This window comes from Halobellus sp. GM3 (assembly GCF_052545375.1).
Map to the genome: position 1 here is coordinate 167,755 of NZ_JBQWLT010000003.1, position 115,343 is coordinate 283,097.

The window sequence follows — 115,343 nt, forward strand, 5'->3', positions numbered from 1 at the left end:
GACTGCTTCGGGGTTCTCGCCGTCACACCGACCGTCTCGAGTGAGATTCCCGCGGACGTCCCACGCCACGTCTGCACCGTGTGCGTCCCCACACGACGGCCGGAGTCGTCGCCAACGAAGCGGAGTCGAGCCTCCGCTCGGATATTGAGGGAGCGCTCGAACGGCTTGTGCCCAGCCGTGAGGGGGTACGCCTCCGACTCGATCGACGACAACGCGGACGCGCTCTCTGGACGTCGTGGTCACGAGGGCGTGAGCGGGTATCGGAGTCCTATCCCGAATGGCTCGGTCGGGGACGCACCCACGCAGTATCTCTCGGACACTCGACGACGAGCGCGGCCACGTAGTCGGATTCGACCGTCGCAGACGACGAAAGAACGATGTCGAACCGCGCAGAAGGTACCGTATGGTCGAAACCCACTGGGACGACCTCCGGAATAGAGAGCTCCGCTACCGCGACCACACGTGGAAACTCACCGGCGACGTCGACGTCAGCGGAAACGGAGACCAACTGGGAGTCGAAGCGGTACAGACCGACGACGTTCGCCGCCAGACTGCGAGGCTGTATTTCGGTCTGGACGGCGGGTCCGGGTCGCTGAACCCCGGTGACTTAGGCACACACTTCGATCGACTCGAACACAGTCCGCAGACGCAGTCGCTGGTCGTGAAAAAATCGGGTCGAGCGTACCGGTACGAACTGCAACGGATGGAGTACGAGTGAGTCGATTCGTGGCCGAACGAGTACGTCGGGAACTGGAATCGTATTCCCGAGCGCGACTGTGATGACGGTAGCCGTCGCCTAACCGAACCGCTGCACTTCGAGACGTACGGAGTCAAGCCCACACAGAGGGCGATTGCGAGTAATCAGTACCTACGGTGTACGCTTCACGTGAGCGATCGAAGTCGAGCAAATTTGTTCGATTATATCGGAGATATCTCACTCTCGGCACGATCCCCCGCGTCTGCGTCCGCGATAGACCCCGGTGTCCGTTCGGATGGATGAGAACGCTTCGTAGCGCATTCGGCCATCTCGAATCCGAGTTCGTACCAAGCGTACAACCGTTATTCTGTATGAGCGAATGTTGAACAGCCCTCGAAAGACGATATACCGTCTGAAGGCTCATAGACGGTATTTTTTCGGGATTTACGTGCTGGTAAACCGCCGGGGTAAGTGTCTTATTTAATTATAATTATTGTATGGAATCTATCTCGCATCGGTGTCCCGTATATGCGGATTTTCGGCGATGCACAAAGGATCGGGGCTCAGAGAACACCCGGCCACGTCGTGAGATCTCATAATCGGGTCCGGCAGCGGGCGAAGAAAGTATATATGAGTAACGTAATTCACGATTCGTATGTCGAGAGCGTACACCAGCCACACACTCACTGTCGATGGGCTCAGAACGCAGTACCTCGAGGCCGGGGAGGAGAACGACGAGACGGTCGTCCTGATCCACTCGGGCGAGTACGGCGCGTCAGCGGAGATGAGCTGGCAACAGACGATACCCGCACTGGCCGAACACTACCACGTCCTCGCTCCGGATCTCTTGGGATACGGCGGATCTGCAAAGGTGTTCGATTTCGAGGATATGTTCGATCGACGCGTCCGGCACGTCAGTGCCTTCCTGGAACTGTTGACCGTGGAGAACGCCTATTTCGTCGGGAACTCGATGGGCGCGGGCTATCTCGGCAGCCTCGCCTGCGAGGAGCACCCCCTCGATTGGCCGATCCAGAAGATGATTCTCATAAGCGGCGGCGGCACGACGCCGCCGGGGTTCGTCGATATCATCCGGGACTTCGACGGCAGCGAGGAGGGGATGCGAACGATCCTCGACGCGCTGTTCTACGACCCCGAGCAACTGAGCGACGAGTACGTCCGCACGAAGGTCGAGAACAGCCGACGTCCCGGGCACTGGCAGTCGCTGAGCGCGATCCGATTCGAGGCGCCCTTCGAGCAGGATCGTCAGTTCAGGCGACAGCACAACTACGAAAACGTCGACGTCCCCACGCTGATCATCGGCGGCGAGGAAGACGAACTACACCCGCGAGACGAACTCGAGGAGGTCGCCGCGGAGATCGGCGCGGAGACGCGCTTCTTCGAGGAGTGCAAGCATTCGGCGCACATCGAACACGCGGAGGCGGTGAACGAACTCATCTTGGAGTTCTTCGCGGACGCTGCGGAGTAACCAGACCGGGAAGTGACGCTCCCGTTCGGGGAGTGTACTCGTTTTGATCTGCGTCCGGAGCCCGAAGGCGACGAGTCTCGAATCTGTAATGTGGCCCGTATCGCTCAGACGGGCGGTCCCGACGAACGCGAGGTCTCGCGTTCAGTAGAACGGGTTGACGGCGCTACTCGCTCGGCTCGTACGGATCGATCGGCGACGACGTCTCCACGGGGTTCAGACGGTATTCGCCGTCCGGGTAGTACGACGGCGGTTCCGGAACGAACTCGCTGTACTGGTGGATCGGCTGGTCGAGTTCGCCCCACTCGGTGTATTTGACCGGGTTGTTGTACAGATCGAAATCGAACGTGGTCGATCGGACGTAGTCGGCGATGGCCACCGGATCGCCGCCGACTTCGCTCACGGCCTCCGTGACGAGTCGGCCGGTCGTGTAACCGATCGTTTGGAAGATGTAGAACGGCTCTCCGTACTTCTCGGCGTACCGCTCGCCGAGCTCGTTGAAGACCTCGGAGTTCACGTTCGCGAGGTGGCGCGCGAGGATGTTGTTCGTCAACTGCTCGCCGAGCACGTTGATGGCGAGTTCCTGTGCGATGTCGACACCGAGGATGAGCGGCCCGCCCATATTCAGATCGAATAGCTGCTGGACCGCGGAGACCGAACCCGCCGGGTGCCCCAGAACCGACAGCAGGTCCATATCGCTCGGGAGGCTTCGGAGGTACGACGAGAAATCGCTCGCGCCGAGCGGCGCTACCTCTACTTGGAGGTCGATGTCGTCTGGGACCTCCGACCGCAGCACCTCCTCGACCGTCCGCCCCCACGCGTAGTCGGCCACAATCGCCCCTATCGAACTGATGTCCCTCGATTCGATGAGGTCGAGGTCGGAGCGGACGTGCATCTCGGCGGGGAGCCACCCGGTACGGAACGTGTATCGGGAGTCTTTGGACAGCACGTCGCTGGATCCGGCCTGATTGAGGAAGTTCGGGATCTGTAGTTCCTCGGCGGTCCTCGCCATTCGGATACCGACGTCGCTGGAGACCGCGCCAGTGACCGCGATCACGTCGTCCTGCTCGGCGTGGCGTTGGAACGCCGACGCCGCCTCCGCGGGGTCACTCTGCGTGTCGGTGGTGAGAATCTCGATCTCCTGCTCGGTCGAGTCGTCGGCGTTGAAATCGTCGATCGCCAGCTCCAGCCCCTTGAGGTGGGGATCGGCGAACGGCGGCCCGAACGGCCCGCTCAGGGGCTCGAGCGCACCTATTTTAAGCGGCTCACTGCCACCGGTATCACCGGTTGTGGTCCCGGAGGAATCACCGGAGGAATCACCGGAAGAATCACCGGAAGAATCACCGGCTGCGGTGTCGTCGCTGCCCGAGTTCGACCCATCAGTACATCCCGCAAGTGAAGCGATACCAGCGGCACCCGCTCCCTTTATGTAGGTACGCCTTCGCATAGCAATCCAAAATCTATTCAAGATTATTTAAATCTATTGGTGTGGGTCGTTCAACCCTCCCTCACCGGGACACACTCATATATGTTCGATGGTATCGAACGCCCTGTCGCCTGCACGAACTCTCCAGCAACGCCATACGACCGAAGATCAGTGACTACTGATTGCCCATTAACGGGGGAGTACAGCGCCGTCCCCCGGGGGGAACCGAAAGGGGACGTTTCGCACAGGCGGTGAAGTTATCGAGACATCCGGCCCCAACTTCGACGGGTGCTGCTCGGAGGAACTCACCACGCTCGGAAACCCTCCCACGGCGCTCTGCCCGATGGTATCGTTCCGGCAGTTGCGCCACAGTTATATGGTGTGAAAATCCGGTACAACAACTTATTTATATTTGATCACGAAACAGGAGGGTATGGAAGTAGCATCCTTCCACCTGATGCCATGGCCAGAGGCGGGTAACAACGTCGCTTGGCCGTACTCGGAGGCCCAGTTCGACCCTGAGATCGGGAGTGAGCTGTACGAAGAGTACTTGCACCAGTTGGCGTACTGCGAAGAACTCGGATTCGACTCGATCGGGCTGAACGAACACCACTACACCGCATACGGGCTGATGCCGAACCCGAGCATCACCGCGTCCAACCTCATTCAGCGGACCGACGACATCGAGATCGCGATTATGGGGAATATCCTCCCGATTCGGGGGAACCCGATTCGCGTCGCCGAGGAGATGGCGATGCTCGATAACCTGAGCAACGGGCGGATGCTCAGCGGATTCGTCCGCGGGATCCCCACCGAATACGCCGCGTTCGGCGTCAACCCGTCGGAATCGAGGCCTCGATTCGCCGAGGCGTGGGATCTGGTGGTGAAGGCGTGGACGGCGGACGAACCGTTCGACTGGGACGGCGAGTACTGGCAGTACGACGACGTGTACATCTGGCCGCGTCCATATCAGGACCCGCATCCGCCCCTCTGGATGCCCTCCGAAAGCCAGAAATCGATCGAGTTCGCCGCCGAAAAACAGATCCCGACGGGGAACATCTACGTGGACACGCAGACGATCGCCGACGGGTTCGAGTACTACCGGCAGGTCGCCCGCGAGAAGTTCGATTGGGAACCGACCGAGGAGTACTTCTGGCTCCCCCGTATGACCTACGTGGCGGAGACGATGGAACAGGCGCGCGAGGAGGCCGAAGAGCACCTCGAATACTTCTACGATACGCTCTTCGGGGGGCTGTACAGGGCCGGCGTGCAGTCGGAACTGATGGAGGAAGACCGCGGCGGATACCGCGAGCAGGAGTCGTTCGACTACGCCGATCACGCCCCGGAGAAGGGGGCCAAGGCGATGAATTTCGACTTCGACAAACTGCAGGAGAGCGGCGAGATCATCGTCGGCTCCCCGGAGTACGTCACGGGCGAGATCGAGCGGCAGTACGAGGAAGTCGGCGGTTTCAGCCGGTTTGTCGGCCTCTTCCAGTTCGGATCGCTGCCCCACGAACTGACGATGAAAAACCAAGAACTGTTCGCCGACGAAGTGATGCCGGAAATCAACAAACTCGACTGAGCGACGCCTGAGGCCGCTATTCGGTAGCGTACCTGATTTCGATCTCGTTCACCTCGCCGAGTAGCAGTTCGGGGAGTTCCTCGCGGAAGTACTCGCCTCGGAGCCGATTGGAGGGGCCGGCGATACTGAGGCCGGCGAGTACCTCGCCGTCGTACATAATCGGTACGCCGACCGCTCGTACTCCCTCGAACAGCTCTCCCTCCGAGTACGCGATTCCGGTCTCTCGAATCGTTTCGAGCTCCTCCATCAGCGCTTTCCGGTCGGTGATCGTGTTCGGACTGGACGCTTGCAACCCGCGTTGTCTGAGAACCTCGCGAACCCGGTCTTCGGGATACTGTGCGAGCACGGCCTTTCCGGCGGCGATCCAGTGCAGCGGAACGCTGGATCCGGTCGTGCCGCCGACGGCGACCCCGTGTTCACCGAGGACGCTGTCCAAATACACCCCGTACCCCCGTTCCTCACAGACGAGCCAGACCGACTCGTCTGTCTCCTCGGCGATCGTTTTCAAATGCGGGCGGGCGTATTCGACGATGTCCCACTGGTCGCGGGCGAAGATACCGTACTCGAGGAACTGAAGGCTCAAATGGTACTGCCCCTCCCGCTGTACGGCCCACGACTCCTCTTCGAGGGTCTTGAGGTGCGCGTGGGCCGTACTCGGAGAGACGTCCATCGCTCGAGCTACCTCGGATACCGTCGCCCCGTCGAGCTCCCGTAAGGTTTCGACGACTGCGAAAGTCGTGTGGGCTGCTTTCACAGTCCGGCTTCCGTTCGAGTTCCGACTCATACCTCACGATACGCGTTCTACTATTAAAATCTATGTATAATTTCTCCGTGTGGTAACCCGAATCGATCCTATACTGCGATGGGACGACGGTAGAGACCGATTCTCCCACAAGAGGTGATATACGGTGTGAAGAGACCGCAGTGTCGATTCGGCCTCCTGTACATAGCAATCAATCCAACATAGATTCGCAGTTACCGAAAAGTTTGGACCGAAACGACGGAGCATCTCGGTTCCTCAGGACTGTCGTCCGGGAGTCAACGAGACGCCGCACCTATTGTAACGCTCCCAGTGATTCACACGGTTGATCGCACAACAGCGTACGGTTGAGCGAGTGGAGACGTACGAATACAAACTTCCGAAACGGGCCCGTTGACACTCCAGCGAACACTGCGTGTACCACGTCAGGCGCGGAGTAGACTGTGAATATAATAACGTCCGTACACGTGTTAGAAAAACTGTTTGATACTACCCGATTCGCTCACCCAGAAAAGCAGCCGATACCCGCCGGATCGGTCTACATTCCATCGTCGTCCGGATCAGCGTCCGACAGACGCGTAGAGCCGAATCAGCGGGTCGACATCACTGTCGGGCACGTCGCGTGAAGCAGCACCGACTGAGCCACGCTCCCGAAGACCGCTTTCCCGACCGGCGATCGCTCTCGCCCCGCGACGACGATATATCTTGCATCTTGTCTGTCAGCGTAGTTGACGACTTCGTCGGCGGGATTGCCGACGAGCCCAATCGCCTCGTAGGGTACGGTTAATCCCTCGGCCGCCTCCTCGGCGATGTTGGCAGCGACCCGCTCTATGTCCTGATAGTCGATCTGTTCGCGTTTCTGGGCTTGAGTCCGTCCGAGGTCGATGAACTCGCCCATACTCAGTACGTGGATGACGTGGACCGTGTCGTCGAACGCGGTGGCGAGCGCGTTCGCCTGTTCAATCACTGTTTCTGCCCGCTTTGTCCGGTCGACCGCTGCGACGATTACCATATCCGAAACACACCTGCGTCCGACTTTATTGTTTCCGTAGCCGAGACCTGCCGTCTGAGACGCTCCGCTGCCTAACTGTCGTGTTTAGGTGACTCCACCCGTGTCTAGAATATTAGATATAGCTGTATATGATTTATTAAATATGATTCAGTGGTGCAAGACAACGAGCGAAGAAGGCCCGGGTTGCGGCCACGACGAAGCGGCTCGGTACGACTTATCCCGAGATACCGGGTATGCGGATTCGTCCGCTGCGGTCGGGTCCCATCCCGACTGGCGTCCCGCTCAACCGAGACTACTCAGAAATCCGCCGTCGGCCGGATCCCCGTCATCAGATTCCTCTGGTTGCTCCGTCGCGCTGTCGTCCGCTTCGGCGTCCTCCTCCGTTCGATCGGGGGTTTCGACCCGACAGGTGACGTTGGGCGCCTCCGGTTGACCGGTGTCGACGGCCCACATCTGGCCGCAACCGAGGAGTGTTCGCCACGACTCTCCGTCTCGTCTGTCGACGGAGACGAGGATATCGTCGGTCTCGGCGTCGCGGCCGGCGTACTCGATGCGGAGTAGTTCGCCGTGGACCCGCAGTCCGGAAGGCGTGTCCAAGCGAATCGGTGTGGCGTCCGTCCGGCCGTCGGGGCCCTCGACGACGACTGTCGCGATCGGTACATCCTCCTCGGGCGTCTCGAACGTGACCTCCAGCGTGTTCTCTGCGAGTTCGACGTCAGTAAGGTCGACGAACGGGGCCGAACGCCCAGTGGCCTCCGCGACCCGCCGTCGGAGCGGTTCGAGCGGCAGTCGAACAGTGTCGCGTCGTCGTGACATCTTTGCAGGGGCTACAAGGGGGAGACGTATGACTTCTCCGGCGTTGGGGATCCCAGTGTCTCCGACGCACTGTCGTTCGACCAGCCATTCATAAACGCCATAGTGATATACAAAATTAGCGGTTCGGTGTCTGTGAGGACGATCGTTGAACGGAGCAATATGAAGTCGATAACTGGGGATCTACCCCGATCGACGAGATCGGACCAAAAACCGTCGCGGGGAAACGCTACCAACCGAATTCGCGGAGGCCGTCGAGTAACCGATCGACGTCCGCGTTCGTGTTGTAGACGTGCAGCGATGCCCGAACCGCACCATCCGGCGACGGGAGTGCCCGGATCACCACGCCGTAGTCCTCACGAAGCCGCTCGACTGTCCGTTCGGGGTCGTCGACGCGAACGGTCACCAGCCCGGACTCGGGTTCGCGCGGACTCACGAGCCGCCCGTCGGGAACGCCGTCGACGAACCGGGTGGCGAGATCGCTGACGTGAGATTCGATCGTATCGAGCCCGACCGACTCAAGGAGGTCGATCGACGCCGACAGCGCGACGTAAGGTGCGGGGTTCGCCGTTCCGATCTCGAACCGGGGCGCGCCGCGTTTCAGTTCGTACTCGGTCGCGCTGGGGTCCTCGACGCTCCGGTACCCGATCGCTCCCGGGTGGAGATCGTCGACGACGGCCTCGTCGACGTAGAGGAAGCCGCCGCCCCAGAGCCCGAGCATCCACTTGTGGCTCGCCATCGCGACGGCGTCCGCCCCCCACTCGGTCACGTCGAGTCGGCGCTGTCCCGGTACCTGTACGGCGTCGACGAGGACCGGCGCGCCGGCGTCGTGAGCGTCGTCGACCAACTCGGAGACCGGGAGATGCGTCCCGTAGTTCCACGTGAGCGCGCTCAGACAGACGAGTTTCGCGTCCGCGACGGCGTCGCGATAGGCGTCGCGATCGATTCTCCCGTCGACCGTCGGGACCACCCGCACCTCACAGCCGCGGCGCTGCAGTCGCTGCCAGGGGAGGACCCCGGCGGGGTGTTCGAGGTCCGTCCGTACGACGACGTCGCCGGCGTCCCACTCGAGCGCGGCGGCGATCCGGTTGATGCCGTCGGTCGTACTCTGCGTCAGCGCGATCTCCTCGGTCCCTGCGCCGACGAAGTCCGCGACGTCGGCGCGGGCGTCCTCGTAGATACCGAACGCGTGCGGGTACGGGCCGCGGCCGCTCGCGGCGTCCCACTCGTGGGCAGCGATCGATCGCTGTGCGGCCTCGACGACCGGGCGGGGGCTCGGCCCGCTCGCGCCGGTGTTCAGATACCTGACGTCGTCGAAGACCGGGACTGACGCGCGCACGTCTGCTGGCGTGGTCATCGGTCCCCCTTCGATCGGTCGGCACTTTAGTGCCGCTGTGTGCGTTCCGACGTGGGTCCGCACACGTCACAGCGCGAGTGACGTTCGATACCACGGGACATAATCCGGGCGAATCGCTTATATTCCGCAACCACTGGGTTACGGTACGATGTTCGTCGGCCACGCGCTGCTCGCGTTCGCCCTCGCGGTGCTGTTCGCGGAGTGGCGCGGCTGGTCGACGCAGCGCGCGCTGACCCTCGGCGTCGCGACGGGCGCGTTCGCGGCCCTTCCCGACGTCGACGTCGTGTACGCCCTGTTCGCGCTGGACGGTGGGCAGTTTCTGAACGGTGGTTCGGTCGATCCCACGGCGTTCTGGGCGGCGGCCAACAGCGTGCACCGATCGATGACGCACTCGGTCATCGTGGCGTTGGCGGCGGGGCCAGCGTTCGGCCTCTTGGCCGTCCGCGGCACGCGCGGGCGGGTCAATCGCGCGCTCGCTGGGATGCTTCTCGCGGGTCTCGTCGCCGTGGCAGTCGCCGTGAGCGGCCCACTGGGCGGGGTCGTGATGGGCGCGTTCGTCCTCGCGGGCGCGGCGATCGCGACGCTGTCCCGCCGGTGGACGGACCTGTCGCCGCGGCTCGTCGGGATCGCGGCCGCAGCGGGACTCCTCACGCATCCGTGGGGCGACCTCGTGACGGGTCAGCCGCCGCAGTTGCTGTACCCCTTCGCGGCGGGCGTGTTCGACGGTCGTGTGGTCCTGCACCCGGATCCGACGATCCACCTGTTGGGCGCGTTCGCCCTCGAACTCGCGACCGTGTGGCTCGCGGCGCTCGCCGTCGTCCGAGTGACGGATCGATCGCCCGGACCGCTGTTCGATCGGACCGCGACGCTCGGGGCGGCCTACAGCGTCGTCCCGCTCGTGCTCGTCCCGCCGACGCTCGACGTGTCGTATCACTTCGTGTTCTCGATTCTGGCGGTGGGCGCGGTCTGCGGTGCGGCCTCGTGGTACCGGTCGGCCTCGCCCCTCGCGGCGTTCCGAACGCGCCCCGCGTGGGGAGCGCTGTCGACCGAACGCCTGCGGCCGGCTGTCGGGTCGGGATTCCCCTACGTGGCGACCGGACTGGAGGGAATCACCGTCGCCCTCATCGGCTACGCGTTGGTGTACGTGGCGCTGTAAGGCTGGTATGCGAATCCTACCGCGTTTCTCTCGGGGACCGAGTCGTCTCCGAAGGACCGGAACCGCCGCCACAAACGCGTGAGACACGCGCCGCTCGAAACGTAGCGCCCGAAAAATGTCCATCGAGTGGCGCTCGACGTTCGCTCGCGTACCCCTACCCGCGCGCCCGCCGAGGCGACCACCCGTGACCGTACCTGAACATTTGGTGAAGTCAGTAAAAGTCTTGTGTATACTATTAGCGGGCCGTGCGCCGGAGTAGGATCTCCCTACCGTTGTCACAGGCATCCGATACTTGGTCGTCAATTATAATAGGCCAGTTGCGAAAGAGCACATCAACTGTCATATGCAATATCTCTTTGTGGGAGCAGGACAGGCAGGCACGCAGATCGTCGATCAGGTGTTCGCACACGATAATATCGATTTGCGCGCGGAGGCGCTCGCGTTCAACTCGACGATCCAAGACCTCGAACGATTGAACAATATCCCGCAGGAGCGCTGGTACGGCGTCTCGCGGAACCAAGGGCTCGTCAGCGGGACCGCCCGCGGGTTCGAAGAACAGGTCACCGGCGGGTTCGGGCAGACGCCCTCGGCGTCGGACCAGGTGATGAAACGCAACGAGGGCGAGGTACAGCGGGTGCTCGACGAACTGTATCTCGAGATGGAAGCCGATCCCTCGACGCTGCAGTACGCCTTTATCTTCCTCGGACTGGGCGGCGGGACCGGATGCGGTATCGCCCCGCATCTGGCGCGGGAGATCAGGGCGTACTCCCAATCGGAGATGGATATCATCGCGGTCGCCGTCCTCCCGAACACGAAGCTGATCGAGGGCGGCGGGAGCGCCGACGACGACGCCGTCGACCAACAGATTACGCAGTGTGAGAACACCGTGTACGGGCTGGACAACCTCGAAGAGGAGGTCGAGAGCATTATGCTCGTCGACAACCAACGGCTCGCGCTCGACGTCGCAGAGGGCAACGAGTACAGCGAGTACAACCGATACGTCGCGGACGCTTTCTTGGATATCGTCCTCGGCGCGGAGCGCGAGCGGACCGACGTCGATCTCGACGTCCAGATGCAGGACGTCGACCTGCAGGACCTCGTCAGGTTCATCGACGGGGACGGCTTCCAAGCGGGCTACGCCACGCTCGGTCGCGGCGTCCGGCAGACCGAGTCGCTTCTCGGCTACCTCCTGCCCGGGAAGATCGGTCGGCAGCCGATCAGGGAGACCGGACTGATCGCCGATTCGATCGACAAGCAGACGCTGGATGGGTTCTCGCCGAACGACGCGACGAGCGCGGTCGCCGTCGCGCAGGCGCCGGGGTGGTGCTGGGACGAAAAGGAGATCTCGCTCGGCTCGGTCTACGACGAACTCGGGTACTACTGCGCGAACGTGAACGCGGGGTGGGCCGTGACGAACCGAAAGCTCGCGTCCGTGACGACCGCATTCCGGTTCGATCGCGAGGACGTCGGTCGGATCGCCGAGATCGAGCGGATCGCCGCACAGGAGGGGTCGTCGTGAGAGACGCGCCGACTCCGAGCGTTCGAGTCGTTCGGCGGCTCCGCCGCGTCGGCGGCGCCGTCTCCGTCACCGTCGTCGCCGGTGTCCTCCTCGTCGCCGTCGCCGCCGGCGCTCTGCTCGCGGGTGCTGTCGCGGCCAGCGATCTCACCGCGACCACCGCCCTCGTCGAGGACGTCCAACGCTCCGTGACGATCGCGTCGGGGGTCGACACCGCGCTCTCGCGGACGAACGTCCTCCGCGGCGTCGGCGCGCTCGTCGGGCTGGCGCTCGGTATCGCGGTCGGATCGTTCGCGACGTACCGCCGCCGGAGGCACTGAGATGCGCGCGAAAGCGTTCTCGATCGTCGTGCTGGTGGTGATAGTGCTTCTCGCGGGCGCGGCGGCGCCGGCGGCGGCACAGCAGGGCGAGGTCGACAGCAGCCGCTGTCCGGACACGGTCGACAACAACGTCGTCCTCCGGCTGCCGGACGGCTCGACGGTGGGTCCCGACGGCTCCGTCGCGCTGTACCCCGGAACGCGCGTCGACGTCGTCCTCTGCAGCGGCGGCGACGTCGAGCCGGCGGACGGCGTCGCGTGGTCGCTCGAACCCGCCGAGGGGATCACGATCACGTCCGCGGAGACGGACCACTACGAGATCGAGATCGCAGACGTCGCCGCGGACCGCGAGGTCGATCTCGGATCGTCGATCCCCGAGCGCGACGCGGTTCGCGCGCCGGGGCTCACGGCGGCGGCCGGACACGCTGTGGACGTGACTGTCGGAGGCGACTCCTACAGGATCACCGTCGCGAACGAGAGCCGCGCCGCGGCCCTGCAGTCGCACAGCGAGGCCTACCGGGAGAACGCGACGGCGGTGACCGAGGCGGCCGCGTCCCTGACCGCGAGCGATGCGAGCGTCGACGCGATGTCGGACTCGGCGGCCGAACTCGATCGTGTCGAACCCCTTCAGAACAACTACGACGCGCTTCAGTCGGGGCTCTTCGACGCCGCCGCGCGCGGTGACGACGACGCGGTCGCCGCGCTCGACGCGTACGAGTCACACCGGGCGGAGACGCTCTCGTCAGTGCGCGAGGACCTCGAATCGGCGGACGTCGACGGCCGGGCGAACGACGGCGCGACGTCGGTGCTCTTGAACGTCCTCGGGTTCCTCGCGATCGGCGCCGTCGTCGGCGGCGCCGGGGGCTGGTACGTCACCAAAGACATCATGGACGACATCGGGTACAAGCGGAGTCGCGGATCGGCGTTCGACTTCGGCTCCGAACAGCTGACGAAACAGTTCGTCGTCGCGGGCGCGTTCCTCGTGGCGGCGCTCGCGGCGCTCGTGGGGACCGGACTCCACGGCGCGCTCCTCGCGGTTCTCCGGGCGGTGATCGGGCTATGAGATCGACACGAAAAGACGCGCTGACGGCGGGCGGTATCGTATTCGGACTCGCGATCGCGGGGATCGCCGTGTTCCTCTACTCGGGGTCCAGCAACGCGGTGCTGTTTTTCGTCGCCGGCGTCCCGGTGATACTCATCCTCGGCGGTCTCGCCTGGCACCGTCGCGAGACCCGGTCCTCGAACGCGACCTCGCCGCGGATCGAGTCGATGACCGAGGACCTCGCCGACGACCTCGAAGAGCTGCTCGCGACGTACGAGCGGCTGGACCGGGAGACACCGTGGGACCCCTCGCCGCACGCGGAGCAGATCCGGGACATCAGGCGGGACCTGGAGAACCGCGGGTTCCGGGTGCACACGGACGGCGACGCACACCGCGTCGAGGTCGTCGACTACGAGATGGGCGTCGGCGCGCTCTCGAGACACCGGCAGAACGTCGATATGGTGCTCGAGGACGGTCTCAGAGAGGGGTTCCGCGAATCGGTCGAAGCACAGACCGACGAGATGAACGACCAGCTGGCCCGGCTGGTCGAGGAGAACCTCCTCGAAGAGTCGGCGGCCGAGGAGATCGAGTGGCTCAACGCCGCGGGACAGAACGCCCGGCAGCTGACCGAAACGCTGAACGACCGGCGGGAGACGTTCAGAGACCTGCTCGGCGAGGCCGTCGCCCGCGTCCACGAGGTCTCCGAGGACGCGTACGTCGACCGGTCGGCGCTCGACGAGTGCGTACAGGAGGGCCGGTACGCGGACGCGGTCGATCTCCTCCTCGAGGTGGACGTCGGCGAGGGCGGACTGCGACAGAAACGCACGGAGCTCTCACAGCTCATCGACGCCGCGCAGTCGTCGGTCGCGACCCAGTACGCGCCGCAGTCGCGGTTCGATAAGCTGGACGCTCTCGAGTCCGAGCTCTCCGATCTCGACTCCGTCTACCAGCTCGATCACCTCGAAAACGACCTCCGGCCGAAGGTGCTGTCTGTGTGCGCCGAGATCGTCTCGGACCTAGAGGCCGAACTGACGGGGTACCTCGAGACGTTCAGCGACCCCGACGTGCCGCGGGACTACTTCGAGCGGCCGCCCGTGCTGGAGCGCTCGCTCACCGCGGAGTTACGGGACGCCTCGAACCTGAGCGCGTTCAGGACGCGCTGGCGGGGGATCGTCGACGACCTCTCGTCGGCGCTCGAGGAGGCCGGGGCCCGCGAGGGCGCGCTCTTGGCGTACGACGACGTCGAGAGCGAGGTCGAACGGATCCTCGCGGCGGAGGGCGAGGTGACCGCCCGCGACGTCCCGTACGATCCGGCGGCACCGATCATGCAGCTGTACGCCCACAGACACGAGGGCGTGGCGTTCTTGGAGAGCCGCCCGGCGCTCACGCAGGGCGCGGACGTCGCGGGCCAGGAGTTCGATCTGACGGTCGACGTGCGGCTCGATCCGCCGGAGACGCGAGACGTCACCGTCGAGGCGGAGATCCGCGACGAACACCGCCGTCTCACGAAGACGATAGACGGCTCCGGGACGGTCGAGTTCGATCCCCTGCTCGGCGGGGAGGCGATCGTCACCGCCTCCGCCGACGACAGCCGCTTTGCGACCCGCGAGACCGACGTCGTGTTGGACCGCGACCGGACGGTCGAGGTGATGCTGACCGAAGAGACCGCGATCGACCGGCTCTGTGGGGGGATGCGGAGCGACGCCGAACTCCTCTTCGAGGAGGTCGCCGGCGAAATCTCCGCGACGTACGACAGCGAGCAGTACCTCACCGACGAGATGGACATCGGCGTACAGGAGGAGTACAGACCGTGCGTCCTCGCGCTCTACGCCGACGACGCCGGCCTCTCGGTCCGCGAGGAGGCGGACACCGTACTGGTGTACGACAGACGAAAACTGGAGAATCAATTGACCGACCTGATCGAAAAGAAAGTGAAAGACGACGGAGAGATGCGCTACGAAGACATACGCGACCGATTCCTTCGAGTACCGGCGAGCGACGACCTGATCCGTGACATCATCACGCAGGCGGACCTCGACGTCGACGTCGAGTGCGCCGACGAAAAGGTGGTGAGCGCCTGATGGCCGCCGGAGAAGGCCAGCGACGGGACTTCACCACGTGGGGGATCGTCGCGGCCGGGCAGGGCGGCGGCAACATCGCCTCGCAGTTCCTCACGCGGACGGAGAACCCCGGGATCGACGAGCGGATCGTCCTCGTCAACACGAACGACACTGACATCCAGCAGAACATCACCCGCGTCGAATCGGAGCTGGCGATCGACCGCGAGGCGATCTACCAGGCGCACATCGCGAACTTCGGCGCCAACGTCGGGGTCGGAAACGACTTCTTCGACGGCGAGCGGATGGCCGAGGAGGACTTCGAGGAGATCTTCCAGCCGATAAACACGACGCTCTCGGGAGCGGAGGCGCTGATGTACACCGTCGCGCTCGGCGGCGGCAGCGGCAACGGATCGGTCCCGTACGTCATCAATCAGCTGTCGCAGGGTCCGACCGAGGGGAAGACCGCCGACATGAACGCCGCGTGGCTCGACGGTCTGACCCAGTTCGCGCTCGCGGCGTGGCCGTTCGAGTACGAGTCGGCTCAGCGGCACTTCAACGCGATCTGCGGGCTGTCGCGGCTCCTGATGGACGAGCGGGGCGAGCAGAACGCCGATATGACGATCCTCGCGTCGAACTCCCGGCTGAAGGAGCTGGCTCTCCAACACGACGACGTGCGGGACGACGGCCACGGCGGCTTCGCCGACGACAAAGAGCTGGTGAACGAGCAGATCATCGCCGCGATCGACCTGTTCATCAGCGCCGGGCGGCTCGCGGAGGACACCATCGACGTCAAAGACTACGTCCGGAAGCCCCAGCGACGCGGGGTGTACCACGGGACGTTCGGCACGGCGCTCGAGAAGCCGATCGGGCTGAATCTGAAGATGGCGATCCAGCGCGCGGCGGAGAACACGTTCGTCCCGCTCGACCCGTCGACCGCGGAGGCGGCGTACGTCGTCGTCCGCGCGCCGGAGCGGCGGATCGACTCCGGCGACGTGACGACCGGTCGCGTCGGGGAGGCCTTCGCGAAGTGGAAAGCCGAGAACGGGCTCCGCGGGACGGTCGGGATGGAGACGCTGTCGAGAGCGCCCGGCAGGGGACAGACCTTCGACGTGCTCGTCTTCCTCGGCGGCTTCGACCTCTCACCGCTGATCGAGGAGTCTCAGGAACTCTACGAGATGGAGAAGGAAGCGCTCCACCGCGGCGACTCGCACGATCAGCTCTCGCGCATCGACCGGCTCGAAGAGAACCTCAGACAGTACCGGAACACCCTGGAGGAGTGACCGATGCGACGACACACCGAGGGCGGGGCGTCGAGGGTGTTGCTCGCGGCGGTGAGCGCGCTCCTTCTCGTCGCCGGGGTCGCGCTCGTGCCCGCGGCCGTCAGCGCGCAGAACGGGGCGATAAGCGGCGACATCTCCCCGAGCGGCGACGGCGGCGTCGTCGTCGAAATCGAGAACGGGACGGGACCGTTCGACGGCGGTGAGGAGACGGTCACGATCGAAATCAAGGGCGAAGAAGATGAGCGAACGGTCCAGCCCGGAAACGACTCCTCGACGTACGTCTACGAGATCACCGGTGAGTCGCTGCGAACCGATATGGGCGACCTCGCCGCGACAGACCTCTCCGCGGCGACCGTGACGGTCACCCACGAGAGCGGCGCCAGCTTCAACGACACCGTCGACCTCCGGTATGCGAAGTTGGGAGGCTCGCAGGGGAGCTTCACCGACGGCGGGGCGCTCCGCGTCGACTTCGAGACCGCCGTCGGTCTCGGGGAGAGCGGAGACGTCCCGCTGACCGTCGAGGTCGGCGAGACGACCGAATCGGTCACGGCGTCGCTCCAGCGGGAGGAGGGGGCGAACGAGTCGCACCTCGTGATCGACCGGGGGAGGCTCGTCGATCTGGGACTGCTCGACGATCCGCGGCCGATCAAGGTCGGCGGACAGCCCGGCGAGGCCGACTACCTCGCGGGGTCCGCGACCGTCGACCTCGGGGCGATGAATCCCCCGACGACGGGCGAGCGGACCGCCGCGGGCGTCGCGCTCTCGAACCCGTTCTTCGTCGCGGGCGAGACGTACGTGATCGACGCCCGACCGGCCGACGGTGACGGGCGGTATCTCGAGCGCCTCGACGCGACCGCGGGCGACGGCGGCGGCGAACTCGTAGCGGACAGTTCGACGCTGCTCGCGGCCGATCGGATCAGCCTGACGGTCGATCGGAACGGGAACGCGCTGATCGAAGGCGAGAGCGTGGCGCTCACCTCGAGAGCCGTCGGCGCGACGCTCGAGGGCGACGGGACGGTCTCGCTGGATCCCGAGCCGGACGGGGGAACCGTGAACGCGCTCTGGGTCGAGACGGACGAGGGCGTCGAGCGGTACGACGCGAGTCTCGACAACGGGACGCTGTCGATCTCCGACGAAAACGTCGCTCTGAGCGAGGATGACCAGTTGCTCATCGACTTCGCGGACGCGGGATCGGTCTACGCCACGTTCGGCGCGGACACCGGCGGCGACGGCGGCGGCGATGGGGCGACGGCCGGACAGACCGACGAGCGGGCGGGCGGTCTCGCCGGGATGCTCGCGTCGACTCTGGGCGGTCTCACGGACGCGGTCACGTCGAACCCGTGGATCGCCGGGGGAGTCGCCTTCGCGGTTCTCCTCGTCCTCATCGTGGGAGTCCTGCTGTACCGTCGGCGTTCGTCCAGAGGTCCGATCGTCACGCTTCCGGTCCTCGGCGCGATCGGCGGCAGGTCGTCGCCGGGGAAGTCGCCGGCGAAGACGCCGACCATCGACGTCACCTTCCACATCGCGGACGATCGGGGCGGCGGGGCCTACACGGACGCCGACGCGGTCGTCGCGCGCCCGCTCGACGGTAACTTCGGGGGGCAGCGCTCGGGATACAACACGGCATCGGCGAACGAAACCCGGATCGAACTCGACGGCGGCATCGGTGAGGAGGCGCTCGAACCGGGGGCGTGGCAGTTCGACGTCATCGAGGGCAACCGCTCGATCCGACAGAAGCAAAAGACGCTGGAGGTCGATTTCGACAGCGAGAAGGTCCCGCTGTCGGTCCCGCCCTACAAGATAACCGCCAGAGTGACCGGCGGAATCGACAACGAGCCGCTGAAGGGGGCGGTCGTGCGTGCCGACCCCGACGTCGGTGACCCGGCGCCGCGGTCCCGGCGGACCGATCCGAACGGCAGCGCGGAATTCGAGATCCCCCGGTCGGCGTCGACGGTGGTGTTCGAATCAGAGTACGACCAGTTGCCGAGCGCGCGGACCAAACAGCCAGTCGACGCCGCGGCACGAAACGGTGTGAAACTCGAGATGGCTCCCGAAATCGGTTCGATCGACGTGGAAACGACAGTCGGATCCCGACACTGGCCGGGCGTCGAGGTCGACGTGAAACCGGTCGGCGGCGACGCGACGGCGTACGCCGACCCGGGGACGATCACGACCAACGACGAGGGTCGAAAGACGATCACGAAGCTGCCGACCGGGCAGTACGAACTCTCGGCGCATCCGACCCTCTCGGCGGTCGAGACCGCCCGCGTGACCGAGACGGCGACCGTCGACGCCGACGAGACCACCGCGGTCACGCTGTCGATCGATATCTCCTTCGAGCTGCCGGGGTCCCAGCGCGAGCGGCTCTCTGAGCTCCGTGACCGAATCGCGGAGCTGAGTTCCGCGCGGAATCGCGACGTCGCGATTCCGTACTACTACGGGACGGTACTCGACTCCGTGCTCGATCTCGTCGAGGCGATCGAAGCGGCGCCCGAACGCGCCGTCGAATCCGGGCTACCGCCGGGGGCGACCACCGACGCGCTGCTGCGTGCGACCGACGAGGGAATCGACGCCGTCGAGGGCGCGATGTCGGAGCGACGGAACATCAAACTCTTCCGCGCCTGCGAGTCGATGCCGTCGGTCGAGCCGTCGTGGGACGGCGACGCCGACCTCGAATCGTTCTTCGAGCGGACGTCCGAGGGTGGCGACAAAGGCCGGCGGGCGCTTCGCGACCGGCTCGCGGAGACCGACGAGTTCCTCGATACACAGTGGGGCGAGGTCGGCGAGATCGGCCCCGCGCGGAAGCTCCACGATCGGATCGGCGATCTCGCGAGGCGCTCGGGCAACGTCGACGACGAACTCACGGTCGTCGCGCAGGCGTACGTCAGCATATGCCTCCTCGACGCGATCGAGTCGCTCTTCGAGCACGACGCGCTGATAGAGCGGCTCAACAGCGGAGGGTACTGACGATGGACTGGGGCGGCGTGGTCGCGTTCGCACTCGGCGCGCTCGTGGTGGTGACCGGCATCACGAAACTCTACGCTGAGAGCGTCACGAACGTCCGCGTCGCCTGCCACGTCGTCGACGAGCGCGCCGGCGAACCGTACGACGGTGCGGACGCGGTGGTCGCAGAGCGGGTCGTCGAGCGCGACGGAGATGGCGACGGTGGCGGCGACCCCGAGTCGACGAGCGAGACCGAAGCGCGGGTCGAACTCGACGGCGGGGTCTGCGAACGGTCGCTCCCCCCCGGAACGTGGCGCTTTTCGGTCATCGAGGGAGAGCGAACGATCACCGAAAAGAGCACGAAGCTGGTCTCGGATATCGGGAGCGAACGGGTCCTCCTCGCGGTCCCGCCGCGCGAAGTGCCGATACGGGTGACCGGCGGACTCGACAGCGAGCCGCTGGAGGGGGCGACGGTGACGGTCGAGCCGGACGTGGGGGGCGAAACAGAACTCGTGACCGACGCCGACGGCAGCGCTCGCGTCGAGCTACCGCGCTCGGCCGCGACGGTCGCAGTCACGGCCGCGTACGAGGGGATCCCGGACGAGACTACGAAGCTCGATGTCGAGGACGCGGTCCGGAACGGCGTCTCGCTCGAAATCGCCCCCGGCGTGGGCACCCTCGAGATCGAAACGACGGTCGGCTCACGGGGCTGGCCGGGCGTCGAGGTCGACATCACGCCGGTCGGCGGCGACGCGACGGCGTACGCCGATCCGGGCACGATCCCGACCGACGGCGAGGGCCGGATGACGGTCACGGAACTGCCGACCGGACGGTACGAGCTCTCGGCGCATCCGACCCTCTCGGCGGTCGAGACCGCTCGCGTGACCGAGACCGCGACCGTCGCGGCCGACGAGACCACCGCGGTCACGCTGTCGATCGAAACCGCGTTCTCGCTGTCGAACGCACAGCGGGAACGACGCTCGGAGCTCAGAGAGCGAATCGAGGGGTTGAGCGCAGCGCGGAACCGCGACGCCGCGATCCCGTATTACTACGGAACGGTGCTCGAATCCGTGCTCGGCTTGGTCGAAGCGATCGGGGCGAATCCCGAACGCGCCTTCGAGACAGACGAGGATCTGACGGCGGTCGTCGACGCGCTGTTGGACGCCACGGGGGACGGCATCGACGTCGTCGACGAGGCGATGTCGGACCGGCGGAATCAGAAGCTCTTTCACGCCTGTGAGTCGATACCGTCGGTCGAAGCGTCGTGGGGCGGCGACGTCGACCTCGAATCGTTCTTCGAGCGGATCGAACGCGGGGCTGCGGACACTCGGGCGGACCTCCGCGATAGACTCGAAGAGACCGATGAACTGTTGAACCGACAGTGGAGCGAAGTGGTCGAGATCAGGCCGGTTCGGCGCGTTCACGAGTGCGTCCGGGACCACGCCGTGCGTACCGGCGGTGTCGACGACGAACTCACGGCCATCGCCCGGGGGTTCGTCGGCGTGTGTCTGCTGGATGCGGTCGCGTCGTTCTTCGAGCGCGACGCGCTGGTCGACCGGCTGAACAGCGGAGTGTACTAGATGAACGATATGAACGGGGTGCTACTCAGGCTCGCAGTCGTCGTCGGACTGGTCGTCTCCGCCGCGGGCGCGGCGACCGTCCCGGCGGCGGCGGAGTCAGCGACGACGGGGGTATCGGACACGGACGAATCAGCGCTCGACACGGGGCGAGTCTCGGCGATCGACCCGGAGCGTGTCGCTGCCGAACCCGACGCCGAGCGCGGCGGCAGCGCGGCGCTCGACGGCCGGTCGGTCACCGCACAGGTGGACGTCGAGGGGCCGCAGACGAGCGACGAGTTCCTCGCCGCGTTCCGGGAACTCTCCGGGCAGGGGTCGCTCGAGACCTACAGCGAGTTCGAGGTGATCCGGACGCAGGCGGTCGTGTCCGTCCAGGCCGGCGACTTCGAGGACGCGGACAGACAGCGGATGCGGGCGGTGCTACGGACGCTCGTGCGGTTCGACGAGGCGTATCAGGCGGCCGAGGAGGGCGACCTGAGCGGGAGCCTCCAGTCCGCGGAGACGACCCGTGAGAGCCTCTCTGAACTCGAATCGGCCGGCGGTACCCAGTACAGCTCGCTGGCCGGCGTCGCGCTCGATCGGTTCTTCCGCTCGCTCGGCGACAGGTTCGAGGAGCGCTCGCGGGAGGACATCAGCACGCCCGCGCGGATCGACGCGCTCGAACGGGCCGGCGAGGCGTACCGGGCCGGCGGCTCCAGCGACCGGTTCGCGGAGGTCTCGGTGCGGGCCGAGCAACTGGCGAGCGCCTACGAGCGCGACCGCGAGGAGATGAACGAGTCGATCGCGGCCGCGCAGGCCTTCCTCGGGCAGTGCGGCGACACCTGCGCGGGAGCCGTGAGCGCCGTCACGACGCACAGCACCGGCGTGTTCGGCCTGTACAGCGACGCGAGGGCCGCCAGCGCGGCCGGCAGCGAGGCCGTTCGGATCGCCGAGACGCATAATCTGGAGCGGACCGAAGAACTGCAGTCGCTCGCCGACGAGAGCTCCTCGACGCTGCTCTCGCTCGCGATCGGTTCGGCGCTGCTGCTTCTCGCGTACGCGGCGCTGCTCGCGGTTCCGACGATGCTCATCGCCGGCCGCATCTCGCTGTGGGCGAAAGACAGGCGGGCGGCGTCGGTCGGATCGATACTCACGCCGATGCCGACGGAGGTGCGAGCCGATGTCGAGTGACCGCTCCGCGACGGCGCGGCGCGTCGCCGTCGTCCTCGTCGCCGCGCTCGTGGCGCTCTCGGCGTTCGCGGGGCCGGCGGCGGCCGCGAACGGCAGCGTCGAACTCGACGAGGCGCTCGATAACCAACGGGTGTCCGACGAGATGTCGTTCACGTTCACGGCGAGCGCGAACGAGACGGTTTCGGCCACGAACTCACGCGAACTTGACGGCGGGAACGTCGTCTTCGAGTTCGAGAGCTGGAACGACCGCGACGGGGGATCGGGGTCCTCAGAGACCTGGACGGTCGAAGCCGGACACACCTACGAGGTCACCTACGAGGGACAGGCCTCCTCCGGCGCGAGCGAGCAGCGACACAGCACGACCGTCTCCGTCAGCGGCGGCTCGACGAGCGTTTCCGAAACCCTGAACCTCGACGTGACGCTCTTGGAACCGTCGTTCGGCGGCGCTTCCTCGCCGACCGAGACAGTGACCTTCCGCGACAGCGACGAGGCCACCGGGAGCGTCGACGTCAACTTCGATAACGACGGGCAGGGGGTGATGGTCCCCGAGTCGGTCGAGAACATCAACAGCCCCAGCGGCATCGACGTCTCCGTCGACTCGCTCTCCAGTGAGGTCGACGCCGGGAGTTCGGGGACGGCGTCGCTGGACGTCGCCGTCGACTCGTCCGTTTCGGAGGGCGATTACACCATCTCGGGGACGATCACCGACAACCTCGGGAACCAACAGGACTTCAGCGCGGACATCGAAGTCACGAAGCCGCCCGTCATCGACATCGAGGACGTCGACGTCGGCGGCGTCCTCCGCGGTCAGAGCGAGACCGTGGACGTCACCGTCAGCGAGACCGCCGGGTTCGAGGGGGTCAGCGGGCTCGACGTCAACGTGATCGGCACCGATCAGGACGGCTCGATGGTAATCAGAGCGGGCGGGTTCAGCACGAGCGCCGGCGGGAGCGACACGGTGGAGGTCGAAGTCAGGGCCAACTCCGACGCCGACCAACACGCCGACCTTCACTGGCAGGTGCAGGTGACGCCCAACGACCCCGACAGCCCCACCGAGACCATCAACGTCGACGGCGAGGTGTTCTACCCGGCGAACCTCGGCTCCGTGGACGGACAGGGCGCAGAGAACGTCTTCGACGTGCCGCGCTCCCAAGCCAGCGTCCAGGAGAGCGAGACGGAGGTCACCTTCGAGAACACCGGCGACCTGGATATGGATATTCAGAACATCGACGTGAGCACGGACACCGCGGAAGTCGACGCCAGGGTCGAAGACGCCCCCGGCACCGTCGGCGGGCTCTCGACCGGGAGCGCGACCGTGGTGCTGGAGGCCAATCCCGACACGCCGGAGGGGAGCCACTCCTTCACCGTCGACGTCGACGCGGGGAGCGCGGGCTCGCAGTCGATCACGCGCGAACTCACGATCGAACACGTCCCGGAGCTCGGGGTCGAACGGAACGACCTCGAATTCGGGGACGTGACCGTGACGAGCCGACAGACGACGAGCGTCGACGTCTCGGAGGTCTTAGAGTACGAGTCGGTGCCGAACGTCGAGATCGAACGGACCGCCGGGCCGGATCAGTACCTCGAGATCGTCCAGCGGCCGAGGTCGCTGGAAGCCGGCGAGTCGGCGCCGCTGGTCTTCGCGGCGACGTTCGACACGTCCGCGGAACTGTACGAGGTCTACCAGTGGGAGTTCGAGATCCGCGGCGACGGCGTGGAGGCACAGACCGTGACCGTGACCGCGCGGCCGACGCCCTACTCGTTCGACACCATCTCCGAGGAGCTCGCGGCGTACGACGGCGGGTCCGGCCCGCGCGCGGAGACCGCCGCGGGGATGACCGAGTCACTCGAAGCGCTCGAATCGCAGCTCAGAGACGGCGAGGACGTTCCCGAGGGCGATCTGACCGAGACGATCGCCGCGGCCGAGACCGTCCTGTTGCTCCTCGACTCGCTGGAGGCGGCCGACGAGGCGCGGACGCAGAACGGCTCGGAGGCCGCCCAAGAGCACGTGCTCAGAGCACGGGCGACGCAGAACGCGATGGCCCAGTACGTGGATCGCATCGACTCCCAGCGTGTGAAATCGTCGGCGTCCGGGTCGCTCTCTGCGGCGCAGACGGCGACTGACGAACAGGTCGAGATCCAGGAGTCGTTCTACGAATCGCAGCTCGCCGGCGACGAGGGCGGCGAGCCCTCGACGCTCCAGCGGGCGAACGCCAACCGACAGCTCGCTCGACTCGCGGAGATCCGCGGCGATTCCGAACGCGCCTCGGAGCTGAACGGCGAGTCCACGGCCGCCTTCGAGACGTACCTCTCGCAGGTCGAAGACGCCTCGGACTCGGTCGAGGACGCGCGGGCGGTCCGCGCGTCGATCCGCGAGAACGCGACGCTCGTCCTGTTCGACCAGCCGCTGGTGTTGAACCCCGCGCGTCTGGACCCCATTTCCGCGGACATCGAACGGATCGACGCGGCGTACGCCGCCGCGACGGAGACCTACTCCGAGGCGGGCGCGACGCAGGAGGCCGACTCGATCAGTCAGGAGCGCGCGGCCACGCTCCAGCGGCTTCAGCTCACGCAGTACGGTCTGTGGGGCGCGACCGGGATCTACGGCGTCGCGGTCGCCGGCGTGCTCCTCAGGACGGGACGAAACCTGTACGCGTATATGCAGGACCGTCGGACGGTCCAGATGGGCGCGGCGCTCCAGTAGCCTCGAGAACCGCGATCCGAGAATCCGATCAGGAGTGTCCGAACGGCGTCGACAGCGTCGTCGGGGAAGCGGACGTGTCGCCCCGTTCTCTCTCTGTGAGTCCAGTGCCGTCCCCCCCGTCGTCCCCGCCGTCGGCGCGTTCGACCGACCACTCGGCCGCGTCCGCGTGGCGGTCGCCCGAGACGATCACCGTCGATTCGATGGGTTCGGGCTCGTCCGCCGACCCGGTGGTCGCAGACCCGCCGCCGGCCGTCGAGGAATCGGCGCTCGAAACGGTCCGCAGTTCGACCGGCAGTTCGATCCGGTCCTCGTCGACGGTGCACTCGACGCGGTGCGTGTCGCTCTCGCCGGGTTCGAGCGCCTCGATCTCCGACATCGAGTAGAGGTACTCGTCGGGGGCGTCGCCCGTCGCCTCGATCCGCACGTCGACGGCGACGTCGCTCTCGTTTTCGACCCGCAAGACGACGTTCGTGTCCCGGTCTCCGAGCACGTCGACGGACTCGACGCCGACGGAGACCGGCGAGGCCTGCCGGGCGATCACGGGCGCGAGCGTCCGGATCGGCTGGCGACGCTCCGCGATGCCGACGAACGTCAGCGAGGGGTCCGCGATCGGGGTTCCTCGATACGTCGTCTCGGCCGCCTCGGTCGCGCCCGCGTCGATCCGGAAGTCGTCGAACGGGACGGTGCGATCGAACCCCTCCGAGCCGATTTCAGCCACGGTACACGGTCGGCTGAGGCCGTTTCGGAGCTCGACGCGGACGTCGGTCTCGGACGCCCGCTCGAACAGCGTCGGTCTGACGACGACCGGCGCGTCCTCGACGTCGATCGACGCTCCCGGGAGCGAATACGAGTCGCCGTCGGCTCGCACGGTGACCGGCGGGACCTCCAGCGCGGGCGCATCCCACGCTGCGTGGCACCGCGACACGCGAGTGTCGCCCTCGGGCGGCAGTTCGACCTCGACCGGCTCGGGCTCGTCGCCGGCCGAAAGCGTCGCTGTCACCGGTCGATTCGCTCGATTCTCGATCACCACTGTCTCCTCGACGGCGTGCCCCTCGGGAACTGACTCGACGCCGATCTCGCGGGAGAGCTCGATCGGTTCGGCCGCCGGAGCGCCCGTGCCGCCGTCTTCGCCCGGCGCCGACGGATCAGCGCCGAAGGAGAACTGCGGCGCGTCCGGATCCGAGAGGGACGCGTTCGTCGGTTCGGGATCGTTCGTGGACGATGACTCGGTGGTCGGGTCTGGCACTGCGGTTCCTGCCGCCTCCGATCCCGAGTCCGTCGTTGGCTCCGATCCCGAGTCCGTCGTTGGCTCCGATCCCGACTCCGCTGTCGGCTTCGACGACGAATCGGCTGCCCGCTCCGACGCTGAACCGCCCGTCGTCTGCGAATCCGATCGAGACCCGGTCTGCGACTCCCGGCGGGTCGTCGTCGAGGGATCGGACCGCTCTCGCCTCGCGCGGTCCGAGCCCGCATCCGTGGTCGCCGGTTTCGACGTGGACGGGGAGTCTGTCGGACGGGTAGCGGGTGATGGGTCCGTCGGCCGATCGCTCGAAGGCGGCGCGCTGGGGGCCGGCTGTGACGGCGATTCCGCCGACGCGAGCGGGGTTCGGTCGATCATAACCGTCGCCGATTCGGTGACGGCCTCGGTTTCGACACGGACCTCCGACGATCCGCTGTCGACGGCGGGGAGCGCGAGAGTGAGTCGGTCGCCCGGATCGAGCGAGATCGGGCGCTGAATCTCCGAGGGCAGCGCCGCCCCGCGAACGCGCGCTTCGTCCTCGATCTGCACGGGCGAGCCGTTCTCGAACGTCACGTCGACGAACCCGCCCTCACGTCCGTGGATGGACACCGACAGCGGGCGGGCGGGAATCGAGACGGAGCGGCTTACGGGGTCGTACCCGTCGTCTGTCGGCGTGACGACGAGGCGATCGGTGTCGAGCGGCACCGACACAGTGCGCCGCAGCGAGGACCGACCGGTCGGCGGCTCGACGGTCACGTCGCCGGGCGAGATCGTGACGGGCGGGAGGTCACTTCCGTCGGCCGTCTCGACGGTCACGTCGACCGCCGCGGTCCCGTTCTGGATGGCTCGGTACTCCGTATCGAGTTCCAGCGCGGCCCCCGTGGCGCGAACGCGCAGTGTCGCCCGCGCCTCTACCGGCGGCCCGGCGTCCGCGTCACCGCCTTCGACGTACTCGATCGTCGCGGTGACGGTCGAGGCCTCGGCGTCCTCGAGCGTGAACGAGGCGGTGGTCCGCGGTTCGGCATCGAGCGAGACGGCCCGCGACGCGGGGTGAAACGACGCGTCGTCGCTGTCGATACGGACCCTCCCACGAGTGGGCGATCCCGTCCGCTCGATGTCGACGGTGACCGCCTCACCGGTCCGAACCGACGCGGACTGAAGCGCGAGGTCGACGGGTGGAACCGACGCTCGGGGTCGGTACACAGCCGCCGTGCGGCCGTCGATCAGACAGGCGACCGATCCGTCGGTCGCGGTGGCGATTCGCCCGGCGCGGGCGTCCGTGTCCCCGCGTCGCGTTCGCGAGTCGGCCCCTCCGTCGTCCGTCCCGAGCGTCTCTCCCTCGGTGATGGCCCCGTCGGCGTCGATGCGGAGGACGCGACTGCCGGCGGCCGCGTAGACGTGATCCGTTCCGCTCGGTGCCAGCCACTCGACTTCCCGGTCGGCGTCCCAGCGCGCCTCGCCCGTGTCGACGTCGATGCCCTCGAGGCGGCCGCCGCGGAGCGAGACCACGGCGACGGGATCGAGCACGCCGAGGTCGGTGACCGCGCCGTCGAGGTCGACCTCGTGTCGGATTCGTCCCTCGGAATCGAACGCTGTCAGATACCACGAGGCGCCGGCGAGGAAGGTGTCGCCGCGTCCCGCCAAGACGACGTTCTCGGTCACGTCAGCGTGGGGTCTGTCGACGCGGAACCGCTCTGAGCCGTCGGTCGCGTCGAGTCCGACGAGCCCCCCGTCGTCGGTCGCCGCGACCAGAAGCGACGCGTCGGGGAGCGCACAGAGCGCCGAGGCGCCGTCGATCTCCGCCTCGAAGCGCCTCGATCCCTCCGCATCGAACCCGAGCACGCGGTCGTCGAGGGCGACGTACAGGTGCGGGTCGACAGCGAGCCCTCGCGGTCGCCCGTCGACAGCGAACTGAACGGGCGCCTCCGACGCGGCGTCGAGAACCGAGACCCCGCCGGAAACGGACGCGAGCGCGATTCGGGACTCGCCGACGGCGATCTGTGCCACTGATCCGGTGTCCACTTCGCCCACCGGCGCGTACTCGTCCGGCGCTCCGTCGTGGGTCACCGGCGAACCCACCTCACTTCGCGCCGGGTCTGCGCCGCCACTCGCCGGGGGTCGCGGAACGCCCGGGCACGGTTGTTCGACATAGCAACACGTGCAACGCGGACCGATAAAAAGTCAACTCCACCGCGCCGGGTCATCCCAGCACCGACGCGGCCAGCACGGCGACCGCGAAGACGAGCACAGCCGCGCCGGCCGATGCGGCGACCCCGACGATCACGCCCCGATACCGTTGCCGGCGCCGCTCGGACTCCCGGCAGACCTCGACCCCGTGCGGTCCGAGCGCGTCCGTGAGCGCCTCGCTGACGGCCTCCTCGTCGGCGACGTCGGCGAGCCGCCCGAGCGCGTCGAGCGCTCGTCCGATGTCGTCGTCGGCTTCGAAACGGGACTGGGGGCCCCGCTCGGTTCGCGGGGGGCCCGCCCGCACGTCTCGCCGGACCCGGATCGCGAACACGGAGCCGAGCCAGAGGGCGCCCACGACGAGCGCGCCGATAGAGAGCTGCCCGCGGGTGAGCGCCGCGGCCGAGTCGGGGACGACACCGATCCAGAACGCCCCGGCGACGGCGGCGGCGAGAAGCGCCCCCGGAAGCCCGTACCGGAGCGTTCGGCGGCGCTCGCGGCGTCCGGCCGACGGCTCGTCGGACGGGACGATCCGAAGCCCGAGGTCCGAGACGGGCGCGCTGCGATCGAGCGCGTCGGCCAAGGCGTCCGGCGCCGTCGGCGACGATCCGTCCTCGTCCCGGGAAAGAGCGGCGTCGACGGCCCGCTCGAAGGCGTCGAGTGCGGTTTCCGTCTGCCGGCTGTCGAGCCACGCCGCGAACTCCGGGCCGGGCGCGACGCGATCGACGTCCCTAGAGGGGCGAACGAAGACGTCGGCGCCGGCGATCGTGTCGACATCGGTCGACTCGGTAACGGCGACGGCGTACCCCTCGAACGCCTCGCGGACGTACGCGAGCGTCGCGGCCGCGGCCTCGTAGTTCGGGACGTACAGGTCCACTGCACCGCGTTCTGTGACCGCCTCGCGGATCGTCTCGGGGGCGATCGATCCGGCCGAAAGCTCTCGCTCGACAGCCGCCACCGATTCCGGGTCGAACGCCGAGCCGTCGTCGATGGTGTCGTACAGCGCCTGATTGCCGCCGATTCCGTGCTGTATCGTCCACCCGCGGCGCTCGGCCAGTCGGCGAACGCGGTCTGTGACCGACGACAAGAGGTCCTCCTCGCCGTCTGTCTGATACGTCGCCACGAACTGCTCGGGGCTGTGGCGGTGGATCTTCACCTGCGCTCGGACCAGCCCTGCGTCGGGGTCGTAAAACAGCGCCACGCCGGCGTTGAACTCCCGTTTGATCTGCTCGAGCCGCCGCTCCGCGGGTTCGCCCGCGGAGTCGTACACCGGGCGGCCACCGCTACCGTAGAGGCGGAATCGGCTCATCGTCGGACGCGTCGGATCGTGTCTGTCATCGTCTGACTCATCGGATCGTGTCTGTCATCGTCTGTTCGCCGCCGTCGTGTCGGTCTTGTCGGTCGCGTGCCGGTCCGCGTGGGACATCTTCGCGGCCTCACTCGTTTATGCGCTCCATAAACTGCCGTGCGCCCTTGAGCACGGACGCGGGACCGCTGACGTCGATCCGGAGTTCGTCCGTGCCGGCCGGCTCCTCGTTCTCGATGTTGTACCAGAGGAGATGCAGCGGATCGGGGTCGCGCCCGCCGAACACCTGATTGATCGCCGGCGACTGCTCCCGCACGATCTCGTCGCGGACGTACGCACAGAAGTCCTCGTAGGCGTCCGCCTGCGGCGCGTCGTTCGTGGAGTGGTTGGCCCGGAAGTCCTCGAGCATCCAGTCGGCCATCGTCCCCACGATGACGATGTCCTTCTCCGGGTACACCGACCGAAGCGACTCGTACCAAAACAGGTAGTTCTCCAGCGGTTCCCGGTCGGGGCCCTTTATCGCGTAGGTCCGGCCCTGGTACTCGATGGGGCGGATCTCGCTGCGTCGGTACTCGTCGAGTTCCTCCGGGGCGATCACGCGGTCCCGCAGGTAGGAGGGGACGTTTCCTCGTTCGATGACCGGCGCGACGAAGTCGTCGAGCGGCAGCGTCAGCACGATCCGATCGGCGTTGTGGACGCACCCGCGGATGCCGGGGATCATCTGATCGATGTTCGTCGCCTCCCGCACAACCGCCGTCGCGGTCTCCCAGGACGCCTTGGGATCCAGTTCGGCGGTTTCGTCGGCGTCGTCACCGGACTGATCGAAGAGTCCGCCGCCGGCGGAACCGGACGCACCCGCCCGGTCTCCGAGCCCGCCGGTTCCGCTCGAGGCGGAACCGCGACGGGCCCGCGTCGCTTTCGATTCCGAGCCGAACGGCGACCCGTCACCCTCGTCGGGTGCCGACCCGGTGTCGCCGCCGCGCGTGGCCGATCCCCCCGTCGAACTCGACGATCCGGCGTCTGACCCGAAAGACGTGTCCCACTCGACGGTGTCTTCGTCCGCGGAGGCGTCCGGCGCGGTCTCGTCGCCCGACGACGCCCCGGGAGCGGACTCGTCAGCGGAGTCCGCTCCTCGCGTGCCGTCGTCGTCCCCGTCGTCGTCCGAGTCCGAGAAAGGGATGTCGAAGCCCGACGACTCCCGCTCGCCGCCGTCGCTGACGAGCGTCCCCGTCTCGCCCTGCGTTCGGCGTCTGGCCGCGGCGACGACGTTCTCGAGGATCGATTCGAGCGCCTCGCCGGGGTAGTCGACCGCGCTGAACTTAACGCGTGCCGGGAGGAACCGCCCCCACGAGTACGGCAGTTCGAGCAGCATCGGCTGGCTGCTTCCCGCGTCGCCTCCCCCGCCCCGCTGAAGCGTCGCGGGCGTGGCCTCGGGGAACCGACCGCTCTCGATGTCCCGGCGCAGCGTGCTGACGCGGGTCGCGGCCTCGCCGCCCTGATCGACGTTGTCGCGGATGTAGAGGTGTAACCCGCCGAACACCGCGCTCTTGCCGCTGCGCTTCGGCCCGATCATAATGACGTTCAGTCCGCGCTCGTAGGTGGTGAAGTACCGAAGCGCCGGCAGCAGGATGGCCGCGCCGACGATGTGCTGGGCGGCGGCGGTCCCGACGAACCCCTCGAAGGCGAACGGTTGGAGGACGTACCCGTCCGACACGGCGAGGACCGGGCTCTGATACGCCACGTGGGCCTCGAAGAGCCCGAGCGCCACGAGCGCGACGGTGAGCCAGAAGATGAGCGCCGGGATGCGAGGGTACTCGCGTGGGTCCGTCTGCAGGCTCTCGAACGTGACGCCGCCGGCGCGCAGCGTCACTCCGGCCGCGATGAGCGCGGTGAGTACCGTGTTGGGTCCGAACGTCGTCGCGAGGGGGTCGATGAAGACCCCACGCGGGAGGAATATCGCGGGCACCGCCAGCAGGGTCGCACCGGCGACGATCACACCCTGGAAGTATTTGTACGAGTCCAAGAGCAGGCCGCCGACGAGGCCGACGAACACTCCGAGCGGGAGGTAGTAGAACACGGTCGCGGGGAGCCCCACCGCGTTCATCGCGCCGCGGAGCGCGTTTCGAGAGAGCCCCCACGCCCCCCACGCGGTCGCGAGCAGTTCGATCACCGAAATCCCGGCGAGGAGCATCAACACCGCCGAGATGAAAAAGAGCAGACGTCGTTGCCTCCGGTTCGAAGGCGTCAGCGACGGGAACGTTGGCATACGAATGTGAATATCGGGTGATATAATAAAAGCCACCCTCACGGATCGGCGGTCGGGGAGACCGCTCCGGGCGTTCCCCGTGCTCGGCGTAGCGGGACGGCGAGAATCGACGGGGTCGATGAGCCCTATCAGAGTAACGCGAGCACGTCGTCGTAGCCGTCCGAATCCTCCCCGATGCCCGAAACGGGGTAGACGCTGCCGCGGGAGGCGTCACCGAGCCGCAGCACGTCGGTCCGGAGGAACCGAAGGAACGGGCCGCTGTCGAGAGAGTCCGAGCGGTGGAGTTCGAGCGCGCGGTCGGCGTCGGTGGCGATCACGTAGACGTCCGGCATCGACGCGCCGGAGCAGGCCGCCGCGAGTCCCTCATACACGTCGAGGTACGCCCGGTCTCGGACCCACGATTCGTCGAAGTCGCTCCCCTCCTCGATCTCGTATTCGCGGAGGACGTCCTCGACGGACACGAGGAGTAGGATGGCGTCCGAGCGGACGAGTCGATCCAGGTGGGCACCGCCCGAGCGCCGGAGTCGCGAGCGGACGAACCCCGGCGCGGCGAGTAGCAGCTGCCGTCGGAACTCGAACCACAGCCGCGAGCCGAGCGACGCCCGCTTCTCGGCGATCTCGCTCATCGACCGCACGTCGGAGTCGCTCACCGGTCGGATGTTGTCGTAGGCGATCTCTCTGCGCCTGACGAAGACGCCGTCGCCGGGGTGATACTGGAACGCGACCCGGCCGGTGATTCGCGGGAGCGAGTGCTGCTGGCTGCGCGCGGCGTTCAAGACGTCGCCGCCCTCGAGGGAGGTCGCCCCGTACGTCCTGTCGGCGACGTCGTAGAGACCGCCGAGGAAGCCCGCGACCGTCTCGTCGTCGGGCGAGGAGACGACGACGTCCGTCACGTCCGAGTACCGCGTGAAATACCCCATCAGGTACACGAGCGCGAAGACGGAGACGATATCGACGAGCGGCGTCAGCGCCCCCGACGCCACCTGCTCGATGTTCGGGGTGTTCTCGACGACGACGATCGGGCTCTCATAGGAGAGGTACCGTTCGAGGAAGCCGACGACGGCGATCCCCGCGACGGCGGCGTACAGCGCGCGTGCGGCGTTCGGAAACGCCGTCCGACCGTCAGTGAGCGGCGGCACCGACGCGCCGACCCCGACGACGACCGCGCCGACGAGGACGCCGGCGACCGCGGACACCGGATGCGCGAGGAAGTCGATCCGCCACCGACCCAGCACGAACAGCGTGGGGGCGAACACGAGCGCGATGGCGGCGACGAGCAGGAGCCCTTGGACGTGCTTGTCCCGGTCGAGCGCGAACGCGACGACGAGCACCGCGCCGAACAGCGCCGCGAAGACGACGACGCCGGTGATGCCCCAGCCCATCGTCCGGCCGAACCCGTGGACGAGGTGGTAGACGAGCCCGTGATCGTCCCACGCGGCGACGAGCATCCGCGAGGACGCCGCCGTCGCCGCGAGGATCGCGACGAGCGCCACCGCGAGCCGAAGGGCGTCTCTCCGTCGTGAATCCGAGCGTCCCATTATTCCGACAGGAGGTCGATCGAGCTGGGGAAGGTCGTCTTCCCGACGTACTCGTCGAGCAGGATGTCGACCATCTCCTCTTCGGTCGCGTCCAAGAGCGTGTAGAGGTCGTCCGCATCGTCGAGGTCGAGGAGTCGATCGCGGTACACGTAGCCGCCCTCGCCGTCCTCGCCGATGGTGTCGTCCTTCCCGTCGACGCCGTGGACGTGTCGGATGCGGACGCCCTCGCGGAGCTCCTCGCGCTGGGACTCGTACGAGTTCTTGTACCCCTTGCTCGGCTGGCGGATCGGCCGGAGGTTATCGAGGAAGACCCCGCCGATGAACGTGAGCATCGAGAGGTCCCACGGCGCGCCGAAGCCGACCGACTGCTGGCTGTATCCGTTCTCGCCCTCGCGGAAGTACAGACTGGAGTCGTCGAGCGTCTCCTTGACGCTGTCGAAGATCGGATGCGCCGGGTTCTCGTTGGGGAACGGACGGCCCATGAAGACGTTTCCGACGTAGTGGCCGTCGAAGACGGGGTTCGTGACGTCGCTGTACTCGCCGGCGCCGCTGCCGGTCGCGACCTCGATGCGGCGCTTCGAGAGGCCGACGATGTCGGTGTTGCGGCCGACGTTCTCCGCGAAGCGCTCGAAGTGCGTCCGGATCTTCCGCATCTCGTCGCTGTCTTGCTTCTGCCAGATGCCCGACTCCGCGATGTCGGCGTACTGCCGCAGTCCGGTTTGGTCGACGGACTTCGTCTTCGTGACGTAGGGACTGTCGCTGTTGAGCGTGGTCGTCGGGATGTCGTCCATCTGCGGCCGCGCGGGGCCGATGCCGTCGAAGTTCTCCCCGCGGTTCATCACGATCTCTCTGAGGCGCTCGTAGATGTCGACGCGGCCCCGTAGCTCCGAGACGTCGGCGTCGATCCGGTCGCGCTCGGCCTCGACCGGGCCGACGTACGCGTCGTGGAACGCGACGTGGGCGATCCCGGCGTCCTCATAGCCCGTGCCGTCCGCGAGGAGCTCGTCGAGGAGCTCGTCGGCCGAGCGGACGTCGAGGTCCGAGGTGAGCCGCTCTCTGAGGTCCGAGGACGCGTCCGCCGTGTCGCCCGGCCACTCGAGTCGGAAGTCGTCGCCGACCCACTGCGCTCTGTACTCCTCGACGACGTCCGCCGCGTCGAACTCGGCGACCGTCTCCTCGAACTGCCGAATGACGTACTCGAGGTGCCGCTCGCGCTTTTCGTCGAGCCGGCCGGCGACGCTGTCGAACGCGCCGTTCGCGACGAACTCGCAGTCGAAGTCGTGATCGAAGTCGTCGCGCTCGCCCGTCGGGCTCACGAGGACGTACCGGTCGTCGATCTCGTCGATGTAGTCCCGGTAGCGGTCTTTCGCGTCCTCTTTGTCCCCGAGGAACGAGCTGAGGATCCCGCCGTCGTTGATCTCGTACCACGCCTCGTAGGCGTCGGCCGCCCGATCGACGGTCCGCTGGATGGCGTCGCTGTCGACCGGGTCGAGTTCGACTGCGGTGAGGCGCTCGTTGAGGTGAACGAAGTCGAAGTCGAGGAGGTTCTGTGGGATCTCTCCGGGGTCGTTCGCGTTGTTGATCGTCCGGAACGCGCCCTCAAGCTTTTCTTCGAGTTCCTGCAGTTGCGATCTGATCTCCTCGCCGTGCGTCTCGAGGGCGACGAGGAGGTCGATGTCGTCTTCGACCTCCTCGCGCCACGCCTGTTTGTTGTGGTCCCTGGCCGGGAGGAGATCGGATTCAAGGTCGTCGAGGATCCCGAGGTTCGTCTCGTGCTGTTCGATCTCCCGCTCCAGCTGATTGACGTTGTCCCCGAGGCGGGTGCCGCCCACCCAGCCGTCGCGGTTCGGGTAGATCGCCGCCGTCAGCGCCTCTTTCACCTCGTCCTCGTCGACGATCTTGAGCGCGCGCAGGAGGTTCGACCGGAGCTTGATCGCGCGGAGTTCGTCGCGGAAGGTCTGATCCAGCTTGCTCTCTTCTTCCTCGCCGGGGTAGAGGTCCTCGACGGGGTCGAGCGACTCGACGCGGTCGGGGAGCCGCGTGACGACCAGCTTTTTGAACTCCTTGTCCGGGAGGTCCCCGGACGTGTCGCGGAGCCCCTCGATCCAGCCGTTGAGCTGCTCGCGCCACGTGTCGAGCGCGCGGTTGTCGACGTGGCCAAACGTCTCCTCGTCTCTGATCCACGCCTCGAGGTCGTCGAGGCGGTTCCGCAGCGAGCTCGCCTCGTCGCCGCTCAGCGTAAACTGGTCGTTGGTGACGCGGCGACCGCTCTGTGCGGTTTCGAGGGCGCGGCCGATCTCGCCGTCCCACTCGTCGATGAAGAAGTCGTGGAGCTCGCGGTACAGCGCGAGCTCGGTGTCGAGCGCCGCCTGCTTTTCCTTCCGGTACGTCTCGATCGAGTCGGCGATCTCGATGATGTCGCCGACGTCGTACCGGAGGATTTGCGGGATCGCGACCGTGAACGGCGCGAACGCCCGCGGCGGGTCGTTCGGCGCGCTCTCGTCGAGGAAGTCGATGAAGTCGTTCGTCGTGTTCTCGCGGGCGACGATCGTCTGGACGACGCCGTCGAGGAACGTCTCTCTGTCCTGTAGTTCGCGCGCGGGGCCGAACGGGACGAGCACGATGTTCGTGAAGGGGTTCCGCTCCTGCAGCGCGAGGTACTCGAGCTCCGAGAGCGTCGCGAACGCGTTCGCGGTCCGGCGGTCCTTCTCTTCAAGGCCGGGGATCGTCGCGATGAGGTTGACCTCCCGCTCGTCGCCCTCGTCTTTGATCTGCTTCGCGAGATCGATGAACATCCCCGACCCGGTGCCGCCGCCGATACCGACGACGATGGTGGTCGTCCCGTCGAGCTCGCGCGGGAGCTGCTCGACCGGCCCGCCGCCGGTCTGGCTCGCGTGCAGCAGCGCCTTACTCAGCCCGCGACGGCGGAGCACGCCCTGCTCGTAGCCGTTCGTCAGCATCCGGTCGTCGTTTTCGAGCCACCACGCGCGGAAGTTCGCCTGCTGGGCGATACGGCCGACGGTCGCCTCCGACGTCAACCCCGCCCGCGAGATGAGGTCGTCGGGGGCGTGATCGAGCGGATTGATGTACGTCGCCTCCGTCCCGACGATCTCGGGCTGCCGGCCGGACTGCTCGGCGATCCGCCTGATCCGCTCGTTGATCGCGTCGACGCGCGCCTCGTCGTCGGTCTGCTCATCCGTGGCCGTATCGAGGATGTAGGCGTCGAACCCCTCCGGGTTCGATTCGCCGTCGCGAGCGGCGACGCCCTCCTCGATGATCCAATCCTGCGAGAGATAGTGACCGACGACCGTCTTCCCCGCGTTGCCGATCCCGATAATATTGTCAGGCAAGTGACACCGAATCTGTTCTCGTCCCTGACTGTCCCCTTCACTAGACATAGTTGCACCTTGCTGAACGAGCCAGTATAAGTATTGCCGTAGACACAGATTTGCTAGCCGGGGTCGGTCTCCCGCGGGATGACGGTGAGCCCGCGATCGAGCGGACGGATACGGTCGGTTCAGCCGCCGTCTGCGGGCCCCGTCGTCGCCGAGAACGACTCGGTACGGACGTACTCCTCGAACAGGTGGTCGACCGTCTCTTCTTCGGTCGAACCGAGCAGCGCGTCGCGGTCGGTGGGGTCGTCCAGATCCAACAGCCGCTCGCGGTAGACGTAGCTTCCCCCCGTCGCCCGTTATCGCCGCCCCCGTCACCGCCGCTGTTCCCGGGACTGACAGTGTGAAGGCGGCCATCGAGCCCGAGAGCGTGCCGCAGACGGACGTCAACGTCGGATTCCCCGCGTTGAGACTCGCAGGCCCCACGGTACCGATCGACCGGCGCGAGGTTGTCGAGGAAGACGCCGCCGACGAACGTGACCATCGAGAGGTCCCACGGCGCGTTGCGGCCGAGAGAATAGACGACCTCCTTGCCCGCACCGCCGATTCCGATGGGATTGTCGGGGAGCGAGTAGCGCAGCGGGCCGCGGTCGTCGTGGTGGCGTCCGCCGTTCGGCATCGTGTTCGCCTGTTGATCGGAGTGACATAAGCATTGAGCCGACGGGGGCCACGCTTCGGGAGGCCGATCACCCACTGGGTGAGATTTTTTGCCGGCCAGTCCGTATCCTCGACGGGGTGTACACGATGCCTCTGGTACCGTACTACCCCACGGACGACCCCCGACGTGACCGCCGCGCGCCGGACATCGACGACATCGTCGAGGAGATCCTCGGGCGGGACGACGACCCGCGACCGGTCGTCGGATGACCTCGACTGGACGTCCGGTGCGCGGCCGACTTATTTCGCCGACTGGAGGGCCAGCGGTCGCACCCGACTGTGATAGACATCTATCATAACAGTTCGGGAGGAATATTCCGCTTCTTTTTCACGCCAAACAGTCACAACCATATTGCAAGGATATTGTATTAATTCGTATTATATATTGAGAATGGTTCGCATTTGTTGTGAAATAGTCAGAGATATAAGTCCACGACACGTCACTGTGAGTTGGTATGTCATACGAAGAGACACGACGTCGGTTCCTCGAAGTGACCGGTGCGGCCGGCGTGGCCGCGCTCGCAGGATGTGCCGGTAACGGCGGAAACGGAGACGGTGACGGCTCCGGAGACGGAGACGGCGCCGAGACCGAAACGCCCGCCGGAGACACGGAGACGCCGACCGAAGGCGGCGACGACGGCGGCTCCGGGACGCGACTCAGCTGGCACGCCGGCGGAACCGGGGGGACGTACTACCCGCTCTCGAACGAGTTCAAGACGGTCGTCGAGGCGAACACGGACTTCAGCCTGAACGTCCAATCGACCGGCGCGAGCGTCGAGAACGTCGGGAGCCTCGCGAACGAGTCCGCCGACTTCGCGCTCATCCAGAACGACATCGCGTACTTCGCGAAGAACGGCACGGGCATCGACACCTTCGAGGGCAACCCGATCGAGAACCTGCAGGGCGTCGCGACGCTGTACCCCGAGACGATCACCGTCGTCACGCTCGCGGAGAACGACATCAGCTCGCTTTCGGACCTCAGCGGCGCGACGATCAACACCGGGGACCTCGGATCCGGGACGCAGGTCAACGCGCTCCAGATCCTCGAGGCGGTCGGCGTCACCGATTTCAACGAGCAGAACGCCGGCTTCTCGCAGGCGTCCGAACAGCTCGCTAACGGCGACATCGACGCCGCGTTCGTCGTTGGCGGCTGGCCCGTCGGCGCGATCGAAGACCTCGCGAACACGAACGACGTTGAGATCGTCCCGATCGAGGGCGAGAACCGCGAGGCCGTCAAGGAGGCCGCGTCGTGGTTCGCCGACGACACGATCCCGGGCGGAACGTACACCGGCGTCGACGAGGACGTCGAGACGGTCGCCGTCCAGGCGATGATCGCGACGAACGCGGGCGTCCCCGCAGACACCGTCGAGGCGGTCACGGCGGCCATCTTCGACAACCTCGACGACCTCTCGATCAAGACCGACTTCATCACCGTCGACAGCGCGCAGGACGGGATGTCGATCGAGCTCCACGAGGGCGCCGCGGCGTACTTCGACGCGTAAGCGGTCGAAGTCGCCCGGTCAGACGGTACCGACGCCGCCGCCCCTCGCCACGGACCGCCTCGGCGCCGGCGACGGCGCCGCGATCAGAGCCGTCAAACGCACACGCACGTTTTGTTTCTCACCGGTGAACCGAAGCACAATCACAGGGGGGCGAACCGTTCGGGTTCTGTTAGCCGTGGCGATCGCGGTCGGTGTCGTCCTCGCGGGTGTCACGGCCGCGGTTCCGACCGGCGCGGTGCTGGTCGTCGAAGACATCGAGACGGGCGAGCGCTACATTACCCAGCCGGTCGACGACGGCAGCACGGTCGCGCTCGAATACATGCACAGCGTCGAGAAGTCTCGGGTGTACGACGAGTACCGTGTCGACGGCGAGACGCTCGTGAACACGCGGATGGAGTTCGAGTCGTACGGGTGGGGGCTTCCGTCGCGCGTCGACGTCACGAACGTCAACGGGACGCTCGTCTACGACCCGGCCGAGCCCATCACGGAGCTCGAAACGCTCTCGGTCTCGCCGGGTCGGATCGCGAACCACACGCTGATCGTCGAGGACCAACAGTATGACCTTGTTGCGGAGACGAACGCCAACGACGTTCAGATTTACATCGAACGGCGAACATTGACGGACATATTCCTATGAGCACGACCAACACAGACGGCGTCGACGAGGAGATATCCAGAGATGAGGCCGAAGAACTCCTCGAGGAACTCGAACGGCGGCGGTCGCTGAAGGGCCTCGCCGCCCTCGCCGTCGCGGCGATCGGCATCCTGTTTTCGCTGTTCCAACTGGCGCTGGCGGCGCGGAGCTTCACCTTCACCGTCTTCCCGGGGTTCGAGATCGGGGCGCTCGGCCTCGCGGTCCCGGCGTGGACGGTCTCGCTGCAACTGCTCCAAGCGAACGCGATCCACGTCGCCTTCGCGCTCGTTCTCACCTTCCTGATGTTCCCCGGGAGTATGGGCGACGGAATCGTCGTCCGAAGCCTGGGACGCGTTGCCGACGGCGTCGTCGACTCGGTCGGCGGGGAGAACCCCCTCGCCCGCGTCGTCGAGGGGCTCAGATCGCTGTTCAGCTGGGCGGTCGTCGATCGGCACCGCTCGCGGGTCACCCCATTCGACATCGTCGCGATCGGCGCCGCGTTCCTCTCTGCGTTCTACTTCCTCACGGAGTTCCGCGAGATCCGGGACATGCGCGTCTTCGGTCTTATGTCGGGGCGACCGATCACGGAAGTGTACGGCTTCCTCGAACCGGTCCTCGGGGGCGTCCCGTTCGTCAGCGAGTACTCCTACGCGATGATCCTCGGGGTCGTCGGCGTGCTCTTGGTCCTCGAAGCGACGCGCCGGACGCTCGGGTTGCCGCTCATGCTCATCGTCGCGTCGTTCATCGTCTACGCCCGGTGGGGCTTTCTCATCAGCGAGGGGACGCCCTTCATCGGCCTGTTGGCGATCCCGGAGCTGACGTGGCCGAGCATCGTTCAGAACCTCTGGTACAACACCGAAAACGGGGTGTTCGGGATCCCGGTCACCGTCTCCGTCAGCTTCATTTACATCTTCATCCTCTTCGGGTCGTTCCTCGAGATGAGCGGCGCGGGACAGTGGTTCATCGATCTCGCCTACGCCGCGACCGGCAATCGGAAGGGCGGTCCCGCGAAGGCGAGCATCCTCGCGAGCGGCTTCATGGGAACGATATCGGGATCGTCGATCGCCAACACCGTCACGACGGGAGCGTTCACGATTCCGCTGATGAAGCGCTCGGGGTACTCACCCGAGTTCAGCGGGGCCGTCGAGTCGTCGGCGTCGTCCGGCGGACAGATCCTCCCGCCGGTGATGGGCGCCGCGGCGTTCCTGATGGTCCAGTACACCGCGACGCCGTTCCGCGAGATCATCATCCTCGCGACGATCCCGGCGGTCGTCTTCTTCTTCGGGGTCTGGGTGATGGTCCACCTCAAGGCGGTTCAGGAGGGCATCGGCGGCGTCGACGACGCCGACATCCAGACCGCCTCGCTCGGCGAGCATCTGCGGACGGGGTGGTTCTACCTCGTCCCGATCCTGCTGCTCCTGTATTATCTCATTATCGAGCGGCTGTCGGTCTCGCGGTCGGCGTGGTTCACGCTCGTCGCGCTCGTCGCGCTCATCACGTTCATCGCGGCGTACAGCGAGGAGACGCGCGCGTTCCTGCTGGGGTCGCTCGCGGTGATCTTCGGCGTCGACCTCCTCAGCTACGCGCTGACGGGCGTCGCCCTCACGGGCGCCCTCGGCGGGGCGGGTGGCGCCGGGGTCCCGATCAGCGAAGCCATCGCCGTCATCGGGCCCCGGATCGGCTGGTACGCGATACTCGCCGGCGCGGTGACGATGCTGACCCACGCAGACGTGGAGTCGAAGGTCCTCGATCTCAATCCGAAGGTACAGGAGACGGCGGACGCCGCCGGCGACCGGATCGGACGCGACCTCGGTCAGAGTCAGTCCGCGCGCGTCGGGACGTTCGTCGTCAAGTCGATGGAGGCGGGCGCGCGGACGGCCGTCCCGGTCGTCATCGCGGTCGCGGCCGCGGGCATCATCCCCGGCGTGATCAGCGTCTCGGGGCTCGGACCGAACCTCACGTCGCTGCTCTTAGCGCTCTCGGGCGGCTCGATCGTGGTGATGCTTCTCGTGACCGCCGTCGCGAGCATCATCCTCGGGATGGGGATGCCGACGACGGTCACCTACATCATCCTCATCTCGATGCTCGCGACGCCGCTCGTCGAGTTCGGGATTCCGCTGCTCGCCGCGCACCTGTTCATCCTCTACTTCGGCGTCATCGCCGATATCACGCCGCCTGTCGCCGTCGCGGCCTACGCGGCGAGCGGGGTCGCGAAGTCCGATCCATTCCAGACGGGCGTGAAGGCGTTCTCGCTGTCGCTGAACAAGGCGATCGTGCCCTTCGCGTTCGTACTCGCGCCCGGGATCGTCCTGCTCCGCGAGAAGGAGAACGCCGCGGAGCTGCCGATCCGAGAGCAGTACCGCGTCGTCAACTTCGCCGACCTCGCGGAGCTCTCGTACTCGGTGCCGGAGATCCTGATCCCGGTGGTCGGCGTCTTCCTCGGGGTCATCGCACTCGGCGCCACCGTCATCGGGACGCTCTACGGCGACGTGAGACGCTCCGAACGGGCCGCGTTCGCGCTCAGCTCGCTCCTGCTTATGGCGCCGGGGCTGCTCTCGACGGCCGTCTTCGACCTCCTCGGACTCGCCGGGGTGTCTCTCTCGGTGAACGCGCTCTTGCTCGACGTCGTCCTCCGCGGCGTCGGGTTCGCGCTGTTCGCGGTCCTCGTCGCGAAGAACCGACGCGAGTCGGCGGACCGCCGCGAGGCGAAACGGGTCACCGCCGGGTGAGGCGGTCGTCGGGACGGAACCGATAGACACTATTGGTCGGCTGGAAACCGAGAAGTAGCGACCGGCTCCGCCGACCACGGCGGAGTGGGGGAGAGACCATGTCGATCACCGCAAAGGTACACATCGAACACGAGCACCTCTCGCTGGCTCCGACCCTGCAGAACCTCGATGGCGTCAAAATCCGCGTCATCACCCAGGGGACGACCGACCCCGGCTCGACCGACTTCCCGTTCCTCATCGAGTACGAGGACCACGACGAACTGGAGTCGATGCTCGAAGCCGACGTCACCGTCGAGTCGTTCGAACTCGTCGACCGGAGCGGCGACACCGCGATCTACTACATCGAGCACACGCCGGAAACGCGGCTCATAAGCGGCGTCGTCACCGAGCAGAACGGCTTTCTCGTCCACACGGAGACGAAAGACGACGGGTGGCTCGTCCACCTGCTGTTACCCGACCGCGCCGCGCTCAACGCCGTCTGGGAGTACGCCATCGAGAACGACATCTCGCTCGACATCATCGAGATTTACAGCAACGACGACGCCGGCGGCGAGTCGTCCTACGGACTCACCGACGAACAGCTCGCGGCGCTCCAGCTCGCGTTCGATAGGGGGTATTTCAACGAGCCGCGCGACATCTCGCTCAGCGAGGTCGCCGAGGAGATGGACCTCTCCTCGACGGCGATGAGCGGGCGGCTCCGCCGCGGGATGCGGAACCTCATCGCGGCCACGATCGCCGAGCGGGACCGCGAGGAGTGACGCGCTACGGCGACTGAACCGTCAGCGCCTCGTGCCCCGGCGTCCGATCGTGTCGGCGGTATGTTCCCCGGTGGGCCCGATCGTGTCGGCGGTATGTTCCCCGGTGGGCCCGATCGTGTCGGCGGTATGTTCCCCGGTGGGCTCGGTCGTGCCGACGATCACTCAGCGACCGCGACCGGGTCGCCGACGCTGAGGCGGCTTCCCCGGTCGGCCTCGGGGACGCGGGCGATAAGCATCGCCACGAAGCGGTGCTCGAAGGCGTCCGGATCGGCCCACTCGGGGAACGTCTCGCGCCGCTTCTCGACGAACCGCTCTCGGAACGCCGACAGCGACTCGCCGGTGTCGGGGTCGCGCCCCGGCACGACGCACCGGCCGCAGGGAGTGACACCCTCGAACCGGACGGCGCCGACGTCGAAGGCGGGCGCGTCGCCGCCGACGAAGCGGTCCTCCCAGAACGGCGGGACGCCGGCGATCTCCACGTTCGCGCGAAGCCGACGCCGGACGCCCTCGACGTCCAGTTCGTCGAACCACGAGGCGATCTCCCGCAGGGTGGCGGTGCTGACGACCGAGGGGCCCATCCCTCGGCGGTCGACGAACCCGAGGGACGTATCGCGCCGCAGGGAGAGGTCTAGACCGAAGTACTCGCCGAACCACTGTTCTGCGCGCTCTCGATCGCGTTCCGCCGTCAGGACGAACCGCACCGTCTCGCCGTCCGGCGCTTCCACGGTGAACGCCCCCGTGTCCGGCTCGAAATCGGTCGCGAGCCTGTGGATGCGATCGGTCCGTTTGCCGTTGAGGACGGTCCCCTCGGCGTCGAACAGCGCGAACTCGCGGTCGTGCTGTAGCGTGCCGCCGTCGACTACGGCCGCGTCGTCGACGTCGATGCCGTCGAACCCCTTCACGGGATACACACTGAGTCGTTCGAGCCGTGGCATTACCGACGGTTCGGCGCGAGGCCGTATGACCGTTCGGTTCGGCGCCTGCGGCACCGAGCGCCCTGACGGGTCCACCGACCAGCGCTATCGCTCGGTCCGATACACCGGCCGGAGCGACGTCGCGTCCTTATCGTAGCCCAGCCAGACGCTGAGCGCGGTCGCGACCAGCACCAGATACACGGGGAACAGCAGCAGGAGGACGTATCCGAACGCGAACGTCGTCAGCGTCCCGGTCAGGTACAGCACCCCCGCGATCGCGAGGCCGACGAGCGCGCCGGCGGCGATGCCGAGGCGGAACGCGCGGGCGGCGTCGGGACCGGGCGAAGAGAGAGCCGAGGTCATACCCGCCGTTGGAGAGCCATCGAAATAAACGACACGTGATATGCGGTGGCCTATCGTAGCGGTTTCGAGCCGTCGATCCCCCGACAGTATCCCGTCCTGCGGTCGCTTCGGGATCTCGCGGTAGGCGCCCGAACGGAGAGCCGTCGGCGCACCGCGGCACCGCGTCCGCCCGGCTTCAGTCCCGGATAAAGACACGATATAATGAAGGTTATCTTTTATTTGGGTATGCTAACACTATTCATAGGATGTCAGGGGACTACGAGCACCCGAACCACCCGAGTATCGATCAGTCCGATAGAGTACTCCCGCGGAACCTCCGACAGAGCGGCGATCCGGGGATCCGGATGCTGGTCTCGACGCGCGTTCGAAAGTCCCCCTTCTTCGATAAGTCGTTCAACGAGGAGGGGGCGTGGCGAGCGACTGTCTACAACCGGATCTATCACCCGCGCGGCCTCGTCGAGCCGGAGGACGGCGGCGCGATGGCCGAGTACGAGGCGCTCACCGAGAAGGTGACGCTGTGGGACGTCGCGGTCGAACGGCAGATCCGCGTGAAGGGACCGGACGCGGAGGCGCTCACGAACTACGTGATCACCCGCGACGCAACCGAGATCGAGGCGATGCACGGCAAGTACGTCATCCTCTGTAACGAGGACGGCGGCATCCTCAACGACCCGATCCTCCTGCGCGTCGCAGACGACGAGTTCTGGTTCTCCATCTCGGATTCGACCCTGATGCAGTGGCTGCAGGGCGTCAACGTCGGGATGGACTTCGACGTCGAGATCGACGAGATCGACGTCGCTCCGATGCAGATCCAGGGCCCCCTCTCCGAGGACGTGATGGTCGAGGTCGTCGGCGAGGAGGTCTCAGAGATCCCGTACTACGGCCTGATGGACGCGGAGATCAACGGCGCGGAGGTCCTCGTGAGCCAGACCGGCTTCTCCGGCGAGAAGGGCTTCGAGATCTACGTGCGCGATGCGACCGAGAACGCCGAGCGGGTGTGGGACCCCGTTCTCGACTCCGTGAAGGCCCACGGCGGAATGCAGATCGCCCCCGGCCATCACCGACGTATCGCGGCGGGGATCCTCTCGTGGGGGCAGGACATGGACCACGAGACCTCGCCGTTCCAAGTCAACCTCGGGTATCAAGTGCCCGACGACAAGGACGCCGACTACATCGGCAAGGAGGAGCTCGAACGGCAGCAGGCGCTCGTCGAGGACGGCGAGTACCCGTTCAACCTCAAACTCGTCGGCCTCAAAATGGCAGGCGAGCCGATCCGCGATTACGCGCCGGACTTCTGGATCGTCTCGGATCCGGAGACGGGCGACGAGTGCGGGTACATGACCTCTCCGTGGTGGAGCCCCGACCTCGAGACGAACATCGGGCTCGGTTTCGTCCCCGCCGACAAACTGCAGGAGGCCTCCGACGCGGCGCTCAACGACGAGATCTACGAGAACGATCTCGACTTGGAGTTCCAAGTGCACCTCCCCGACGAGTACGCCGACGAGGAGGGTGAGCCGGTGTACGCCACCGTCGCCGAAGTGCCGTTCAAGGAGTCCGTCAACCCGAGCGCTCGCGAGCAAGCGAAGCTCGGCGCGCGGCAGGAAGCGCAGGCGAACGACAGCTAGTCGGCGGCTCGGGCGGGTTCTTTCCCGTCGGTCTCATCAAGGGTCATCGTACGTCCTCATAGATTGCCGCCGTCCAATCCGGCGAGAATCTACGAACAATTACGATGACTCCATATATTATCCGGTGAGCGTGACCGGTCGGTCCGCCGAGCGCAACACGTCCTGTGCGGTGCTTCCGAGAAGGACTTTCTGCACCCCGGAGCGTTTCCGGCCGCCCATCACGATCCCGTCGGCGTCGCGCTCTGTCGCCGCCGCGAGTATCTTTCGAGTCACCTCTCCGCCGATCGCCACCCGCTCGACGGAGACGCCCTGCGACTCCAGCGTGTCCGCGGCTTCGACTGCGGCGTCGACTTCCTCGAACGTGTGCGGGGGCGCGCCGGCGTAATCCTGATGTGGGAACACGTACAGCACCGTCACCTCGACGTTCGCCGCGGCGTTCGGCAGGTCTGCAACGTACGCGGCCTGCTTTCCGGCGTGTTCCTCGTTCGTATCGACCGGAAGAAGCAGCGCCCGGCGCTCGTCGCGGATCTCCATCTCGGGCCCCGTGATCGTCACCGGTCGGTCGGTGGAGACGAACACCTCACGGACGGTGCTCCCGAGTAACACCTGTGCCACTTCGGACCGCTTGCGGCCGCCCAACACGAGTTCGTCACAGTCCAGTTCGTCGGCGGCGCGGAGGATTTCCTCGACCGGTGAGCCGTACCGCACGCGGCGGTCGACCGCGACTCCCGCTGACTCCAAGCGGTCGGCCGCCGCGACCGCGGACCCGACCGTCTCGAACGCGACGTCGTCTGCGTCCTCCCGGCGGGCGACGTACAGCACGGTCACTTCCACTTCGGTATCGGCGTTCGGGAAGCTCGAAACGTAGTTCGCCTGCCGTTGCGCGCGGTCCTCGTCGTTATCGACCGGAACGAGCACTTGGTACATACTCATAGATAATTATGGTTTCGAGCGTGAAATACCGTTCCCCGTTACGGAACACTCGGCCGCGGAATCGGCCGATCTCACGGACAAAACGAGCTCCAGTTGTGGCCGCCGGGCGGCTGATCAGCGGCGGATTACGGTGTCCGTGTCGGTTACGACTCGATTACGCGTCCCCTCACCGGAGTCGGCTCTGCCGCCACTGTTCGAGGTCGTCGGTCTGGTTGAACGTGTAGAGGTGAACGCCGCGGATGCCGTAGGTGTCGTCGTCCACGTACGGCGCGAGCCCCTCGATCAGGTCGTCGGGCTTGTACGTCCCGCGCGACCCCACGAGCTGCTTGACGAAGCCCACGATCCCCGTGGTCTTTCGCAGGAACTTCACGGAGTCGCCGACGCCGACCTTCCGGGAGATCGTCAGGAGCTTCTGGTATTTCATCACGCCGGGGATCCCCACCTCTATCGGGAGGTCGACGCCGCGCCCGCGGATCTCCTCGATCCACTCGAGGATGGTCTCCGGGTCGTAACACAGCTGCGTGACGATGTACGTCGCGTAGGGGGCTTTCTTCTCCATCGCCTCTTCGAGTTCCGCGTCCGAGATGAAGTCGTGGCCCTCGGGGTAGCCGGTGATCCCGACCTCGTCGAACTCGTAGTCGAGGTCCTCGAGCGCGACGAGCAGATCGTACGCGGACTCGAACTCGCCGACCGGCTCCTCTCTGTCGCCGCCGGGCACGAAGATATCGGTCACGCCGGCGGCTTCGAGGCGTTCGCAGATCTCCTCGAGTTCGTCGGGGCCCTCGATGTAGCGCGCGGCGATGTGCGGGACGACCTCGAATCCCGCCTCCGCGGCCTCTTCGGTGCGCTCGACGGTCCGCTCGATGCCGAGCTGCGGGGACGTAGTCACCGCGATGGTGGCGCCGTCGGGCAACTGTTCGATCTCCTCGTCGAAGCTGTCGAAGGGGAGCAACTCGAAACGCGCTCTGCTCAACAGATACTGTACTCCGTCACGACCGCCGGCGCTCTTCGCTGTCTGAGACATCCGTTATCGGGCGAACGAGTGGAACGTACTTTTGTCTATGGGTATCGAACGCAAGACACACGTTCACATATCGCACTACGCAACGGGCCCTATTACGCAACATTCCCCTGGGCAACGGTTTCCCATTACGCAACGGTCTCACCTACGCAACGATCCTCCCTACGCAACGTCCCTCACGACGCGTCGTCGGGGGTACACTGACGGATCCGCGCCGTGACGGCATCGTACGACACGCGCCGTTCGGGCTCGTCCGAGACGCGGCGCAACACCAGATCGAGGACGTTCAGCTGCTTGAGGAGCCGACGCGTTCGATCCTGTCCGATTCCGAGTTGCCGCTGGACCTCATAGACCGTTCGCGCGTCGACGACGGCGTCGGCGACTTCCCGCAGCGTGAGACCGTCGGGAAGCCCGATGCCGTCGGCGAGCAGTTGCTCGTCCGGCAGCGGATCGCTCTCGGCGTCAGTGTCGGCGTCGGAGCCGCCGCCGACAGACGGGCCCGACCGCCCGTCCGCCGCGGGCGAGCGGTCCGACTCCTCGGTCCGATACGACGTCGGCGAGTGAACGCCCGCGTCGATCATATACCGCCGGACGGTTTCCGCGGACACGTCCATCTCGATTCGGTCGCTCATCTCGGCGAACGTGTCGCAGGCGTCGTACAGACAACGGAGGTACGCCGTGTCCTCGTACGGCGGAACGGAGTCGTCGCGGGCGTCCGCGAGTCCTGAGACGTCGTCGCTTCCGCCATCGTCCCGGCCCACGGCATCGTCGCCGTTCGGTCCGGAATCGTCGCCGTTCGCCCCGGAATCGACGCCGTTCGCCCCGGCACCGCCGCCGTCCGCTGATTCGCGTTCGCTCTCCGAGGTCGACACGCGTTCGACAGCTGAGGACTCGTCCGTCGACCCGCCGCTCTCCCCGCGGGGCGGTTCGCCGCCGGAGACAGACCCCGGAGCGGCATCTGTCGGTGCCGAGAGCCCCCTCGTCGCGGCCGCTTCCCCGTTCGCCGCGATCGATCCTTCGTCGCGTTCGTCCGCCGCGACCGACGCGATCACGACGTCGAGCGTCAGCAGCATCTCTCCGCCGTCGATACGGGCGTCTGTCGTCCGAGTCGTGATCGACAGACCGCTGCCCGACTCCGCCGCAACCGCCGAGTCCGGCGGGAACTCCTGTAACTTCGGCCCCCGGAACGCGACGCGCACCTCGTCTCCGTCGGCCGAGGCGGCGACCGGTTCGAGCGCCGGTCCGGTCCCGTCGGCCGCGGCTTCACAGAACGGTACCGAGACGCACACCGTGGCGTGTAGCGGGCCGTCTCCGTCTTCCTTCGTGGCCGCTTCGACCCGCCGAACCGATCGCGGATCGGCGCCGAGTCGCTCGACCAGTCGGGAGAGCGCGTCGAACGAAGAGTGCGGCTGCATCCCTATCTCACTGGTAGCACACGACACAGTGTGTCCGGATAACGATACGTGCGGAATGGTGAGGGTGTTCAAGTGGTCACCTGGGTGACTCGATGGCGGTGCCGGAGGAGCGGAACCCCGACACCACGGCCCCCTGATCGCCGCCCCGACACCACGGCCCCCTGATCGCCGCCCCGACACCACAGCCGGTATCAGGCGTTCGTCGCGATGCTCGCGAGCCGTTCGCCCGTGACGACGACGCGCCCGGGAGAGACCGAGTACATAACGCCGTCGGCGGTCGCGGTGACGGTTTCGAGGCGCTCGAACGTCGCCGGATCGTACACCGCTCCGAGCTCCTCGCCGTCGACGACCTCCGCGCCGACAGAGAGGTCCTCCCGGAGCTCGAAGAGCCCCGACGTCTCGGCCACGACGCGCGGCGCATCGTCCCGGAGAATACGGGGCTCCGATCGGGCGGCCGGCGCCTCCGAGAGGACGTCGAGTTCACAGAGCACGTTCCAAACGCCGACGGCACCGGATTCGGCGGCCGACTGGCACACTGTCCGGCTGTTCGAGAGTTCCGCGGTGATCGCCGGCACGCCGATCCGCGCCGCCGCGAGGCGGAACTTCCCGGTGAAGTCGCCGCTCGCTGCGGTCTCCCCGCCGCCGTGGTCGCCGCGCTCGGACGCGTCGTCGCTGTCGATCGAATCGTCGTCGCTGTCGATCGGATCGTCGTCGGCGAGGAGGACGTCGGTGCCGAACGCCTCCGCGAGCGACCGCGCATCGGGGTCAGCGCGGCGATACCGCACGTGTTCGAGCATCTCCGGGTTCCCGGTGTGGAGATCGACCGCCGCGTCGGCGCCTTCGACGAGCGGCCACAGGTTCGCGACGAGTCGCTCCTGAAAGCTGCCGCCCCCGTCGCCGGGCCAGATCCGGTTGAAGTTCGGGTTCAGCGCGTCGTACGCTTCGGGCGTCAGATACGACCGGTGATCGAACGCGAGCGGGTTCGTGATCGGGACGACGACCACGGTCCCGGCGATGTCGGCGTCGACGAGGCGACCGTGCAGTCGTCGGAGCGCCGCGGGGCCGTTGAGTTCGATGCCGTGCTGGGCCGCCTGTGCGAACACCGTCGGCCCGTCGCCGCCGTCGTATCGGTGGACGGTCACGGCGACGTCGCGACCGGAGGGGAAGTGTCCGAGTCGCCGCTCGGTCCGTGTGTGCGTGGCGGGCGCATAGGTCATAACTCGAGTGACGACCGCAGCGGTGAAAAATACGGCGCGCCGGGCGTCGGGGTGCCGTACGTTTATCCGCTCGCTCGACGACGTCGGCGTATGCGCTTAGAGACCGAGACGTGGACCGACGCCGCTGCGGTCGAGACGGACCTCGCGTTGCTGCCCGTCGGGAGCACAGAGCAGCACGGCCCGCACGCGCCGCTCGGCACCGACACGGTCGACGCGGAGGCGGTCGCGACCGCCGCGGCCGACCGCTACGACGACCCCGTTGTCGTCGCGCCGGCGGTCCCGGTCGGCGTCGCCGAGGAGCACCGCGAGTTCGCCGGGACGCTCTGGACCTCGGCGTCGACGTTCCGCGCGTACGTCCGCGACATCGTGCGGAGCCTCGCGGCCCACGGCTGGGACCGCGTGGTCGTCGTCAACGGCCACGGCGGCAACGCCGCCGCGCTGGGCGAGGTGACGGCCCGAATCGTCCGCCACGACGACGCCTACGCGGTCCCGTTCACGTGGTTCGACGAGGTCGGCGAACACAGTTCGGAGATGGGTCACGCGGGCCCGCTGGAGACCTCGCTCCTTCAACACGTCAACCCGGGTGCAGTTCGTGCAGACCGCATCGACGACGCCGCGACCGGCGGCAGCGACCGCTGGGGCGAGTGGCAGGGTCGAGTCAACCTCGCCGTCGACTCCCACGAGTTCACGGAGAACGGCGTCGTCGGCGACCCGAGATCGGCGAGCGCCGAACGTGGCGAGGAACTGCTCGACCTCGCGGCTTCGGCGCTCTGTGCCCTCCTCGACGCCGTGCGCGAGCGCGACCCGCGGCCGCGCGTCGGGGAGTGACGCCCGCGGCTGGCGGCGCTGTGTGAGTCAGACCGAGACCGTCGCTCGTCGCTATTCGTCTCCGATCACTGTCAGAATGTGTTTTCGGCGCGTGCGCCGCACGCCTATCGACTTGCCAAACGCGGCGTAAGGGAGCCCGGAAGTTCGGGGTTTTGAGCGCGATTACGTGCCTCTCACGAGTCCTGGACTCCCGCTCACCGTTGTCTTTATGCACGTCTCACCGTCACTGAGAGATGAGAACAGCCCGCATAGCACGCCGCCGGGTCACCGCCCCCGACGTTGAGAACGGCCGGACATAGACGGAGACAGACGGTAACCGAGCAAGCGAGAGACGACACCTATGACCACGACAGACGACGACACCGAGGCAGAATCGGGTTCACGAGAGAGCGACACGTCGGGAAGCGACCCGCTGCCAGTGCGCTACGTCGACATCGAGCGGGCGCGAGAGCGTCTCGACGACGACACGGTCGTCAAGCAGACGCCGGTGGAAAAGAGCACGTCGCTCGGTGCGCTCGTCGACGCCGAGGTCTACCTGAAGATGGAGCACCTCCAGTGGACGGGGTCGTTCAAGACCCGGGGGGCGTATAACAAAATTAGCCAAGACGTCGCCGACGGCGTCACCGAGTTCGTCGCGGCCAGCGCCGGCAACCACGCCCAGGGCGTCGCGCTCGCGGCGACGAAGTGCGGCGCGGACTCGACGATCTACATGCCCGAGGACGCCCCGCAGGCGAAAGTCGACGCCACCAGAAGCTACGGCGCGACGGTCGAACTGGTCGGCAGGGACTTCCAAGAGACGATGTCGCACGCTCAGTCCGCGGTCGAGGGGACCGACGCCGAGTTCGTCCACGCCTACGACGACACCGACATCATCGCCGGACAGGGGACGCTCGGCACGGAGATGTATCACGACCGGCCGGACGCCGACACCGTGATCGTGCCGATCGGCGGCGGCGGCCTGATAAGCGGCGTCTCGACGGCGATCAAGCACCTCTCGCCGGAGACTCGCGTCGTCGGCGTGCAGGCGACCGGCGCGGAGACGGTCCACGAGAGCCTCGACAAGGGCTTTCCGGTCACGCTCGACGCGGTCGACACCATCGCCGACGGCATCGCGACGGGCGGCATCTCCGAGGCGACGCTCTCGATCATCCGGGCGAACGTCGACGAGGTCGTCACCGTCACCGACACCGAGATCGCGCGGGCGATCCTCTTTCTGATGGAGCGCGCGAAGCAGGTCGTCGAGGGCGCGGGCGCGGCCTCCGTGGCGGCGCTGATGGGCGACGATCTCGACGTCGCCGGCGAGACGGTGATGCCGCTGCTCTGCGGCGGCAACCTCGATATGACACAGCTACAGACCGTCGTGGAGCACGCGCTGACCCAGCGGAAACAGCGGATCCGCCTGCGCGTCCGGATCGACGACCGCCCGGGGAAGATGGCCGAGATCTCGGGGATCATCGCCGCGCAGGAGGCGAACATCCACGACGTCCGCCACGACCGCTCCGTCGAGGATCTGGAGGTCGGTGAGGCGTACCTCGTCTTCACGGTCGAGACGAGCGGCGCCGAACACGCCGACGCCATCGTCGACGCGATCGAGGCCGAAGGCTACAGCGTCGAGGACGTGACGCGGGCGGCGGAGTAGTCCGACGGGCGGTTCGCCCCGAGGCCGGCGAGCGAAGACGTGCAAACGGTAGTCTTTGTTGGGGCGGGAACTCCCGACCCCGTTATAAGCGGGTTATACCCTTAAGATCCAGAACGATACGGTTACGCGTCTTCCATTCGGTTGTATGCCACGGAGAACCCGTCCCGACACTCGAGACAGAGCGACTGAACCGGAGTTCTACCTCCCCGCCGGGACCGGCCCGTCGTTCCCGAGCGAGCGGGTCGAGCGTATCTGGGCGATGCTCTTCAACCACCGCGTTGGACCAGGGAAGTAGATCTCCGATGTCGGGATACCAACACCATCCGAACCACCCCAGTGTCGATCAATCGGATCGTACCGTTCCCAGAAACCTTCGCCAAACGGGCGACGCGGACGTTGACCTCCTGACCTCTACCCGGGTCCGGAAGTCGCCGTTTTGGCACCTCTCGGTCGAGGAGGGATGTAGGCAGGCGACGGTCTACAACCATATGTACCACCCGCGCGGGTACATCGACCCCGAAGAGGGGGGATTGGAAGCCGAGTACGAACTGCTGGTCAACGACGTAACGCTGATGGACGTCGCGGTCGAGCGCCAGATTCGCGTCGCGGGGCCTGACGCCGAGGCGTTCGTGAACTACGTCATCACGCGAGACGCGACCGACATCGAGACGATGCGTGGCAAGTACGCCATCTGCTGCAATCAGGACGGCGGCATCCTCAACGACTTCGTCCTGTTGCGACCCGACGACGACGAGTTCTGGTTCTCCATCGCTGACGCCGACCTGCTGCAGTGGCTGCAAGGGGTCACAGTCAGAACTGACTTCGAGGTCGACATCAGCGAGATCGACGTCTCGCCGATGCAGATTCAGGGACCGAAATCGCCCGACGTGATGGAGTCGCTCATCGGCGACGCGGTCGAGGACGTCCCGTACTACGGACTGTTGGAAGCGACGGTCGACGGCGTCCCGGTGCTGGTGAGCCAGACGGGCTTCTCCGGGGAGGAGGGATTCGAGATATACGTCCGCGAGGCGACCAAGAACGCCGAAGCAGTGTGGAATCCGGTGCTCGAAACGGTCAAAGCCCACGGCGGTGCCGTGACGGGGATATCCCATCAACGACGCATCGCCGCCGGAATCCTGTCGTTGGGGCAGGACATGGACCACGAGACGTCGCCGTTCCAAGTCAATCTCGGCTATCAGGTGCCCGACGACAAGGACGCGGACTACGTCGGCAAAGCCGAGCTCGAACGCCAGAAGGAAGCCATCGAGAACGGTGCGTTCCCGTTCACTCACAAACTGGTCGGCCTGAAGATGGCAGGCGAACCCATCCGGGACTACGCGCCGGACTTCTGGCTCGTCTCGGACCCGGAGACCGGCGACGAATGCGGGTACCTGACGTCGGCGTGGTGGAACCCGGACCTCGAGACCAACATCGGCCTCGGATACGTGCCGGCGGCGAAACTGCAGGCCGCGACCGACGTTCCGCTCGACGACTCGATATACGACGCCGACGTCGACGCGGAGTTCGAGGTACACCTCCCGGAGGAGTACGGCGAGACGCCGGGTGAACCCGTATATGCCACGGTGGCGACGGTCCCGTTCAAAGAGTCAGTCAACCCCAGCGCTCGCGAACAGGCCAAGATTCACGCCAGAGACGATATGGACAATTGAGAGTCGGTTCAGCGAACGAGAGCGGTGAGATACTCACTGAGCTGTCATCGACCCACGTACTGAAGTCACGGGCTTCCGCCTTGCACCTCTGAGGGGGTTCTATCGTCCTTCGAGAATGAAAACCGACGGGACCGCCCGCTACTCGCTGTGGCCGCGGTCGTCCAGTTTTTCGCTGACCGCCGGGATGACTTCGTGGAGGTCGCCGATGACCGCCCAGTCGGCCTTCTGGATGATCGCGGCCTCCGGATCGGTGTTCACCGCGAGGATGTTCTCGGCGCCCTTGCAGCCCACCATGTGCTGGACGGCCCCGCTGATGCCGGCCGCGATGTAGATCTCGGGCGAGATCTTCGCGCCGGTCTGTCCGATCTGGTCGTCGTGGGGGCGCCAGCCCTCGTTGACGGCGGCGCGGGAGGACCCGACCGCGGCGTTGGGGATCCGCTCTGCGAGTTCCTCGAGCGCGGAGTAGTCGCCGTCGGTGCCGCGCCCGCCGCCGACGACGACGCGGGCCTCGCCCAGCGGGACCCCCTCGACGTCGGACTCCTCGACGCGGGTGAGTCGGACGCGCAGATCTCCGTCTTGGACGTCCGGCGCGAACGCGCTGACGTCGGCCGCGCCGTCGCCGGTCTCGGCGGAAACACCGTCACTGCGCTCCGCTCGTGGCGAGCCTCCGCTCGCTTCGCTCGCGGAGATCTCGTTGGGCGCGACCGTCAGCAGGTTCGTGTCGGCGGTGAGCCGCGCGTGTTCGATGAGCGTGCCGCCCCAGCGCTGGCGGGTGATCTCGTAGGAATCGCCGACCTCGACGTCTGTGACCTCGGCGGCCATCGTCTCGTTGAGCTTCGCGGCGGCGTGTGCGAGCACCTCCGCGCCGCGGTCGGTGCCGGGCGCGACGACTGCTTCGGTGCCGGTCTCCTCGGCGCACTGGACGACCGCGCGGCCGTACGCCTCCGGCGCGTAGTCGACGAGGTCGTCGCCCTCGACGACGCGGACCGTCTCGGCGCCGTACGCGCCGACCTGTTCGGCGACGCCCTCGGCGCCGGCGCCGAAGGCGACCGCCTCGAGCGGTTCGCCGGTCTGTGCGGCGACGTCGCGAGCGAGCGTCAGCGCCTGCAGCGACACGTCATCGACGTCGCCGCCGTCGTGTTCGACGAGTGCGAGCACCATCTCAGAGCACCTCCAGTTCCTCGAGGACGTCGACGACGTCGGCCGCCGCCTCGGGGCTCTCACCGAGGACTTCGGCCGGGCTGTCGTCCGTTTCGGGGACTTCGAGTTCCACGAGTTCGAGGCCGTCCTCGCGGGGGTCGGGCTCGGTTCGGGCGACCGACGCCTTCCGCGCCTGCATCTTCGCGCGCATCGACGGATAGCGCGGCTCGTTCAGGCCCTCCTTGACGGTGACCACGGCCGGCAGCTCGATCTCGTAGACCTCCGATCCGCCGGGAATCTCCCGTTTCGCGACGGCCGTGGAGCCGTCGACCGCGAACTCCTTGATCCCCGTGACGCAGGGCAGGCCGAGCTCTTCGGCGACGCGGACGCCCACCTGGTGGTTGGCGCTGTCGGCCGATTCGTTGCCGAACAACAGGAGGTCGAAGTCGGCCTCGCTCCCGGCGACGGCGTCGGCGATGGCCGTCGCGGTGGCGGCCGGACCCCACTCCTCGCCGTCGGTTTCGAGCAGCATCCCGTCGTCGGCACCCATTGCGATGGCCTCGCGGACCTGCTCTGTGGCGTCTTTCTCGCCGAGCGTGAGCGCGGTGACGTTGCCGCCGTGCTCTTCGACCAGCTGGACGGCCTCCTCGACCGCGCACTCCTCGTGCGGGCTGAAGGTGAACCCCAGCGCGCTGGTGTCGATGGCTTGCTTGTCCTCGGTCAGTACGACCCTCGCGCCCGTTTCCGGCACGCGCTTGATGGCTGTGAGTATCTCCATAGTCAGCGCTCCTGTCCCGTCATGGTCAGTACTCGTTTCGGTACAGCCGGTCGTTGTCGGGGTCGAAGACGCCGCCGCTGCCGACGACCTCGACCTCGACGGGGTAGTGCTGTCCGAAGTACTCGACCTGCAGTGTTTCGCCCTCGTTCGCGTACTCCTGCGGCAGGTACGAGAGCAGGAGGTGCTTGCCGACCGAGGGGCCGGTGCCGGCGGACGTGACGTAGGAGCGGCGGCCGTCCGCGTCGACGAGGACGTCTCCGTCGCCGTCGAGGACGGGTTCGCCGCCGGTCATAAACCGCCGCTCGCCGCCGTCGGGCGCGTGATCCGCGACCGACAGCGTACACAGCGTCGCGGCGTTCTCCTCGTCGATGCCGGCGGCGTAGGCCTCCTTCCCGATGAAGTCGGCGTCCTTGACGCCGTGGAACGTCAGCCCGGCCTCCGCCGGGGTGTAGTCGATCTCCAGTTCCGCGCCCATCAGGCGGTAACCCTTCTCCATCCGACCGGTCTCGCCGTAGACGCCCGTACCGATCGGGCGGACGTCGAACTCCTTGCCGGCCTCGTAGATCGTGTCCCAGAGGCGCTGGCCGCGGTCCATCGGCGCGTAGATCTCCCAGCCGAACTCGCCGACGTAGGAGATGCGGAACGCCTTGGCGTTGACCGGGCCGATAGTGACGTCTTTCATCTCCGCGAAGTCGAAGGAGTCGGACGTCATCGGCTCCTCGGAGATGGAGTCCATCAGCTTCTCCGCGTTCGGCCCCCAGACGCCGAGGGTACAAAGCTCAGAGGAGCGACCGATGAGTTCGGCGTCGCCTTCCAGCTTCCCGCCGAACCACGTCTTGTCCTGTCCGGCGTGGCCGCCGCCGGTGATGACGCGGTAGTGGTTCTCGCCGAGCCGGGCGACCGTCAGGTCGGCGACGAAGCCGGCGTTCGGCGCGAGCACCGGCGTGTACACCGAGTCGTTCACGTCGAGGTCCATCGACGCGACGCAGAGTCGCTCCATGTTCTCGTAGGCGTCGCTGCCGATGATGTCGAAGATACCGAAGCCGGTGTCGCCGATCATCCCGCCGTTGTTCCGCAGGTGCAGGTGCTCGGCGAGGACGATCGGCGACCACCAGCGGCTGTCCCACTCGTTGGGTCTTCGGAGGTCCGCGATCTGGTCCTCGTACGTCTCGAGGAGGTCCGCGTTCGATTCGTACCAGCGGGGACGCTCCCAGCCGCCCGCCTCGAAGAACTCCGCGTCGAGGTCCTCCTGACGGTTGTAGAACGCGCTGGTCCGGAGCGGCCGCGTCGACTGCCACTGCTCGCGCGGATGGACGATGCCGTAGATCTTCTGATAGCCCTCGTGGGCGCGGCTCTTGACGAACTCCTCCGTCTCGCCGTACTCGTCGAAGCGGGCGACGTGGTCGTGGGCGACGATGTCGATGTCGGGGTGGCCCTGCGTCATCCACTTCGAGACCTCCCGGGCGATGGCGGGCGCCTCCTTGATCCAGATGGCGGCGCACGACCAGAGACCGTCGACCTCCGGGATCGGACCGAGAAGCGGGTGGCCGTCGGGCGTCACCGACAGGAGGCCGTCGATGGAGTGGCGGACGCCGGCGCCCGGGTCGTCGAGGACCTCGGGGATGATCTCGAGGGCGTGCTCCATAGACTTCTCGAAGGCGTCCTCCGTGAGCGGCGGCTGCGTCGGCGACAGCGGCGACTCCTCGATGGAGGGGACGTCCTCGACGTCCCAGAGGATGGGCCGGTGCTCGTAAGAGCCCACCTCGATGTCGTTTCCGTGCTGTCGCTCGTACATCTGGGTGTCCATGTCCCGGATGACGGGGTAGTTGATCTCGCCCTCGCCGTCCTCGAAGCGCTCGATCGGACCGACAGACACCATCTGGTGGACCGCCGGCGTCAGCGGGATGTCGACGCCCGCCATATCGGCGATCTTCGGGCTCCACAGCCCCGCGGCGATGATGACCTCGTCGGCCTCGACGGTTCCCTTGTCGGTCTCGACGGCGCTTATTTCGCCGCCCTCAACGTGGATGTCGGTGACCTCCGTGTTCGCTGCGGTCCGGAGCGCGTTCTTCTCTTTGGCCTGCTGGCGATACAGCTCTCCGGCGCGGAGCGGGTCGCAGGTGCCCGCGCCCTTGCTGTAGAAGCCGCCTTTGATGATGTCGGTGTTGACGTACGGCACCAGCTCCTCGACCTCTTCGGGCGTGAGGAGCTCCGCCTCCTCGCCGAAGGACTTCGCGGAGACGACCCGTCGCTTGAGTTCCGCCATCCGCTCTTCGGTGCGGGCGACCTCGATCCCGCCGGAGTTGGTGAACGTATCGAACTCTCGATATATGTCCCGGCTGTCCGACGTCAGCTGGGTCATGTCCTTGCTGTGTTCCACCGGGAAGATGAAGTTCGACGCGTGGCCGGTGGAGCCGCCAGGGTCCGAGAGCGGTCCCTTGTCGATCAGGAGGATATCGTCGCGGCCCCGCTCGGCCAACTCTCCCGCGAGGGAACTGCCGACGATACCCGCTCCGATGATGACTGTGCCTGCGGACGATGGAAATTCGTTCCTGCTCATTGAAGATCAGCCTCGGTTCGTACAGTGGCACCTGACCCCATACGACATTGGTATTACATAGCCAACGATAATTAACCACACCCTTACCAGTGAACCCTATTTTGAGGCCCGCGCTACGCGCGATGCCCGGCCGTCCGAGACCGGACCGCGTCGATGACTATAGTAGCGTTTGCAAGTGTTCACGCATCTGATGGCACGACTGCGTGCGATCGAATGCGCAATCAGTTGCAAACGCTACTATAGGGGCTTCGTCACCGACACGTGATGGTCTCGTCACCGAGGCGTCAGCGTACAGACGCGGGGCACCCCTCGTTCACAGGAAGAGAAAGAGCAGAAACGGGAGCACGAACAGGAGTGCGAACAGTGCGAGTAGGTCGAGGCCGTAGCTGAGAACGGTCGCGACGCCGGCGGTCCACGCGGGGTGGTCGAACTGGGCTGGGACGTTCATACGTCGGGAAGGTCCCGCCACGGAGGTAGGTTTTTCGGCGACGGCTCGAACGAGACCGACCCAACGGGGAGCGGCGGAATGGCCTGTACCAAGCTTTATGATCATATTGGAGAAATCACTACCGTGATGGTCGCTGAAGGAGCCACAACGAGACCAACATTCTGGCGTATCAGCCACATCGGCGAGATCGTCTTCTACCTGCTCGCCGTTCTAACGATCCTGATATTCGCATACGGGGTGTACAGAAACGTCCAACGCTACACCGAGGGGCAGAAAGACTGGTTCGACAGGCTGGACGACCTGCCGAGCCGCGTCGTCTCCGCCGCCGGTATCGTCCTCTCGAACCGGAAGCTCTTCGACCGCGACACGGTCGGCGGGCTGATGCACGCGTTCATCCTGTGGGGCTTTCTCACGCTCTTTATCGGGACCACGATCCTCGCGATCGACATGGACGTCTACCGGCCGATCACGGGGGCGATGGGCGCCGAGCAGTCCTTCTTCGTCGGCGACTTCTACCTCTCGTACTCGCTGGTGATGGATGCGATGGGCCTGCTGTTCGTCGTCGGCGTCGGCGTCGCGCTGTACCGGCGCTACGCCGCGCGGAAGTGGCGGCTGTGGGGCAAACACACCAGCCTCGAAGACGACTTCTTCATCTGGGCGCTGTTCCTCCTCGGCGTCGGCGGTTACCTCACAGAGGGCGTCCGCATCCTCGGCACCGGCTTCCCGGACTTCGAGACGGTGAGCTTCGTCGGGTGGTTCGTCGCTGACGTGTTGGCCCTCGCCGGCGTGAGCGAGTCGCTGGCGGCGGCGATCTACCCCGTCGTCTGGTGGTCGCACTCGCTTCTCGCGCTCGCGTTCGTGGCGGCGGTCCCGTACGGGAAGCCGTTCCACATGCTCTCGTCGTACGCCAACATCGTCACGCGCGACGAGAAGGCCGGCAAGCGGTTGCCGGGCGTGCCCTCCGATCTCGACGCCGACACCGGCGCAGAGAGCATCAACGACTTCACTTGGAAGGAGATCCTCGATCAGGACGCTTGCACCAAGTGCGGTCGCTGTTCGTCGGCGTGCCCGGCGGAGTCGTCCGGGCGTCCGCTCGACCCGCGGGACGTGATCCTCGATCTGAAACAGTACCGAACGGAACTGGACGCGGGCGAGACAGAGGAGATCGACATCGTCGCCGACGGCGGCGAGAGCGTCATCGCCGCGGAGACGATGGAGTCGTGTATGGCCTGTATGGCCTGTATGGACGCCTGTCCGGTGGACATCGAGCACCTGAAGTCGTTCACCCGGATGAACCGGCAGCTCACCGATCAGGGCGACGTCGACTCGAACGTCCAAGACACGTTCGACAACATTATGACAATGGGCAACACGTTCGGCGACCGGCCGGACGCCCGCGCCGACTGGGCCGACGAGCTCGACTTCGACGTCCCGGACGCCCGGGAGACGGAGGTCGAGTACCTCTGGTACGTCGGCGATTACCCGAGCTACGACGAGCGGAACAAGAAGGTCGCCCGCTCGTTGGCGAAGCTTCTCGAACGCGCAGACGTCGAGTACGGCATCCTCTTCGAAGACGAGAAATACGACGGGAACGACATCCGCCGCCTCGGCGAGGAGTTCCTCTACGTCGACCTCGCGGGCTACCACGTCGAGCGCTTCGAGGAGGTCGACCCCGAGAAGATCATCTGCACGGACCCCCACTCGTACAACACGTTCAAAAACGAGTACCCGGAGGTCGAGTACGCCGAGTTCGCCGACGAACCGCTCTTGGACTTCGAGTTCGACGGCGAGTGGAACGCGGACGGAGAGATCGAGGTCCTGCACTGGACGCAGGCCGTCGAGGAACTCGTCGAGGCGGACAGACTCGGCCTCCGCGGCGACGAACTCGACTACACGGTCACCTACCACGACCCGTGTCACCTCGGCCGGTATAACGACGAGTACGAGGCGCCGCGAGAGCTCATCCGAGCGACTGGCGCGACGCTCGCAGAGATGCCCCGCAACCGGAGCGAGTCGTTCTGCTGCGGCGGCGGCGGCGGCGGCCTCTGGATGGACCTCGAGGAGGAGTCGAAGCCGAGCGAAGAGCGGATGCGCGAGGCGCTCGAAGACACCGAGGCCGGCGGCGCCGTCGAGAAGTTCGTCGTTGCCTGCCCGATGTGTATGACGATGTACGAGGACGGCAGAAAGACCGGCGGTTACGAGGACGACATCGAGATCGTCGACGTCGCCGAACTGCTCGTCGAGGCCGTCGAGAGCGCTCCCAACGCGGGCGACGCGACCGCGACGGACGCGAGCAGTGCGGCCGGACAGGCCGACTGAGAGCGGGGTAGTGCTCACGCTGCGGTCAGTCGACTCGTTTCGGCTCGCCTCGGCCCGACTGGCTCGATGGTTGCGGGTATCGCCCCGCTGAACTCCGTTCCCGACACCCGTGTTCGGTAGCGCCGCGTGTCCCCGCCCCGAGCGGCCGCGACGACCCGTTCGACCTGTCGACCCCGCGGAAAGTTATTTGTCAACGCGTCACGTGGGTCAGCCTGGTTCGGAGCGATGTACGACCACATACTGATACCGTACGACGGGAGCGACGAGGCGAAAAAGGGTGCCAGACACGGGATCGAGCTCGCGGCCGCGCTCGATGCGAGCGTGCACGCGCTGTACGTCATCGATCTCCCCGGCGCGCCGCGGGCGCTGGCGCTGCGCGACGACGAGGAGGAGATGCGAGAGGAGTACCGGGCATACGGGGACGAGATACTCGACAATCTCGGCGAGCTCGCCGCCGAACACGGCGTCGAGTACACGACAGCGATGCGGACTGGTGCACCGAGCGAGGAGATAGTCGACTACGCCAAAGACGAGGGAATGGACGCCATCGTGATGGGATCGGCCTATCGCGGAACGATCGGGGGGCTGCTCGGCGGAACGATGGACAAAGTGGTGCGGACCGCCACGGTTCCGGTCATCACACAGCGGATGCGTATGGAGGAGCGCTGATAACGGTTGTGCTCGTCTCGTACCGGCGATCACCCGCTCCGGTGACGGCGGTCACCGGGACACAGCGAGAACAATCAGTATGAGCGCGGGACGGGTGCGAGCGAGTCGGGACCTGCGTTCCGACACGCTGCGTTCGCACGCCTTCGCTGAGTCGCTCGTCTGAATGGGACGACCGGATGAGTCTCCCGGCTGCGACCGCTACGATAACCATTTCTCTCGGAGGTAGATGACGAGGCTGGCACAGAGGAACGTCACGCCGGCCGCGGAGTAGTTGGCCGCGGCCATCGAGAGGAGCGCGACGGCGAAGAGCGCGACCACCAAGACCGCGGCCGCGGTCGCGAGATAGTTCGGCATACGTAATGTGGCCCGCGTGAATCAGTATAGTTCTGTCGTCGACTGGGGGTATCGCCCGCACAGCGGCTAGTAACTGTGTCTGAACTCCCAGTGGTAGCGACACGCGTGACAGGTCGCCCACTCGGGGACGTCGATCCGGTTCGGGTGGCGGTTCCCGTGCTCCATCGCCGATCCGCAGACCGGACAGCGGAAGCGGCGGAACTCCAGCGCTGCGAACTCCTCGTACGAGTGCGTGGCGACGCAACGGGGGCAGTCGATGTCGTCGTAGGGATGTCGATGGTAGAGGTCGCTGCCGCAGCGCGAACACCGAAGCAGCGCGGGCGGCCGAGACCCCCATCCGACGTCGCCGTCGATGGTCGTCGTCCCGGTCTCCGGAATCGACAGCGTGAATCCCACGCTATCGGGGTTCGATCGGAGCGGCGCGACGATCCGCTCGAGGATCCACCCGAGCCACCGAACCACAAGACGTATTCGATCTATCACGATGGGGGAGACGGACCGTTCCTATGTTAATTCACCGCGAAAGCTCCGCATATTTGCCGCAAATGTGAGTAAATACCACTATAAAATTTACTCGGAAACGGGGACAGATGGGCGTCTCAGTCCCTAATCGGTGAATATTGCCCAAGTTTTATTATATCTCAACGATTGATAGTGTACGAGGTTGTGTAACACTCCCCTTGGGAGTAGCCCAACCGACGGCGCCCGACGGTGGGTCGGCCACTGTCAGCACAGTCCGATAACGAGCTGAGCGGGGAACACAGACCGATGCAGCGGGGAACAGGAACGTACCGTGACACTCGATTCGGAGAAACCTATGATCACGCACGAACGTAGCAGACTCGACACGGCGGAGGTACCGTATGTCAGATAGCGACACGACCGGCGAGATGTCCGACGGGCTCCAAGTGGAGCTGTTCCATCCGGAGTCCGATCGCGAGCCGGGCGACACCAACATTCAACGGTTCGGGTTCGACATCCACCCGATCGTCTTCCCGGTCGCACTGCTTTTGATCGCGGTGTTCATCGCCGTCACGATCCTCCTCGGAGACCAAGCAGCGGAGGCGTATTCGGCGGTCCGTGGCTTCTTCGAGGGCAACTTCGGCTGGTTCTACCTGCTCGCGGTGAACATCTTCATCGTGACGATACTGTATTTCGCCCTCGGCAAGTTCGGGACGATCCGGATCGGGGGCGTCGAGGCGGAAAAGGAATTCAGTGACTTCGCGTGGATGGCGATGCTGTTCAGCGCCGGGATGGGTATCGGCCTGATGTTCTTCAGCGTCTCCGAGCCGCTGTATTACGTCTCGAACGTGCCGGGGTTCTTCGGCGCCGAGGCGGGGACGGGGGCAGCGGGCGTCGCGGCGATGACGCAGACGTTCTTCCACTGGGGCTTCCACCCGTGGGCCATCTACGGGCTCGTCGGCCTCGGCCTGGCGTTCTTCTCGTTCAACCGCGGACTCCCGCTGACGTTCCGTTCGATCTTCTGGCCGCTGCTCGGCGAGCGGATCTACGGCTGGCCGGGTCACGTCATCGACCTCGTGACGGTGTTCGCGACGCTGTTCGGCCTCGCGACCTCGCTCGGCCTCGGTGTCGCGCAGGTCAACACCGGTCTCTCGTACGTCCTCGGCGATATGCTGGGACTCGTGAGCATCCCGACCGGGACGATGCCGCAGGTGGCGCTGATCGCCGGCATCACCGCCATCGCGACGCTGTCGGTCGCGGCCGGGTTGGAGGGCGGCGTCAAGCGTCTGAGCACGATAAACCTCTATTTGATGCTCATCCTGCTCGGATTCCTCCTCATCGTCGGCCCCACGCTCTACATCTTCGGCGCGTGGGTCGAGGGACTCGGCGCGTACTTCGGAAACCTCCTCTCGCTGTCGTTCTTCACCGGGACGCTCGGTGAGGGGGCGGCAACCGTCGGCGCGTGGACGGTGTTCTACTGGGCGTGGTGGATCGCGTGGTCGCCCTTCGTCGGGATGTTCATCGCGCGTATCTCGAAGGGCCGTACGGTCCGCGAGTTCGTGATGGGCGTGCTGTTCCTCCCGTCGCTGTTCTCGACGCTCTGGCTCGCCGCCTTCGGCGGCAGCGCGCTGCAGAACACGCTCGTCGGTAACGGCGCGGTCCTCGCGACCTACAACGACGTCGGCCAGACGGTCGCGATGTTCGCGATGCTGGAGCAGTTCCCGCTGGGAGCCATCTCCGGGCTGCTCGCGACGCTTCTGGTGATCACCTTCTTCGTCACGTCCTCGGACTCGGGCTCGCTGGTCATCGACCACCTGACCTCCGGCGGCAAGCACGACGTGCCGAAGGCCCAGCGCATCTTCTGGGCGGTCACCGAGGGCGCGGTCGCCGCCGTGCTGCTCATCGGCGGCGGTCTCGGCGCGCTGCAGACGGCTGCGATCGCGACCGGGTTCCCGTTCGCGATCATACTGGTCCTGATGTGCTACACGGTGTATCAGGGGCTCCAGAACGAACACGAGATCCTATCCTCAGAGCAGTTCGCAGAGCGCATCCAAGACCTCACTGATCAGGACGAAATCGATGTGGTCACTTCGGGCAGAGAGACCGTCACGGAGGTCAGAGGCGGCGAAACGGAGGGCAGCGACTGACGGCGAACCGCCTCTTACTCGGCTCCGCTTTTCTCCGGCCGCCTCCGGTCACAGTCGTGTTCTGTTCGGTGGCGGCTCTTTCGCCCGCTCAATAGTATTTCCACTCGTCCTCGTCGTCGCCGTCTCCGCGCCGCCGTTCGACCCCGTTTTCCTCGACGTCCGTCTCGTCGGGCCACCGGATGCCGTCGCCGGTGAGGCTCTGGTACGCGAACGCGCCGAGCGCGAGGAGGAACACGAACAAAAGCAGCGTGCCGGCGAGCGTCACGAGGTCCCCGAGCGTATCGAAGGGGAGCTGCAAGACGCCGACCGGGAGGTGGACTGGGACCATACGCGAGGATACGCACCGGATCCCTATCATACGGTCGGTCTGAGAGACTCAATCGGATCGTATCGCTCCAACGGACCGTCTCAGTGTTCGTCGACCCGCCGTTCGGCGGCGTCGGCGTGGATCCACCGCCTGACCGGCCCGCCGATTCCGACGGCCGCGATGCCGAACCACACGGCAACCCCGGCGACGAGCGGGAGCACCAGCACCGCGATGGCACCGACCAGCCCGACGCCGAGAAGTCCCACCCACGGATCGCCGAACCCCGTCAATTCGGCGAGCCACGCCCCCACGACGACGTAGCCGACCCCGGCGAGCGCGAGCAGCCCGCCGCCGAGGACGGCGGCGCCGAGAACCGTGAGCGCCGGTGCGCCGACGCCCAGCCTGAACAGCTGTGTGTAGCCGTACGCGATGAGGAAACTGACGAGACCGTACGCGAGCATGCCGTAGACCGCAGACAGCGGCAGGCTCGCCGTCGACGCGTCGACCGCGGCCGGAAGCCGACCGCCGTACCGGTAGATCACCGCCCCGCCGAAAACCGTGCTGGCGAGAAACGCACCCAGCGCTTTGATCGGCGCCGGGAGATCGAGCACGGCCGACGGGTCGACCGTTTGCAGCGGCAGCGACGCCAGCAGCGGTACCGGCGCGTGGAGAGCGGGACTGACACCTGTGAGTTGGACGGCCGAGAGCACGGCCGGTGCTTGCACACCGGGGTGTGAAAGTGTACCGGCGAACCCGGTCCCGTCGAAGGGGGCCGCTACGGCTCGCGGTCGACGCGGCCGACGGCGGTGCGAACGACCGCGGCGTTCTCGGCCACGTCGTGGACGCGGACGACGGCCGCGCCGCGGTCCGCGGCGATCGCCGTCCCCGCCAGCGTCGGACTCAGCCGTCCGTCGTCCGCCGCGTCGACGGCGCTGAACATCGACTTCCGGGAGTGGCCGATCAGGACGGGACAGCCGAGCGCGGTGAACTCGTGCGCGCGGTCGATCAGCTCGAACGACTCGGCGGGGGATTTGCCGAACCCGCAGCCGGGATCGACGACGATCCGGTGGCGGGGGATGCCCGCTCGCTCGGCTCGGATGAGCTGCTCAGAGAGCTCGGTCATCACGTCCTCGACGACGTCGTCGTAGACGGGATCGCTGTTCGGGTCGACGGGCACGGAGACGCTGTGCATCAGCACGAGCGAGGCGCCGTGGTCGGCCACGACGAAGGGCATCGCCGGGTCCGCGAGCCCGGAAACGTCGTTGACGATGTCGGCGCCGGCCTCGAGGGCCGCGTCGGCGACGGCCGCCTTCCGGGTGTCGATCGAGATCGGGACGCCGAGGTCGTCGATCGCCTCGATCACCGGGACCACGCGGTCGATCTCGTCGTCGGCCGAGACCGGCTCTGCGCCGGGGCGGGTGCTCTCGCCGCCGACGTCGATGATGTCGGCGCCGGCGTCGACCATCGCCGCCGCCCGTTCGAGCGCGGCCTCGGACGCCGCGTACTCGCCGCCGTCGTGGAAGCTGTCCGGCGTGACGTTGAGAATGCCCATCACCGCCGTCCCGTCGTCGACGACTGGCCCGAGTCCCGCCTCGCGCGGCGGGTCGACGGGGTCCAGTTGGTCCCGGAGCTGCGTCGCGACGCGGCGCAGCCCTCTTCCCTCCGAGGCAAGGTCGTCCGCGAGCGACCGGAGCTGTTCGGTCGTCCCCGCGAGCACCGTCGCGACCAGCTTCTCCGGGCTCCCGGCGGTCGAGCGCCGGCACTGTCCGCCGCGTTCCGCGAGGAGTTCCGCGACGCGCTCGGCCTGCCCCGGCCGGAGGTAGGTGCGGAAGAACCGCCGGTCGACGGCCTCCACGCCGCGGCCGCCGTCGTGAGTCGCCGGCCGATCCGCCGATCCCGCGGCCGCGACGTCGGCCGACGACTCCTCGAACGCCGCGCCGACGAAGGACGCCCTCGTGTGCGACGCGCGCGTCCTGGCGGTCGGGACGAGGCGTCGCGTCCAGCGGTCACGCGCCTCCGCGACGGCGTACAGCGAGCCGGTCACGAGGACGAAATCGTCCGGGCCGGCCGATTCGACGGCGCGTTCCGTGGCCTCCGGGACCGACGGAACCGCCTGCGTGGCGTCGGCGTAGTCACCGAGCGCCGACGCCAGCGTGTCGGCGTCGACGGCCCGATCGAGCTCCGGTCGCGTCGCGTACGCCGTCGCGATCGGCGGCAGCGAGGCGAGCATCTCGTCGTAGTCCTTGTCCGACATCGCCGCGAAGACGAGGTGGAGGTCCTCGTACTCGTACCGCCCGAGGAGGTCCGACAGCGTCGCCGTCGCGCCGGGGTTGTGCGAGCCGTCGAGGACGGTCATCGGCTCGGTCGACATGATCTCGAATCGGCCGGGCCACGTCACCGCGCGGAGCCCGTCGGCGATGGTCTGGGGGTCGACGTCGACGACCTGGCGCGCGAGCGTCGCCGCGACGCCGGCGTTCGTCGCCTGATGCGCGCCGAGAAGCGGCAGCTTCGTCTCCACGGCCCAGTCGGGGCCGGTGATCGAAACCTCGCTCTCGACCGTGGAGTGCATCCCCGACTCGACCGCGACGACGTCGGGCGCGCCCTCGCCGGGACCGACGGCGATCACGTCCGTCACCTCGCGGATCGCGGCCAGCGCCGGGCCGTCCGCCCCCGTCACCAGCGGACCGTTCCGCGGGGCGACCTGCGCTTTGTCCCGAGCGATCTCCTCGACGGTATCGCCGAGGAGCTCCGTGTGTTCGAGACTCACGCTCGTGACCGCACTGGCGACCGGGTCGACGGCGCTCGTCGCGTCGTAGCGGCCGCCGATCCCGACCTCGAGCACCGCCACGTCGACGTCCATCTCGCTGAAGTGCCGGAGCGCGGTCGCCGTGAGGACCTCGAAGTGCGTCGGCTCGTCGTCGTCCTCGCGGAGACGGTCGATACAGGGCGTGAGCTCCTCGGCGTACTGCGCGATCTGCGATTTCGCCACGGGTCGACCGTCGACGCGCACCTGCTCGCGGAAGTCGTTGAGGCCGGGCGACGTGAAGAGGCCGACGCTCAGATCCGCCCGCCGGAGCACGCTCTCGAGCATCCGCGCCGTGCTCCCCTTGCCGTTCGAGCCGGCGATCTGGACGCAGTCGACGTCGAGGTGGGGATCGCCGAAGTGCGAGAGCATCCGCGCCGTCGTCTCGATACCGAGCTTCGGCCGACGCTGCTGAAACGAGGTGAGATAGTCGGCGGCCTCGTGGTACTTCATACCACGTATCGGCGGCGGTCGACTGATTAACCTATCGCAGCGGAGCGACGAGAAACCATCGGATATTCGAAACGATATGGTTGAAGGAAGGAACCGAATATTTCGGAACAAGATCAGCACTCGTCGGCACTGACCGGATCGAGGCAGAACCGACGGAGATGATCCTATTTCCGATATCAGCCCGGAAATACGTGGATATACCGCCCGGTATGCGGACTGTTTTCACTCCGAATACACCGAGAATAGTCCGAGCATTTCGGATCAAATATCACACCGGTGAACCGGCCCGAAACACGTCTTCTATCGCATCTTTCACTTTTTTCCGATACGCTTACGTGGTCCCCGCGGGACACCGACAGGTATGACGTCTTCAGACGAGAGCGGCGGGTTCCCGACGGACTACGAGATCGCGCAGTCGGCGGAGAAAGAACACGTCGTCGACGTGCTCGACTCGTGGGGGATCGGCGCGGACGACGTCGAACTGTACGGCGACTACAAGGCGAAACTGTCTCACGACGCCGTTGGCCGACTCCGCGACAACGCCGAGAACAACGAGGGCAACCTCGTGCTCGTAACGGGGATGACGCCGACGCCGATGGGCGAGGGCAAGACCGTGACCACGGTCGGTCTCGGTCAGACCCTCAACCACGTCGGCGAGGACGCGATGATCGCGATCCGCGAACCGTCGCTGGGGCCGGTCTTCGGCGTCAAGGGCGGCGCGGCCGGCGGCGGCTACTCGCAGGTGCTGCCGATGGAGGACATCAACCTCCACTTCACCGGCGACCTGCACGCGCTCACGTCGGCGCACAACCTCATCGCCGCGATGCTCGATGCGAAGATCTCCCAGAGCGACGAGTTCGACGTCGACATCAACGACGTGGCGTGGCCGCGAGCGATGGACATGAACGAGCGGGCGCTCCGCGACATCGTCATCGGTCTCGGCGGCAAGTCCGGCGGAACGCCCCGCGAGAGCCGGTTTCTGCTCACCGCGGCCTCCGAGCTGATGGCCGTGCTCTGTCTGGCCGAGGACCTCGCGGACCTCAAAGAGCGCATCGCGCGCATCATCGTCGCCTACGGAGAAGACGGCGAGGTGATTACCGTCGACGACATCGACGCGACCGGCCCGGCGACGATGCTCCTGAAGGACGCGATCAAGCCGAACCTCGTCCAGACCATCGAGGGCACGCCCGCGTTCGTCCACGGCGGCCCGTTCGCGAACATCGCCCACGGGACGAACTCGCTGATCGCCGACAAGACCGCGTTCGGGATGGGCGATTACCTCGTCACCGAGGCCGGCTTCGGCTCCGACCTCGGCGCGGAGAAGTTCATGAATATCGTCTGTCGGCTGGGCGATATGACGCCGAACGCGGTCGTGCTCGTCTCGACGGTCCGCGCGCTCAAGTACCACGGAATGGGGATGTGGCCGGCGGACCTCGACGCCGTGAAGGAGGCGGGCGTCGACGAGCTCGAGGCCGGCTTCGCGAACCTCGACAAGCACGTCAGGAACCTCCAGAAGTTCGGCGTCCCGGTCGTCGTCGCGCTCAACCGCTTCCCCGACGACTCCGACGAGGAGGTCCAGGCCGTCCTCGATCACTGCCGCGAGGACCTCGGCGTGCGCATCGCCGAGTCGAACGTCTTCGCCGAGGGCAGCGAGGGCGGCGTCGACCTCGCCGAGCACGTCATCGAGGCCGTCGAGGCGGGCGACGAGGACGACTTCGATCACCTCTACCCGGACGAGGCGTCGATCAAAGAGAAGATCGAGACGGTCGCCACGGAGGTCTACGGCGCCGACGGCGTCAACTACACCGGCAGCGTCGAGGACGACATCGAGCGGATGGAGGAGCTCGGATTCGACGACATGCCGGTCTGCCTCTCGAAGACGTTCCACTCGCTGAGCGACGATCCGAGCAAGAAGGGCGCGCCGACGGGATGGGAGCTCGAAGTCCGCGATCTGTACCCCTCCGCGGGCGCGGGCTTCCTCGTCGCACTCACCGGTGACGTGCTGGACATGCCCGGCCTGCCGGCCGTGCCCGCCGCCGCCGGGATGGACATCGACGCGGACGGCAACATCAGCGGCCTGTTCTGAGGTCAGTCGGTCGCGGCCCACTTCGGACCGACAGCCCGCTCTCGCTGTTTCGTTTCTCGATTACCGCGTGTCGCCGGCGAGCACCCAGAGCGCCCGATAGAGGTCCCAGAGGCTGCACCCACAGCGATCGGCGATCGAGCGGTAGCGTTCGAGATAGCGCTCGTACGTCGCGACCGTCGGCGGGTTCGGGTAGGGCGCGTCGAGGTCTTCGATGCCGTCGAACGCTCCGGCCTCGCGGAGCGCCGACCACTGGCGCTCGTCGACGACGACGTACCGCTCGGGATCGATGAACTGACAGAACGCCGACCCGACCTCCACGCCGACGCCGGACAGCGCCGTCAGATGCGAGAGCATCTCCGCGGCATCGTCCGCCTCGACGGCGGCCGAGATGGCGTCGTGTACCGCCTCGTAGTCGTTTTCGTCGTACGCGGCCTCGAGTTCGCGACGGTCGGCGTTCGGCATCGCACCGAGGAAGCGGCGGCCGTACCACTGGACGACCCACTCCGGGTCGCGCCAGCCGTAGTCCCCGCTCGCGAACAGCTTCGGGAGCAGTTCTACGTGTTCGGCTTCCACCGCCGACAGCGGCTGCACGTCGGGGTATTCGCTGATCCGGTCCTCGACGACCGCTGCGGTCAGCTCCATACCGAACGAAGTGGGTCAGTCGCCTCAACGCTTTCGTCCCGGTTCGTATCTCCCAACTGTTATTTTCGCCGCGGTCGGGCGATCGGTTACGCGAGCATTCCACAGCTTGTCAGAGAGGCAATATATCCGCCGCAACCCCTACGGCCGAATTGGGGGGTCAACGAATCGATCCGATCGTACGAAACCGGACGTTTCGAGCGCCGATCCGGTTCTCTCGGTATCCGGTGTGTGAGAAAGATTCATACTCGTGGCCGGGGTGGTTTACAAACGAGATGACCCATCACGCGGAGGCGCGAATTTATGTCGAGTGACGAACAAGATCCGGTGAAGACGATCTGTCCGTACTGTGGCGTCGGCTGCGGGATCCAGGTTCAGCCGGGCGAGGAGCCGGGGGATATGCGATTCATGCCCTGGGGCGACGCGCCTGTCAACGACGGCCGCGTCTGCATCAAGGGCGGCGCCGCGACGCAGGTCGTCGACCACGAGGACCGCCTGACGGACCCGCTCATCAAAGAGGACGGGGAGTTCCGCGAGGCCACGTGGGAGGAGGCCTACGAGCGGATCGTCGCCGAGATGGAGGAGATCCGCGAGGAGCACGGCCCCGACGCGATGGGCTTTTTCGGCTCCTCGAAGACGATGAACGAGGAGAACTACCTCCTCCAGAAGCTCGCTCGCCGGTACGGCACCAACAACGTCGACAACTGCACCCGGATGTGCCACGCCTCGACGGTCTGGGCGCTCCGGACGAGTCTCGGCGCGGGCGCGATGACCAACAGCATGGAGGACTTACAGGAGGAGGCCGACGTGCTGTGGATTCAGGGCGCGAACCCGGCCGAACAGCACCCCATCGCCAACAGCAACTACTTCCGGCAGGCCGTCCTCGACGGCGCGACCGTCATCCAAGTCGACCCCCACGCGAACAAGACGACGAGTTCCTTCGACATCGACGAGACGGACCGCCACCAGCACCTCCAGCTCAAACCCGGCACCGACATCCCGCTTTTGAACATCGTCCTCAAGACGGTGCTGGAGAACGACTGGGTCGACGAGGAGTTCGTCGAAGCGCGCACGGAGGGCATCGAGCACCTCCGGGAGACGCTCGAGGACTTCGACAAGGAGGCCGCCGCCGAGGAGTGCGGCGTCCCCCTCGAGGACATCGAACTCGCCGCGGAGAAGTACGCCACCGCCGACAACGCCGCCATCTTCACCGGAATGGGGATGAGCCAGCACACCTGCGGCGTGGACAACGTCCAAAACGAGATCAACCTCGCGCTCGCCACCGGTAACCTCGGTCGCCCCGGCACGGGCGTCAACCCGCTGCGCGGCCAGAACAACGTGCAGGGGACCTCAGACGTCGGCGCGATGCCGAACGTCCTGCCCGGCTACCAGCTCGTCGACGACGACGAGGCGCGCGAGAGCGTCGAGGCGGTCTGGGGCTTCGAGATCCCCGACGAGCCCGGGCTCACGAACGTCGAGATCACCCACAGCATCGGCGAGCAGATCCGGGGGATGTACGTGATGGGAGAGAACCCGGTGATGTCCGAGCCCAACGCCAACCACGTCGCCGACCTACTCGAGGAGTTGGGCTTCCTCGTCGTCCAGGACATCTTCATGACCGAGACCGCGGAGTACGCCGACGTCGTCCTGCCGGCGACGACGTGGGCCGAGCGCGGCGGCACCGTGACCAACACCGACCGGCGCGTCCAGCGGATGCGCGGGGTCCAGAAGGTCCACGAGAACACGAAGCACGACCTCGAGATCCTCTGTGAGGTCGGGACGCGGCTCTTCGACGAGGGCTTCTCCTTCGACACCCCAGAGGAGGTCTTCGAGGAGCTCCGGCAGGTCTGTCCGAGCTACCACGGGATGACTTACGACGCGCTGGGCGAGGAGGGCATCCACTGGCCCTGCTACGAGCCGGGTGACGAGGGCGATCAGTACCTCTATGCGGACGGCTTCGAAACCGAGAGCGGACTCGGCCACATCGAGGGCGTCACCCACCAGGAGCCCAAGGAGGTCCCCGACGACGAGTACCCGCTCGTGCTGACGACCGCGCGGCTCGAAGAGCACTACAACACCGGCACGATGAGCCGCCGTTCGCCGCGGCTCAACAAGCAGTACCCGGAGAACTTCGTCGACGTTCACCCGAACGACGCCGAGCGCTACGGCATCGAGGACGGCGAGGAGATCACCGTCACGTCCCGACGCGGCGAGATCACCGTCGAGGCGCACGTCACAGAGGACATCAAAGAGGGCGTCATCTGGACGACGCCGCACTTCGCGGCCGCCTCCGCGAACCGCCTCACGAACGACGTGCTCGACGACCGGGCGAAGATCCCCGAGTACAAGGCCGCCGCCGCCGAGATCGAAGTCAGCGTCGAAGGCTCCGACGCCGACGCGCCCGCGGACGACTGATCGTCGAGGAGCCGACGCCCCGACTCGCCACTCCCGTCTCCGCTAAGCGTGTGGGCCTGTTTGTTAGACCGGCAATTGGCGGATTTCACAGGGATGTAAGGAGGAAGCCCGCGACTTCAGTCGTGGGTCGATGACTGGATCTCGACGCCGCTGAACTCGAATCGCGCCCCACCGGATTCACTGTCAGTCAGCGTGACGTCCCACTCGTGTGCTTCAGCGAGCCGCTGCACGATGGCCAATCCGATCCCGGTTCCATCGGGGTCGGTCGAGTGTCCCGGCTCAAAAACCGCCTCCCGTTCGGTTTCAGGAATGCCTGGCCCGTCATCTTCGATGTATATCGCATCCTCGTCTGCCCGACCGACACGGACGGTAACGTCTTCGCCGCCGTGTTCGATGGCGTTCCGAAGCAGGTTCTCGCAGATGTGCCGTATCCGGTCTGGATCCGCACGGACCGTGACTTCCTCCTCAATCTCCAATGTGGCCGCGGAGGTGTCGACCACCTCCCAGCAGCTGCCAATCGCACTCACGACGTCGACCGGCTCCATATCCCCCACGCGGTCCCCGCTGCGTGCGAGCGTCAAGGTATCGTCAATGATCTCTCCCATCCGCTCCAATGCGGTCTGCAGCGGATCGAGATGTTCGATTTCGCACTTCTCTTCGAGGAGCGCGGCTCGGCCTTGAGCGACGTTCAACGGGTTCCGAAGATCGTGTGCGACGACGCTGGAAAACTCCTCGAGTCGCTCGTTCTGTCGCTGGAGCTCACGCTGCCGACGGAGCCGCTCCGAGACGTCCCGGAATACGCCATGGAAGAGCGGCCGGTCGCCTGCCTCGTCTTCGATACTCCACGCATTGATCTCGACGGGAATCCGATCCCCATCAGCGGTGACCGCGAACACGGGTGAGCCATCCTCGAATTGGGATATGACGGCCGGTTGCTGCTCAAAATGCGTCTCGAAGAGCTGTCCGTACCGTCCGCGTTCGTCGGCGGGATGCAGGGCAAGCACGTTCATCGAGCGTAACTCCTCTTGTGTGTAGCCGAAGAACGCTTCTGCGGCTTGGTTCACCGCTACGATCGCTCCCGTTTCGGGGTCAGCGATCACGATCACATCCGGTGAACTCTGTATCAACCCCCGGAGATCAGTGCCTTCGATTGCATCAGGGGCCATTGGATGATTGCTCTTGGGTACTATGAGGCTAAAAAGTTGTATTCGACCCCGCCGAACCGCGTACCGCTCAATATGAATGACCACCGAACGGCCGTTTCATACCCAAAGTAGCGTTTGCAATCGATTACGCATCAGACCGCACACTGGCGTGCAATCGAGTGTCTGAAGGCGTGCAAACGCTACTATGTGTAGCCATATGGGCGGAGCTGTTTCCCGGTGCTACGAGCGAAACGACGCGGAGGACGCTCAGAAGGACACGTCGGTTTCGTCCGTGGGCTCCGGTCCCTCGTCCCCGTGCGTTCCACCCCGATCGTCGTAGAATTTGCGCCCGATGTACTCGTCGCTCACGTTGCCGATGATGGTCGTGAACAACTCGTCGGCCGAGGCGTACGTGTCCTGTCCCACGGGGCCGATGATCGTCGAGATCGTCTCGGTCTCTTGGGCGTCCGGTGCCTCGATTTCGATCGGTCCGATCCGGTCGATAACGAGCGGTTGGTCGATCGGATACGTGAGTTCCGTTTCGAGGAACTCCGGGAGCTCATCAATTTCCATAATTAATTATCTACTTTTTTCCGGATAACCCTGACGGTCGTCACGGTGAGGGCGGAGGACCCACCCGCGAGAGGCGGTCCCGTGTGGGACTCGGCTGCGAAACCGGCCGGGTGTCCGGCGTCACAGAGGGAGTCTCGCACCCGTTCTGTATGCTCACCGAACGGGGCGGTGAGACCCTCTGCGGTCGCAGGATGATCCCTATATCAGTCGTCGCCGTGAGCCACCGCCCCGCGCGCGACGGGCGTGTCGTCGTCGACGACGTCGAGGAGGTCCAGCCGATCGAGGAGCGCGCGCGTCGGAATCCCCTCGGGGCTCCACCCCCGAGCCGCGTAATACCTCCGTCGGAGCCCGTCGAACCACTCGGGATCGATCGCTCGGCCCCCGGCGGCGCCGTCCTCGAGCGGGCGCGCGAACGCCGCCGGGAGTGACTCGTCGGCGGCGTCGAAGCCCTCGCGGACGTTGAACAGGCGCGTCAGCGTCCACGTCCGCTCGCCGACGCGGAGCAGGTCGGCGGGGTCGGTCGGGCCGGGGAACTCGACCGCCGAGAGCCACTCCGCGCCGAGGTCGTCCTCGAGGACGGCCCCGGCGAAGTCGTCTGCGATCAGACTCCAGAGGGCGGCGGTGATCGTCTGATCGCGGATCACGAGGCGGACCCTGTCGGCGTCGTCCCACTCTTCACCGGCGAACACCTCGGTCTCGGTCGGGAGCGACCGCCGGTGGCACGCGCCGCGGTCGCTGGTCGCGTAGGCGAGCGCGGTCGTCGGCGAGCCGCGGGGGTCGTAGGCCGGCACCTCCATCGACTTGATCGTGGGCACGAGGTCCGCCCCGCCGAGGTTGTCGGCGGCCGCCTCGACGCCGTCGGCGAGGGCGGCGGCGACCCCCGACTCGCGCACGGCGATCGCCTCGATGAGCGCGCGTGCGGCGTCGGCGTCGCCGAACTCGGGGAGAGCGTCGAACCCGCCGCCGAGCTCGGCGTCGAGAACGCCCGCCTCCGCGGCGCGTATCGCCCACGCGACCGCGTTGCCGGCGCTGATTACGTCGATGCCGAGCCGGTCACAGGTCGATCCCAGCGCGGCGACGGCGTCGAAGTCGTCAATCGCGAGGCCGGCACCGAGCGACATCGGCGTCGCCCCGCGCGGGACCGACTCGCCCGCGCTCGTCTCGACGCGGAACCCGCCGGGGACGTCGCTGTCGTCGCCGCGCTCGCGCTCGACGGCCGCGCCGCGGACGGCCTCGATGCCGATCTCCTCGGCGCCGTCGAAGGAGCCCTCCCGCCAGCCGCGCGTCGAGAGGACGCCCACCTCGTCGGCGAAGTCGACGGTCTCCAGCGTCGCGCTGGCGGCGTGCCACCGCCCCACGTCAGTCTCCCGGTAGCGCCGTTCGGACGCCGCTTTGAGCGCGGCGACGCTCGGATCGAGGTCCGGCGGCCGACCGCGGGCGACAACCGCTTTCAGCCGCTTTGCGCCCATCACCGCGCCGGCGCCGCCCCGCCCGGCGTGGTGGTCGCCGCCGTCGGAGGCGATGGTGGCGTACCGGACCGCGTTCTCGCCGGCGGGGCCGACGCAGGCGACGGCACCGTCGAAGGCGTCGCACGTCTCGACCACGTCGCGGCCCCACACGTCCGCCGCCGGCGTCAGCGTCGCGGCGCCCTCGTCGAGTTCGAGGACCACGGGCTCGTCGGCGCGGCCGGTGACCGCGACGCCCAGCGCGCCGTCGAGCGCGCCGACGAGCGCGGACGCGAAGGAGCCGCCGCTGTAGGAATCCAGAAAGGTCCCCGTCAACGGCGAGCGGGTGATCGCCGCGAACTGCGGTTCGCCGGGGAGGAGCCCGCTCAGTGGACCGAGCATAAACAGCAGGTAGTTCGCCGGCCCCAGCGGGTCGGTCCCGGGATCGAGCCGCTCGTAGAGGTACCGCGCGCCGAGGCCCTTCCCGCCCACGTACTCGGCCAGCCACCGGTCCGGAATCGGCTCGCGTTCGACTGTCCCCGCGCTCAGGTCGACGCGCAGGAACTTGGTGGGGGCCGAGTCAGTCATTGGATTCAGATAGCGGCCGAAGACTCATTAAGCGTTTGTTAGCGGTGCTCAGGGAACGTGGGGACCCCTCACTCGACCGTCGCGATGGCCTCGATCTCGACGGCGGCCCCCTTCGGGACCGCGCCGGCACCGACGGCGCTTCGCGCGGGCGGTTCCTCCTCGAAGAACTCGCTGTAGGCCTCGTTGAACTCCTCGAAGTCGTCGATGTCGTCGAGGAAGACGGTCGTCTTCAGTACGTCGGACAGCGAGAGCCCCTCCGAGGCGAGGATGGCCTCGACGTTGCGGAGACACTGCCGTGTTTGTGCTGCGACCGGCTCGTCGTCGAGGAGCTCCCCGTCCGGGGTGAGCGGGAGCTGTCCGGCGGTGATGAGGAGGTCGCCGTTCGTGGTCGCCTGGCTGTACGCGCCGACCGCGGCGGGGGCGTCGTCGGTGCTGATGGTTCGCTTCATACGCGATGGAATTCTCGGGGGACGTCATAAAACGCGGCGGAAAGCGGGGCGCCCCCCACAACGTGACACCGAAAATTCACTTTGTGCCGCCTCGCTTGGGCTCGCGAGCCCGGTCACTGATTGATCACGACGATCGCGACCAACGCGAGGCCGATGCCGGCGGCTTTCTGCAGCGACAGCGGCTCGCCGAGCGCGGCGACGCTGATCACCGCCGCGGTGACGAAGTACATCCCACCGATCGTCGAGACGACCGCGGTGGAGCCGACAGTGACCCCGACGAACGTCGAGATGACCCCGATCGCGGCCGCGACGCCGGCAATCGCCGAGTAGAACAGCCCGCGGTTCGTGACCGCGAACGACGCGTCCGAGACGACGACGTAGAGCCCGGTGACCACCGTCGCGGTCAGATACGAGGCGAACGCCGCGGTCTCCGGATCGATGCTGTTCGAGGCGACGTCGCCGAAGGTGATCCAGAACCCCCACGCGAGCATCGTCCCCACGCCGAACAGGATCGCCGGGTTCACGGGGCGTCCCCCCGCGACCGCCGCGATCGACTTCGCGACATAAGCGCTGATACGGCCGGCGGGATTTTCAGACTAGCGCCGACCGGGCGTCGAGAGGCCCGCCCGACAATACAGTTTTTACCTCCGATCCGAAAATCACTGTTAGTGGTTGACTCACACGATAGTTCGGGAGGGACCGACGACCGGCCGTTCGAGGAGGTGTTCTATCCGACGGACCGGATCGCGTTGGTCGAGTGGCGGGAGTTCTCCGGCGCGCGGCCGACGGTCGCGTTGACGGCCCTGGTCACGGTCCTCGCGTTCGTCACCGGGCTGTCGAACCTCAGCCAGTCGCAGGTCGCCTTAGACGGACCGCTCGCGACCGTGCTGCCGATGGCTCGGGCGTTCGTCAGGTTCGCGGGCGTGCTGTTCGCGTTCCCGTTGGGAGTCGTCACGGTCGGCCTGCAACGGCGAAAGCGGATCGCGTGGCTGGCCGCGATGGTGCTGATCCCGGGGCTCGTCCTCCTGCCGCTCTCGACCGGCAACGCGACGGAGATTCCGCTCTTGTTGGTCGTGCTCGCGACTGTCCCGCTCCTCGTTCGGAACCGGGCGGACTTCGCGGAGACGCTCGACCTCTCGGCGTTGCAGACGGCGGCGCTGACGGCGATCGTCGGTGTCGGTCTCTACGGAACCGTCGGGGCCTACGGTCTCAGAGAGCAGTTTCTTGAGCTCAACACGTGGGGGGACGCCTTCTACTACGTCGTCGTCACCATCGCGACGGTCGGGTACGGCGACATCACCCCGCTGACGACGGAGGCGAAACTGTTCTCGCTGTCGGTGATCCTCCTCGGGACCGGCGCGTTCACCGTCGCGGTGGGGGCGCTCATCGGCCCGGCGATCGAGTCCCGGATGGCGGCGGCCTTCGGAACCATGACTGCATCAGAGCTATCACTCCTCGAGGACCATGTGGTGGTCCTCGGACACGGCGACGTGACCGAATCGTTCCTCGACCGCTTCGGCGACGAGACGGACCTCGTCGTCGTCACGCCGGACGCCGACGTCGCGTCGCGGCTGACCGACGCGGGCGTCGAGGTACTGACAGACGACCCCGCGGACGAGGCGGCCCTCGACGACGTCCGACTGGACGCCGCGCGCGCCGTCGCCGTCGCCGGAGACGACGACGCCCAGAACGTGCTCGCGGTGCTCGCCGCGCGGAGCGTCCACCCCGACGTTCGGATCGTCGCCGTCGCCAACGAGGAGACGCACGTGGACAAACTGCGCGCGGTCGGCGCCGACGAGGTCATCGACCTGCGGGCGATCGGCGGTCGGCGCCTCGGCGAGTCGGTGTTCGAGCGGGAGCCGGCCGGCGGCGACGAGGGCGTCGGCGCCCACGCGGCGGGCCCCGACACCGACTCACCGACCGACACAGACGTGACCGAAACCGACTCCCCGACCGACGCCGATGTGACCGAAACCGACCCCGCGACCGACGCAGACGGGGCCGAGAACGACCCCCCGACCGACGCGAGGGGATAACTGATGACCCCGACGGACACCGGTGGCGGGGGCGGTGCGCTCGCGAGCGCGCTGCTGGCCGCCTTCGTCGGCTCGGGCGCGGTCGTCCTCGTGGGCTTTTTCTTCCCCGCGTTCGTCGGCGGCGCGCTCGGGGGCCAGACGTGGCTCGTGCTCTCGTTGGTCTTTTTCGGCTCCGGGCTCGGGTACCTCGCCGCGCTGCCGTACGAGCGGACCGCGTCGGCGGACGCCGCTCGATCCGCCGACGCCGCGCGGTCGCTGCTCCGCGTGCGCCGTGGCGGGCTCCGGCCGGTGCTCTCGGAGGCGATCGCCGCGCACGACCCGGTCGTCCTCGGGCTCCCGGTTCTCGTGTTCACGCTGTATTTCGGACTCCAGACGGTCGTCCCGCCCGCGACCACGGCGGCGGTCGAATCGCTCACGGGCGCCGTGCTCCGCGGGTTCGGCGTGCCGCTGCTCGGCATCGTGCTGCTGTCGGTGACCTACTGTGCGGCGCTGCTCCTCGGCCCGTGGGGCGACATCAAACTCGGCGGCGAGGACGTCGAGCCGACGTACACCTACCCGACGTACTTCGCACTGGTGTTCACCGCGGGGATCGCCGCCGGGATCGTCTTTTGGGGACCCGCGGAGGCGCTCTTTCACTACCGGCAACCGCCGCCGTACTTCGACGCCGCGCCGCAGTCGGAGGCCGCGATCGGGGCCGCGCTCACGTACGCGCTGTTTCACTGGGGCGTCTCGGCGTGGAGCGCGTACGCGGTCGTCGGCATCCCGATCGCGTACTTCGTCTTTCAGCGCGGGGCCCCGCTCCGCGTGTCGTCGATCCTGACGCCGTTTCTCGGCGTCGACGGGCTGGACTCGCCGTGGAGCCGACTGGTCGACACGCTCGCGGTGTTCGCGACGATCGGCGGCGTCGCAACCTCGATCGCGCTCGTCTCCCAGCAGTTCCTCGCCGGCGTCGAGTACCAGTGGGGCGTCCCGCCCGGCGAGGTCGGCCCCGTCCTCTTCGTCGGCGGGATGGCCGCGGTCTACGTGCTCTCGTCGGTGTCCGGGCTGCATCGGGGCATCCGGCGGATCGCGGGGCTCACCGTCGTCCTGTTCGGCCTGTTCGCCGTGGTTCTCGTCGCCGTCGGTCCCCGCGAGTTCGTCTTCGAGCGGGGCGCGAGCGCGCTCGGGAGCTACGCGCTGCACTTCGTCCCGATGAGCCTCTACGCCGGCGCTGACGGAGGGCTCGGAGCGGGGCTCGTCGTCGGCGGCTCGTGGGTGGCCGAGTGGACCGTCTGGAACTGGGTGTGGTGGTTCTCGTGGGCCCCGTTCGCCGGGATGTTTCTGGCCGCGCTCTCGCGGGGCCGCCGCCTTCGGACGGTCGTGTTCACCAGCGTCGGCGCCACGTCGGCGGCGACGGGCGTGTGGTTCCTCGTCTTCGGCGGGACGTCGCTGTCGATCCAGCACGCGGGCCGAGCGGACGTGTTGGCCGCCATCGCCGATCGGGGCGGCTCGGAGGCCGTCGCCGGCTTTCCCCTGCTGTCGGCGCTGCCGCTGTCGGAGCTGCTGTTGTTCCTGTTCTTGGCGCTCATCCTCGTGTTCATCGTGACCTCGGCCGACACGGCGACGCTCATCGCGTCGATACTCGCCTCGCGCCGCGGCGTCGCTCCCTCGAGCGGGAGCATCGTCCTGTGGGGCGGATTCCAGGCGGCGGTCGCGCTGGCCGTGATCCTCCTCGGCGGCGGCGAGACGCTCCAAGCGCTCGCCGTCCTCACGGGCGCGCCGTTCGCCGTCCTCGCCGTGCTCGCGATCGTCGGCCTCTCGCTCGCGTTCCACCGCGAGGAGCGCGGCGAGGGCCACACGTCGATCGTCCGTCGGGCGCTGCGCCGGCTGCCGGACATCCAGACGCACCACGACCTCGACCCGCCGGATCGCGAGCAGTGACGGGCCGGGGGGATCGACCGCGGCGACGAGGACCGGTCCGGTGGCTCTTTGTCGGGGGCGATCCGACGCCGAAGCGATGACCGAACTCACGGGCCACCACGTCGGCGTGACCGTCTCGGACCTCGACCGCGCGATCGCGTTCTACCGCGACACGCTGGGGCTCGACGTCCTGTCCCGCTTTTCCGTCGGCGGCGAGGCGTTCGCGACCGGCGTCGGTGTCGAAGGCGCGCGCGCGGACTTCGCCCACCTCGACGCCGGCGGCGTCCGCCTCGAACTCGTCGCCTACGAACCGGCGTCCGAGACCGACGCCAGGGAGGCGCCGCCCAGCCTGAACGAGCGCGGTGCGACGCACGTCGGCCTCGCTGTCGACGATGTCCGAGCGTGGTATGCGGCCCTCCCGGACGACGTCGAGACGCTGAGCGAACCGCAGACGACCGAGAGCGGCACGACGATCTGCTTCGTCCGCGACCCGGAGGGGAACCTCGTCGAGGTCCTCTCCGCGTAGGCGCGGATCGATCCGCGCCCAAGCATATTCGACACTGCGACACATTATCGAATTACATCTAACATAAATAGTGAAGAATAGGAGTGAGAATAAAAATGCCCGGACGAGTACTGACGAAGTCTCATATGCGCTCGACGCCTACGAAGTAGTACAATGGCAACCGCACGCAACTCCGAACCCAGTCGCATCGAATCCACTGAGAAGGACTTCTATCTGCCGGCGTCGTCGGTCTCGTCCGCGCTCGACACGGTCGAGTCGGTGCTCAGCAAGGTCATCGGCCGTCACGGCGTCGTGTTGATCCCGGATACCTACAACAAGTAGATCGATTCCCCCGGCTTCGCGGGGGCGCTCGACGAACCGCGTCGCAGCCGACAGCCGTCATCCCTCGGCTACGGTTCCCGGGATCTGGGAAGCGGATTCCCCTTATATGCCCCTTCGGGTCGTAGGTGTACTTGTTATGAGCCACTCCCGCCCCACACAGTCGGTCGTGATCGATCCGATCAAGATCGCCATCGGCGTCTTCGTCGTCCTCGGCGTCGTCCTGACGGCCGTCGCGGCCTACGCGCTGCTCGAGAGCCTCGCGGGCGGTATGGCGGCCCTCCCGCCTGAGCTCGCGATGACAGTCGTGTTCGGTGCGGCCCTTCTGGCGACCGGATTCGCCGCCCACCGGGCCGTTCCCGACCGTCGATAACGCCGTTCTCCGGCGCGGTGATCGAGTCGTGACCGTCCCGACAATGCCCCCCGTGACCACCCCGGCAACGGCCCGCCGTGATCGCCTCGACAACGCCCCCGTGACCGCGTCCACACTCCGTCGATAACGCCCGCCGTATTCTCGAATCGCGGTCGGAGTCCACTGCCGCCACAGCACAAGGCTTAGGTATTGGGATGTGATATCTACTAACACTCAATGTTCGCCGCAGACCCGCCGTTCCCCGAGTGTTGTGCCACCTGTCCGCACCGGAACTCGTTCAAGGCGTCGTGCACGCACGAACTCCGGCAGGCGGTCGTGCAGGAAGTCGATGAGGCGGAGCCCTGCCCGGTGTATCAAGACGAGAAGACGGACGCGATGCGCGAACTGGCGGACTCACTGTAGCGTTTGTAGGACCCCCTGTAGCGTTTGCGGGACTCCTCGCAGGTCTGTGCGTCCGCCCGCTGGCGGCTGCTCGATCACCGTTTGAGCGTCAGCCACAGCGCGGCGACGGTGAGAGCGAAGAGCGCGGTCGAGAGGTCGTAGGCGTACGGGCCGGTCGCGATGCCGAGGACCGACGCCGAGCCGGCGAGCGCCGAGGACGTCCCGCCGACGAGACCCGAGATCACCGCCGCGATCACCGGGCCGACGCAGCTCACGCACGTCACGAGCCCCACGAGCCCCGAGAGCACGCCGCCGGCCGCGCGGGCGACGCCAACGTACACGAGCGCCGCGAGCGCGACGTAGCCGACGGTCTCGTAGGGGACGAGCGCGAGCGACACCGGGCCGCTGACGAGGAGGACCGGTCCCCATCCGGGGAGCGCCGGGGCGAGGCTGACCGAGACGGCGCCCGTCCCGCGGCCGATCAGCCCGCTCGTCCACCCGAGGACGAGCAGATAGCCGACAGCGACGACCGCGGCCGCGCCAGACCGCCGATCCGTCGGCACCGGGAGGTCGACGCCGCGGACCGCCAACACCCCGAGGTTGATCCAGACGAAGGGGTACAGGACGTATCGGGGCGAGAGCACCGTCGTGTCGGTCGCGAGGGCATAGCCGACGACCAGTGCGACCTCGGCAGCGAGGAGTGCCGCGAAGATCCCGACGGTCCGCGCGGTCGGCAGGGCGCGTCCGTGTCGGGATCGAAGCGGGAGCGTACGTGTCATCGGTGGGTTCGGATTGGTGGGCGGGGCTTCTGGGCGTTCCTGAGACCGAGCGTGTCGCCGTCAGGGCGCTGCCGTCCCGCGGTCGTCGTCCGGCGAGAGCCGGCCGATGACGTAGACGGCAAACAGCGCCGCGAGCAGCAGCAGTTCGATGACGACCACGGCGACGAACGGCAGGTCGACGCCGAAGAAGCCGAGCACCGTCCGGAGCTCGACCGCGACCGGGACCGAAAACGCCGCGAGCAGCAGCAAGATCGCGGGCGAGAGCCGCCGCATCAGCGGCCGACCTCCCACAGCCGTTCGGCGGCGTCGGTGACGGGCAGGTCAGCGAGGGGCGCCGCCGACAGCGACTCCGCTCCCGACGCGAGCGCCTCCACGGCGGACTCGGCGAGCGCGTTCTGTGCGAGGACCATCGGGAAGCCGGGGCTACTGCCGAACAGCCCGGAGTTCGAGACGATGCTCGCGAGCGGCAGCGTGTACGCGAGCACGACGAGCACGACCGCGATAACGGTCCATAGCGCGAGGTTGTCGAGGACGAGCGGCGCGCCGCTCGACGGCGACAGCGGCTCCGGGATCCGGTCGTCGACGGGAGTGTCGACGCGGTCGTCCGCCCACGTCGCCGCGACGTTGAACAGGAAGATGACGACGCTGAGGAACAACAGGACGCCACCGAGGGCGATCTGCGCTCTGATCTCGCCGACGCTGCCGGCGGCGGCGACGAAGTCGAACTGCTGGTACTGGGGCTCGGCCGTCCGGCGCGGGATGCCGAGCAGGCCGCCCCGGTGCATCGCGTTGGACATAAAGACCATCCCGACGAACCAGAGGACGACCTGCAGGAGGCCGATCGGCCGGCTGTACACGGGCTTGCCAGTGAGCTGCGGCAGGAGCCAGTACGTCCCCGCCATCATCGTCAGCGCCACCGCGGTGCCGACGGTCATGTGGAAGTGCCCGGGGATCCACAGCGTGTTGTGGATGAGGTAGTTGATGTTCATCCCGGCGTTGATCATCCCCGAGAAGCCGCCGGCGGCGAACATCAGCCCGGCGAGGGCCATCCCGGTGAACGCGGGGTCGCGCCACGGGAGCGCGCCGAGCCACCGGAGATACCCCTCGCCGCCGCGCTGTCGCGCGCCGTGTTCGACGCTGGCGACGACCGTGAACGCCGTCAAGAGCGACGGCAACAGGAGGAACATCGTATTCGTCATCGCGATGAACTTGAAGCCCTCCGCGATGCCGGGGTCGAGGTACTGGTGGTGGATACCGACCGGCGTCGACAGCAGGACGAACAGCACGAACACGACGCGGGCGAGCGGGTCGCTGAACAGCCGGCCGCCCGAGAGCTTCGGGAGCACCGTGTACCACAGCAGGTACGCGGGCATCAGCCAGAAGTAGACGACGGGGTGGCCGAAGTACCAGAACAGCGTCCGCGTCAGGAGTGGGTTCACCGAATCGACGATCCCGAGCGACCACGGGATGAGAAAGAACACGACGGAGACGGCGACGCCGATCGTCGAGACGTACCACATAATCATCGTCGTCAGCACCATAAACGACTGCAGCGGGATGCGCTCGTCGGGGTGATCCCGCCGCCACTCGCGGTAGGCGAGGAACCAGTCCGCGCCGGCGATCCACGTGCCGACGATGAACATCGCGAGGCCGATGTAGAACACCGGGTGCGCCTGCATCGGGGCGTAGAAGGTGTAGAGGACGTCCGCGCTCATCGGGATCGAGGGGAACAGGCCCGCGAGAATGGCGACGGCGGCGAGCGTCGCGCCCGTCGTCATCAGCCCGAACCACGCCCACGTCAAGCGAATGTCTGGAAGCGAACGCTCGAAGCTCACCACGATGGCCCACGTGAACAGCCCGACGAGGAAGAAGATCGTGAACACGAGCGCGAGCAGGACGCCGTGTCCGGTCAGGAGCGTGTAGTAGTCCACCGAACTGAAGACGCGCAACACGTTCGTCCGGTGCAGCGCCTGAATCAGGCCGAAGAACGCCCCGATCCCGAGTGAGATGAACGACACTGCGAACGTTGCCTGTATGACCTTCGCCTCGTCCGGATATCTGTCGACGAACGTCGCCATCTCAGTTCACCGCCATACTCTCGTTCCACTCGCTCTGGGGAACGACTTCGATGCTCCCCTCCATCGCGTGGTGGGCGGCCCCGCAGTACTCGTGGCACAGCAGGCCGTAGCCGTCTTCGGTCGCGTCACCAAACTCGACGGTGATCGTCGCGACCTGTCCGGGAATGGCCATCGTGTTGGCGTTCGTCCCCACCACCTCGAAGCCGTGGGTGACGTCGCGCGACGTCACGTGGAACGTCACCCGCGAGTTGGCCGGCACGCGTATCGGCTCTTGGGTCCCGGGGACGAAGGCGAACTGCTGGGCGACGACGTAGACGTCGTACTCGTTCGGTCCGGACTGATACGTCCCCGGTTCACCGAACCGCGGGTGGTCGTCGAGCGACGCCGGATCGACCTGCCCGCCCTCGTCGTTGACCATCTCGATCCCGGCTCCGACCGCGCCGTAGGAGACGGTCGCGATGAAGCCGACGATGAGGAGCAGTGCGCCCGCGAGCCATATCTTCTCGTATCTGTGTATGTCCATCGTCTCACCCGATCACCGTGAGGTCGCCGCCGAGGAACTCGACGAAGTACATGAAGATCCACATCGCGCCGACGATCGCCATATAGATCGCGATGAGGACGAGCGTGCCGACGGGGTCGAAGTCGTCGTGGTCGATTCGCCTGACGATCCCGCCGCGCCCGGCGCCGATGACGAGCCCATCGGCGTCGACGGCGTCGGGGCCGGGATCGGCCAGTTCCTGTTCGGGCCCGGCGGGTACGTCGCCCCCGTTCGTCTCCGTTGTCGACTCGGCTGCCATACGCTCGCCTACCGGTGCAGCGTTCTTGAACGCGGCAACCAATTCCTATCCCGTGGGAATCGCCGAAATCCCGAATCTATCGCGTCGGCAACGGGGACTATGGAACTGACGCCACGACTCGCCGGACTGGTCGCGTTACTGGCGCTGTTACCGGTCGCCGCCTTCGGGATCTTCCGGACGTGGTGGGCGGGCGCGATCACCCTCGTCAACGTCGTCATCATCGCCGTGAGCCTGTACCTCCTGATGTCGCCGACAGAGTCGGACGAGCACGGCCACGCCGACGACGACGGCGTCCCTCCGAGCGACGAGGCGCTCTAGAGAGCCGTGTCCGCGCCAGCGATTTCGCTGTCGGCCGTCGGCGACCTCCCGTCATCGGGCGTCGAGGCCGGCGTCTTCCTCGTCATCGGCGCGCTCGGGGGCGCCCACTGTCTCGGGATGTGCGGACCGCTCGTGAGCGTCTACGCCGATCGGCTCCGAGCGACAGACGACAGCGACGTCGGCCTCTCGGTCCGGCAGGTCAGACAGCACGCCCTGTTCAACCTCGGACGAGCGGGCGGGTACGCCGTCGTCGGAGCCGTGCTCGCGACGATCGGGGCGCTCGCCGTGGGGGCGGCGGACGTGATCGTCGTCGGAAACGGGATCAGAGCGGTCGCGGGCGTGCTCGTGGGAGGGCTGATTATGTCGACCGGCGTCTCGTACCTCCGCGGCGGGGTCGGCGCGACGGTTCGTCTTCCCGGCGCGCTCTCGACCGCGTTCGCCCGCGTGAGCGCCGCGCTCACGAGCCGCGTCGACGCGCTCGTCGGCGACGCCCGGATCGCGGGGCTCGGCTTCGGACACGCCTTCCTCCCCTGTCCGATCACCTACCCCGCCTACCTCTACGCGCTCGTCATCGGCGACCCGCTCCGGGCGGCGTTCCTGCTGTCGCTGCTCGGACTCGGGACGTTCCCCACGCTGTTCGTCTACGGGACGGCGCTCGGGTCGCTGTCGAGCGGGCGTCGCCGGTCGCTGCATCGCGTGCTCGGCGCGGCGTTCCTCCTGCTCGGGTATCTCCCGTTCGCCCACGGGCTGATGCTCGTCGGGATCCACCTGCCGCATCCGATGATCCCGGTCTATCAACCGCTCGGGTGACGTCCGATGACCTGTTCGCTCTGTGACCTCCCGGTCCCGGATCCACCGGTCACCGACGACGACGTCGACGGCGCGTACTGCTGCCGCGGGTGTCTAGAAGTGGCCCGCGCGCTCGGCGGCCCCGAGGCGGCGGCCGACGCCGATATCGAAGCCGCGCTCGGCGACGCGAACGACACCGACGGGGGTGGAGGCGACGCCGCGACCGGGACCGGCTCGGTCGACGACGACCCCCCGGACGCCGAACAGACGTATCTCGCGGTCGACGGGATGCACTGTGCGACCTGCGAGACGTTCATCGAATCGACCGCCGCGAGCGACGACGGCGTCTACGCGGTCGAGGCGTCGTACGCGACGGATATGCTCTCTGTCACGTACGACCCCGAGCGGACCGACGTCGAGGCGTTCGGCGACCGACTCGGCCGCTACGGCTACGCGGTCTCGGATCCGGAGGCGACCGGCGAGGCCGAGCGGTCGGGGCTGGCGGCGTTTCTCATCGGCGGCGGCGTCTTCGGGATGATGGTGATGGTCTGGTACGCGCTGTTTCTGTACCCGACGTATCTCGGCTTCGAGCCGCTCGTCGACCTCGGCGGCTTCGACGGGCTCTACGTCCTCGGGAACGTCTGGGTGATGTCCTCTATCGTTCTCTTTTACACCGGCTATCCGCTGCTCCGCGGGGCGTACGTCAGCCTCCGGGCCGGCCAGCCGAACATGGACCTCCTGGTCGCGCTCGCGGCCGTCTCCGCGTACGTGTTCAGCATCGGCGCGGTGCTCGCCGGCCGCACGCACGTCTACTTCGACGTGAGCGTCGCAATCGTCCTCGTCGTCACCGTCGGGAACTACTACGAGGACCGGATCAAAGCGCGCGCGGCGAGCCGGCTGACGGACCTGACGAGCGCGCGGGTCGCGGACGCGACCCGGCTCGGGCCGGACGGAACGACCGAGGCGGTCGCCGTCGACGAACTGACGGCGGGCGATCACGTGCTCGTCCGCCCCGGCGAGCGGATCCCCGTCGACGGGGTCGTCGTCGAGGGGAGCGCGGCGGTCGACGAGTCGCTCGTCACCGGCGAGTCCCTCCCGGACCGGCGCGCCCCCGGCGACCGCGTCCTCGGCGGCACCGTCGTCACCGACGATCCCGTCACCGTCGAGGTCGGCGACGACGCCGCGAGCACGCTGGATCGGCTCGTCGAACTCCTCTGGGAGATCCAGTCCTCGCGGTCTGGCGTTCAACGCCTCGCGGACAAGCTCGCGACGGTCTTCGTCCCGCTCGTTCTCGCGCTCGCGACGCTGACGACCGCCGGACTCTTGGCGACGGGGACGCCGCCGGCCGAGTCCCTCCTCACGGGGCTGACCGTCCTCGTCGTCTCCTGCCCGTGCGCGCTCGGGCTGGCGACGCCGCTCGCGGTGGCCGCGGGCGTCCGCGATGCGGCCGACGCCGGCGTCGTCGTCGCCTCCGACTCGGTCTTCGAGGACGCCCCCGAGGCCGACGTCGTCGTCTTCGACAAGACCGGGACGCTGACGGACGGGCGGATGCGCGTCCTCGACGTGGTCCACGACGGCGGGGGCGGACGGGACGAACAGACCGACGAGGGCGGAACGGCGACGGAGCCAACAGGGCCGGACGGACACACCGCGCTCGAACTGGCCGCCGCGGTCGAGCGGTACAGCTCCCACCCGATCGCGACCGCCGTGGTCGAGGCCGCCCCCGACGCGCTTCCGACTGTGACGGACGCGGAGGCCCACGCGAAGGGCGTCTCCGGACGGGTGGGCGGCACCGAGGTCGTCGTCGGACATCCCGACCTCCTGCGCTCGGTGGGGCTCTCGATCCCCGATCGACTCGACGCGGACGCGGCGCGGATCCGGTCGGCCGGTCGGGTGCCGACGGTCGTCGGCTGGGGCGGCCGGGCGCGGGCCGTCATCGACGTTGGCGACGCGCCGCGGACCGCGTGGGAGTCCGTCGTCGCCGACCTCGGCGCGGCCCGCGAGGTCGTCGTGCTCACCGGCGACGGCGAGCGGGCCGCGGCGCGGTTCCGCGACCACCCGGCAGTCGGGGAGGTGTTCGCCGGCGTGCCGCCGGAGGCGAAAGCCGAGACCGTGTCGCGGCTTCGATCCCGCGGGACAGTCGCGATGGTCGGGGACGGCTCGAACGACGCGCCGGCGCTCGCCACCGCCGACGTGGGGATCGCACTCGGGTCCGGCACCGACCTCGCCGGGAGCGCGGCCGACGCCGTGATCGTCGAGCGAGGCCTCGAAGCCGTCCCGGCCGTCTTCGACGTCGCAGCGGGGACGCACCGCCGAATCCGGGAGAACCTCGCGTGGGCGTTCGTCTACAACCTCGTCGCCGTCCCGCTCGCGATCGCTGGCGTGCTCAATCCGCTCCTCGCGGCCCTCGCGATGGGCGCGAGCAGCCTCCTCGTCGTCGCCAACTCCTCGCGATCGATTCTGACGACCAGATCGACCGACTCCGGCGCGGGGGAGCGAGCCGACCCCGACACGGGGGAGCGCGCCGAACGCACGCGGAGTGACGCGGCGGCGGGCGCGGCCGAACCGGGAGCTACAAGTCCGGAGGCGCGAACGTCCGACTGACTGCGATGATCGACGATGGAGCACCCGTCGACGAGGACTTCGGGCCCGCGGTCGGAGACGGCACACGCCGCGGCCGCCCGGACGACGCCCGCACAGACGGCGACCCCCGGCGTCGGGGTACCGATCGACCGGACGATTCCTTCGGTGTCGATCTACCGGAGGATCCTTTCGACGTCGATCTACCGGACGGATGGTCCGCGGATACCCGGGAGGGAGCGACCGTCTACGAGAACGGCGAGAGCGACCGGCGCGTCCGGATCGCCGAGTTCTCGAAGGGGCTGTCGCTGTACTGGTGGGTCGACGTCTACGCGCCCGAAGAGTCCGCGGGTGTGACTGGCGGCGCCGCGACCGAGGGCGACAGATCGGCAACCGGAGACGGCGGAGACGGTGGAATCGACGGGGACGGCCCAAGCGCCGACGGCGACGACGGGTGGCGACGTCTGGAGGTCGGCCTCGGCGACAGCTTCACCGACCCGAACGCGGCCGCGTCCGCCGTGGAGGCGTACCTCGCCGACGCCGCTTCCGGCGGTCACAGAGACAGCGGAGAGCCCGCCGACAGAAACGGCCTCACCGACACCGGCGGGGCGTTCGTCGATGCCGGTAGCGAGTGACCCCGCGTCGGGGCCGGGTTTTTCTCCACGCGCCGCCAACCCCGCCGTATGACCCACGACGCCGTCGGACATATCCGTCGGATTCTGGTGCCGGTAGACGGAAGCGAGAGCGCGGACTCGGCGCTCGATCACGCGATCACGCTCGCCGGGGCGCTGGACGCCGAGGTCCACCTCGTCGCGGTCGTCGATCCGTACGGGCTCTCGACTGTCACCGAGCGCCGCGAGGTCGAGGACGAACTGGAGGCCGTCGTCGCGAGCGCCGCAGAGCGCGTGCGCGAGGCCGGCGTGTCGGTCGAGACGGCGGTCGAGGCGGGGTTCCCCCACAAGGAGATCCTGCGGGCCGTCGCCGAGCGGTCGATCGACATGATCGCGATGGGGACCCACGGGCGCCGGGGGCTCGACCGCTACGTCCTCGGGAGCGTCGCCGAGAAGGTCGTCCGCCTCTCACCGGTTCCCGTGCTCACGGCCCGGGTCGGCGCGACCGGCGAACGCCCCTACCGCGAGATCGTCGTCCCGACCGACGGCAGCGACGCCGCGGCCCCGGCGGAGCGATTGGGCGTCGACCTCGCGGGTCGGTTCGACGCCGTGGTCCACGCGCTCTCCGTCGTCCCCGACCGGCGCTTCCGGACGAGCGAGACCGACAGCGCCTACGAGGAGGCCGCCCAGTCGGCGGTCGACCGCGTCGGTGAGTGCGGCGCGCGTATCGGTGTCGAGACCGACGGGGCCGTCGAACACGGCGTGCCGCACCGAGCGATCCTCGACCACTGCGAGGCGGCGGGCGCGGACCTCGTCGTCCTCGGAACGCACGGCCGCACCGGAGTCGAGCGGTTCGTTCTCGGGAGCGTCGCCGAGAAGGTGGTCCGCCTCTCGGAGACGCCGGTGCTCGTCGTTCCAGCGAGCGGCGCCGAGCGAGCGCCGGCGGACGAGTGAGTAGCGCCGGGGGGGCAGCGTCTCGCGGGCGCGAGCAACGAGCCCCGGCCGAGCGCCGAGAAACGTCACGCTTACTCCGGTCGCTCGCCCACCTCGGGTAATGACCGGCTCCTGCGTCCGCGTTCCGACGAGCGAGGGCGAAGCGACTCGCCAAGTGCTCGCAGAGCGCGACCTCCTCGATCACGGCCGCGAGATCACGGTCGAGTCGGGAACGCTCTACATCCCCGTGACCGACGCGTCGGCGGTCCCGCCCGCGTACGACGTCGTCGAGCGCGACGTTCCCGAGCGGGAGACGCAGACGACGCCGGCGGACGTCCTCGGCTTCGAGCCCTCCTACGAACGGCTCGGCGACGTGGTCATCCTCGACGAGGACGACGAGGCGCGCGCCCGCCGGATCGCCGAGGCCGTCGTCGAGTCGGACCTCCGCGTTCGGACGGTCGTAAACCGCGCCTCGAAGGTCAAAGGCGAACTCAGGGTTCGCGAGTGGGACGTCCTCGTCGGCGACTCGACCGAGACTGTCCACCGCGAGTACGGCCACGAGTTCCGCCTCGACATCGCCCAGGTGTACTTCTCGCCGCGGCTCGCCACCGAGCGCCACCGCGTCGTCTCGCAGGTCGACGCGGGCGAGCGGGTGATCGATATGTTCGCCGGCGTGGGCCCGTTCGCCGTCCCGATGGCCGACCGCGGGGCGGAGGTCCTCGCCTGCGATCTCAACTCCGCGGCCGTCGAGTACCTGAGGGAAAACGCCCGCCGCAACGGCGTCGAAGACCGGCTGACCGCGGTCAACGCCGACGTCCGCGACCTCGCCGACGAGTACGCGAACTGGGCGGACCGGCTGGTGATGAACCTCCCCCACAGCGCCGGCGCGTTCCTCGAGACCGCCGTCGCGCTCGCGAGCGAGGAGTGCGTGCTCCACTACTACGACATCCAGCACGAGGACGACCCGTTCGGCCCCGGCGAGCGCGCGATCCGCGAGGCCGCCGGCGCCGACTACGACGTCGCGGTCGAGACCGAACGGGTCGTCCGATCGTACGCTCCCCACGAGTACAACGTGTGTCTCGACGTTCGACTGACGGCCGCCGAGTGACCGGACTCCGATCCCGTGTGGCCTCGGACGAACCGTCGCAGTCAGTGACCGACTGCGGGTGATTCGGAAGCCTTTTCTTATTCATCGCAGTACGGTCGAGTGCGTCAGGACGACGGCGCCGGTGTAGCTCAGCTGGCAGAGCGATTCCTTCGTAAGGAATAGGCCGAGGGTTCAAATCCCTCCACCGGCTCTGAGACGAAATTTTACGGCGGCTGAAGCGACTCGCTGAAGACGGCCTTCTTGAGCCATACCCAAATGGTGCTGAATACAATGCGCGTCTCTCGCAGACTCGTTTTTGTTGAACCGGATATGTATGCCAAAATCTAACACACTTAAATTAGGTCAACGGTATAACCCTGTATGGGAGAGGCGATACGCGAGACAAGGAGCACGGTTCGTGTTCTTCACGTGGACGACGAGCCGGGGTGGGCAGACCTTGCCGCGACGTTTCTCGAACGTGAGGACAAGCGATTCGAGACCGAGACCGCCACAAGTGCCAACAAGGGCCTTGAACGTCTCAGCGACACCGAGTTCGATTGTATCGTCTCCGACTATGATATGCCCGGCCAGAGCGGCATCGAGTTCCTCGAAGCCGTCCGAGAAGACTACCCCGAACTCCCGTTTATTTTATACACGGGAAAGGGATCGGAAGAAATCGCCGCCGATGCAATTTCGGCGGGCGTCACCGACTACCTGCAAAAAGAAAGCGGAACGAGCCAGTATGCAGTCTTGGCCAACCGGATCGCAAACACAGTCAGTCAGTACCGCTCTCAACGACAGATAGAGGAAAGCCAAAAGCGGCTCTCACTGTTCATCGAGCAATCGCCCCTCGGCGTCATCGAGTGGAACGGTGATTTCGAGGTCAAGATGGTCAACAACGTCGCCGAGGAAATCCTCGGATACGCCGAAGCGGAACTCCGTGGGCAATCGTGGGGGTCTATTGTTCCGGAGCCCGATCGCGAAGCGGTCGGGGAGGTGGTCTCTAAACTTCTGACGGTTAAAGGTGGTCACCACAGCATCAACAAGAACGTCCGGAAGAACGGCGATCGCATCATGTGTGAATGGCACAACCGCGTCGTCACCGACAACGACGGCGACGTGGTCGCCATCTTTTCTCAGTTTCAGAACATAAGCGAACGTCAGGAATACAAACAGCAGTTGGAAGCCGCTTTGGACAACCACCCTGGCTGGGTCTATCGCCACCTGTATGCGGAAGGGTGGCCACTGGAGTACGTCAAAGGGAACCCTCAATCCGTGACCGGATACACGGCGGCTGAACTGGAAGAGATGCTGCACGCTGAGAAAATCATCCATCCTGACGATCAAGAGCACGTGTGGGACGATGTACAGACCGGGCTCGAAGCGAACGAGGAGTATGATCTCACATACCGGATCGTCACGAAAGACGACGAAATTCGCTGGGTCCGCGATATCGGTCGGATCATAGAAGATCCCGTTACCGGTGAATCGAAGCTCGAAGGGTTCATTATCGACGTCACCGAGCGCCGCAACCGGGAACGGTAGGCCTAGGGAGGAATGAACACTCCTCCAGCAAGCGGTGGACGCGCTCAGCGATGTTGTTACATCATTGGACCTGACGGCTCAAACGGCGGGGCACCCCTCCGGCGTGGGTGACAGCTTGTGATGCTCCCCGATAAATCAAAAAAGAGCCCGCTTATCGGACCGAATCGAGTCGGTCCCTACCGATTCGACAGCTCATCGTACTTCTCCAGCACAAGCGCGAAGTACTCGTCGGTCATCCGCCGCGGATGCTGCACGTGGTGGAAGTCGTCGAGGACGAACGTCGTCTGCTCGCGCTCCAGCCCGTAAGCGTGGAGCGCGGCCGCGTCCAGTTCCGCCTGTACGCGCTCACGCTCGTCAGGATCGGTCGCGGACTTGATTCCGCCCAGTCGCGCATCTCCTCGAATTCTCCGGGCGGTGTACTCTCCTCGTGTCGTATTCAAATTGTGTTTAAAATGTAATTGATTCTCATTGCACCTCTTTTGTTCGTTCTTACTGAATGGCGGAATATTCCGGCGACCCCTCCGATTTCAAGGTGTACTGGTTTTCACGCGATCTCGTCGCCGCCAGCTTCGGTGGCTACGCCACGAAGGAAGTGGATACTCTCAAACGACTCTCCGCTCATCTCGCTCGAGAACTGGACAAAGACAGACCGCTGACTGATTCGGACGTCGCGCTCGAAACGCAGCATATCGAGGACACCATCACTGGCTCCGTCTCTCGGGAGTACGGGGACGACATCTCGAAGCGGTACCGACAGACGGAGGACTTAGTCGAGCGGATCCTCAGACGGATCGAAGAGCCCGACGACCTCCGTGAGTTCGGGATCGCGATCGACGCCGTCGTCCGGACCAGCGAGGTTCTCGATATAGCCCCCAGTTTCGGTGCGTCGCAGATCGTCGAGATCGTCGACGAGACGCTCGAAAACGAATCCGGTGCGCTCGATCCCGCTGCGGCCTACGACGCGCTGTTCAATGTGGACTTCGAGGGCGAAGCGTATCAGCTGGGCGCACAGCGGGAACCACTCATCGACTACGTCCACGAGAAGATGCGGGAGCTTCGATCCGACCCGTACGTCTCTGAAACGGAGGTCGCGCGGATCGTCTCCGGAATCGTCCAGGAGTACGAGCGCCGCGCGGGGCAAAGTAGGGCCTCTACGGCAGGTAATGTCCTTGAAACGGCACTCCAGCACATTTTCGATCGGTTCGATATTCCCGCGACAGGCACACCCGAGCATTTCGGCGACATCGAGATCGACAATGTGGTCGACGGACCGGACGGAAGTATCGGGTTCTCCTGCAAGCGCACGCTCCGGGAACGCTTCCGACAGAGCCTCTCTCGGGAGGCCGAAATCGGCGTCGACGAGGTCTGGTTCGTCTCGCTCCTGATGGCGGACGTCTCCCGGGAGAAGCTGCGGGACATCGGTAACGACGGCGGTCGGATCTACGTCCCGCGTGACTCCTTCGTCTGGGACCGATACAGGGATGACGAGGGACTCTCGTACGCGCTCCGCCCTGCGGATGAGTTTATTCGGGACGTCGCTTCCTTCGCCGGCGTTCCCGCTCCCCGCTGACTCAATCTGCCTTCTGCGGCTCTTCGCTGTGAACCGGCTGATTGAAGATCTCCGATCGAACTGCGGTCCCGATCGCCTGCGCCAAGAGCGGCGGGACGGCGTTTCCGACCTGTTTGAACGCGTGCGTTCGCGACACCGGGAACTCGAAGGTGTCCTTGAATGATTGGAGCCTCGCGGCCTCACGGACGGTGATCGAACGGGCTTCGTTCGGGTGGATGAACATGTGACCGTCCTTGTAGAGGTGCGCGACGATCGTCGTCGAGGGCTCCTTCGGGTTCTGTTTCTTCAGCTTGTCCGGGAAGATGTCCGTCCGGTACGGCTGGTGTTCCTCGGGGATATCTCCGATGATGTACGACGTGCCCTCCCCGAGGAGCTTATACAGCGTCAGATCGCGCATATTGTGCCCCCGACACTCGTGGTTCAACAGCGGCTGATCCTCCCAGTCCTGTTCCTCGTCGAGATCGCGAGCCCAGTACTGGTATTCCGAAACGGGACCGAGCTCGTGTTCCTCCGCTTTTGTCGGCGGTGTGTCCCCCGCGGGGGACACGGGCGGGAGATCGAGAATCGCGTCGGCCACGGTATTCCACGGCTTCTTGTTGCGACGGTTCTTGTAGAACGTCGGGAATCGCTCCTCCGTTCGGTCGTCGACGAATCCGTCGAGCGTATGCTGATCCTCCGCTGAACGCTTCGAGGGGTCTTCTCTGTACTTGATGTGCTTCTCGTTCTCGTTCTTCGGAGCCCGGTGGGTGGTCCATTGCTCCATATCCGGATTTTCCTCGCCGATCCGGTTTCCGATGAAGAAGAGGCGCTTTCGGTGCTGCGGAACGCCGTAGTCGGCTGCGTCGAGCAACTGCACGCGGACGCGGTACTCCAGATCGAGATCGAGATCCGCCACCGCTCTCTCACCCCGCATCTGCTCTTTGATCGTCTGGACAACGGGCACCCCGTCTTCGTTTTCCGCCGAGAGCATTCCCTCGACGTTCTCCATCACGAACGCCTTCGGCTGGTAGTGATCGACGAACCGGAGGAACTCCTCGTAGAGAAGGTGCCGCTCGTCTGTCTGATTATCTCTCCCTTCGAGCGAGTTGATCTTACTTCGACCCACGAGAGAGAACGTCGGACAGGGCGGTCCGCCGGCGACAAGGTCTAATTCGCCTTCTCCGAGGCTCAGTTCGGGTGGCTCCTGCTCACGGATGTCCCCGACCGTCATTTCGCAACCGTGGTTCGACTCGTATGTCGGCTTGGTCTTCGCTTCGTGATCGATCGCCCATAATACCTCAAACCCCGCGTCGTTCAACCCCTGAGAGAGCCCACCAGCCCCACAAAATAAGTCGATAGCGGTTAGCTTCCCCTCGCTCATTTCATTAGTGAACGTACCGGGGGTCGTTTAAATTTCCCATTGCTCATCATATGTCTATCTTGTGTATAAGTTGTAATCAAGATAAATACTGCGCTGTCGTCAACGCTTCGATCGAATGGACATTGAGGAATACTCGTGGGTCAAGGCAAGTGATTACCGCGAAAACATTCTGCTGGCCCTCGAAGAGAAGCCTCGGACCCCCAAAGAACTCGCTGAAATGACGGAATACTACCTCAGTCACGTGAGCAATGTTCTCTCCGATCTGAACGACCACGATCTCGCTGAGTGCATCACGCCAGATCGACGAAAAGGCCGTCTCTGGGCTGCGACCGACAAGGGTCGAGGGATAATTGAAGATCTAAAGAGGTAATTCCGAGCTGGATTCTTCTCCGATCCGATATGCCTCGGTTGTCGTGACCTCCGTCTCGAACGCGGCGAAGTCGAGTGCCGCTTCCGGCGTAAGCCGAGCGTACACGCGTCTCCGCAGACCTTACCCGGCGGACGGGCTGCACACGGATCGACCGACCGGGAAAAGGTGTCGAATTCACCCCGGCTTACTCCTGGATAGCGTCCCGTTAGCCCTCTGGGTGTACAGAAATCCAAGATTCATAAGAGGTATGACCCATCAAAACTACTATTTTAATATCGGATACAGGGCCGCTGAAAACGGTTCATTCGGTACTTTCGGCTTATCCACTGGAGGCGGTTATTAACAAATGTGGTCGCCACCCTGTCACTATCTGCGATGAGAAAAGCGAACACCACACGACGGCGAGTGCTACAGGGTGCCGGCGCGGTCGGCATCGCGAGCCTTGCGACAACGACAATCAGCGCACAGGAGGACGACACGGCCGACGGCGAGACTAGCGCGGTTAGAGTCGCCCACGCGTCCCCGGACGCGCCGGACGTCGACATCTACCTGAGCAGCGCGGACGGTGACGATGCGGGCGGCGACGGAGCCGAGGCCACCGGCGACACCGAAACGGAGGCGGTCGCCGAGAGCGCGAACGGTACCGAGACCGCGAACGGCGACGCCGGAGTCGGCGGCGAACCCGCGGCCGAGTCGCAGACAGAGGGGGGATCGAGCGTCAGCGGGACGCCCGCGATCGAGGGTCTCGGATTCGGCGACGTGAGCGGGTACGCCGAAGTCGATCCCGGGACGTATCTGGTGCAGGTCGTCTCCGCGGGCGGCGGGCTGCTCGAAGGCTCCATCGAGGAGCTGTACGGCGGCGAGAACGGCGGTGAGACCGACGGCGAGACGGTTCTGCTCGAAGACGAGGTCACCGTCGAGGAGGGCACGACGTACACTGTCGTCGCCTTCGGCGAGGCGGCCCGCGGGGCGTCCTCTGCGGGCGGTGTCGAGCTGGGCGACGAAGCCGCCGGCGACGAATCCTCAGCCGGGGAGGAAACAGACGGCGGCGTCGCGGGCAACGAAACGGGCGACGGCATCGGTGCCAACGAGTCCGATACCGGTCTCGGCGAAGACACAAACGAGTCTGACACCGGTCTCGGTGCCAACGAGACCGACGGGGCGGGAGACGCCGAAACGGAAACGGACGGATTGGACGAGGCGGACGCCGGCGAGACGGGGGAGAGCGACCAGCTCGTCTCCGAGTTGGCCTTCGGCGAATACGAGACCGTCGAGGTCGACGCTGGCGACTACACGCTCTCCTTCGAGCGGGCCACGGGCGCCGGACCGGACACCGACGACGGTGACGGCCTCGGGGACAGTGATGCCGGTGACGGCCTCGGGGACAGTGATGCCGGTGACGGCCTCGGGGACAGCGAGGCCAACGGCACCGAGAACGGTGGGACGGACGGCCTCGGCGACGGCGAGACAGACGGCCTCGGCGACGGCGAGACAGACGGCCTCGGCGACGTCGAAACGAACGGCACCGCGAACGGAGAGGCGGCCGACGAGCAGGTCGCCCAAGACGGTACCGAACAGGACAGCGAGTCGACGCGCGGCTTCCAGGCCACGGTCCTAGTCGACGACATCTCCGATCCCGGCGATGAACGCGCCCGATTGCGCGTGTTTCACTCCGTGCCGGACGCGGACGCGATAAGCATCTCTCGGACGACGGCCGGCGCGGGCGCCGATACCGAAACGGAGACGCCGATGGCCGAGGCCGATGGCGGCGTCACGACAGCGGAGGCCGACAGCGAGGCCGGTACCGAAGGGACGGACGCCGGACCCGCCCCCGAGGGCGACGGAACGGAAGACCTCGAAGACGGCGGTATCGACCAGCAGGAACCCCCGGCCGACGCTGCCGACGACGGGGAAGAAAGCGCCCGTCAGGCCGAGCTATCGGCCGAGGGCAACGCCGTCTACAGCGGTTTCGCGATGGGGTACTTCGAGCCGCCGGCCGGCGACCTGCCGGAAGCGGGGGACGAAGGTGGAAATATGACGGATGACAGCGGAATGACCGACGACGGTAATCTGACGGCCGAAGACGGAATCGCAGGGAATGAAAGCGACCCGAGCGCGGGCGAGGACGCAGGCGATACTGGCGCGGGCGATGATGGTGGGAGCAACGGAGAGGGCGTCGACGACGGAGAGGGCGTCGACGACGGAGAGGGCGTCGACGACGGAGAGGGCGTCGACGACGAGTTCCGGTTCGTCACTGTCGAGGACGCCCTGAACGGCGAACGATCCGAGGGCGGCACCGACGGCCTCCTCGACTGAGACAGCCCGCCAGCTATCGGAGCGTTTGCGACTGCTTGCGCGGCCGATCGCACGACAGCGTGTGACGGTCTGCAAACGCTGCGGTGCCGTCGGCGGCGGGGACGAGTGGACTGGTCGAATCTGTCGCGGGTGAGAATCCCCGCGTAACCGTCTGTCTCCCATTTTCGGCCCAGCGCTCTGCCGGCACTCTCTGCACAATTATATTGTTCAAATCTTGCAAAACTGTTTTATTGTCCGCACCCGTACCGAGGAGTGATGAGCGAAACCCAGACCGAGGACGAGATCGACGAGATCCGCGAGAAAAAGCGCCGGGAGCTGGCGTCCCAGCTCAGCGAGGAGGACCCAAGTGCCGACGCAGAAGACAGCGGGTCCGATACCGCTCCCGAGGAACCGATCTACGTGAACGGCGCACCGGAGCTGCAGGATGCCGTGTCGACGTACGATGTCGTCCTCGTCGACTTCTACGCGGACTGGTGTGGTCCGTGCAAGATGCTCGAACCGACGGTGCAGTCGCTGGCGGCTAGCACCGACGCCGCCGTGGCGAAAGTGGACATCGATCAGAACCAACAGCTCGCCCAGCAGTATCAGGTCCGCGGCGTTCCGACGCTGCTGCTCTTCAGCGACGGCGAGCCCGTCGAACAGGTCGTCGGCGTGCGCGACGAGTCGTCGCTCCGCTCGCTGATCGAGCAGTACGCGTAACGGCGGTTCGGCGAGGTCGATCGGGGGCGCGTTTTTCAGCGAGCGCGGAGAAGTACCGCTATGAGCGATAGCGATCCCCGAACCGACGCGGCGGCCGACGGCGCAGTGGTGGAGGCGGTCCACCGCACCGCCGAGGACATCGGATCGATGGAGATCCGCGGCGCGGCGACCATCGCCGACGCCGCGGCGCGGGCGCTCGGCACACAGGCGGCCGAGAGCGAGGCCGATTCGCCGGACGCGTTCCGGGCGGAGCTCCGCGCGGCCGCCCGCGTGCTCCACGACACCCGTCCGACGGCGGTCAGCCTGCCGAACGCGCTCCGGTACGTCTTCCGCGACGTGGAGGGCGGCAACGTCGAACGACTGCGGGCGAGCGTCCGCGCGAGCGTCTCGGAGTTCTGCGATCGGCTCGACACCGCCCAGAACGACCTCGGCCGCGTCGGGGCGAACCGGCTCCGCGACGGCGACACGATCATGACGCACTGCCACTCGACGGACGCGCTCGCCTGCGTCGAGACCGCCGTCGAGCAGGGGAAGTCGCTCTCGGCGTTCGTCAAGGAGACGCGTCCCCGGAACCAAGGCCACATCACCGCCGAGGCCCTCGCGGAGATGGGCGTCGACGTGACGCTCATCGTCGACTCCGCGGCGCGGCGGTACCTCAACGACGTCGACCACGTCCTCGTCGGCGCCGACAGCATCGCCGCCGACGGTTCCGTCATCAACAAGATCGGAACGAGCGGGCTGGCGGTCAACGCCCGCGATCGCGGGACGCCGATCGTCTGCGCCGCACAGACGATCAAGCTTCACCCCGACACGCTCACGGGCCACACCGTCGATATCGAGATGCGAGACGAGCGGGAGGTGATCGACGACGAGACCGCCGACGGGATCGGATCACCGACGGTACTGAACCCCGCGTTCGACGTGACGCCGCCGCGGTACGTCGACGCGATCGTCACCGAGCGCGGGCAGTTCCCGCCCGAGAGCATCGTCACGCTGATGCGCGAGCTGTTCGGCGAGGGGACGAGCGAGCCGTGGGCGGAGGCGTAGACAGAGCCCGTCGCGACGGGGGGCAAGCCCCGGAGCGTGAACCGTCGTCGACGCGCCACAGAAGAGTTTTACCGACGCACCGGCGACCTGCGGTCGATGGCGACAGCCCCGCACCTCTCTCCGAAACTCGTCGTCGGGATCGGCTCGCTCCTCCTCGCGCTCGTCGCGACGCGGGCGACGATGCGGACTGCCGGCTACCCCGACGACCGAGCGATCCGATCGTGGCCGACGACGCTCGGGGGGCGGCTCCGCCGTGAGATACCACGGGGTGATCACCTGACCGCCGCGTGGGTCGCGATCGCGGTCTGGTCGGTCGCCGTGTCGGGGCTCCACTTCGGCGGCGTCTACTACAACGTCTACACCGATCTCCCGTGGTGGGACCTCCTCACGCACGCGATGGGGGGTCTGGGCGTCGCCGCGGCCCTCGGTTTCACGTTCCGCGAGGCGACGCTCCGATCAGCGCTCTGGCTCGTGCCGGCCGTGCTCGCGATCGGCGCCGGTTTCGAGGTCTACGAGTTCGTGTTCAAGACCTTCTGGTACCACTGGTCGCTCGAGTTCTACGTCGTCGACACGCTCATCGACCTCGCGGTGAACACGAGCGGCGCGGTCGTTTTCGTCGCCGCGGCCGCGCTCTACCGGCGTCGGCGCGGCTGATCCCGGCTATCGCGGCGTCTCCGTTCCCCACTTCTCGATCGCGGTCCGGAGCGCCGGGCTCTCCTCGGCTTTCGATTCGATCGAGCGCCCCTCGGCGTAGCCGTCGACGGCCGCGCGGAGCGCCTTCGATCCCTCGTGCGTCCCGTCGGGGTGGCCGTGGATGCCGCCGCCGGCCTGCACGCAGACGTTGGTGCCGGTGGCGTCCAACAGGTCCGGAACGAGGCCGGGGTGGAGGCCGCCGGAGGCGACCGGGAGAACGTCGCGGAGGCCGTGGAGGTCACCGCGGAGCCACGCGTTGATGCCGACGGTGTCCTCGTTCGCGAGCTTTCCGAGGCCCGCGGTGCCGGTGTGGAGCTGGTCCACGCCGACGAGCCGAGAGATCTGCGCGAGCACCCGCATCGAGACGCCGTGCTCCGGCAGGCGGTCGAACGCGGCGTGCATCGCGCGGTGGGCGTGGATCGCCAGTCCCAGCTCCTCGCAGCGCTCGCGAACCGTCTGCACCGCGGCCCAGCCGGTCGTGATGACGTCGACCATCACGTACTCACAGCCCTCCGCGGCCACCTGATCGACGCGTTCGAGCATCTCGTTCGTGCCCGCGGTGACGTTGATCAGATACGACTTCGGCTCGCCGGTCTCGTCGGCGGCGCGATCGCGCTGTGCGAGGCTCTCGACGAGGCGGTCGTGGAAAGGGTTGAAGTCCTGATCCGAGAGGTTCTCGTCGTCCTTCAGGAGGTCGACGCCGCCGGTCCACGCCTCGTAGCCGACCTCGGCGTGCCGCTCGGTCGAGAGCCCGACCTTGGGCTTGGGGACCGTCGCGAGGATCGGCCGGTCCTCGACGCCGAATATCTCTCGACGTACCGAGGAGCCGAACTGCGGCCCCGAAAACGAGGTCGCGAGGCCCTCCGGCCACTCGCAGTCGGTCAGCCGGATCGTGTCGACCGCCTTCATCCCCATTATGTTGCCGGCGATACACGAGAGGATCTGCGGCATACTCCCGGGCTCGAACAGCCCCGCCGGGTAGGCGACTTTGACCGTCGCGGCGTCGCTATCTGGATCGCTGCCGCCGACATTCCCGCCGTATTCGGCGTCGATGTCGAACGCGGTCGCACCCATGTCGGTGAACCCCTCGCCCGTCGGCAGCGCCGCCCACGTCCCGTTCGACGACTCGGAGGCGACGCGCGAGGCCGCGCCCTCGACGTCCATCCCGTCTGCGGGATCGATCCGAAACGTGCAGACGAGCTCGGAGTCGGCGGGTTCGTACGACAGGTCGATGAAGTCCTCGTAGGTAATGCCGGCCATACCGTCGAGATTCACACCGAAGGCTGATAAAATCCGCCGACAGCGCTCACCGCGAGGGGCGCTGGACCCCGTCGGTCCCGGTCGATCCGAGCCGCTGCCGGGCCGACTCGAAGATCCGAACGTCGGCGTCGAGCGTGGCGGCGAGCGCGTCACCGGCCCCGAGGAGCCACGCCGCGCGTTCGACGTGCGATTCGACGTCGCCCGGGCCGACGCGGTACCGCTCGACGAGCGTCTCGATCGTCGCGCCCTCGCTCCACTCGTCGAGGAGGCGCGCCAGTTTGACCGCGCAGAGCCACGCCTCGAAGTCGTCGGCGTCCTCCGACGCGGTCGTGAAGGCCGCGGCGTGGCGGGTCGCGAAACGGTAGACGTCGGCGCGCTCGCGGTTCCCGAGGTACGTCCCGCGCATATCGGGCGTCGCACAGACCACCCCGAGCGCGGTGAGCGGGCCGACGTTCTCGGCCGGCATCGACTCGATCGTCCGGATGCCCTCGAGGAGGCGCGCGCCCGTCTCGGGGCGGACGTACTGCCGGGAGACGGTCGAACCGAGGTCCGTCGCGGCGAGCGCGTCGCTCGCGCCACCGCTGTCGCCGTCGGGAGCGACCGTCAGTAACTCCATCCCAGCCAGTTCGTCGGCGACGGTGTCGAGCAGCCCCGAGAGGTCGACGTCGGGCGACTGGTGGGCGAAGAAGGTCGCATCGAGCAGGTCGAGGACCGCCGCCTTCGAGTCGGCGAATCCGGACGCGACGACCGAGAGGACGTGCGTCCGCAGCGCCTCCCGGGCGGTCAGCTGCGATTCGACGGCCTCGGGACCGGCGTCGACGTAGCGCTCCCAGAGGTCCTCGGCCGTGCGTTCGTCGCCGACGAGGACCGCCTCGCCGTACGGATCGAGATGCGGCCGTCCCGCGCGGCCGCACATCTGGTGGACCTCCAGCACCGGGAGCATCGCCATCTCCTCGCCGGTGTACCGCTGGAGGTCGCGCACGACGACGCGGCGCGCCGGGACGTTCACGCCCGCGGCCAGCGTCGGCGTCGCGCAGATCACGCCCAGTTCCCGGTCGCGAAAGGCGGCCTCGACGAGCGCGCGGTGCTCGCTGACGAGTCCGGCGTGGTGAAATCCGACGCCCGCCTCGGCCGCCGCGGCCAGTCGACGAGCCGTGCCCGTGTCGTCGACGTCCGTGATCTCGGCGGCGACGTCGGCGGACCCGAACGCGCCCGCGTCGAGATCGGCCGCGGTGAGCCGGGTCGCGAGCGCCTCCGCCTCCCGCCGGGAGCGCACGAACGCGAGGCACTGCCCCCCGGCGTCGATGGCGTCAGCGACGAGCGCGGCCGTCGCCTCGGTGTCCTCCTCCTCGTCTGCGCCCACCGTTCCGACGTCGACGGCGAGCGACGATCCGTCGTCGAAATCGACGTCGCCGTCGGCGTAGACGCCCGTCCGAAGCGACACCGGCCGCCAGGTCGACTCCACGAGGTCGGCGTCGAGCCACGACGCGATGTCCTCGGGGTTGTCGACCGTCGCCGAGAGCGCGACGATCTGGACGCCCGGCGCGCGGCGCTGGAGCGTCGCGAGCGTGACTTCGAGCGTCGGACCGCGGCGCTCGCGGCCGAGCAGGTGGACCTCGTCGACGACGACGCAGGCGAGCTCTTCGACCCACGTCGCGCCGTTCCGGATCGCCGAGTCGACCTTCTCTGCGGTTGCGACGACGATGTCCTCGCCGCCGAGCTCCTCGGCGGGCGAGTCGAAATCGCCGGTGGAGATGCCGACGCTCACGCCCGGTAACTCCGCGAACGACTCGTACTTCTCGCGGGCGAGCGCGCGGAGCGGAACGATGTACAGCGCCGGCCCGGCGGCGGTCAGCATCGCCAGCTCCGCGATCAGCGTCTTCCCCGACGCCGTCGGGATCGCGGCGACGACGTTCTCACCGCGGGCGACGCCGGCGTCGACGGCGGCCGCCTGCGGCGGATACAACTCTTCGATCCCCGACGCGCGGTAGTGCTCGCGGACGGCCGCGGAGACGGGAAGGTCCCGAACGTACACGTCACCGAGTGGGTCGGCATCACGTAAAAACTCGCGGGCGGTCGGGGCGTCCGGGGCAGTCGAGTTGGGCGGGGTGGTCGGGGCGTCCGGGGCAGTCGAGTTGAGCGGGACTGACGGAGTCGGACGGGATGGTTGAGGAGGGCGGGACAGTCGGGGCGGTCCGTGGACGAAGCCGGGCATCGCGACATCACACGATTTATAACTCGTGAATAAAACTCAGTGGTATGTCGGTGGCAGTCGATCCGTTCCGAGGTGTCGACCGATGAATATCCGAACAATAGGCGCGTACGCGGGATCGATGGGGCCGTCGTGGGTCGCAGGCGCCATCGCGGCCGGTCCGGCGACGATGGCGACGCTGATCACCGCCGGGGCGGGGTACGGCTACGACCTGTTGTGGGTCGTCATCCTGTCGGCCGTCGCCGGGGCGCTCGCGCAGTATCTCGCGATGCGTCTCGGACTACTCACAGAGCGGGGCATCGTCGGCGTGGTCGAAGACCACCTCGGCGAGTGGTGGGCGTGGCTGCTCGTCGTCGACGTCGTCCTCGCCGCCGGCGTCGCACAGCTCGTGATAATGAACACGCTCGCGAGCGTCTCCGCGACGATTACCGGCGTGGACGCTCGCCTCTGGGGAGTCACGTGGGCGGTCGTGCTCGCGGTCGGGCTCGCAGGGCGGGGGTACGATCTCCTCGAGACCGCGGCAAAAGTCCTCGTCGCGGGCGTCGTCGTCGCGTTCGTCGCCTCGCTGTTCGTCGTTCCCATCGACCCCGCCGCGGTAGCCGGCGGGTTCGTCCCGACGCTGCCCGGCGGCACCGCGCTGGTCGCCGCGGGTATTCTCGGCGGGGCGGTCCACATCACCCTCATCACGATGCACTCGTACACGATGCGCGCGAGGGGGTGGAGCGAGGACGAGTACGGCCTCGCGACGTTCGACGTTGGCGCGTCCATGCTCGTCGCGTTCGGCATCTACAGCGTCGCTATCTTCCTCGTCGCCGCGAGCGTACTCACGGACCCCGAACTCAGCACCGTGGCGGCCGCGGAGGCGCTCGGCCCGCTCGTCGGCGAGAACGCCAAGTGGCTCTTCCTCCTTGGGCTGGGTGGCGCGGCGGTCTCGACGCTCGGTGGGAACACCATCGTGCCGCCGTTCGTCCTCGCGGACAAACTCGGCTGGGGAACGACCGTCGAGGACGCGCGCTATCGAGCGCTGCTCGCCGCCGTTTCGCTCCTTTCGGCGTTCGGCTCCGTGCTCGGCGGCCGAGTGCTCGGCCAGCTCGTGCTCGTGCTCGCACTCGGGACGGTCGGGACGCCCTTCGCGATCGCGCTCGTCGTGTACCTCCTCAACTCCTCAGCGGTGCCGAGACCGGCCGCGACGGCGGCCAACGCGGGTGGGGTCGCACTCCTGCTCGTCTCGGGAGCGCTCGCCGCCAACTTCCTCAGAGAGCAGGTGGCGGGCGGCGTCACCCCGCTCTCTGGGGCGATTCTCGCGTTCGCAGCACTGCTCGCTGTCGCAATCGTCGGCCTGTTCGTGAAGTACGCCCGACAGCGGTTCGGCGGCCGCTCGGCGGCCACCGAGTGGACGAGTTGAGATGGACTCGCTGCCGTTTCCGCTGTCCGGTCGGCGGCTCGTGACCGGGCCGTCGAACGTCGGAAAGACGCGGCTGACCGCCCGTGCGTTGGAGGCGTGGGTGGGTGAGCACGGAAGCGACGGCGTCACCGCGTTGGATTTCGCCCCCGAACTGGAGCGAGACGGGCGGATACTCGGCGGGAGGCTCACACGGTTCAGCGAGGTCCCAGAGACAGTTTGGTACGGCGTCGTCGAGGCGCACGCGCCGCGCGCCGCGGGTGAGACCGAGTCGGAAACGCTGGCGCTCGCGGCCGAGAACGCGCGTCGGTCCCGCCGGATCGTCGAGTCCGCCCCCGAGAACCCCCGCGCAGTCTTCGTCAACGACGCGACCATCCCGTTCCAGTCGGGCGACGTCGGCGGATTGGGCGTCTCGACGCTCTTCGACTACTACGAGGACGCGGACTTCGTCGTCTGCAACGCCTTCGAGAGCGACGAGCTCGGCGTCGACGACCGCGTCTCTCGGAACGAACGCGCGGCGCTCGGTCGCCTGCGAGCGTGGGCGGACAGCGTCGTCGAACGCTGATCGCTCGCCGGGGTATTCTCCAGTTGTATACGTTGGTTATATCACGCCGGGGCGGGACCGAACGGACGTAGATGGGTTTCAGCGACCACCTGCTCGAAACCGGGACTGACCTCTGGGATGCACAGTTGCGTCATCCGTTCGTCCGCGAGTTAGCGGACGGCAGCCTCGACGAGGCGGCGTTCCGCGTCTGGCTTGAACAGGACTACCTGTACCTGCTCGATTACGCGCGGACGTTCGCGATTCTCGGGGCGAAAGCGACCGACGAGCCGACGATGGCTCACTGCTTCGAGGTGGCCACCGCGGTCGTGGGCGAGGAGATGGACCTTCACCGCTCGTTCGCCGCAGAGTACGGACTCACTGCCGCTGATCTGGCGGCCGCCCGAAAGACGCCGACCTGCGAGGCCTACACCAGTTTCCTGCTCCGAACGGCGCGGGAGCGTCCGCTGGCGGTCGGAGTCGCCGCCGTCTACCCCTGCGGGCAGGGGTATGCAGACGTCGCCGAGGAGATGGCCGAACTCGCCGACGGCCGGCACAGCTACACGCCCTTCATCCGGAAGTACACGAGCGACGCGTTCGTCGAGTCGGTCGCGTGGATGCGCGAACTGGTCGATCGCTGCGCGGAGGCACACCCGTCGCTGCGCGGGGAGATGGCGGCGGCGTTCCGCCGGAGCGCCGAACTCGAATACGCGTTCTGGGAGATGGCCTACACCGGCGAGGAGTGGCCGAGCGAGCGCGCTAGCGCGGAGGTGGTGTGAATGGCGCTCACCCGTGAGGTCGCCCTCACGATCGCCGGATCCGACAGCGGCGGCGGCGCTGGCGTCCAAGCGGACCTCAAGACGATGGAGGCCCTCGGCGTGTTCGGCACGAGCGCTGTGACGAGCGTCACCGCACAGAGCACCCGCGGAGTCGACGCGATTGAAGACGTCTCGACGGACGTCGTCGAGGCGCAGATCCGGACCGTCGCCGAGGACTTCGACGTCGGAGCCGCGAAGACGGGGATGCTCAGCACCGCGCCGATCATCGAGACGGTGGCCGAGTGCCTCGCCGAGTACGACTTCCCGCTGGTAGTCGATCCCGTGATGATCGCTCAAAGCGGCGACCGGCTCCTCGATGCCGAGGCGGAAGCGACGCTCAGCGACGAACTGCTCCCCCGCGCAGCGCTCGTCACCCCGAACCGTCCCGAGGCGGAGGCCCTGACGGGAACGGCGATCGAGGACGAGGACGACATGCGCGCGGCCGCCGCGGCGATCGTCGATGCGGGGCCCGCGGCCGCCCTCGTGACCGGCGGGCATCTCGGCGGCGACGAACTCGTGGACGTCCTCCACGCTGACGGCGAGACGCGGACGTTCCGGGCGCGGCGTCACGACACCGAGCACACCCACGGGAGCGGCTGTACGCTCTCGTCGGCCGTCGCTGCCGGTCTCGCTCGCGGCGACGATCCGCTGAGCGCCGTCGACCGCGCGGAGTCCGTCATCGACCGCGCGGTTCGGTACGGGCTCGACGTCGGCGGCGGTTCCGGCCCGGTTCAGCACCAAGCGACGATCCGCAACGACGCCGCGCGGTACGAGGCGATAGCCGGCGTCCGCGAGGTCGTCCGGGCGCTCCGGGACCGCGGCGCGTCAGCCCTCGTTCCCGAGGTCGGGCTGAACGTCGCGGTCGCGACGCCGTACGCGATGGGGCGAGACGAGGTGGCCGCCGTCGAGGGACGGGTCCACCGGACCGAAGCGGGCGTGGCCCCGACCGGCGGCGTCCGTCTCGGCGCGTCGAGTCACGTCGCCCGCCTCCTCCTCGCGGCCCGGTCGTACGACCCGACCGTCACCGCGGCGGCGAACGTCCGCCTCGACGACGCCGTCGCGGCCGCGGTCGACGAGCGGCTGGACGCCGTCGAGGTCGACCGGACGACCGAGCCCGACGCGTATCCGACCGAGCAGCGGGAGGGCGGGACGATGGCGTGGGCGGTCGAGCGCGCGATGAGCGGGAGAGAGACGGTTCCCGACGCGATATACGACCGCGGCGCTGTCGGCAAGGAAGCGATGTGCCGACTGTTCGCCGCGTCGCCCGCCGAACTGCGGAACAGGCTGCTGCGGGTTCACGCCGCCGTCGACGACGCGGCGTGAGCCCCGAGGGACCGATCGCGCCGTGAGGGGCCGGGATCACCCGTCGGTACCCTCCCGCTCGTCGATCATCCGCGCGGCCAGTTCGATCCACTCGTCGTCGAGGACCGCGCCGCCGACGATGGCGGCGCGGGCGACGTACGAGAGCACGATCCCGACGAAGACGCCGGACAGCCCGAACCCGAGCGTGATCGCGAGTAGATACGAACCACCGAGGAGGAAGACGTACGAGCCGACCACGCCCGCGTAGAGCGGCGTTCGCGTGTCGCCCGCGCCCTTCAGCGCGCCCGCCAGCGGGAAGAGGAACCCGATGACCACCAACGCGACGGCGAACGCGCGGGTGAAGCCGGTCGCGAATCCGATCGTCGCCGCGTCGCGGGTGAAAAGCGTCGCGAGCGGTTCCGCCGCCACGAACAGCAGCGCGCCGATCGATCCGAGCGTCGCGAGACCGAACAGGGCCACGATCGCCGCCGTCTCGCGGACCTCCTCGGACGAACCCGCGCCGAGTGCCTGCCCCACGAGAACGCTCGAAACGGTTCGAAACGCCCGGTAGAAGGGAGCGGCGAACTGCTGGTAGATGCGTTTTGCGACGTGGTAGGCGGCGTTCGCCTCGGTCCCGAACAGGAGGACCAGCGAATTGAAGGGGAAGTACGCGACTTCGGTGCTCAGACCGCCGAGGATGTCGGGAACGCTCACTTCGAGCAGCTGTCTGGTGAGAAGCAGCCCCCGAGGCCGCGCGAGCGACACCGCCGAACGGTCGCTGTTGAAGACGGCGACGACGAGCAGCGCCTCGAGGGTCCGACCGACCGCCGTCCCGATCCCGACGCCGACGATTCCCAGTCGCGGCGCGCCGAGGAGCCCCAGTCCGAGCGCGACCGACAGGAGGATGTTCAGGCCGGTCGCCCCGGCGTTTATCACCATCGGCGTGCGGGTGTCGCCGGTTCCCTGCAACGCCCGCGCGCCGACGAAGCCGACGATGCGCATCGGCGCGGCGGCGAAGACGATCGCCAGGTAGCGGCCGCCCTCCCGGGCGACTGCGGACTCCGCCCCGAGCAGAGCGATCAGCGACTCGCTGAACAGCGCTCCGACGAGGACGAGCGGGAGCCCGCAGAGTAAGCCGATGAGCAGCGCCTGCGTGACCGCGTGGTCGCGGGTGACGCTGTCGCCGCGACCCGTCTCCTGACTGGAGAGCGCGATCGCCCCGCTGCCGAGCCCCATCCCGATGCGCAGCGGGATCCGCGAGTAGAGGTCCGCGAGACCGATGGCCGCCACCGCGACCGGCGAGAAGAAGCCGGTGACGAGGATGTCCACCGTCCGCATCAGCGTGTTGAGCGCCTGCTGGAGGGCGACCGGCCAGCCGAGACCGAGCGTCTGTCGACCGACAGCGGAGATTCGCTCGCGGGGTATTGAGAGCAACGACTGGGCGTCCGCGTGCCCGGAGGAAATAGGTACCGTCAGTCCGGTGGTCGCGGTCGCGTCGACGGGGCCGACGCTGGCGCCGAGCGCTCAGAGATAGCCGTGCTCGACGAGCCGATCGACCGCCTCGCGGAGCCGCTCCTCGCTGGCGGCGTAGGAGATCCGCGCGTAGCCCGGCGAGCCGAACGCCGAGCCCGGGACAGTCGCGACGTGGGCGTCTTCGATCGCGCCGGCGCACCACGCCTGATCATCGTCATCGACGGGCAGCATCATGTAGAACGCCCCGTCGCCGACCGGGACGTCGAGGCCGTGCTCCTCGAAGAGGTCGACGAGCATATCGCGGCGCTCGCGGAAGGCGTCGCGCATCTCCGTGACGGCGTCGTCGGTGTTCTCGATCGCCTCGAGCCCCGCGTGCTGGACGAAGTTCACCGCACAGGAGACCGAGTGCGAGTGCAGCTTCGCCGCCTGCGAGATCACCGACTCGGGCGCGTGGATGTAGCCGAGCCGCCAGCCGGTCATCGAGTAGGCCTTCGAGAAGCCGTTTATCGTGACCGTCCGGTCGCTCATTCCCGCGAGCGAGCCGAGGCTGGTCGGCTCGACGTCGTAGGTGATCTCCTGATAGATCTCGTCGGAGATGACGGTGATGTCGTGCTCGACCGCGAGGTCGCGGACGCCTTCGAGCGCCGCGTCGGAGTAGACCGCGCCCGTGGGGTTCGACGGCGAGTTCACGACGAGCAGTTCGGTGTCGTCGGAGACCGCGTCGCCGAGGTCGTCGAGGGCGGGCTCGAGCTGGAAGTCGTACGGCGCGAGGTCGACGCGGTTGAGCGAGCCGTCCGAGAGCTTCGCCATCGCCTCGTAGGAGACCCACGCGGGGTCGAGGAGGACGACCTCATCTCCCCCATCGATGAGCGTCTGGAACGTCTCGAAGAGCGCCTGCTTGCCGCCGGGCGTGACGATGACCTCGCTCGCGTCCGCGTCGATCCCGTCGTCTCGGAGCTTCGCGGCGATCGCCTCTCGGAGCTCCGGGATCCCGTTCGAGGGCGTATATCCCGTGTGTCCGGCGTCCATCGCCGCCTTGCCCGCCTCGACGACGTTCTCCGGCGTGGGGAAGTCGGGCTCGCCGACCGAGAGGTCGACGACGTCGACGCCGTCTGCTTCCAGTTCGCTCGCCTTGTTGCTGATTGCCAGCGTCGCGCTCGGTTCCACCCGTTCGACGCGGGCTGCGAAGTCGAAACTCATGACAACGTCACCACCATATCGACCGCGGCGTTTACCGCTTCCGCACCTTTCTCGATCCGCTCTCTCGCCTCGGCCCCGCTCTGTCCGGGGCCGGAGACGCCGAACGTGACCGGAACGTCGCGGTCTAAGCTGACTTCCGTGAGCGATTTCGCCGTCGCGTCGGCGATGACGCGGTCGTGGTCGGTGTCGCCGGTGACGATCGCGCCGACGACGGCGACCGCCTCGACGTCCTCGCGCCGCGCGAGGCGGTCGGCCGCCAGCGGCGAGTCGTACACGCCGGGGACCGACAGTTCCGCCGCGATCTCGATGTTTCGCCCCGAGGCGGCCTCGCGGGCCGCCGCCGCCATCTCCTCGGTGACCGACGCGTTGAATTCGGCCACCACCAGTCCGAGCGTTACCATACCCGAGCGGTTCCGCGGCGGCGTCAAAATCCTATCGGCACGCCGGCGGCAACCACAACTGGTCGGATTTACAAACACAAGAGTTGTAACGGCGTAGTGGTCACTGAGTGACAATGAGCCCTGACGAGGGTCCGCGCGAGCCTCGTGATGCGCCCTCCGCCGCCGCTGACGACCGATCTGAGACCGGCAGCGGACCCGCTGAGTCCGCTGACGACGGATTCGACGACGATACCGGGTCCGCTGACGTCGCTGGCGACGAACTCGACGAGACCGACAACGGGCCCGCTGAGTCCGCTGACGATGGATTCGACGGCGACAACGGGTCCGCTGAGGCCGCTAGCGACGAACTCGACGGCGACAGCGGATCCGACGAGGTCGACGATGCGTCCACTGGCCACGACCGTGTCGACTACACCACGTCCGCTCCCGTCGCCGGCGACCCGCCCGCGGCGGCCCGCGGGCGTTCCCGCCGCGTCCTCCTCGGCGTCGTCGCCGTCGCCGCCGTCGCGCTCGCGCTCCGGATCGTCGCGCTCGGCGGGCGGGTCTTCCACTGGGACGAGGGGCGCGTCGGCTACTGGATCCTCCGGTATCACGAGACCGGCGTCCACACCTACCGCCCGATCGTCCACGGCCCGTTCCTGCCGATCGTCAACGACTGGCTGTTCGTCCTGCTGCCGGCCTCGGACTTCTCCGCGCGCCTCCCGGTCGCCGTCGTCGGGGGACTGCTCCCGCTCGCCGCGTGGCTCTTCCGCGAGCGGCTTCGGGACACGGAGGTCCTCGCGCTCGCCGCGGTACTCGCCTTGAACCCGCTGGTCGTGTACTACTCGCGATTCATGCGAAACGACGTCCTCGTGGCCGCGTTCGCCGTCGTCGCGCTCGGACTCGTCGTCCGCGGGTTCGACACCGGCCGGCTCCGCTATGCGTTCCCGGCGGCCGCCTCGCTGGGACTGGCGTTCACGACGAAGGCGAACGCGATCCTCTATGTCCTCTGCTTTCTCGGCGCCGGCGCGTTGCTCGCGGATCACCGGCTGATCGCGGCTCGCGCCCGCGGCGAGTCCGGCCGCGCCGTCTTCGCGCGGTGGCGCGCGGCGCTGGCGGGTCGTCTCCGCGCGCACGGGCC

97 protein-coding genes, 1 tRNA gene and 1 pseudogene (1 of these 99 running past the window's edge) are annotated in these 115,343 nt (G+C 67.0%); 55 read left to right on the forward strand and 44 right to left on the reverse strand.

Translation table 11 applies throughout. From position 1 onward, the window contains the following. Positions 1-80 precede the first annotated feature (80 nt). The 3 genes from ACT3HL_RS06255 (at position 81) to ACT3HL_RS06265 (ending at position 2,183) form a co-directional block, all read left to right on the forward strand. Positions 81-344 carry a YjbQ family protein gene (locus ACT3HL_RS06255; protein WP_445085954.1) on the forward strand — a complete coding sequence of 88 codons (264 nt, stop codon included), beginning with the start codon at positions 81-83 and terminating at the stop codon, positions 342-344. Between the two features lie 59 nt (positions 345-403). Beyond that, positions 404-718: a hypothetical protein gene (locus tag ACT3HL_RS06260; protein ID WP_445085955.1), complete on the forward strand. Its 315-nt coding sequence runs from the start codon at positions 404-406 to the stop codon at positions 716-718. Positions 719-1,352: 634 nt separating this feature from the next. Then, positions 1,353-2,183 carry an alpha/beta fold hydrolase gene (locus ACT3HL_RS06265; protein ID WP_445085956.1) on the forward strand — a complete coding sequence of 277 codons (831 nt, stop codon included), beginning with the start codon at positions 1,353-1,355 and terminating at the stop codon, positions 2,181-2,183. Positions 2,184-2,346: 163 nt separating this feature from the next. Here ACT3HL_RS06265 and ACT3HL_RS06270 read toward each other — a convergent pair whose 3' ends face one another. Further along, entirely contained in the window at positions 2,347-3,627 is a 1,281-nt protein-coding gene (locus ACT3HL_RS06270; RefSeq protein WP_445085957.1) for an ABC transporter substrate-binding protein, read from the reverse strand. Between the two features lie 412 nt (positions 3,628-4,039). Here ACT3HL_RS06270 and ACT3HL_RS06275 point away from each other — a divergent pair, with 412 nt between their 5' ends. Then, positions 4,040-5,188, forward strand: coding sequence for an LLM class flavin-dependent oxidoreductase (locus ACT3HL_RS06275; protein ID WP_445085958.1), 1,149 nt, complete (start codon positions 4,040-4,042; stop codon positions 5,186-5,188). Positions 5,189-5,204: 16 nt separating this feature from the next. Here the strand turns inward: ACT3HL_RS06275 and ACT3HL_RS06280 are convergent, their stop codons facing one another. The 4 genes from ACT3HL_RS06280 to ACT3HL_RS06295 form a co-directional block, all read right to left on the reverse strand. After that, positions 5,205-5,972: an IclR family transcriptional regulator domain-containing protein gene (locus ACT3HL_RS06280; protein WP_445085959.1), complete on the reverse strand. Its 768-nt coding sequence runs from the start codon at positions 5,970-5,972 to the stop codon at positions 5,205-5,207. Positions 5,973-6,537: 565 nt separating this feature from the next. After that, on the reverse strand, positions 6,538-6,960 hold the full coding sequence (locus tag ACT3HL_RS06285) for a universal stress protein (protein ID WP_445085960.1): 423 nt from the start codon (positions 6,958-6,960) through the stop codon (positions 6,538-6,540). A 282-nt stretch (positions 6,961-7,242) separates the two neighbouring features. After that, positions 7,243-7,776 (reverse strand): hypothetical protein, encoded by a 534-nt coding sequence (locus ACT3HL_RS06290; protein WP_445085961.1) that lies wholly within the window; start codon positions 7,774-7,776, stop codon positions 7,243-7,245. A 226-nt stretch (positions 7,777-8,002) separates the two neighbouring features. Beyond that, positions 8,003-9,130 (reverse strand): aminotransferase class V-fold PLP-dependent enzyme, encoded by a 1,128-nt coding sequence (locus ACT3HL_RS06295; protein ID WP_445085962.1) that lies wholly within the window; start codon positions 9,128-9,130, stop codon positions 8,003-8,005. A gap of 148 nt (positions 9,131-9,278) precedes the next feature. Between ACT3HL_RS06295 and ACT3HL_RS06300 the strand changes: the two genes are divergently transcribed. The 10 genes from ACT3HL_RS06300 (at position 9,279) to ACT3HL_RS06345 (ending at position 24,895) form a co-directional block, all read left to right on the forward strand. Next, entirely contained in the window at positions 9,279-10,286 is a 1,008-nt protein-coding gene (locus ACT3HL_RS06300; protein ID WP_445085963.1) for a metal-dependent hydrolase, read from the forward strand. Positions 10,287-10,644: 358 nt separating this feature from the next. After that, a complete protein-coding gene (locus ACT3HL_RS06305) occupies positions 10,645-11,805 on the forward strand; it encodes a cell division protein FtsZ (RefSeq protein ID WP_445085964.1) in 1,161 nt (386 codons plus the stop codon). Continuing rightward, entirely contained in the window at positions 11,802-12,122 is a 321-nt protein-coding gene (locus ACT3HL_RS06310; protein WP_445085965.1) for a hypothetical protein, read from the forward strand. Before ACT3HL_RS06305 ends, ACT3HL_RS06310 begins: the two co-directional genes overlap by 4 nt. Position 12,123: 1 nt before the next feature. Beyond that, on the forward strand, positions 12,124-13,182 hold the full coding sequence (locus tag ACT3HL_RS06315) for a hypothetical protein (protein ID WP_445085966.1): 1,059 nt from the start codon (positions 12,124-12,126) through the stop codon (positions 13,180-13,182). Further along, positions 13,179-15,242: a hypothetical protein gene (locus ACT3HL_RS06320; RefSeq protein WP_445085967.1), complete on the forward strand. Its 2,064-nt coding sequence runs from the start codon at positions 13,179-13,181 to the stop codon at positions 15,240-15,242. Before ACT3HL_RS06315 ends, ACT3HL_RS06320 begins: the two co-directional genes overlap by 4 nt. Further along, on the forward strand, positions 15,242-16,501 hold the full coding sequence (locus ACT3HL_RS06325) for a hypothetical protein (protein ID WP_445085968.1): 1,260 nt from the start codon (positions 15,242-15,244) through the stop codon (positions 16,499-16,501). The genes ACT3HL_RS06320 and ACT3HL_RS06325 overlap by 1 nt, the downstream gene beginning before the upstream one ends. A 3-nt stretch (positions 16,502-16,504) precedes the next feature. Further along, entirely contained in the window at positions 16,505-19,468 is a 2,964-nt protein-coding gene (locus ACT3HL_RS06330; protein WP_445085969.1) for a hypothetical protein, read from the forward strand. 2 nt (positions 19,469-19,470) lie between these two features. Then, the gene (locus tag ACT3HL_RS06335; protein WP_445085970.1) at positions 19,471-21,024 is read left to right on the forward strand and encodes a hypothetical protein; all 1,554 of its coding nucleotides are present in this window, start codon (positions 19,471-19,473) and stop codon (positions 21,022-21,024) included. Continuing rightward, complete coding sequence (locus tag ACT3HL_RS06340) at positions 21,025-22,191, forward strand: hypothetical protein (protein WP_445085971.1); 1,167 nt, start codon at positions 21,025-21,027, stop codon at positions 22,189-22,191. Then, a complete protein-coding gene (locus tag ACT3HL_RS06345; RefSeq protein WP_445085972.1) occupies positions 22,181-24,895 on the forward strand; it encodes a hypothetical protein in 2,715 nt (904 codons plus the stop codon). The genes ACT3HL_RS06340 and ACT3HL_RS06345 overlap by 11 nt, the downstream gene beginning before the upstream one ends. 28 nt (positions 24,896-24,923) lie before the next feature. Here ACT3HL_RS06345 and ACT3HL_RS06350 read toward each other — a convergent pair whose 3' ends face one another. From ACT3HL_RS06350 to ACT3HL_RS06375, 6 genes are all read right to left on the reverse strand, one after another. Further along, complete coding sequence (locus tag ACT3HL_RS06350; protein ID WP_445085973.1) at positions 24,924-28,202, reverse strand: hypothetical protein; 3,279 nt, start codon at positions 28,200-28,202, stop codon at positions 24,924-24,926. A 133-nt stretch (positions 28,203-28,335) separates the two neighbouring features. Beyond that, entirely contained in the window at positions 28,336-29,628 is a 1,293-nt protein-coding gene (locus ACT3HL_RS06355) for a hypothetical protein (protein ID WP_445085974.1), read from the reverse strand. Between the two features lie 127 nt (positions 29,629-29,755). After that, positions 29,756-31,891, reverse strand: coding sequence for a hypothetical protein (locus ACT3HL_RS06360; RefSeq protein ID WP_445085975.1), 2,136 nt, complete (start codon positions 31,889-31,891; stop codon positions 29,756-29,758). 128 nt (positions 31,892-32,019) lie between these two features. After that, positions 32,020-33,429, reverse strand: coding sequence for a hypothetical protein (locus ACT3HL_RS06365; RefSeq protein ID WP_445085976.1), 1,410 nt, complete (start codon positions 33,427-33,429; stop codon positions 32,020-32,022). After that, entirely contained in the window at positions 33,429-36,827 is a 3,399-nt protein-coding gene (locus tag ACT3HL_RS06370) for a tubulin-like doman-containing protein (protein ID WP_445085977.1), read from the reverse strand. The genes ACT3HL_RS06365 and ACT3HL_RS06370 overlap by 1 nt, the downstream gene beginning before the upstream one ends. A 119-nt stretch (positions 36,828-36,946) precedes the next feature. Beyond that, positions 36,947-37,081: a hypothetical protein gene (locus ACT3HL_RS06375; protein WP_445085978.1), complete on the reverse strand. Its 135-nt coding sequence runs from the start codon at positions 37,079-37,081 to the stop codon at positions 36,947-36,949. An 83-nt stretch (positions 37,082-37,164) separates the two neighbouring features. Between ACT3HL_RS06375 and ACT3HL_RS06380 the strand changes: the two genes are divergently transcribed. From ACT3HL_RS06380 to ACT3HL_RS06405, 6 genes are all read left to right on the forward strand, one after another. Continuing rightward, the gene (locus tag ACT3HL_RS06380) at positions 37,165-37,470 is read left to right on the forward strand and encodes a hypothetical protein (RefSeq protein WP_445085979.1); all 306 of its coding nucleotides are present in this window, start codon (positions 37,165-37,167) and stop codon (positions 37,468-37,470) included. A 95-nt stretch (positions 37,471-37,565) separates the two neighbouring features. Continuing rightward, positions 37,566-37,688, forward strand: a complete 123-nt coding sequence (locus ACT3HL_RS06385) for a hypothetical protein (RefSeq protein ID WP_445085980.1) — start codon at positions 37,566-37,568, stop codon at positions 37,686-37,688. Between the two features lie 245 nt (positions 37,689-37,933). After that, positions 37,934-38,980: a TAXI family TRAP transporter solute-binding subunit gene (locus ACT3HL_RS06390; RefSeq protein WP_445085981.1), complete on the forward strand. Its 1,047-nt coding sequence runs from the start codon at positions 37,934-37,936 to the stop codon at positions 38,978-38,980. 175 nt (positions 38,981-39,155) lie between these two features. Then, on the forward strand, positions 39,156-39,617 hold the full coding sequence (locus ACT3HL_RS06395; protein WP_445085982.1) for a DUF1850 domain-containing protein: 462 nt from the start codon (positions 39,156-39,158) through the stop codon (positions 39,615-39,617). Then, on the forward strand, positions 39,614-42,343 hold the full coding sequence (locus tag ACT3HL_RS06400) for a TRAP transporter fused permease subunit (protein WP_445085983.1): 2,730 nt from the start codon (positions 39,614-39,616) through the stop codon (positions 42,341-42,343). Before ACT3HL_RS06395 ends, ACT3HL_RS06400 begins: the two co-directional genes overlap by 4 nt. Before the next feature lie 98 nt (positions 42,344-42,441). Further along, positions 42,442-43,101 (forward strand): helix-turn-helix domain-containing protein, encoded by a 660-nt coding sequence (locus tag ACT3HL_RS06405; RefSeq protein WP_445085984.1) that lies wholly within the window; start codon positions 42,442-42,444, stop codon positions 43,099-43,101. Positions 43,102-43,259: 158 nt separating this feature from the next. Here the strand turns inward: ACT3HL_RS06405 and ACT3HL_RS06410 are convergent, their stop codons facing one another. Together ACT3HL_RS06410 and ACT3HL_RS06415 are read right to left on the reverse strand one after the other, a co-directional pair. Then, positions 43,260-44,036: an MOSC N-terminal beta barrel domain-containing protein gene (locus ACT3HL_RS06410; RefSeq protein ID WP_445085985.1), complete on the reverse strand. Its 777-nt coding sequence runs from the start codon at positions 44,034-44,036 to the stop codon at positions 43,260-43,262. Between the two features lie 84 nt (positions 44,037-44,120). Beyond that, positions 44,121-44,378 (reverse strand): hypothetical protein, encoded by a 258-nt coding sequence (locus ACT3HL_RS06415; RefSeq protein ID WP_445085986.1) that lies wholly within the window; start codon positions 44,376-44,378, stop codon positions 44,121-44,123. A 245-nt stretch (positions 44,379-44,623) separates the two neighbouring features. Between ACT3HL_RS06415 and ACT3HL_RS06420 the strand changes: the two genes are divergently transcribed. After that, entirely contained in the window at positions 44,624-46,003 is a 1,380-nt protein-coding gene (locus ACT3HL_RS06420; RefSeq protein WP_445085987.1) for an aminomethyl transferase family protein, read from the forward strand. A 117-nt stretch (positions 46,004-46,120) separates the two neighbouring features. Here ACT3HL_RS06420 and ACT3HL_RS06425 read toward each other — a convergent pair whose 3' ends face one another. The 4 genes from ACT3HL_RS06425 to ACT3HL_RS06440 form a co-directional block, all read right to left on the reverse strand. Continuing rightward, positions 46,121-46,936, reverse strand: a complete 816-nt coding sequence (locus ACT3HL_RS06425) for a universal stress protein (RefSeq protein WP_445085988.1) — start codon at positions 46,934-46,936, stop codon at positions 46,121-46,123. A gap of 166 nt (positions 46,937-47,102) precedes the next feature. After that, positions 47,103-47,960 carry a methylenetetrahydrofolate reductase gene (locus ACT3HL_RS06430; protein ID WP_445085989.1) on the reverse strand — a complete coding sequence of 286 codons (858 nt, stop codon included), beginning with the start codon at positions 47,958-47,960 and terminating at the stop codon, positions 47,103-47,105. 173 nt (positions 47,961-48,133) lie between these two features. Further along, positions 48,134-49,372, reverse strand: a complete 1,239-nt coding sequence (locus ACT3HL_RS06435; RefSeq protein ID WP_445085990.1) for a hypothetical protein — start codon at positions 49,370-49,372, stop codon at positions 48,134-48,136. 191 nt (positions 49,373-49,563) lie between these two features. Continuing rightward, positions 49,564-50,589, reverse strand: a complete 1,026-nt coding sequence (locus ACT3HL_RS06440; RefSeq protein ID WP_445085991.1) for a succinylglutamate desuccinylase/aspartoacylase family protein — start codon at positions 50,587-50,589, stop codon at positions 49,564-49,566. Between the two features lie 90 nt (positions 50,590-50,679). Here ACT3HL_RS06440 and ACT3HL_RS06445 point away from each other — a divergent pair, with 90 nt between their 5' ends. From ACT3HL_RS06445 to ACT3HL_RS06460, 4 genes are all read left to right on the forward strand, one after another. Beyond that, positions 50,680-51,417: a creatininase family protein gene (locus ACT3HL_RS06445; protein WP_445085992.1), complete on the forward strand. Its 738-nt coding sequence runs from the start codon at positions 50,680-50,682 to the stop codon at positions 51,415-51,417. Positions 51,418-51,757: 340 nt separating this feature from the next. Further along, positions 51,758-53,056 (forward strand): threonine ammonia-lyase, encoded by a 1,299-nt coding sequence (gene ilvA, locus ACT3HL_RS06450; protein ID WP_445085993.1) that lies wholly within the window; start codon positions 51,758-51,760, stop codon positions 53,054-53,056. Between the two features lie 145 nt (positions 53,057-53,201). After that, positions 53,202-53,351 carry a hypothetical protein gene (locus tag ACT3HL_RS06455; RefSeq protein ID WP_445085994.1) on the forward strand — a complete coding sequence of 50 codons (150 nt, stop codon included), beginning with the start codon at positions 53,202-53,204 and terminating at the stop codon, positions 53,349-53,351. Between the two features lie 7 nt (positions 53,352-53,358). After that, positions 53,359-54,726: a glycine cleavage T C-terminal barrel domain-containing protein gene (locus ACT3HL_RS06460; protein ID WP_445085995.1), complete on the forward strand. Its 1,368-nt coding sequence runs from the start codon at positions 53,359-53,361 to the stop codon at positions 54,724-54,726. A gap of 138 nt (positions 54,727-54,864) precedes the next feature. On the opposite strand, the gene ACT3HL_RS06465 is transcribed toward ACT3HL_RS06460, so the two are convergent. The 4 genes from ACT3HL_RS06465 to ACT3HL_RS06480 all read right to left on the reverse strand — a co-directional run bounded on the left by ACT3HL_RS06465 (position 54,865) and on the right by ACT3HL_RS06480 (position 59,652). Then, positions 54,865-55,887: an FAD-binding protein gene (locus tag ACT3HL_RS06465; RefSeq protein WP_445085996.1), complete on the reverse strand. Its 1,023-nt coding sequence runs from the start codon at positions 55,885-55,887 to the stop codon at positions 54,865-54,867. 1 nt (position 55,888) lies between these two features. Then, complete coding sequence (locus tag ACT3HL_RS06470; RefSeq protein ID WP_445085997.1) at positions 55,889-56,644, reverse strand: electron transfer flavoprotein subunit beta/FixA family protein; 756 nt, start codon at positions 56,642-56,644, stop codon at positions 55,889-55,891. 25 nt (positions 56,645-56,669) lie between these two features. Continuing rightward, entirely contained in the window at positions 56,670-59,204 is a 2,535-nt protein-coding gene (locus ACT3HL_RS06475; protein WP_445085998.1) for an FAD-dependent oxidoreductase, read from the reverse strand. Between the two features lie 313 nt (positions 59,205-59,517). Beyond that, a complete protein-coding gene (locus ACT3HL_RS06480) occupies positions 59,518-59,652 on the reverse strand; it encodes a hypothetical protein (RefSeq protein WP_445085999.1) in 135 nt (44 codons plus the stop codon). Between the two features lie 126 nt (positions 59,653-59,778). Here ACT3HL_RS06480 and ACT3HL_RS06485 point away from each other — a divergent pair, with 126 nt between their 5' ends. Continuing rightward, positions 59,779-61,971: a heterodisulfide reductase-related iron-sulfur binding cluster gene (locus ACT3HL_RS06485; RefSeq protein ID WP_445086000.1), complete on the forward strand. Its 2,193-nt coding sequence runs from the start codon at positions 59,779-59,781 to the stop codon at positions 61,969-61,971. A gap of 225 nt (positions 61,972-62,196) precedes the next feature. Then, positions 62,197-62,640: a universal stress protein gene (locus ACT3HL_RS06490; protein WP_445086001.1), complete on the forward strand. Its 444-nt coding sequence runs from the start codon at positions 62,197-62,199 to the stop codon at positions 62,638-62,640. 198 nt (positions 62,641-62,838) lie between these two features. On the opposite strand, the gene ACT3HL_RS06495 is transcribed toward ACT3HL_RS06490, so the two are convergent. Then, positions 62,839-62,994 (reverse strand): hypothetical protein, encoded by a 156-nt coding sequence (locus ACT3HL_RS06495; protein ID WP_445086002.1) that lies wholly within the window; start codon positions 62,992-62,994, stop codon positions 62,839-62,841. A gap of 66 nt (positions 62,995-63,060) precedes the next feature. After that, positions 63,061-63,477, reverse strand: a complete 417-nt coding sequence (locus ACT3HL_RS06500) for a hypothetical protein (protein WP_445086003.1) — start codon at positions 63,475-63,477, stop codon at positions 63,061-63,063. 380 nt (positions 63,478-63,857) lie between these two features. On the opposite strand from ACT3HL_RS06500, the gene ACT3HL_RS06505 reads away from it, so the two are divergent. Further along, a complete protein-coding gene (locus tag ACT3HL_RS06505; RefSeq protein WP_445086004.1) occupies positions 63,858-65,603 on the forward strand; it encodes a BCCT family transporter in 1,746 nt (581 codons plus the stop codon). 88 nt (positions 65,604-65,691) lie between these two features. On the opposite strand, the gene ACT3HL_RS06510 is transcribed toward ACT3HL_RS06505, so the two are convergent. The 3 genes from ACT3HL_RS06510 to folP all read right to left on the reverse strand — a co-directional run bounded on the left by ACT3HL_RS06510 (position 65,692) and on the right by folP (position 69,166). Further along, positions 65,692-65,931 carry a hypothetical protein gene (locus ACT3HL_RS06510; protein ID WP_445086005.1) on the reverse strand — a complete coding sequence of 80 codons (240 nt, stop codon included), beginning with the start codon at positions 65,929-65,931 and terminating at the stop codon, positions 65,692-65,694. Positions 65,932-66,011: 80 nt separating this feature from the next. After that, positions 66,012-66,635 (reverse strand): hypothetical protein, encoded by a 624-nt coding sequence (locus ACT3HL_RS06515; RefSeq protein WP_445086006.1) that lies wholly within the window; start codon positions 66,633-66,635, stop codon positions 66,012-66,014. A 50-nt stretch (positions 66,636-66,685) separates the two neighbouring features. Continuing rightward, the gene (gene folP / locus ACT3HL_RS06520; protein WP_445086007.1) at positions 66,686-69,166 is read right to left on the reverse strand and encodes a dihydropteroate synthase; all 2,481 of its coding nucleotides are present in this window, start codon (positions 69,164-69,166) and stop codon (positions 66,686-66,688) included. Positions 69,167-69,527: 361 nt separating this feature from the next. On the opposite strand from folP, the gene ACT3HL_RS06525 reads away from it, so the two are divergent. Further along, on the forward strand, positions 69,528-71,252 hold the full coding sequence (locus tag ACT3HL_RS06525; RefSeq protein ID WP_445086008.1) for a formate--tetrahydrofolate ligase: 1,725 nt from the start codon (positions 69,528-69,530) through the stop codon (positions 71,250-71,252). 60 nt (positions 71,253-71,312) lie between these two features. Here the strand turns inward: ACT3HL_RS06525 and ACT3HL_RS06530 are convergent, their stop codons facing one another. Then, positions 71,313-71,894 (reverse strand): hypothetical protein, encoded by a 582-nt coding sequence (locus ACT3HL_RS06530; protein WP_445086009.1) that lies wholly within the window; start codon positions 71,892-71,894, stop codon positions 71,313-71,315. Between the two features lie 300 nt (positions 71,895-72,194). On the opposite strand from ACT3HL_RS06530, the gene fdhF reads away from it, so the two are divergent. Then, positions 72,195-74,306, forward strand: a complete 2,112-nt coding sequence (fdhF, locus tag ACT3HL_RS06535) for a formate dehydrogenase subunit alpha (RefSeq protein WP_445086010.1) — start codon at positions 72,195-72,197, stop codon at positions 74,304-74,306. A gap of 116 nt (positions 74,307-74,422) precedes the next feature. Here the strand turns inward: fdhF and ACT3HL_RS06540 are convergent, their stop codons facing one another. The 5 genes from ACT3HL_RS06540 to ACT3HL_RS06560 form a co-directional block, all read right to left on the reverse strand. Further along, positions 74,423-75,472, reverse strand: a complete 1,050-nt coding sequence (locus ACT3HL_RS06540; protein ID WP_445086011.1) for a PAS domain S-box protein — start codon at positions 75,470-75,472, stop codon at positions 74,423-74,425. Positions 75,473-75,718: 246 nt separating this feature from the next. After that, positions 75,719-76,024, reverse strand: coding sequence for a DUF5789 family protein (locus tag ACT3HL_RS06545; RefSeq protein WP_445086012.1), 306 nt, complete (start codon positions 76,022-76,024; stop codon positions 75,719-75,721). Positions 76,025-76,227: 203 nt separating this feature from the next. Beyond that, positions 76,228-78,057, reverse strand: a complete 1,830-nt coding sequence (locus ACT3HL_RS06550) for an aldehyde ferredoxin oxidoreductase C-terminal domain-containing protein (RefSeq protein ID WP_445086013.1) — start codon at positions 78,055-78,057, stop codon at positions 76,228-76,230. 68 nt (positions 78,058-78,125) lie between these two features. After that, on the reverse strand, positions 78,126-78,506 hold the full coding sequence (locus ACT3HL_RS06555; protein WP_445086014.1) for a Rid family detoxifying hydrolase: 381 nt from the start codon (positions 78,504-78,506) through the stop codon (positions 78,126-78,128). 113 nt (positions 78,507-78,619) lie between these two features. Continuing rightward, positions 78,620-79,030: an EamA family transporter gene (locus ACT3HL_RS06560; protein ID WP_445086015.1), complete on the reverse strand. Its 411-nt coding sequence runs from the start codon at positions 79,028-79,030 to the stop codon at positions 78,620-78,622. A 144-nt stretch (positions 79,031-79,174) separates the two neighbouring features. Between ACT3HL_RS06560 and ACT3HL_RS06565 the strand changes: the two genes are divergently transcribed. The 6 genes from ACT3HL_RS06565 (at position 79,175) to ACT3HL_RS06590 (ending at position 84,060) form a co-directional block, all read left to right on the forward strand. Further along, the gene (locus tag ACT3HL_RS06565) at positions 79,175-80,542 is read left to right on the forward strand and encodes an NAD-binding protein (protein ID WP_445086016.1); all 1,368 of its coding nucleotides are present in this window, start codon (positions 79,175-79,177) and stop codon (positions 80,540-80,542) included. Between the two features lie 3 nt (positions 80,543-80,545). After that, positions 80,546-82,462, forward strand: coding sequence for a BCCT family transporter (locus tag ACT3HL_RS06570; protein WP_445086017.1), 1,917 nt, complete (start codon positions 80,546-80,548; stop codon positions 82,460-82,462). Positions 82,463-82,538: 76 nt separating this feature from the next. Beyond that, the gene (locus ACT3HL_RS06575) at positions 82,539-82,967 is read left to right on the forward strand and encodes a VOC family protein (protein WP_445086018.1); all 429 of its coding nucleotides are present in this window, start codon (positions 82,539-82,541) and stop codon (positions 82,965-82,967) included. A gap of 153 nt (positions 82,968-83,120) precedes the next feature. Then, a complete protein-coding gene (locus tag ACT3HL_RS06580; RefSeq protein ID WP_445086019.1) occupies positions 83,121-83,288 on the forward strand; it encodes a hypothetical protein in 168 nt (55 codons plus the stop codon). Positions 83,289-83,424: 136 nt separating this feature from the next. After that, positions 83,425-83,658 (forward strand): hypothetical protein, encoded by a 234-nt coding sequence (locus ACT3HL_RS06585; protein ID WP_445086020.1) that lies wholly within the window; start codon positions 83,425-83,427, stop codon positions 83,656-83,658. 216 nt (positions 83,659-83,874) lie between these two features. Further along, positions 83,875-84,060 carry a hypothetical protein gene (locus tag ACT3HL_RS06590; RefSeq protein WP_445086021.1) on the forward strand — a complete coding sequence of 62 codons (186 nt, stop codon included), beginning with the start codon at positions 83,875-83,877 and terminating at the stop codon, positions 84,058-84,060. 74 nt (positions 84,061-84,134) lie between these two features. Here ACT3HL_RS06590 and ACT3HL_RS06595 read toward each other — a convergent pair whose 3' ends face one another. Genes ACT3HL_RS06595 through ACT3HL_RS06615 form a run of 5 tightly spaced genes read right to left on the reverse strand, consistent with a single transcriptional unit; the run spans position 84,135 to position 87,696 of the window. After that, positions 84,135-84,818, reverse strand: a complete 684-nt coding sequence (locus ACT3HL_RS06595) for a DUF7546 family protein (RefSeq protein ID WP_445086022.1) — start codon at positions 84,816-84,818, stop codon at positions 84,135-84,137. Positions 84,819-84,878: 60 nt separating this feature from the next. Then, a complete protein-coding gene (locus tag ACT3HL_RS06600) occupies positions 84,879-85,091 on the reverse strand; it encodes a CbaC protein (RefSeq protein ID WP_445086023.1) in 213 nt (70 codons plus the stop codon). Continuing rightward, entirely contained in the window at positions 85,091-86,896 is a 1,806-nt protein-coding gene (locus ACT3HL_RS06605) for a cbb3-type cytochrome c oxidase subunit I (protein ID WP_445086024.1), read from the reverse strand. The genes ACT3HL_RS06600 and ACT3HL_RS06605 overlap by 1 nt, the downstream gene beginning before the upstream one ends. Position 86,897: 1 nt before the next feature. Then, positions 86,898-87,419: a cytochrome c oxidase subunit II gene (locus tag ACT3HL_RS06610; protein ID WP_445086025.1), complete on the reverse strand. Its 522-nt coding sequence runs from the start codon at positions 87,417-87,419 to the stop codon at positions 86,898-86,900. Positions 87,420-87,423: 4 nt separating this feature from the next. Then, a complete protein-coding gene (locus ACT3HL_RS06615; protein ID WP_445086026.1) occupies positions 87,424-87,696 on the reverse strand; it encodes a ba3-type terminal oxidase subunit CbaD in 273 nt (90 codons plus the stop codon). A gap of 99 nt (positions 87,697-87,795) precedes the next feature. On the opposite strand from ACT3HL_RS06615, the gene ACT3HL_RS06620 reads away from it, so the two are divergent. From ACT3HL_RS06620 to ACT3HL_RS06655, 8 genes are all read left to right on the forward strand, one after another. Beyond that, positions 87,796-88,014, forward strand: coding sequence for a hypothetical protein (locus ACT3HL_RS06620; RefSeq protein WP_445086027.1), 219 nt, complete (start codon positions 87,796-87,798; stop codon positions 88,012-88,014). A gap of 6 nt (positions 88,015-88,020) precedes the next feature. Beyond that, positions 88,021-88,824 carry an urease accessory protein UreH domain-containing protein gene (locus tag ACT3HL_RS06625; protein WP_445086028.1) on the forward strand — a complete coding sequence of 268 codons (804 nt, stop codon included), beginning with the start codon at positions 88,021-88,023 and terminating at the stop codon, positions 88,822-88,824. 6 nt (positions 88,825-88,830) lie between these two features. Then, entirely contained in the window at positions 88,831-91,407 is a 2,577-nt protein-coding gene (locus ACT3HL_RS06630; protein WP_445086029.1) for a heavy metal translocating P-type ATPase, read from the forward strand. 5 nt (positions 91,408-91,412) lie between these two features. After that, positions 91,413-92,018, forward strand: a complete 606-nt coding sequence (locus ACT3HL_RS06635; RefSeq protein ID WP_445086030.1) for a hypothetical protein — start codon at positions 91,413-91,415, stop codon at positions 92,016-92,018. Between the two features lie 48 nt (positions 92,019-92,066). Continuing rightward, the gene (locus ACT3HL_RS06640; protein ID WP_445086031.1) at positions 92,067-92,948 is read left to right on the forward strand and encodes a universal stress protein; all 882 of its coding nucleotides are present in this window, start codon (positions 92,067-92,069) and stop codon (positions 92,946-92,948) included. Positions 92,949-93,048: 100 nt separating this feature from the next. Continuing rightward, on the forward strand, positions 93,049-94,035 hold the full coding sequence (locus ACT3HL_RS06645; RefSeq protein WP_445086032.1) for a methyltransferase domain-containing protein: 987 nt from the start codon (positions 93,049-93,051) through the stop codon (positions 94,033-94,035). A 117-nt stretch (positions 94,036-94,152) separates the two neighbouring features. Next, positions 94,153-94,225: transfer RNA gene (locus tag ACT3HL_RS06650), tRNA-Thr, on the forward strand. Positions 94,226-94,395: 170 nt separating this feature from the next. Continuing rightward, positions 94,396-95,559, forward strand: a complete 1,164-nt coding sequence (locus ACT3HL_RS06655) for a PAS domain S-box protein (protein ID WP_445086033.1) — start codon at positions 94,396-94,398, stop codon at positions 95,557-95,559. A 176-nt stretch (positions 95,560-95,735) separates the two neighbouring features. On the opposite strand, the pseudogene ACT3HL_RS06660 reads toward ACT3HL_RS06655, so the two are convergent. Next, a pseudogene (locus tag ACT3HL_RS06660) lies at positions 95,736-95,948 on the reverse strand (hypothetical protein); the annotation flags it as partial. 107 nt (positions 95,949-96,055) lie between these two features. Between ACT3HL_RS06660 and ACT3HL_RS06665 the strand changes: the two are divergent. Further along, a complete protein-coding gene (locus tag ACT3HL_RS06665; protein ID WP_445086034.1) occupies positions 96,056-97,129 on the forward strand; it encodes a hypothetical protein in 1,074 nt (357 codons plus the stop codon). A gap of 1 nt (position 97,130) precedes the next feature. Here ACT3HL_RS06665 and ACT3HL_RS06670 read toward each other — a convergent pair whose 3' ends face one another. Then, positions 97,131-98,489 (reverse strand): DNA (cytosine-5-)-methyltransferase, encoded by a 1,359-nt coding sequence (locus ACT3HL_RS06670; protein ID WP_445086035.1) that lies wholly within the window; start codon positions 98,487-98,489, stop codon positions 97,131-97,133. Positions 98,490-98,604: 115 nt separating this feature from the next. On the opposite strand from ACT3HL_RS06670, the gene ACT3HL_RS06675 reads away from it, so the two are divergent. From ACT3HL_RS06675 to ACT3HL_RS06695, 5 genes are all read left to right on the forward strand, one after another. Further along, positions 98,605-98,859 (forward strand): transcriptional regulator, encoded by a 255-nt coding sequence (locus tag ACT3HL_RS06675; protein ID WP_445086036.1) that lies wholly within the window; start codon positions 98,605-98,607, stop codon positions 98,857-98,859. A 375-nt stretch (positions 98,860-99,234) separates the two neighbouring features. Further along, positions 99,235-101,175: a DUF4397 domain-containing protein gene (locus ACT3HL_RS06680; protein WP_445086037.1), complete on the forward strand. Its 1,941-nt coding sequence runs from the start codon at positions 99,235-99,237 to the stop codon at positions 101,173-101,175. A gap of 255 nt (positions 101,176-101,430) precedes the next feature. Continuing rightward, positions 101,431-101,874 carry a thioredoxin gene (trxA, locus tag ACT3HL_RS06685; RefSeq protein WP_445086038.1) on the forward strand — a complete coding sequence of 148 codons (444 nt, stop codon included), beginning with the start codon at positions 101,431-101,433 and terminating at the stop codon, positions 101,872-101,874. A 60-nt stretch (positions 101,875-101,934) separates the two neighbouring features. After that, on the forward strand, positions 101,935-102,921 hold the full coding sequence (locus tag ACT3HL_RS06690) for a ribose 1,5-bisphosphate isomerase (RefSeq protein ID WP_445086039.1): 987 nt from the start codon (positions 101,935-101,937) through the stop codon (positions 102,919-102,921). Positions 102,922-103,017: 96 nt separating this feature from the next. Beyond that, a complete protein-coding gene (locus tag ACT3HL_RS06695) occupies positions 103,018-103,575 on the forward strand; it encodes a hypothetical protein (protein WP_445086040.1) in 558 nt (185 codons plus the stop codon). A gap of 6 nt (positions 103,576-103,581) precedes the next feature. Here the strand turns inward: ACT3HL_RS06695 and rbcL are convergent, their stop codons facing one another. Together rbcL and ACT3HL_RS06705 are read right to left on the reverse strand one after the other, a co-directional pair. Then, positions 103,582-104,874 (reverse strand): type III ribulose-bisphosphate carboxylase, encoded by a 1,293-nt coding sequence (gene rbcL / locus ACT3HL_RS06700; protein WP_445086041.1) that lies wholly within the window; start codon positions 104,872-104,874, stop codon positions 103,582-103,584. A 46-nt stretch (positions 104,875-104,920) separates the two neighbouring features. Beyond that, complete coding sequence (locus tag ACT3HL_RS06705) at positions 104,921-106,909, reverse strand: DEAD/DEAH box helicase (RefSeq protein ID WP_445086042.1); 1,989 nt, start codon at positions 106,907-106,909, stop codon at positions 104,921-104,923. Positions 106,910-107,171: 262 nt separating this feature from the next. On the opposite strand from ACT3HL_RS06705, the gene ACT3HL_RS06710 reads away from it, so the two are divergent. The 4 genes from ACT3HL_RS06710 to thiD all read left to right on the forward strand — a co-directional run bounded on the left by ACT3HL_RS06710 (position 107,172) and on the right by thiD (position 111,170). Beyond that, positions 107,172-108,491 (forward strand): divalent metal cation transporter, encoded by a 1,320-nt coding sequence (locus ACT3HL_RS06710; protein WP_445086043.1) that lies wholly within the window; start codon positions 107,172-107,174, stop codon positions 108,489-108,491. Position 108,492: 1 nt separating this feature from the next. Beyond that, on the forward strand, positions 108,493-109,053 hold the full coding sequence (locus tag ACT3HL_RS06715) for a hypothetical protein (protein WP_445086044.1): 561 nt from the start codon (positions 108,493-108,495) through the stop codon (positions 109,051-109,053). A 71-nt stretch (positions 109,054-109,124) separates the two neighbouring features. Further along, entirely contained in the window at positions 109,125-109,808 is a 684-nt protein-coding gene (tenA, locus tag ACT3HL_RS06720; protein WP_445086045.1) for a thiaminase II, read from the forward strand. Then, a complete protein-coding gene (gene thiD, locus ACT3HL_RS06725) occupies positions 109,809-111,170 on the forward strand; it encodes a bifunctional hydroxymethylpyrimidine kinase/phosphomethylpyrimidine kinase (protein WP_445086046.1) in 1,362 nt (453 codons plus the stop codon). Positions 111,171-111,206: 36 nt separating this feature from the next. Here the strand turns inward: thiD and ACT3HL_RS06730 are convergent, their stop codons facing one another. From ACT3HL_RS06730 to ribH, 3 genes are all read right to left on the reverse strand, one after another. Then, complete coding sequence (locus ACT3HL_RS06730) at positions 111,207-112,583, reverse strand: MATE family efflux transporter (RefSeq protein ID WP_445086047.1); 1,377 nt, start codon at positions 112,581-112,583, stop codon at positions 111,207-111,209. Positions 112,584-112,673: 90 nt separating this feature from the next. After that, on the reverse strand, positions 112,674-113,822 hold the full coding sequence (locus ACT3HL_RS06735; protein ID WP_445086048.1) for an aminotransferase class I/II-fold pyridoxal phosphate-dependent enzyme: 1,149 nt from the start codon (positions 113,820-113,822) through the stop codon (positions 112,674-112,676). Next, a complete protein-coding gene (gene ribH, locus ACT3HL_RS06740; RefSeq protein WP_445086049.1) occupies positions 113,819-114,223 on the reverse strand; it encodes a 6,7-dimethyl-8-ribityllumazine synthase in 405 nt (134 codons plus the stop codon). Before ribH ends, ACT3HL_RS06735 begins: the two co-directional genes overlap by 4 nt. A gap of 113 nt (positions 114,224-114,336) precedes the next feature. Between ribH and ACT3HL_RS06745 the strand changes: the two genes are divergently transcribed. Continuing rightward, a protein-coding gene (locus ACT3HL_RS06745) for a flippase activity-associated protein Agl23 (protein WP_445086050.1) crosses the window boundary here: on the forward strand, positions 114,337-115,343 show its beginning. 1,093 nt of this gene lie beyond the right edge of the window; only the first 1,007 of its 2,100 coding nucleotides appear in the window; it begins with the start codon at positions 114,337-114,339; its stop codon lies off the right edge, out of view.

Coding starts and splice junctions, on each gene's coding strand:
- ACT3HL_RS06715 (WP_445086044.1), top strand. CDS start 108,493: ATGGACTCGCTGCCGTTTCCGCTGTCCGGTCGGCGGCTCGTGACCGGG.
- ACT3HL_RS06735 (WP_445086048.1), bottom strand. CDS start 113,822: ATGAGTTTCGACTTCGCAGCCCGCGTCGAACGGGTGGAACCGAGCGCG.
- ACT3HL_RS06400 (WP_445085983.1), top strand. CDS start 39,614: ATGAGCACGACCAACACAGACGGCGTCGACGAGGAGATATCCAGAGAT.
- ACT3HL_RS06405 (WP_445085984.1), top strand. CDS start 42,442: ATGTCGATCACCGCAAAGGTACACATCGAACACGAGCACCTCTCGCTG.
- ACT3HL_RS06315 (WP_445085966.1), top strand. CDS start 12,124: ATGCGCGCGAAAGCGTTCTCGATCGTCGTGCTGGTGGTGATAGTGCTT.
- ACT3HL_RS06670 (WP_445086035.1), bottom strand. CDS start 98,489: ATGAGCGAGGGGAAGCTAACCGCTATCGACTTATTTTGTGGGGCTGGT.
- thiD (WP_445086046.1), top strand. CDS start 109,809: ATGGCGCTCACCCGTGAGGTCGCCCTCACGATCGCCGGATCCGACAGC.
- ACT3HL_RS06620 (WP_445086027.1), top strand. CDS start 87,796: ATGGAACTGACGCCACGACTCGCCGGACTGGTCGCGTTACTGGCGCTG.
- ACT3HL_RS06600 (WP_445086023.1), bottom strand. CDS start 85,091: ATGCGGCGGCTCTCGCCCGCGATCTTGCTGCTGCTCGCGGCGTTTTCG.
- ACT3HL_RS06370 (WP_445085977.1), bottom strand. CDS start 36,827: ATGTCTAGTGAAGGGGACAGTCAGGGACGAGAACAGATTCGGTGTCAC.
- ACT3HL_RS06680 (WP_445086037.1), top strand. CDS start 99,235: ATGAGAAAAGCGAACACCACACGACGGCGAGTGCTACAGGGTGCCGGC.
- ribH (WP_445086049.1), bottom strand. CDS start 114,223: ATGGTAACGCTCGGACTGGTGGTGGCCGAATTCAACGCGTCGGTCACC.
- ACT3HL_RS06385 (WP_445085980.1), top strand. CDS start 37,566: ATGCCTCTGGTACCGTACTACCCCACGGACGACCCCCGACGTGACCGC.
- ACT3HL_RS06695 (WP_445086040.1), top strand. CDS start 103,018: ATGGCGACAGCCCCGCACCTCTCTCCGAAACTCGTCGTCGGGATCGGC.
- ACT3HL_RS06295 (WP_445085962.1), bottom strand. CDS start 9,130: ATGACCACGCCAGCAGACGTGCGCGCGTCAGTCCCGGTCTTCGACGAC.
- ACT3HL_RS06690 (WP_445086039.1), top strand. CDS start 101,935: ATGAGCGATAGCGATCCCCGAACCGACGCGGCGGCCGACGGCGCAGTG.
- trxA (WP_445086038.1), top strand. CDS start 101,431: ATGAGCGAAACCCAGACCGAGGACGAGATCGACGAGATCCGCGAGAAA.
- ACT3HL_RS06580 (WP_445086019.1), top strand. CDS start 83,121: ATGGCAACCGCACGCAACTCCGAACCCAGTCGCATCGAATCCACTGAG.
- ACT3HL_RS06615 (WP_445086026.1), bottom strand. CDS start 87,696: ATGGCAGCCGAGTCGACAACGGAGACGAACGGGGGCGACGTACCCGCC.
- ACT3HL_RS06465 (WP_445085996.1), bottom strand. CDS start 55,887: ATGGTGCTCGCACTCGTCGAACACGACGGCGGCGACGTCGATGACGTG.
- ACT3HL_RS06550 (WP_445086013.1), bottom strand. CDS start 78,057: ATGACTGACTCGGCCCCCACCAAGTTCCTGCGCGTCGACCTGAGCGCG.
- ACT3HL_RS06655 (WP_445086033.1), top strand. CDS start 94,396: ATGGGAGAGGCGATACGCGAGACAAGGAGCACGGTTCGTGTTCTTCAC.
- folP (WP_445086007.1), bottom strand. CDS start 69,166: ATGAAGTACCACGAGGCCGCCGACTATCTCACCTCGTTTCAGCAGCGT.
- ACT3HL_RS06485 (WP_445086000.1), top strand. CDS start 59,779: ATGGTCGCTGAAGGAGCCACAACGAGACCAACATTCTGGCGTATCAGC.
- ACT3HL_RS06410 (WP_445085985.1), bottom strand. CDS start 44,036: ATGCCACGGCTCGAACGACTCAGTGTGTATCCCGTGAAGGGGTTCGAC.
- ACT3HL_RS06345 (WP_445085972.1), top strand. CDS start 22,181: ATGTCGAGTGACCGCTCCGCGACGGCGCGGCGCGTCGCCGTCGTCCTC.
- ilvA (WP_445085993.1), top strand. CDS start 51,758: ATGACCACGACAGACGACGACACCGAGGCAGAATCGGGTTCACGAGAG.
- ACT3HL_RS06445 (WP_445085992.1), top strand. CDS start 50,680: ATGCGCTTAGAGACCGAGACGTGGACCGACGCCGCTGCGGTCGAGACG.
- ACT3HL_RS06480 (WP_445085999.1), bottom strand. CDS start 59,652: ATGAACGTCCCAGCCCAGTTCGACCACCCCGCGTGGACCGCCGGCGTC.
- ACT3HL_RS06460 (WP_445085995.1), top strand. CDS start 53,359: ATGTCGGGATACCAACACCATCCGAACCACCCCAGTGTCGATCAATCG.
- ACT3HL_RS06630 (WP_445086029.1), top strand. CDS start 88,831: ATGACCTGTTCGCTCTGTGACCTCCCGGTCCCGGATCCACCGGTCACC.
- ACT3HL_RS06665 (WP_445086034.1), top strand. CDS start 96,056: ATGGCGGAATATTCCGGCGACCCCTCCGATTTCAAGGTGTACTGGTTT.
- ACT3HL_RS06675 (WP_445086036.1), top strand. CDS start 98,605: ATGGACATTGAGGAATACTCGTGGGTCAAGGCAAGTGATTACCGCGAA.
- ACT3HL_RS06490 (WP_445086001.1), top strand. CDS start 62,197: ATGTACGACCACATACTGATACCGTACGACGGGAGCGACGAGGCGAAA.
- ACT3HL_RS06645 (WP_445086032.1), top strand. CDS start 93,049: ATGACCGGCTCCTGCGTCCGCGTTCCGACGAGCGAGGGCGAAGCGACT.
- ACT3HL_RS06545 (WP_445086012.1), bottom strand. CDS start 76,024: ATGGAAATTGATGAGCTCCCGGAGTTCCTCGAAACGGAACTCACGTAT.
- ACT3HL_RS06505 (WP_445086004.1), top strand. CDS start 63,858: ATGTCAGATAGCGACACGACCGGCGAGATGTCCGACGGGCTCCAAGTG.
- ACT3HL_RS06605 (WP_445086024.1), bottom strand. CDS start 86,896: ATGGCGACGTTCGTCGACAGATATCCGGACGAGGCGAAGGTCATACAG.
- ACT3HL_RS06260 (WP_445085955.1), top strand. CDS start 404: ATGGTCGAAACCCACTGGGACGACCTCCGGAATAGAGAGCTCCGCTAC.
- ACT3HL_RS06300 (WP_445085963.1), top strand. CDS start 9,279: ATGTTCGTCGGCCACGCGCTGCTCGCGTTCGCCCTCGCGGTGCTGTTC.
- ACT3HL_RS06265 (WP_445085956.1), top strand. CDS start 1,353: ATGTCGAGAGCGTACACCAGCCACACACTCACTGTCGATGGGCTCAGA.
- ACT3HL_RS06270 (WP_445085957.1), bottom strand. CDS start 3,627: ATGCGAAGGCGTACCTACATAAAGGGAGCGGGTGCCGCTGGTATCGCT.
- ACT3HL_RS06635 (WP_445086030.1), top strand. CDS start 91,413: ATGATCGACGATGGAGCACCCGTCGACGAGGACTTCGGGCCCGCGGTC.
- ACT3HL_RS06610 (WP_445086025.1), bottom strand. CDS start 87,419: ATGGACATACACAGATACGAGAAGATATGGCTCGCGGGCGCACTGCTC.
- ACT3HL_RS06365 (WP_445085976.1), bottom strand. CDS start 33,429: ATGGGACGCTCGGATTCACGACGGAGAGACGCCCTTCGGCTCGCGGTG.
- ACT3HL_RS06540 (WP_445086011.1), bottom strand. CDS start 75,472: ATGGCCCCTGATGCAATCGAAGGCACTGATCTCCGGGGGTTGATACAG.
- ACT3HL_RS06330 (WP_445085969.1), top strand. CDS start 16,505: ATGCGACGACACACCGAGGGCGGGGCGTCGAGGGTGTTGCTCGCGGCG.
- ACT3HL_RS06335 (WP_445085970.1), top strand. CDS start 19,471: ATGGACTGGGGCGGCGTGGTCGCGTTCGCACTCGGCGCGCTCGTGGTG.
- ACT3HL_RS06525 (WP_445086008.1), top strand. CDS start 69,528: ATGACGTCTTCAGACGAGAGCGGCGGGTTCCCGACGGACTACGAGATC.
- tenA (WP_445086045.1), top strand. CDS start 109,125: ATGGGTTTCAGCGACCACCTGCTCGAAACCGGGACTGACCTCTGGGAT.
- ACT3HL_RS06440 (WP_445085991.1), bottom strand. CDS start 50,589: ATGACCTATGCGCCCGCCACGCACACACGGACCGAGCGGCGACTCGGA.
- ACT3HL_RS06495 (WP_445086002.1), bottom strand. CDS start 62,994: ATGCCGAACTATCTCGCGACCGCGGCCGCGGTCTTGGTGGTCGCGCTC.
- ACT3HL_RS06710 (WP_445086043.1), top strand. CDS start 107,172: ATGAATATCCGAACAATAGGCGCGTACGCGGGATCGATGGGGCCGTCG.
- ACT3HL_RS06425 (WP_445085988.1), bottom strand. CDS start 46,936: ATGAGTATGTACCAAGTGCTCGTTCCGGTCGATAACGACGAGGACCGC.
- ACT3HL_RS06275 (WP_445085958.1), top strand. CDS start 4,040: ATGGAAGTAGCATCCTTCCACCTGATGCCATGGCCAGAGGCGGGTAAC.
- ACT3HL_RS06415 (WP_445085986.1), bottom strand. CDS start 44,378: ATGACCTCGGCTCTCTCTTCGCCCGGTCCCGACGCCGCCCGCGCGTTC.
- ACT3HL_RS06475 (WP_445085998.1), bottom strand. CDS start 59,204: ATGAGCAGGAACGAATTTCCATCGTCCGCAGGCACAGTCATCATCGGA.
- ACT3HL_RS06590 (WP_445086021.1), top strand. CDS start 83,875: ATGTTCGCCGCAGACCCGCCGTTCCCCGAGTGTTGTGCCACCTGTCCG.
- ACT3HL_RS06285 (WP_445085960.1), bottom strand. CDS start 6,960: ATGGTAATCGTCGCAGCGGTCGACCGGACAAAGCGGGCAGAAACAGTG.
- ACT3HL_RS06320 (WP_445085967.1), top strand. CDS start 13,179: ATGAGATCGACACGAAAAGACGCGCTGACGGCGGGCGGTATCGTATTC.
- ACT3HL_RS06340 (WP_445085971.1), top strand. CDS start 21,025: ATGAACGATATGAACGGGGTGCTACTCAGGCTCGCAGTCGTCGTCGGA.
- ACT3HL_RS06325 (WP_445085968.1), top strand. CDS start 15,242: ATGGCCGCCGGAGAAGGCCAGCGACGGGACTTCACCACGTGGGGGATC.
- ACT3HL_RS06555 (WP_445086014.1), bottom strand. CDS start 78,506: ATGAAGCGAACCATCAGCACCGACGACGCCCCCGCCGCGGTCGGCGCG.
- ACT3HL_RS06575 (WP_445086018.1), top strand. CDS start 82,539: ATGACCGAACTCACGGGCCACCACGTCGGCGTGACCGTCTCGGACCTC.
- ACT3HL_RS06435 (WP_445085990.1), bottom strand. CDS start 49,372: ATGCAGCCGCACTCTTCGTTCGACGCGCTCTCCCGACTGGTCGAGCGA.
- ACT3HL_RS06430 (WP_445085989.1), bottom strand. CDS start 47,960: ATGTCTCAGACAGCGAAGAGCGCCGGCGGTCGTGACGGAGTACAGTAT.
- ACT3HL_RS06360 (WP_445085975.1), bottom strand. CDS start 31,891: ATGCCAACGTTCCCGTCGCTGACGCCTTCGAACCGGAGGCAACGACGT.
- ACT3HL_RS06455 (WP_445085994.1), top strand. CDS start 53,202: ATGCCACGGAGAACCCGTCCCGACACTCGAGACAGAGCGACTGAACCG.
- ACT3HL_RS06510 (WP_445086005.1), bottom strand. CDS start 65,931: ATGGTCCCAGTCCACCTCCCGGTCGGCGTCTTGCAGCTCCCCTTCGAT.
- fdhF (WP_445086010.1), top strand. CDS start 72,195: ATGTCGAGTGACGAACAAGATCCGGTGAAGACGATCTGTCCGTACTGT.
- ACT3HL_RS06355 (WP_445085974.1), bottom strand. CDS start 29,628: ATGAGCCGATTCCGCCTCTACGGTAGCGGTGGCCGCCCGGTGTACGAC.
- ACT3HL_RS06280 (WP_445085959.1), bottom strand. CDS start 5,972: ATGAGTCGGAACTCGAACGGAAGCCGGACTGTGAAAGCAGCCCACACG.
- rbcL (WP_445086041.1), bottom strand. CDS start 104,874: ATGGCCGGCATTACCTACGAGGACTTCATCGACCTGTCGTACGAACCC.
- ACT3HL_RS06290 (WP_445085961.1), bottom strand. CDS start 7,776: ATGTCACGACGACGCGACACTGTTCGACTGCCGCTCGAACCGCTCCGA.
- ACT3HL_RS06470 (WP_445085997.1), bottom strand. CDS start 56,644: ATGGAGATACTCACAGCCATCAAGCGCGTGCCGGAAACGGGCGCGAGG.
- ACT3HL_RS06530 (WP_445086009.1), bottom strand. CDS start 71,894: ATGGAGCTGACCGCAGCGGTCGTCGAGGACCGGATCAGCGAATACCCC.
- ACT3HL_RS06595 (WP_445086022.1), bottom strand. CDS start 84,818: ATGACACGTACGCTCCCGCTTCGATCCCGACACGGACGCGCCCTGCCG.
- ACT3HL_RS06570 (WP_445086017.1), top strand. CDS start 80,546: ATGACCCCGACGGACACCGGTGGCGGGGGCGGTGCGCTCGCGAGCGCG.
- ACT3HL_RS06390 (WP_445085981.1), top strand. CDS start 37,934: ATGTCATACGAAGAGACACGACGTCGGTTCCTCGAAGTGACCGGTGCG.
- ACT3HL_RS06640 (WP_445086031.1), top strand. CDS start 92,067: ATGACCCACGACGCCGTCGGACATATCCGTCGGATTCTGGTGCCGGTA.
- ACT3HL_RS06420 (WP_445085987.1), top strand. CDS start 44,624: ATGTCAGGGGACTACGAGCACCCGAACCACCCGAGTATCGATCAGTCC.
- ACT3HL_RS06585 (WP_445086020.1), top strand. CDS start 83,425: ATGAGCCACTCCCGCCCCACACAGTCGGTCGTGATCGATCCGATCAAG.